This is a genomic window from Xanthomonas sontii (assembly GCF_040529055.1).
Lineage (GTDB): Bacteria > Pseudomonadota > Gammaproteobacteria > Xanthomonadales > Xanthomonadaceae > Xanthomonas_A > Xanthomonas_A sontii.
In genome coordinates this window covers 505,316-619,646 of record NZ_CP132342.1, presented here as the reverse complement: position 1 = coordinate 619,646, position 114,331 = coordinate 505,316, and the positions used below count along the sequence as shown (strand labels likewise).

General features: G+C 70.7%; 93 protein-coding genes (2 of these 93 cut by a window edge). 58 read left to right on the top strand and 35 right to left on the bottom strand.

What is annotated here, in order from left to right:
• Nucleotides 1–848: the 5' end (the start) of an AAA family ATPase gene (locus tag RAB70_RS02735; RefSeq protein ID WP_148828851.1), read on the bottom strand. Its footprint begins 1,579 nt before the window's first position; only the first 848 of its 2,427 coding nucleotides appear in the window; its start codon is at nucleotides 846–848; its stop codon lies beyond the left edge, outside the window.
• Nucleotides 849–1,564: 716 nt separating this feature from the next.
• On the opposite strand from RAB70_RS02735, the gene RAB70_RS02730 reads away from it, so the two are divergent.
• From RAB70_RS02730 to RAB70_RS02715, 4 genes are all read left to right on the top strand, one after another.
• Nucleotides 1,565–4,996, top strand: coding sequence for a hybrid sensor histidine kinase/response regulator (locus tag RAB70_RS02730; protein ID WP_148829622.1), 3,432 nt, complete (start codon nucleotides 1,565–1,567; stop codon nucleotides 4,994–4,996).
• 122 nt (nucleotides 4,997–5,118) lie between these two features.
• Nucleotides 5,119–6,975, top strand: a complete 1,857-nt coding sequence (locus RAB70_RS02725; RefSeq protein ID WP_148829621.1) for a sulfotransferase — start codon at nucleotides 5,119–5,121, stop codon at nucleotides 6,973–6,975.
• Nucleotides 6,976–7,297: 322 nt separating this feature from the next.
• Nucleotides 7,298–10,009: a TonB-dependent receptor gene (locus RAB70_RS02720; protein WP_148829620.1), complete on the top strand. Its 2,712-nt coding sequence runs from the start codon at nucleotides 7,298–7,300 to the stop codon at nucleotides 10,007–10,009.
• A gap of 321 nt (nucleotides 10,010–10,330) precedes the next feature.
• Entirely contained in the window at nucleotides 10,331–10,696 is a 366-nt protein-coding gene (locus tag RAB70_RS02715; RefSeq protein WP_225851693.1) for a 2OG-Fe(II) oxygenase, read from the top strand.
• 79 nt (nucleotides 10,697–10,775) lie between these two features.
• On the opposite strand, the gene mntP is transcribed toward RAB70_RS02715, so the two are convergent.
• The 3 genes from mntP to acs form a co-directional block, all read right to left on the bottom strand.
• On the bottom strand, nucleotides 10,776–11,351 hold the full coding sequence (gene mntP / locus RAB70_RS02710) for a manganese efflux pump MntP (RefSeq protein WP_017908356.1): 576 nt from the start codon (nucleotides 11,349–11,351) through the stop codon (nucleotides 10,776–10,778).
• 622 nt (nucleotides 11,352–11,973) lie between these two features.
• A complete protein-coding gene (locus RAB70_RS02705; RefSeq protein WP_010342764.1) occupies nucleotides 11,974–12,639 on the bottom strand; it encodes a response regulator transcription factor in 666 nt (221 codons plus the stop codon).
• A 151-nt stretch (nucleotides 12,640–12,790) separates the two neighbouring features.
• Nucleotides 12,791–14,734, bottom strand: a complete 1,944-nt coding sequence (acs, locus tag RAB70_RS02700) for an acetate--CoA ligase (RefSeq protein ID WP_148829619.1) — start codon at nucleotides 14,732–14,734, stop codon at nucleotides 12,791–12,793.
• Nucleotides 14,735–14,949: 215 nt separating this feature from the next.
• Between acs and RAB70_RS02695 the strand changes: the two genes are divergently transcribed.
• The 4 genes from RAB70_RS02695 (at nucleotide 14,950) to yjjG (ending at nucleotide 19,247) form a co-directional block, all read left to right on the top strand.
• A complete protein-coding gene (locus RAB70_RS02695) occupies nucleotides 14,950–16,362 on the top strand; it encodes a DcaP family trimeric outer membrane transporter (RefSeq protein ID WP_148829618.1) in 1,413 nt (470 codons plus the stop codon).
• 32 nt (nucleotides 16,363–16,394) lie between these two features.
• Nucleotides 16,395–16,712 carry a DUF485 domain-containing protein gene (locus RAB70_RS02690; RefSeq protein ID WP_017908353.1) on the top strand — a complete coding sequence of 106 codons (318 nt, stop codon included), beginning with the start codon at nucleotides 16,395–16,397 and terminating at the stop codon, nucleotides 16,710–16,712.
• Complete coding sequence (locus RAB70_RS02685) at nucleotides 16,709–18,439, top strand: cation acetate symporter (RefSeq protein ID WP_017915353.1); 1,731 nt, start codon at nucleotides 16,709–16,711, stop codon at nucleotides 18,437–18,439. Before RAB70_RS02690 ends, RAB70_RS02685 begins: the two co-directional genes overlap by 4 nt.
• 118 nt (nucleotides 18,440–18,557) lie before the next feature.
• The gene (gene yjjG / locus RAB70_RS02680; RefSeq protein ID WP_148829617.1) at nucleotides 18,558–19,247 is read left to right on the top strand and encodes a pyrimidine 5'-nucleotidase; all 690 of its coding nucleotides are present in this window, start codon (nucleotides 18,558–18,560) and stop codon (nucleotides 19,245–19,247) included.
• Nucleotides 19,248–19,573: 326 nt separating this feature from the next.
• Here yjjG and RAB70_RS02675 read toward each other — a convergent pair whose 3' ends face one another.
• A complete protein-coding gene (locus RAB70_RS02675) occupies nucleotides 19,574–20,596 on the bottom strand; it encodes an IS5 family transposase (RefSeq protein WP_148829423.1) in 1,023 nt (340 codons plus the stop codon).
• A 167-nt stretch (nucleotides 20,597–20,763) separates the two neighbouring features.
• Here RAB70_RS02675 and RAB70_RS02670 point away from each other — a divergent pair, with 167 nt between their 5' ends.
• The 6 genes from RAB70_RS02670 to RAB70_RS02645 all read left to right on the top strand — a co-directional run bounded on the left by RAB70_RS02670 (nucleotide 20,764) and on the right by RAB70_RS02645 (nucleotide 26,889).
• A complete protein-coding gene (locus RAB70_RS02670; RefSeq protein ID WP_148828901.1) occupies nucleotides 20,764–22,200 on the top strand; it encodes a coniferyl aldehyde dehydrogenase in 1,437 nt (478 codons plus the stop codon).
• A gap of 479 nt (nucleotides 22,201–22,679) precedes the next feature.
• Nucleotides 22,680–23,783: a glycerophosphodiester phosphodiesterase family protein gene (locus RAB70_RS02665; protein ID WP_017915595.1), complete on the top strand. Its 1,104-nt coding sequence runs from the start codon at nucleotides 22,680–22,682 to the stop codon at nucleotides 23,781–23,783.
• A 93-nt stretch (nucleotides 23,784–23,876) separates the two neighbouring features.
• On the top strand, nucleotides 23,877–24,761 hold the full coding sequence (locus RAB70_RS02660) for a peptidylprolyl isomerase (protein WP_148828900.1): 885 nt from the start codon (nucleotides 23,877–23,879) through the stop codon (nucleotides 24,759–24,761).
• Between the two features lie 161 nt (nucleotides 24,762–24,922).
• A complete protein-coding gene (locus tag RAB70_RS02655) occupies nucleotides 24,923–25,606 on the top strand; it encodes a hypothetical protein (RefSeq protein WP_148828899.1) in 684 nt (227 codons plus the stop codon).
• A 78-nt stretch (nucleotides 25,607–25,684) separates the two neighbouring features.
• On the top strand, nucleotides 25,685–26,461 hold the full coding sequence (gene xth, locus RAB70_RS02650) for an exodeoxyribonuclease III (RefSeq protein ID WP_017915013.1): 777 nt from the start codon (nucleotides 25,685–25,687) through the stop codon (nucleotides 26,459–26,461).
• Entirely contained in the window at nucleotides 26,458–26,889 is a 432-nt protein-coding gene (locus tag RAB70_RS02645; protein ID WP_017911661.1) for a GFA family protein, read from the top strand. Before xth ends, RAB70_RS02645 begins: the two co-directional genes overlap by 4 nt.
• Before the next feature lie 64 nt (nucleotides 26,890–26,953).
• On the opposite strand, the gene RAB70_RS02640 is transcribed toward RAB70_RS02645, so the two are convergent.
• Entirely contained in the window at nucleotides 26,954–27,205 is a 252-nt protein-coding gene (locus tag RAB70_RS02640; protein WP_017908994.1) for a GlsB/YeaQ/YmgE family stress response membrane protein, read from the bottom strand.
• A gap of 141 nt (nucleotides 27,206–27,346) precedes the next feature.
• Here RAB70_RS02640 and RAB70_RS02635 point away from each other — a divergent pair, with 141 nt between their 5' ends.
• From RAB70_RS02635 to RAB70_RS02585, 11 genes are all read left to right on the top strand, one after another.
• Nucleotides 27,347–27,973, top strand: coding sequence for a 4'-phosphopantetheinyl transferase superfamily protein (locus RAB70_RS02635; protein ID WP_148828898.1), 627 nt, complete (start codon nucleotides 27,347–27,349; stop codon nucleotides 27,971–27,973).
• Nucleotides 27,974–28,017: 44 nt separating this feature from the next.
• Nucleotides 28,018–28,659, top strand: coding sequence for a 16S rRNA (guanine(527)-N(7))-methyltransferase RsmG (gene rsmG, locus RAB70_RS02630; protein WP_043093832.1), 642 nt, complete (start codon nucleotides 28,018–28,020; stop codon nucleotides 28,657–28,659).
• A gap of 89 nt (nucleotides 28,660–28,748) precedes the next feature.
• The gene (locus RAB70_RS02625) at nucleotides 28,749–29,546 is read left to right on the top strand and encodes a ParA family protein (RefSeq protein ID WP_017913880.1); all 798 of its coding nucleotides are present in this window, start codon (nucleotides 28,749–28,751) and stop codon (nucleotides 29,544–29,546) included.
• A complete protein-coding gene (locus RAB70_RS02620; protein ID WP_017908742.1) occupies nucleotides 29,546–30,466 on the top strand; it encodes a ParB/RepB/Spo0J family partition protein in 921 nt (306 codons plus the stop codon). Before RAB70_RS02625 ends, RAB70_RS02620 begins: the two co-directional genes overlap by 1 nt.
• 36 nt (nucleotides 30,467–30,502) lie before the next feature.
• Nucleotides 30,503–30,811 carry a helix-hairpin-helix domain-containing protein gene (locus tag RAB70_RS02615; protein WP_017917017.1) on the top strand — a complete coding sequence of 103 codons (309 nt, stop codon included), beginning with the start codon at nucleotides 30,503–30,505 and terminating at the stop codon, nucleotides 30,809–30,811.
• A gap of 40 nt (nucleotides 30,812–30,851) precedes the next feature.
• Nucleotides 30,852–31,577, top strand: coding sequence for a suppressor of fused domain protein (locus tag RAB70_RS02610; protein ID WP_148828897.1), 726 nt, complete (start codon nucleotides 30,852–30,854; stop codon nucleotides 31,575–31,577).
• Nucleotides 31,578–31,635: 58 nt separating this feature from the next.
• Nucleotides 31,636–32,601, top strand: a complete 966-nt coding sequence (locus RAB70_RS02605) for an NAD-dependent epimerase/dehydratase family protein (protein ID WP_043093828.1) — start codon at nucleotides 31,636–31,638, stop codon at nucleotides 32,599–32,601.
• 83 nt (nucleotides 32,602–32,684) lie between these two features.
• A complete protein-coding gene (locus RAB70_RS02600; protein ID WP_010342743.1) occupies nucleotides 32,685–33,407 on the top strand; it encodes a glycosyltransferase family 2 protein in 723 nt (240 codons plus the stop codon).
• A gap of 1 nt (nucleotide 33,408) precedes the next feature.
• On the top strand, nucleotides 33,409–33,750 hold the full coding sequence (locus RAB70_RS02595) for a lipid-A-disaccharide synthase N-terminal domain-containing protein (RefSeq protein ID WP_017913883.1): 342 nt from the start codon (nucleotides 33,409–33,411) through the stop codon (nucleotides 33,748–33,750).
• A 340-nt stretch (nucleotides 33,751–34,090) separates the two neighbouring features.
• A complete protein-coding gene (locus RAB70_RS02590; RefSeq protein ID WP_225851634.1) occupies nucleotides 34,091–34,615 on the top strand; it encodes an REP-associated tyrosine transposase in 525 nt (174 codons plus the stop codon).
• A gap of 366 nt (nucleotides 34,616–34,981) precedes the next feature.
• Complete coding sequence (locus RAB70_RS02585) at nucleotides 34,982–36,790, top strand: DUF885 family protein (protein ID WP_148828903.1); 1,809 nt, start codon at nucleotides 34,982–34,984, stop codon at nucleotides 36,788–36,790.
• A gap of 57 nt (nucleotides 36,791–36,847) precedes the next feature.
• Here the strand turns inward: RAB70_RS02585 and RAB70_RS02580 are convergent, their stop codons facing one another.
• The 4 genes from RAB70_RS02580 to RAB70_RS02565 are packed head-to-tail and all read right to left on the bottom strand — an operon-like array spanning nucleotide 36,848 to nucleotide 42,909.
• Complete coding sequence (locus RAB70_RS02580; RefSeq protein WP_148828896.1) at nucleotides 36,848–40,057, bottom strand: efflux RND transporter permease subunit; 3,210 nt, start codon at nucleotides 40,055–40,057, stop codon at nucleotides 36,848–36,850.
• Nucleotides 40,058–40,067: 10 nt separating this feature from the next.
• A complete protein-coding gene (locus RAB70_RS02575) occupies nucleotides 40,068–41,264 on the bottom strand; it encodes an efflux RND transporter periplasmic adaptor subunit (protein WP_148828895.1) in 1,197 nt (398 codons plus the stop codon).
• Nucleotides 41,261–42,514: a TolC family protein gene (locus RAB70_RS02570; RefSeq protein ID WP_148828894.1), complete on the bottom strand. Its 1,254-nt coding sequence runs from the start codon at nucleotides 42,512–42,514 to the stop codon at nucleotides 41,261–41,263. Before RAB70_RS02570 ends, RAB70_RS02575 begins: the two co-directional genes overlap by 4 nt.
• Before the next feature lie 56 nt (nucleotides 42,515–42,570).
• Nucleotides 42,571–42,909: a hypothetical protein gene (locus tag RAB70_RS02565; protein ID WP_017908581.1), complete on the bottom strand. Its 339-nt coding sequence runs from the start codon at nucleotides 42,907–42,909 to the stop codon at nucleotides 42,571–42,573.
• 300 nt (nucleotides 42,910–43,209) lie between these two features.
• On the opposite strand from RAB70_RS02565, the gene rpmB reads away from it, so the two are divergent.
• The 4 genes from rpmB (at nucleotide 43,210) to RAB70_RS02545 (ending at nucleotide 46,739) form a co-directional block, all read left to right on the top strand.
• Complete coding sequence (gene rpmB, locus RAB70_RS02560; RefSeq protein ID WP_010342733.1) at nucleotides 43,210–43,446, top strand: 50S ribosomal protein L28; 237 nt, start codon at nucleotides 43,210–43,212, stop codon at nucleotides 43,444–43,446.
• A gap of 10 nt (nucleotides 43,447–43,456) precedes the next feature.
• Complete coding sequence (rpmG, locus tag RAB70_RS02555; RefSeq protein ID WP_169411268.1) at nucleotides 43,457–43,624, top strand: 50S ribosomal protein L33; 168 nt, start codon at nucleotides 43,457–43,459, stop codon at nucleotides 43,622–43,624.
• A gap of 160 nt (nucleotides 43,625–43,784) precedes the next feature.
• A complete protein-coding gene (gene cls, locus RAB70_RS02550; protein ID WP_043093812.1) occupies nucleotides 43,785–45,203 on the top strand; it encodes a cardiolipin synthase in 1,419 nt (472 codons plus the stop codon).
• A gap of 111 nt (nucleotides 45,204–45,314) precedes the next feature.
• Nucleotides 45,315–46,739, top strand: coding sequence for an FAD/NAD(P)-binding protein (locus tag RAB70_RS02545; RefSeq protein ID WP_148828893.1), 1,425 nt, complete (start codon nucleotides 45,315–45,317; stop codon nucleotides 46,737–46,739).
• Between the two features lie 162 nt (nucleotides 46,740–46,901).
• Here the strand turns inward: RAB70_RS02545 and RAB70_RS02540 are convergent, their stop codons facing one another.
• On the bottom strand, nucleotides 46,902–48,419 hold the full coding sequence (locus RAB70_RS02540) for an MFS transporter (protein ID WP_148828892.1): 1,518 nt from the start codon (nucleotides 48,417–48,419) through the stop codon (nucleotides 46,902–46,904).
• 115 nt (nucleotides 48,420–48,534) lie between these two features.
• On the opposite strand from RAB70_RS02540, the gene RAB70_RS02535 reads away from it, so the two are divergent.
• The 4 genes from RAB70_RS02535 to RAB70_RS02520 all read left to right on the top strand — a co-directional run bounded on the left by RAB70_RS02535 (nucleotide 48,535) and on the right by RAB70_RS02520 (nucleotide 53,486).
• The gene (locus RAB70_RS02535) at nucleotides 48,535–49,416 is read left to right on the top strand and encodes a LysR substrate-binding domain-containing protein (RefSeq protein WP_148828891.1); all 882 of its coding nucleotides are present in this window, start codon (nucleotides 48,535–48,537) and stop codon (nucleotides 49,414–49,416) included.
• Nucleotides 49,417–49,486: 70 nt separating this feature from the next.
• On the top strand, nucleotides 49,487–51,688 hold the full coding sequence (gene uvrD, locus RAB70_RS02530; protein WP_043091413.1) for a DNA helicase II: 2,202 nt from the start codon (nucleotides 49,487–49,489) through the stop codon (nucleotides 51,686–51,688).
• Between the two features lie 194 nt (nucleotides 51,689–51,882).
• A complete protein-coding gene (locus RAB70_RS02525) occupies nucleotides 51,883–52,200 on the top strand; it encodes a helix-turn-helix transcriptional regulator (protein ID WP_223875660.1) in 318 nt (105 codons plus the stop codon).
• A 26-nt stretch (nucleotides 52,201–52,226) separates the two neighbouring features.
• Complete coding sequence (locus RAB70_RS02520; protein WP_170268143.1) at nucleotides 52,227–53,486, top strand: type II toxin-antitoxin system HipA family toxin; 1,260 nt, start codon at nucleotides 52,227–52,229, stop codon at nucleotides 53,484–53,486.
• Between the two features lie 218 nt (nucleotides 53,487–53,704).
• On the opposite strand, the gene RAB70_RS02515 is transcribed toward RAB70_RS02520, so the two are convergent.
• The 6 genes from RAB70_RS02515 to RAB70_RS02490 all read right to left on the bottom strand — a co-directional run bounded on the left by RAB70_RS02515 (nucleotide 53,705) and on the right by RAB70_RS02490 (nucleotide 59,918).
• Entirely contained in the window at nucleotides 53,705–54,211 is a 507-nt protein-coding gene (locus RAB70_RS02515) for a hypothetical protein (RefSeq protein WP_192578940.1), read from the bottom strand.
• Between the two features lie 215 nt (nucleotides 54,212–54,426).
• Complete coding sequence (locus RAB70_RS02510) at nucleotides 54,427–55,362, bottom strand: UPF0104 family protein (protein WP_225851633.1); 936 nt, start codon at nucleotides 55,360–55,362, stop codon at nucleotides 54,427–54,429.
• Nucleotides 55,359–56,564 (bottom strand): cardiolipin synthase ClsB, encoded by a 1,206-nt coding sequence (gene clsB / locus RAB70_RS02505; RefSeq protein ID WP_148828888.1) that lies wholly within the window; start codon nucleotides 56,562–56,564, stop codon nucleotides 55,359–55,361. Before clsB ends, RAB70_RS02510 begins: the two co-directional genes overlap by 4 nt.
• Entirely contained in the window at nucleotides 56,561–57,301 is a 741-nt protein-coding gene (locus RAB70_RS02500) for an endonuclease/exonuclease/phosphatase family protein (protein WP_148828887.1), read from the bottom strand. Before RAB70_RS02500 ends, clsB begins: the two co-directional genes overlap by 4 nt.
• Nucleotides 57,302–57,419: 118 nt before the next feature.
• The gene (locus RAB70_RS02495; protein WP_148828886.1) at nucleotides 57,420–59,357 is read right to left on the bottom strand and encodes a M61 family metallopeptidase; all 1,938 of its coding nucleotides are present in this window, start codon (nucleotides 59,355–59,357) and stop codon (nucleotides 57,420–57,422) included.
• 291 nt (nucleotides 59,358–59,648) lie between these two features.
• Entirely contained in the window at nucleotides 59,649–59,918 is a 270-nt protein-coding gene (locus RAB70_RS02490; protein WP_148828885.1) for a hypothetical protein, read from the bottom strand.
• Between the two features lie 247 nt (nucleotides 59,919–60,165).
• Here RAB70_RS02490 and RAB70_RS02485 point away from each other — a divergent pair, with 247 nt between their 5' ends.
• Nucleotides 60,166–60,726, top strand: a complete 561-nt coding sequence (locus RAB70_RS02485) for a sugar O-acetyltransferase (RefSeq protein WP_148828884.1) — start codon at nucleotides 60,166–60,168, stop codon at nucleotides 60,724–60,726.
• Nucleotides 60,727–60,810: 84 nt separating this feature from the next.
• Nucleotides 60,811–61,257, top strand: a complete 447-nt coding sequence (locus RAB70_RS02480) for a universal stress protein (protein ID WP_148828883.1) — start codon at nucleotides 60,811–60,813, stop codon at nucleotides 61,255–61,257.
• Between the two features lie 246 nt (nucleotides 61,258–61,503).
• Here RAB70_RS02480 and RAB70_RS02475 read toward each other — a convergent pair whose 3' ends face one another.
• Nucleotides 61,504–61,797 carry a DUF2782 domain-containing protein gene (locus tag RAB70_RS02475; protein ID WP_017910345.1) on the bottom strand — a complete coding sequence of 98 codons (294 nt, stop codon included), beginning with the start codon at nucleotides 61,795–61,797 and terminating at the stop codon, nucleotides 61,504–61,506.
• A 329-nt stretch (nucleotides 61,798–62,126) separates the two neighbouring features.
• On the opposite strand from RAB70_RS02475, the gene polA reads away from it, so the two are divergent.
• On the top strand, nucleotides 62,127–64,898 hold the full coding sequence (gene polA, locus RAB70_RS02470; RefSeq protein ID WP_148827795.1) for a DNA polymerase I: 2,772 nt from the start codon (nucleotides 62,127–62,129) through the stop codon (nucleotides 64,896–64,898).
• Between the two features lie 519 nt (nucleotides 64,899–65,417).
• On the opposite strand, the gene RAB70_RS02465 is transcribed toward polA, so the two are convergent.
• From RAB70_RS02465 to RAB70_RS02450, 4 genes are all read right to left on the bottom strand, one after another.
• Entirely contained in the window at nucleotides 65,418–65,684 is a 267-nt protein-coding gene (locus RAB70_RS02465; protein ID WP_148827794.1) for a DUF2164 domain-containing protein, read from the bottom strand.
• Complete coding sequence (gene hemF, locus RAB70_RS02460) at nucleotides 65,681–66,580, bottom strand: oxygen-dependent coproporphyrinogen oxidase (RefSeq protein ID WP_017910342.1); 900 nt, start codon at nucleotides 66,578–66,580, stop codon at nucleotides 65,681–65,683. The genes RAB70_RS02465 and hemF overlap by 4 nt, the downstream gene beginning before the upstream one ends.
• A gap of 75 nt (nucleotides 66,581–66,655) precedes the next feature.
• Nucleotides 66,656–67,216 (bottom strand): hypothetical protein, encoded by a 561-nt coding sequence (locus RAB70_RS02455; protein ID WP_148827793.1) that lies wholly within the window; start codon nucleotides 67,214–67,216, stop codon nucleotides 66,656–66,658.
• Between the two features lie 527 nt (nucleotides 67,217–67,743).
• Complete coding sequence (locus RAB70_RS02450) at nucleotides 67,744–70,128, bottom strand: S9 family peptidase (protein ID WP_148827792.1); 2,385 nt, start codon at nucleotides 70,126–70,128, stop codon at nucleotides 67,744–67,746.
• A gap of 294 nt (nucleotides 70,129–70,422) precedes the next feature.
• On the opposite strand from RAB70_RS02450, the gene RAB70_RS02445 reads away from it, so the two are divergent.
• From RAB70_RS02445 to RAB70_RS02420, 6 genes are all read left to right on the top strand, one after another.
• Nucleotides 70,423–70,734: a hypothetical protein gene (locus RAB70_RS02445; protein WP_148827791.1), complete on the top strand. Its 312-nt coding sequence runs from the start codon at nucleotides 70,423–70,425 to the stop codon at nucleotides 70,732–70,734.
• A 384-nt stretch (nucleotides 70,735–71,118) separates the two neighbouring features.
• Entirely contained in the window at nucleotides 71,119–72,522 is a 1,404-nt protein-coding gene (locus RAB70_RS02440) for a cytochrome ubiquinol oxidase subunit I (protein WP_148827790.1), read from the top strand.
• Nucleotides 72,522–73,538 (top strand): cytochrome d ubiquinol oxidase subunit II, encoded by a 1,017-nt coding sequence (gene cydB / locus RAB70_RS02435; RefSeq protein ID WP_148827789.1) that lies wholly within the window; start codon nucleotides 72,522–72,524, stop codon nucleotides 73,536–73,538. Before RAB70_RS02440 ends, cydB begins: the two co-directional genes overlap by 1 nt.
• A 106-nt stretch (nucleotides 73,539–73,644) precedes the next feature.
• Entirely contained in the window at nucleotides 73,645–75,006 is a 1,362-nt protein-coding gene (locus RAB70_RS02430; protein WP_148827788.1) for an AMP-binding protein, read from the top strand.
• A gap of 289 nt (nucleotides 75,007–75,295) precedes the next feature.
• A complete protein-coding gene (locus tag RAB70_RS02425; RefSeq protein WP_148827787.1) occupies nucleotides 75,296–75,862 on the top strand; it encodes a hypothetical protein in 567 nt (188 codons plus the stop codon).
• A 14-nt stretch (nucleotides 75,863–75,876) separates the two neighbouring features.
• Nucleotides 75,877–77,364, top strand: a complete 1,488-nt coding sequence (locus RAB70_RS02420; RefSeq protein ID WP_225851539.1) for an XVIPCD domain-containing protein — start codon at nucleotides 75,877–75,879, stop codon at nucleotides 77,362–77,364.
• A gap of 246 nt (nucleotides 77,365–77,610) precedes the next feature.
• On the opposite strand, the gene RAB70_RS02415 is transcribed toward RAB70_RS02420, so the two are convergent.
• From RAB70_RS02415 to RAB70_RS02405, 3 genes are read right to left on the bottom strand one after another with little or no spacing between them, the layout of a single operon-like run.
• Nucleotides 77,611–78,144, bottom strand: a complete 534-nt coding sequence (locus RAB70_RS02415) for an AAA family ATPase (protein ID WP_148827786.1) — start codon at nucleotides 78,142–78,144, stop codon at nucleotides 77,611–77,613.
• Nucleotides 78,137–79,153: a pteridine-dependent deoxygenase gene (locus RAB70_RS02410; protein WP_192578903.1), complete on the bottom strand. Its 1,017-nt coding sequence runs from the start codon at nucleotides 79,151–79,153 to the stop codon at nucleotides 78,137–78,139. Before RAB70_RS02410 ends, RAB70_RS02415 begins: the two co-directional genes overlap by 8 nt.
• Nucleotides 79,150–80,508 (bottom strand): NAD(P)/FAD-dependent oxidoreductase, encoded by a 1,359-nt coding sequence (locus tag RAB70_RS02405; RefSeq protein WP_148827785.1) that lies wholly within the window; start codon nucleotides 80,506–80,508, stop codon nucleotides 79,150–79,152. Before RAB70_RS02405 ends, RAB70_RS02410 begins: the two co-directional genes overlap by 4 nt.
• A 131-nt stretch (nucleotides 80,509–80,639) precedes the next feature.
• Between RAB70_RS02405 and xanC the strand changes: the two genes are divergently transcribed.
• The 9 genes from xanC (at nucleotide 80,640) to RAB70_RS02360 (ending at nucleotide 87,368) form a co-directional block, all read left to right on the top strand.
• A complete protein-coding gene (gene xanC, locus RAB70_RS02400; RefSeq protein ID WP_003470209.1) occupies nucleotides 80,640–80,909 on the top strand; it encodes a xanthomonadin biosynthesis acyl carrier protein XanC in 270 nt (89 codons plus the stop codon).
• Entirely contained in the window at nucleotides 80,884–81,615 is a 732-nt protein-coding gene (locus RAB70_RS02395; RefSeq protein WP_043093715.1) for a hypothetical protein, read from the top strand. The genes xanC and RAB70_RS02395 overlap by 26 nt, the downstream gene beginning before the upstream one ends.
• Before the next feature lie 55 nt (nucleotides 81,616–81,670).
• Nucleotides 81,671–82,420 (top strand): 1-acyl-sn-glycerol-3-phosphate acyltransferase, encoded by a 750-nt coding sequence (locus tag RAB70_RS02390; protein ID WP_026144254.1) that lies wholly within the window; start codon nucleotides 81,671–81,673, stop codon nucleotides 82,418–82,420.
• Nucleotides 82,421–82,429: 9 nt separating this feature from the next.
• Complete coding sequence (locus RAB70_RS02385; protein ID WP_017914445.1) at nucleotides 82,430–82,717, top strand: hypothetical protein; 288 nt, start codon at nucleotides 82,430–82,432, stop codon at nucleotides 82,715–82,717.
• Nucleotides 82,714–83,688 carry an acyltransferase gene (locus RAB70_RS02380; RefSeq protein ID WP_043093714.1) on the top strand — a complete coding sequence of 325 codons (975 nt, stop codon included), beginning with the start codon at nucleotides 82,714–82,716 and terminating at the stop codon, nucleotides 83,686–83,688. Before RAB70_RS02385 ends, RAB70_RS02380 begins: the two co-directional genes overlap by 4 nt.
• Nucleotides 83,612–84,259, top strand: a complete 648-nt coding sequence (locus tag RAB70_RS02375) for a LolA-related protein (protein WP_148827784.1) — start codon at nucleotides 83,612–83,614, stop codon at nucleotides 84,257–84,259. The genes RAB70_RS02380 and RAB70_RS02375 overlap by 77 nt, the downstream gene beginning before the upstream one ends.
• Nucleotides 84,260–84,356: 97 nt before the next feature.
• On the top strand, nucleotides 84,357–84,578 hold the full coding sequence (locus RAB70_RS02370) for a hypothetical protein (RefSeq protein ID WP_148827783.1): 222 nt from the start codon (nucleotides 84,357–84,359) through the stop codon (nucleotides 84,576–84,578).
• Between the two features lie 20 nt (nucleotides 84,579–84,598).
• On the top strand, nucleotides 84,599–86,932 hold the full coding sequence (locus RAB70_RS02365) for an MMPL family transporter (protein WP_408068870.1): 2,334 nt from the start codon (nucleotides 84,599–84,601) through the stop codon (nucleotides 86,930–86,932).
• Nucleotides 86,933–86,936: 4 nt separating this feature from the next.
• Nucleotides 86,937–87,368, top strand: a complete 432-nt coding sequence (locus tag RAB70_RS02360) for a phosphotransferase (protein WP_148827801.1) — start codon at nucleotides 86,937–86,939, stop codon at nucleotides 87,366–87,368.
• A 42-nt stretch (nucleotides 87,369–87,410) separates the two neighbouring features.
• Here RAB70_RS02360 and RAB70_RS02355 read toward each other — a convergent pair whose 3' ends face one another.
• The gene (locus tag RAB70_RS02355; RefSeq protein ID WP_148827781.1) at nucleotides 87,411–87,779 is read right to left on the bottom strand and encodes a tetratricopeptide repeat protein; all 369 of its coding nucleotides are present in this window, start codon (nucleotides 87,777–87,779) and stop codon (nucleotides 87,411–87,413) included.
• A 186-nt stretch (nucleotides 87,780–87,965) separates the two neighbouring features.
• Between RAB70_RS02355 and fabG the strand changes: the two genes are divergently transcribed.
• Nucleotides 87,966–88,703: a 3-oxoacyl-ACP reductase FabG gene (fabG, locus tag RAB70_RS02350; protein WP_148827780.1), complete on the top strand. Its 738-nt coding sequence runs from the start codon at nucleotides 87,966–87,968 to the stop codon at nucleotides 88,701–88,703.
• 61 nt (nucleotides 88,704–88,764) lie between these two features.
• Here fabG and RAB70_RS02345 read toward each other — a convergent pair whose 3' ends face one another.
• The 5 genes from RAB70_RS02345 to RAB70_RS02325 all read right to left on the bottom strand — a co-directional run bounded on the left by RAB70_RS02345 (nucleotide 88,765) and on the right by RAB70_RS02325 (nucleotide 95,075).
• A complete protein-coding gene (locus RAB70_RS02345) occupies nucleotides 88,765–90,441 on the bottom strand; it encodes a tannase/feruloyl esterase family alpha/beta hydrolase (protein ID WP_148827779.1) in 1,677 nt (558 codons plus the stop codon).
• A gap of 209 nt (nucleotides 90,442–90,650) precedes the next feature.
• Nucleotides 90,651–92,276, bottom strand: a complete 1,626-nt coding sequence (locus tag RAB70_RS02340) for an NAD(P)/FAD-dependent oxidoreductase (RefSeq protein ID WP_148827778.1) — start codon at nucleotides 92,274–92,276, stop codon at nucleotides 90,651–90,653.
• A complete protein-coding gene (locus tag RAB70_RS02335; protein ID WP_148827777.1) occupies nucleotides 92,273–93,094 on the bottom strand; it encodes a glycosyltransferase family 2 protein in 822 nt (273 codons plus the stop codon). The genes RAB70_RS02340 and RAB70_RS02335 overlap by 4 nt, the downstream gene beginning before the upstream one ends.
• Nucleotides 93,091–93,867: a beta-ketoacyl synthase chain length factor gene (locus RAB70_RS02330; protein WP_148827800.1), complete on the bottom strand. Its 777-nt coding sequence runs from the start codon at nucleotides 93,865–93,867 to the stop codon at nucleotides 93,091–93,093. Before RAB70_RS02330 ends, RAB70_RS02335 begins: the two co-directional genes overlap by 4 nt.
• Nucleotides 93,868–93,875: 8 nt before the next feature.
• Nucleotides 93,876–95,075, bottom strand: a complete 1,200-nt coding sequence (locus RAB70_RS02325) for a beta-ketoacyl-[acyl-carrier-protein] synthase family protein (RefSeq protein ID WP_026143660.1) — start codon at nucleotides 95,073–95,075, stop codon at nucleotides 93,876–93,878.
• A gap of 217 nt (nucleotides 95,076–95,292) precedes the next feature.
• Between RAB70_RS02325 and RAB70_RS02320 the strand changes: the two genes are divergently transcribed.
• The gene (locus tag RAB70_RS02320; protein ID WP_017909431.1) at nucleotides 95,293–95,553 is read left to right on the top strand and encodes a YcgL domain-containing protein; all 261 of its coding nucleotides are present in this window, start codon (nucleotides 95,293–95,295) and stop codon (nucleotides 95,551–95,553) included.
• On the top strand, nucleotides 95,546–98,863 hold the full coding sequence (locus RAB70_RS02315; protein ID WP_148827776.1) for an ankyrin repeat domain-containing protein: 3,318 nt from the start codon (nucleotides 95,546–95,548) through the stop codon (nucleotides 98,861–98,863). The genes RAB70_RS02320 and RAB70_RS02315 overlap by 8 nt, the downstream gene beginning before the upstream one ends.
• Nucleotides 98,864–99,164: 301 nt before the next feature.
• Here the strand turns inward: RAB70_RS02315 and RAB70_RS02310 are convergent, their stop codons facing one another.
• Entirely contained in the window at nucleotides 99,165–101,051 is a 1,887-nt protein-coding gene (locus RAB70_RS02310) for a S8 family serine peptidase (RefSeq protein WP_148827775.1), read from the bottom strand.
• Between the two features lie 63 nt (nucleotides 101,052–101,114).
• A complete protein-coding gene (locus tag RAB70_RS02305) occupies nucleotides 101,115–103,460 on the bottom strand; it encodes a YadA-like family protein (protein ID WP_148827774.1) in 2,346 nt (781 codons plus the stop codon).
• A 213-nt stretch (nucleotides 103,461–103,673) separates the two neighbouring features.
• Between RAB70_RS02305 and RAB70_RS02300 the strand changes: the two genes are divergently transcribed.
• On the top strand, nucleotides 103,674–105,032 hold the full coding sequence (locus RAB70_RS02300; RefSeq protein ID WP_148827773.1) for a sensor histidine kinase: 1,359 nt from the start codon (nucleotides 103,674–103,676) through the stop codon (nucleotides 105,030–105,032).
• Between the two features lie 51 nt (nucleotides 105,033–105,083).
• Here the strand turns inward: RAB70_RS02300 and RAB70_RS02295 are convergent, their stop codons facing one another.
• Entirely contained in the window at nucleotides 105,084–105,794 is a 711-nt protein-coding gene (locus RAB70_RS02295; protein WP_017915915.1) for a response regulator transcription factor, read from the bottom strand.
• Between the two features lie 121 nt (nucleotides 105,795–105,915).
• Between RAB70_RS02295 and RAB70_RS02290 the strand changes: the two genes are divergently transcribed.
• Together RAB70_RS02290 and zwf are read left to right on the top strand one after the other, a co-directional pair.
• The gene (locus tag RAB70_RS02290; RefSeq protein ID WP_148827772.1) at nucleotides 105,916–107,706 is read left to right on the top strand and encodes a glycoside hydrolase family 15 protein; all 1,791 of its coding nucleotides are present in this window, start codon (nucleotides 105,916–105,918) and stop codon (nucleotides 107,704–107,706) included.
• Nucleotides 107,703–109,487, top strand: a complete 1,785-nt coding sequence (zwf, locus tag RAB70_RS02285; RefSeq protein ID WP_148827771.1) for a glucose-6-phosphate dehydrogenase — start codon at nucleotides 107,703–107,705, stop codon at nucleotides 109,485–109,487. The genes RAB70_RS02290 and zwf overlap by 4 nt, the downstream gene beginning before the upstream one ends.
• Nucleotides 109,488–109,935: 448 nt before the next feature.
• Here zwf and RAB70_RS02280 read toward each other — a convergent pair whose 3' ends face one another.
• Nucleotides 109,936–111,765, bottom strand: coding sequence for a monovalent cation:proton antiporter-2 (CPA2) family protein (locus RAB70_RS02280; protein ID WP_148827770.1), 1,830 nt, complete (start codon nucleotides 111,763–111,765; stop codon nucleotides 109,936–109,938).
• A gap of 483 nt (nucleotides 111,766–112,248) precedes the next feature.
• On the opposite strand from RAB70_RS02280, the gene RAB70_RS02275 reads away from it, so the two are divergent.
• Nucleotides 112,249–114,331, top strand: the 5' portion of a protein-coding gene (locus RAB70_RS02275; protein WP_148830421.1) for a bifunctional acetate--CoA ligase family protein/GNAT family N-acetyltransferase. It continues 614 nt past the right edge of the window; 2,083 of the gene's 2,697 nt are visible here — the first part of the coding sequence; its start codon is at nucleotides 112,249–112,251; its stop codon lies off the right edge, out of view.

The window sequence follows — 114,331 nt, the reverse complement described above, 5'->3', positions numbered from 1 at the left end:
GGTGCGACATCGACGGCGGCGTCTTCGGCCAGTGCCAGCGCCAGCGATTGCAGCGACGGCGCAGCGTCGGCGGCCAGATCGGCGTCGAGGAGGATCAGGGCCGCTGCATGGCGGGCATCGGGCAGCACGATCAGCGCCTGCAGGCGCGGGTCCTCGCTGCCGTCGTGCAAGGCCAGCAGGCGCGCACCGGACAGATCGCCATGCGTGGCCGACATCGTCCAACGGCTGTGCAGGGCGCGCTGCGGCCACGGCGCCCGGGTCACCGGATACGTCGATCCTGGATCGTGCTGCGCGGCATCGGCCACCTGCACCAGCGCCAGCGGCATGCGTGCGAACGTCCGCAGCGCGCGCCGCTCGACATGACTGTGGTGCCAGGCCAGCAACTGCGCGCCGATGACGACCAGCAGACCGTACGCCAGCAGCGAGGGCAGCAGACTTTGCAGCAGCAGGCCGCCATCGCCGTGCAGGCCGACCTGGCGCCACCAGACCAGGAAGCTGCGCGTCTCGCCCAGCCAATGTGCGCTGGTCCACGGCAGCACCAGCACCAGCATGCCGATCAAGGCCGCGCGCCAGCGCCAGTCCGGCAGCAGCGGTCGCAGCAGCAGCGCCGGTCCCCAGGCGCGGCGGCGCTCGCGCCGTACCGCCGCCCGCGCCGCGATCCTGGCGTGCGCAGCGAACCGGCGCCGGATCGCGGCCACGGCCTGGTCCACCGCCGGCAGATGCCGCTCGATATCCGCATCGGCCTGCGCCTGGCGCGACTGCGCCTGCTGCACCTGCGCAAGCAGGCGCTGCGTCTGCTGTTGCAGCGACGGCGGGGGCGTCGGCACGGCGGCCGGGATGCCGGACATCAGCGGGAGCGGGCGCAGGTGGTCACCGCGCGCATCTTAGCCCGAGCGCCGGTGGGGCTGCTGTGGCTGGTTGCAGGTTGGATTGCCCTTGCTGGTGCGGTTGCTTTGGTTGTTGCCTTTGCCTTATCGGGTTCCCTTCCGAAGCGGCGGCCAGCGTGGGGAAAAACCCCGAAGGGGCGGCGCACATGGATGTGCGCCGTCCGCGGCAGGGGCAGGATGCCCCTTCCGCGGATCCCCGGGCTGGACGCGGACCCGGAGCGCGTTAGCGCGGAGGGCGCGAGGCAGGGTGTGCTTTCTTTTGGTTACTTTTCTTTGCACAAGCAAAGAAAAGTAACTCGCCGCAAGGCGAAAGCTCTGCCTTGCCGTGGCTGCAGCGCTAAAAGTGCCCTACAAATCAACAGCAGAAGCAGAAGCAGAAGCAGAAGCAGAGCCAGCGGCATGCCTGCGTCTGCCGCGGACATTGGATGCCGCACCGCTACCGAGCGGTGATTCTGCTTAACTGGGCTGCGTGCAAAGGGGGCGCAGGAAAAGAGGCGAGAAGCGCCGTGCTCGCCGTTGGGGGGAGCGCTTGCGTGTAGGCGCAGCCGCCTCACCTGCCTCGCGGCGCCCAACCCGGTGCACACGCAGCCCAAGCGAGACGCAGCGAGCCGAACTCCCGGCTACGCGGAAACGCATCGCACCCTCTAGACTGCACGCATCGTCATGGGGGCTAGCCTTTGGTTTCCAGTTGGATCCTGCTGCTGGTGTCGGTCGGCTATGCGGCGCTGCTGTTCGCGGTGGCGTGGTGGGGCGATCGCCGTCCGCTGTACCCGGAGCGGCCGTGGCTGCGGCCGGCGGTGTACAGCCTGGCGCTGGCCGTGTACTGCTCGTCGTGGACGTTCTACGGCGCGGTCGGCAGCGCGGTGCGCAACGGCGCCGGCTACCTGCCGATCTACCTGGGCCCGCTGCTGATGCTGCTGTTCGGCTGGCGCATCGTCGAGCGCCTGGCGCTGATCGCGCGCAGCGAGAACACCGTGTCCATCGCCGACTTCATCTCCTCGCGCTACGGCCGCTCGCGGCGCCTGGCCGCGCTGGTGGCGGTGATCGCCCTGGTCGGCGTGGTGCCGTACCTGGCGCTGCAGTACAAGGCGGTGGCGATGAGCCTGCAGGTGCTCAGCGGCCAGTCCAGCGCCGGTGCACCGTTCTACGCCGACCCGGCGCTGTACGTGGCCTTGGGCATGGCGCTGTTCGCCACGCTGTTCGGCACCCGCCAGGTCGATGCCACCGAGCACCACCACGGCATGATGCTGGCGATCGCGCTGGAGTCGGTGGTGAAGCTGCTGGCGATGGTGGCGGTGGGCGTGTTCGCCTACGTGTGGCTGTCCGTGCGCGACGGTGGCCAGGTGATGGCGTCGGCACGCACGCTGTTCCAGAACACCCCGCCGGTGGGCTTCATCTCGCAGACCCTGCTCAGCTTCCTGGCGCTGGTGTGCCTGCCACGGCAGTTCCACGTGGCGGTAGTGGAGTGCAGCGACGTCGGCGACATCCGCAAGGCGCGCTGGCTGTTCGGCCTGTACCTGGTGCTGATCTCGGCGATGGTGGTGCCGATCGCAGCCGCCGGCATCGCGCTGTTCGGCGGCGGCGACGTGGCCGACGACAGCATCGTGCTGGCGCTGCCGCTGGCCGAAAGCCGCACCGCGCTGGCGCTGGTCGCCTACGTGGGCGGGTTCTCCGCCGCCACCGGTATGGTCATTGTCTCCAGCATCGCGCTGGCGACGATGATCAGCAACGACCTGGTGATGCCGGTGCTGCTGCGCCGCCGCGGGCACCAGGCGGCCGGTGCCGACGTGGCCTCGAAGGTGCTGTGGATCCGCCGCCTGGCGATCCTGCTGCTGGCGCTGATCGCCTACGGCTATTACCGCAGCAGCAGCAACGACAGCACGCTGGCGTCCTACGGCCTGATGGCCTTCGCCGCAGTGGCGCAGTTCGCGCCGGGCGTGATCGGCGGGCTGTATTGGCGCGGCGCCAGCCGCAAGGGCGTGGAGACCGGCATGGTGCTGGGCTTCGCCACCTGGATCTACACCCTGCTGCTGCCGGCACTGACCCAGGCCGGCTGGCTGGCGCCGGCGTGGCTGCTGGACGGGCCGTTCGGCATCTCCTGGCTGCGCCCGCAGCAGCTGTTCGGCATGAGCGGCTGGGATCCGCTGGCGCACGGCACGTTCTGGTCGCTGCTGGTCAACGTCGGCACGATGATGCTGGTGTCTGCGCGCTGGCGCCCGGGCCTGGACGAGCGCCTGCGCGCGGCGCCGTTCCTGGAGCCGTACTCGCAGCGCCCGGCGGTGGCCGGCGACTGGCTCGGGCAGGTGCGCGTGGTCGACCTGCAGGCGCTGGCCGAGCGCATGGTTGGGGAGCGCCATGCCCGCCGCGCCTTCGCCGAACAGGCGCAACTGCTCGGCCGCGAGCCGCAGCCCACGGCGGTGGCCGACCGCGTCTGGGTGCAGTTCACCGAACGCCTGCTCGCCGCCTCGATCGGCGCGGCCTCCGCGCGTCTGGTGCTGACCAGCCTGTTGCGCGGCTCGGGCATGGACCTGGGCGAGGTGGTGGCGGTGCTCGACGAGGCCGGGCAGGAGCTGCGCTTCAACCGCGAGATCCTGTCCACCACGCTGGAGAACATCAGCGCCGGGGTCAGCGTGGTGGATCCGGCGATGCGCCTGACCGCATGGAACCGCCGCTACCAGCAGATGTTCGGCTATCCCGACGGCATGCTCTACGTCGGCCGGCCGGTCGCCGACCTGATCCGCTACAACGCCGAGCGCGGCGAACTCGGCGGCGGCCAGGTGGAGGACCAGATCGCCCGCCGCATCGCGCACATGCGCGCCGGCACCCCGCACGTGTTCGAACGCACCCGCAGCGACGGCAAGGTGATCGAGATGCGCGGCCAGCCGCTGCCAGGCGGCGGCTACGTCACCAGCTACAACGACATCACCGACTACAAGCGCGCCGAGCAGGCGCTGCTCGAAGCCAACGAGACCCTGGAGCAGCGCGTGGCCGATCGCTCGCGCGAGGCCGAACTGGCGCAGCAATCCAAGACCCGCTTCCTGGCCGCGATCAGCCACGACGTGCTGCAGCCGCTCAACGCCGCACGCCTGTTCGCCTCGGCCCTGCGCGATGCGCACCAGAACGAGGAGCAGCGGCATCTGGCCGAGCGCGTGGACGCCTCGCTGCGCGCGGCCGAGGAACTGCTCGACGGCCTGCTCGACGTGTCGCGGCTGGATGCCGGCGGCCTGCGCCCGACCATCGAGGACGTGGATGCCGGCCTGCTGCTGCGCGAACTGGCCGCGCAGTACAGCCCGATCGCCGCCGGCCGCGGCCTGCGCCTGCACGTGTACGCGCGCCCGCTGTGGGTGCGCAGCGATCGCCGGCTGCTGCGCCGGGTGCTGCAGAACTTCCTCGCCAACGCCCTGCGCTACACCCGCCAGGGCCGCATCGTGCTGGGCATGCGCCGCCGCGGCGCGGCGCTGGAACTGCAGGTCTGGGACACCGGCCCCGGCATTCCGCCGCACCACATGCAGCAGATCTTCGACGAGTTCCAGCGCTACCAGCAGCCGTTCGACTGGGGCGAGCAGGGCCTGGGCCTGGGCCTGTCGATCTGCCAGCGCATCTCGCGCCTGCTCGGCCACGACCTGGATGCGCGCAGCCGCGTCGGCCACGGCAGCATGTTCTCCATCACCGTGCCGCGGGCGGCGCCACCGCCGCAGGCGCTGCAACGCGCGCCACGCGCAGCGGCCGCGGCCGACTCGCTGGCCGGGCTGCGCGTGCTGTGCGTGGACAACGATCAGGAAATCCTCGACGGCATGCGCGCGCTGCTCGGCCGTTGGCAGGTGGAGGTGATCTGCGCCAGCACCGTCGACGCCGCGCTGGCGCAGGCCGCGTGCGCACCGCAGGTGATGCTGGTCGATTACCACCTGCACGACCGGCTCGACGGCCTGGAGACCCTGGATGCGCTGCGCGCGGCGATGCCCGGACCGGTGGCCGGCGCGCTGCTCACCGCCGACGGCCGCGACGAACTGAAGCTGCAGGCCCGCGAGCGCGGCTACCGGCTGCTGACCAAGCCGGTCAAGCCGGCCTCGCTGCGCGCCTTCCTCACCGCCTACCACGATCCGATCTAGGAGCGGTCGCGCGCCTTCGTAACAGCAATGTATGGGTTGTGTGGCAGCCGTCGGCGCGACCGGCGTGGCGCACGGCGCGGGCGGGCGGCTAAGGTGGAGGGCCGCCCACGACCCGCCTGCGCATGACCTCCCTGGACGACACCGCGATCCCCCCGCTCCCGGACCTGCTGGCGGCGCTGGAGGCCGGCCAGGCGCAGACCCTCGAACGCGGTGCCCGCGCCTACCTGCGGCAGCGCCCCGACGATGTCCTGGCCAGCAGTCTGCTGGCGATGAGCCTGCAGATGCAGGGCCAGCCGGCGCCGGCCGCCGCCGTGTACCGCACGCTGGCCGAGCGCGAGCCGCACGAGGTCGCGCACTGGAACAACCTCGGCACGGCGCTGCGCGAGGCCGGCGACCCCGGCCCGGCAGGCGAGGCCTATCTGCGCGCCCGCGCGCTGGCGCCGGACGATCCGCTGCCGCACCACAACCTCGGCCTGCTGGCGATGGACGCCGGCGATTACGCCGCGGCCCGCGAACACCTGCTCGATGCCCACGCGCTGGCGCCGCAGGCGCCGCCGCTGTGCGTGCACGCGGCGATGGCCTGCCATGAGTGCGGCGACTTCCAGCGCGTGCAGGCGCTGATCGCCGACTGGCGGCAGTGGCCGCCGCTGGATCCGGACACCACCGTGGAACTGGCCTGGCTGTTGTCGCAGGGCGGCGAGACCGACACCGCCTGCGCCCTGCTGCGCGCCTGCGCCGAGGGACCGATGGCGCAGCCGGCGCGGGCCTGGTCGCGGCTGGTGCTGGTGCTCGAGCGCGCCAACCGCCTGCCGCAGGCGCGCGAGGCCGCCGCGCAGCTGCCGCCGCCGGAGCGCATCGACGACCCGGACGTGCGCCAGGACGCCAGCAACGCGCTGGCGGTGCTGGCCATGCGCGAGGGCCACTGGCAGCAGGCGCATGCGCTGCTGCGCGGGCTGTTGGCCGATGGCAGTGCGGTCGACCGGCGCAAACAGAGCAACCTGTTCTTCGCCCTGGCGCGGGTCTGCGACCGTCTCGGCCTTCACGACGAAGCGCTGCATGCCTGCGCGCAGGGCCATGCCGGCCAGGTCGAGGGCCTCGCCGCGCTGGTGCCGGAGCTGGCGGTGGCGGACGCACCGCCGTTGCCGGTCGCGCAGGCCCGCTGGGATCCGGCACGCCATGCCGCGGCGCGGCCGGTGACCGCGCCGGCCATGGCCGACTCGCCGATCTTCGTGGTCGGCTTCCCGCGCTCGGGCACCACCTTGCTGGAACAGATGCTCGACGCCCACCCGCAGTTGATGGCGATGGACGAGCGGCCGTTCCTGCAGGGACTGGCCGACCGCCTGGAGGCGCGCGGCGTGGCCTGGCCGGACGGACTGGGCGAGCTCGACGATGCCGCCTGTGACGCGCTGCGCGCCGAGTACTGGCAGGCGGTGCGCGGGGTGGTGCAGCTGCAGCCGGGCCAGCGCCTGGTCGACAAGAACCCGTTGAACCTGCTGCGCCTGCCGCTGATCCGGCGCCTGTTCCCGGAGGCGCCGGTGATCCTGGCGCTGCGCCATCCCTGCGACGTGCTGCTGAGCTGCTACATGCAGGCGTTCCGCTCGCCGGCCTTCGCCCTGCTGTGTGCCAGCCTGCCGCGGCTGGCGCGCGGCTATGCCGACGCGATGGAGTTCTGGCTCTACCACGCCGCCTTGCTGCAGCCGCGCGCGCTGGAGCTGCGTTACGAGGACCTGGTGGCCGATCCGCAGGCGCAGGTGGCGCGTCTGGGGCAGTTCCTGCAGCTGCAGCAGCCGGAGCGGCTGCTGGACTTCCAGCGCCACGCGCGCGCCAAGGGCTTCATCAGCACGCCCAGCTACGCGCAGGTGGTGGAGGGCATCAACCGCAAGGCCCTGGACCGCTGGCACGCCTATCGCGACGCCTTCGCACCGGTACTGCCGGTGCTGCAGCCGTTCCTGCGACGCTGGGACTACCGCGTCGACTGAGTGTTGCGTGTTGTCTGAACCGTTCCCGTCTGCTGGTTGAACGGCAAGAACGCAGCGTGCGCTGTACCGCGCTTGAAGCGGTGTTTTTGTCAGGGGATGGCGCACGTTGGCACACCGAAACAACACCCTTCTTATAAAAAACTAACAAGTGCCTGACGGTCCTGTAATGGACCGCTGGCCCGAGGCATCCATTTCACCCGCCGCGCGTTTCCGCGCCCGGGATGGTTCGCGCCTGCGTGCAGCCGGCGCTTGTCGCACATCACATGAGGTCTTCCCGATGTCCGTAGCAAAGAACAGACTCGCTCACGCCGTTTGCCTGGCCATGGCGACGCTTCCCGCCACGCTCTATGCGCAGAGCGCCACGCCGGCGGCGTCCGCGTCCGGCGACGCGCCGGTGACCCTGGACAAGCTCACCGTCACCGGTTCGCTGGTGCGCCGCGTGGATGTGGAGACCGCCAGCCCGGTCGCCGTGGTCGATCGCCAGCAGATCCAGCAGAGCGGCAAACAGACCCTGGGCGACCTGCTGCAGGCGCTGCCCGGCATCGCCGGTGCCGCGACCAACCCGCAGGTCAACAACGGCGGCGGCGATGGCGCCTCGACCATCTCGCTGCGCGGCCTCGGCGACGAGCGCACGCTGATCCTGATCGACGGCCACCGCATCCAGAACAACGACGTCAACTCGATCCCGGCCAACATGATCGACCATGTCGAAGTGCTGAAGGTCGGCGCCTCGGCGATGTACGGCTCCGACGCCATCGGCGGCGTGGTCAACTTCATCCTGCGCAAGAACTTCGAAGGCGGTGAAGTCTCTGCCAACTACGGCCAGACCAGCCGCGGCGACGGCGCGCGCCAGGGCGGCAGCTTCACCTTCGGCAAGACCTGGGACCGCGGCAACGTGGTGGTCGGCCTGGACTACAACAAGCAGAAGGACGTCTCTACCGCCAACCGCGCGTTCTCCAAGTACGCGATGTACCTGTCCAGCGGCAGCGTCTACAAGGGCGGTTCCGCACGGACCCCGACCGGCTACTACAAGCTGCCGGCAGCGACTCTGGCGGCCAACGGTTGCAAGCCCGATGGCGCGCTGACCGGCAACGGCAACGGCGGCTACAAGTGCTACAGCTCCTCGGCCGATTCGTACAACTACGAGGCGCAGAACCTGCTGCTGACGCCGCAACAGCGCGTCGGTGGCTTCGTGCTCGGCAGCTTCAACATCACCGACTCGATGCAGGCGTACGTCAACGCCTACCACAACCACACCATGTCCAACTTCGCGATCGCGCCGCTGCCGCTCGACGCGCAGAACGACGGCATCACCGTCGCCGCCAACAATCCGTACAACCCGTTCGGCGTGGAGTTCGGCCCCAACGGCTACGAGTATCAGACGCGCTTCACCTCGCTCGGCCAGCGCGAAGGCTTCTACGACACGGCCACCGATCAGGATGTGATCGGCCTGAAGGGCGGCATCGGCGACAGTAGCTGGGTGTGGGACGCCAACTTCAACTACGGCCACTACCGCCAGCGCAACTGGAGCCACGGCTACGTCGATTACGCCGCGTTGCAGAACGCGATCAACAGTGGGCAGGTCAACATCCTGGACCAGGGCAGCCCGGCCACGGTCGCCTGGCTGAACAGCAACGAATCGATTCCGCGCCAGGAAACCACCACCATCATGCGGCAGTGGGAAGCCAGCGCCAACGGCAGCCTGTGGGAGATGCCGGCCGGTGCCGCGCAGCTGGCAGTGGGCGCGCTGTACCGCAAGGAGAGCCTGAACTCCACCGTGTCGGCGAATGCGCTGATCAACAGCGACAACACCTGCGCGGTCTCTTCCGAAGCCTGTTCCTCGCCGCTGAGCGGCAGCTTCAACGTCAAGGAGGCTTACGCGCAGTTGTTCATGCCGGTGCTGGAGCAGTCCTCGCCGATCGGCGCGCTCAACCTGACCCTGAGCGACCGCTACTCCGACTACAGCAGCGTGCGCTCGGGCAACAACAGCGCCTCGTTCCAGGTGGAGTGGCGGCCGATCCACGACCTGATGGTGCGCGGCACGGCGGCGCAGGTGTTCCGCGCGCCGACCATCACCGACATCTACCAGGGCCCGACCGCAGACGCGCCGAACTTCATCGATCCGTGCGTCGGCTATAGCGGCAGCGGCCATGCCAACGCCTGCGCAGGCGTGCCGGCCGGCTTTAGCGGCACAGGCCTGTCGCAGACCAACGCGATCAAGTCGGGCGCCACGTATGTCGGCTACCAGCTCAAGCCGGAGAAGGGCACCTCGTTCGACTACGGCCTGGTCTACAGCCCCGAGTACGTGCCGGGCCTGTCGGTCAATCTCGACTGGTGGAAGGTCAAGCTCAACGACCTGATCCAGCCGATCTCCGCGCAGACCGTGGCCGACCTCTGCTACAACGATGACAACAGCCCGTACTGCAGCTACATCCACCGTTACGCTGCCGGTACCGTCAGCGCCGGCAACATCGACCATATCCAGACGCCTGTGGTCAACATCGGCAAGCTCAACACCCAGGGCATCGACCTGGGCGCGAGCTACGCGCTGCCCGACACCGACTACGGCAAGTTCACCGTGGCCGTGGACAGCACCTACCTGCACCGCTACGACATCGACACCGGGGACACGGTGGTGCACATGGCCGGACGCTACAACTCGTCCTACGGCAACTACGCGCACTGGCGCGCGCATGCCCTGCTCGGCTGGAAGCTGGGCAACTGGGACGCGAGCTGGACCACGCGCTGGATCGGCAAGATGCAGGTCGGCAGTGGCGACCTGAGCCAGAACATGTCCGCCGATGCGGCGTTCAAGGGCGTGGTGCTGGACTACGGCAGCTACATGTACCACAACCTGCAGGTGGGCTACGACATGGCCGGGGCCAACCTGCGCCTGGATCTGGGCGTGGACAACCTGACCAACAAGCAGCCGCCGATGATGTACCAGAACAACGTGTTGAACGCGAACACCGACGTGAGCACCTACGACACGCTCGGCCGCTACTACTGGATGCGGGCCACCTACCGCTTCTGAGTAGAGCCGGTGCCGCCCGCCTGTGCGGGCGGCACCGAAGCATGCGACACGGCGCGTCCATGCGGGCGCGCCGTTTTGCTATGGGGGCCAACGGTACCGATGGGCATGAACCACACCGACCTGCGTCACTACGTCCGCGTCTACGACGCGGCGCTGTAGCCGGGCTTCTGCGCGCATCTGATCGCGCAATTCGAACAGACCTCCGCCCAGCACAACCGCAACGGTGCCGGCCAGCGCGCCGGGCTGGACGACGGCGCCTGGACCGAACTCAACATCAGCCGTCTTGCCGATCCCGCATTCCAGGGCTTCTTCATCGAGCAGGTGCGCGCGGCACTGGTCCGCTACAACGCCGATCTCGGGCTGACCGCTGAGGTGCCGTGGCGTCCGCGCTTGGCCGACCTGCGGATCAAGCGTTACCGCGCCGATGCCGGCGAACGCTTCCAGCAGCACTTCGACGCCTGCGATGCGGAGACCGGGCGTTACCTGGTGTTCCTGTGGTATCTCAACGACGTGGCCGAGGGCGGACACACCCGCTTCCTCGACCTGGACCTGGAGATCGCGCCGCGCGCCGGTCGCCTGCTGGTCTTCCCGCCGTACTGGATGTTCCTGCATGCCGGCCTGCCGCCGCGCAGCGGCGACAAGTACATCCTGTCCACCTATCTCGAAGTCACTGCCAAGCCGGCCTGACCCAAGGCGCCGGCAGTGCGGGACGGACACGCACCGTCGCCGCACATCCCCAATCCCGGTCGCACCAGCGCCCCGTCGATCAACCTGCACCATGCAGATGTTCGAACAGGATGGTGCTGCCGATCGCGATCAGCAGCGCGCCGCCGACGATCTCCGCGCGCTTGCCGGCGAGCGCGCCGAGCGCGCGGCCGAGCATGATGCCCAGGGTGACCATGGTCAGCGTGCACAGGCCGATGATCGCCGCGACCTCGACGATGTTCACGTCGAGGAAGGCCAGGCCGACGCCCACCGCCATCGCGTCGATGCTGGTGGCGAAGCCGGTGGCGGCCAGGTTCCAGAAGCCGTGGCGCTTGGGCGCGGCCTCCTCGGGCGTGTCGGACTCCGGCTTGAGGCCGGCGACGATCATGTGCACGCCCAGTGCGCCGAGCAGGCCGAAGGCGATCCAGTGATCGAAGGCGACCACGTACTTGGACGCGGCCTGGCCGAGCACCCAGCCCAGTGCCGGGGTCAGTGCCTCGATGCAGCCGAAGATCAGGCCGGCACGCAGTGCGTCGGCCCAGCGCGGGCGTTGCATCGCCGCGCCCTTGCCGACGGCGGCGGCGAAGGCGTCGGTCGACATCGCGATGCCGAGCAGGAGAATCGAAAGAAACGACATGGGGGACCGTACCGGGACAGGCGACAACGACGAGCGCGCGCGCCCGGCCTTCGCCTTGCGCACTCGCCGCTGGTCTCGCCAACCGAACTGGCTGCCCGTACCACGGCGCATCGGCCGAGTCTGTTGATACGGGCGCTGTCCGCGCAGGGCGGACAGCAGGCTACTCCCCAAGGGGACGCGCAGTCTAACAGCGCCCAACTGCGTCGAACATCCCTGGAACGCACGCGAACCTGCAGCTTATCTTGATAGCTGCGGCTATATCGGCGACGGCTCTGCGGCGGTACGGCAAATGCACTGGAGACGTGGAGGATGCTCGTCCTTGCACCCATACCGTCGCTTGCGATGGCGCTCAGCCGTAGAGCGTGAGGATGCGAATGTGCGCGCTCCTTCAGGACAGCGCCACGGATGTGTCCGCTGTTCCCCACATGCAGTTACCGATGCATCGCCGCTGCGTGGGGTGGCTTCCGCCGCGCCCAAGGCAGCGAATGGCGCTCAGCGTTCGGCGCGTCGGGACTGAAGTCCCTCCCACAAGGAGGCGCCCAGCGTGCCGCGTGCGCAAGGCCAACGTGCGCGCACGCGTCGCATCCGCACCGCTCGCGCCTTCGACAGGCGTTGCCGCGGCTCAGTCCTCTTCCGGCGGCAGCACGATGGCGTCGCTGTCGATGGCCAGCTTGCCGGCCAGCAGCACCGCCTGGGTGCGGTTGGTGACGCCGAGCTTGCGCAGGATCGCGGTGACGTGCGCCTTGATCGTGGCCTCGGACACGCCCAGGTCGTAGGCGATCTGCTTGTTGAGGCTGCCGGCACCGAGCATCTGCAGCACCCGGAACTGCTGCGGCGTCAGTTCGCGCAGGCGCTGCCCGACCTCGCGTTCGGCGCGGTCGGTGGGCGGCACGTTGTGCGCTTCCGGCGGCGCCCAGTGCTCGCCGTCCAGCACCGTGCCCAGGGCCAGGCCGATGGTGTCCGAGTCGGCCGACTTGGGGATGAAGCCGAACGCGCCGTGGTCCAGCGCGCGCCGCATCACCGTCGGCTCCTCGCGCGCGGACACCACCACCACCGGCAACTGCGGGTGCAGCGCGCGCATGTGCACCAGCGCGCTGAAGCCCTGCGCGCCGGGCATGTTGAGATCCATCAGCAGCAGATCGGCATCGGCATGGCGATCGGCCAGCGCGTACAACGCCTCGACGCTGTCGGCCTCGTACAACTGCACCCCGGGCATCACCCGCTGCACCGCCCCACGCAGCGCCTCGCGGAACAGGGGATGGTCGTCGGCGATCAGCAGGGTGGGCATTTGGAAGGCCGGGAGTGGGGAAACGGGAATGGGGAATGGGAACGGCAAGAGCAGCGCATCGGGTGCCTAAGATCTCGAAGCGACCGGGGAATGGCTCTCCCCATTCCCCATTCTCGATTCCCCATTCCCGACGCGCGTAGCGCGTAGCGCGTCAGCGCGTGAGCCGTTCGTTCACCAACGAATCCACCACCGACGGATCGGCCAGGGTCGAGGTGTCGCCGAGCTGGTCGGGGGCGTTCTCGGCGATCTTGCGCAGGATGCGGCGCATGATCTTGCCCGAGCGGGTCTTGGGCAGGCCGGGCGCCCACTGCAGGTGGTCGGGGGCGGCGATCGGGCCGATCTCCTTGCGTACCCAGGCCACCAGTTCCTTGTGCAGGGCCTCGCTCGGCTGCTCCTCGGCGACCAGGGTCACGTAGGCATAGATGCCCTGGCCCTTGATGTCGTGCGGGAAGCCGACCACCGCCGCTTCGGCGACCTTGGGGTGGGAAACCAGCGCGCTCTCCACTTCGGCGGTGCCGATGCGGTGGCCGGAGACGTTGATGACGTCGTCGACGCGGCCGGTGATCCAGTAGTAGCCGTCGGCATCGCGGCGGCAGCCGTCGCCGGTGAAGTAGCTGCCCGGGTAGGTGCGGAAATAGGTGTCGATGAAGCGCTGGTGGTCGCCATAGACGGTGCGCATCTGCCCCGGCCAGGAATCGCGCAGCACCAGGTTGCCTTCGGTGGCGCCTTCCAGGATCTCGCCGTCGGCGCTGACCAGCGCCGGCTGCACGCCGAAGAACGGCAGCGTCGCCGAGCCGGGCTTGAGGTTGATGGCGCCGGCCAGCGGGGTGATCAGGATGCCGCCGGTCTCGGTCTGCCACCAGGTGTCCACGATCGGGCAGCGGCCGTCGCCGACCACATCAAAGTACCAGCGCCAGGCCTCGGGATTGATCGGCTCGCCGACGCTGCCGAGCAGGCGCAGGCTCTTGCGCGAGGTCTTCTTCACCGGCGCCTCGCCCTCGCGCATCAGCGCGCGGATCGCGGTCGGGGCGGTGTAGAAGATCGTCACCTGGTGCTTGTCGATGACTTCCCAGAAGCGCGACACGCTCGGGTAGTTGGGCACGCCTTCGAACATCAGCGCGGTGGCGCCGTTGGCCAGCGGCCCGTAGACGATGTAGCTGTGGCCGGTGACCCAGCCCACGTCGGCGGTGCACCAGTAGATGTCGTCCTCGCGCAGGTCGAACACGGTCTCGTGCGTGTAGGCCGCGTACAGCAGGTAGCCGGCGGTGGTATGCAGCACGCCCTTGGGCTTGCCGGTGGAGCCGGAGGTATAGAGGATGAACAGCGGATCCTCGGCGTTCATGCGCTCGGGCTCGCATTCGGCCGGCTGGCTGTCGACCACGTCGTGGAACCAGCGGTCGCGCGGGGCCTGCATGTCCACCGCGCCGCCGGTGTGGCGCACCACCAGCACGGTCTCCACGCTGGTGGTGCCCGGCAGCTTCAGCGCCGCGTCCACGTTGGCCTTGAGCGGGATCTTCTTGCCGCCGCGCAGGCCTTCGTCGGCGGTGATGATCAGCTTGCTGCCGCAGTCGATCACCCGGTCGGCGATCGAGTTGGGCGCGAAGCCGCCGAACACCACCGAGTGGATCGCGCCGATGCGCGCGCAGGCCAGCATCGCCACCGCCGCGTCGGGGATCATCGGCAGGTAGATGGTGACGCGGTCGCCCTTGCGCACGCCCAGCGCGCGCAGCGCGTTGCCGAGCCGGCACACGCGCTCGTAAAGCTCGCGATAGGTGACGCGGTAGGACGGCGCGTCCGGGCTGTCCGGCTCGAACAGCAGCGCGGTCTTGTCGCCGCGGGTGGCCAGCTGCCGGTCCAGGCAGTTGACGCTGGCGTTGAGTTCGCCGTCGTCGAACCAGCGGATATGGAAGTCGTCCAGGGCGAAGCTGACGTCCTTGATCCGGGTCGGCTTCTTGAACCAGTCCAGGCGCTCGGCCACCTTGCCCCAGAACGCCTCCGGCTGTTCCACCGATTCCTTGTACTGGGTCTGGTACTGGGTCTTGTCGACCCGCGCACGGGCGGCGAACTGCGGATCGACGGGATAGAGATCGGCCATGGTTCCCTCTGCAATGAACGGGGCGCCGCATGCGGCGGCGCGTCAACGCGCAGTGTGCCGCATCCGGCGTTAAGCGCACACGCGCCGGGTCTTAGACGATGGTCGTAACTCAGCCGACGTTCGACTAATGGCCAATAGGCGCGGCCGGTGCGGTCGCGCACGCTGGGCTACGGCCGTGCGCATGCGTGCGGCCATCCATTATTCGGGAGGGAGTAATGAGCAACCGCATCGCATCCCTGGCGCGTCGCCCGTTGGCGGCGGCGCTGTTGGTGGCCCTGGTCGCGCCCGGCGCGGCCTTCGCCCAAGGCAAACCCTCGGCGCGCGAACAGGCGCTGGAGACCCGCGTGGCCGAACTGGAACGGCAGGTGCAGCAACTGCTGTCGGCGCAGCAACAGCAGCAGGGGCAGATCGCGCAGACCCAGACCGAGGTCGCCGCGGTCCGCTCGACCCAGGCCACGCCGCCACCGCCACCCCCGGCGCCGCCGGCCGGCAAGGCGCCGATCCAGGTCACCACCATTACCCCGGGGGCCACCCCCGGCACCACCTTCAAGGTCGGCGGCTTCATCAAGGCCGACTTCCTGGCCACCCGCACCGGCGACGGCCAGCTCGCCGACGACGCCACCGGCCGCGCGCTGTACCTGCCCGGGCAGACCCCGGTGGGCGGGGCCAAGTCCGGCACCGACTACAACGCGCATGCCAAGTTCTCGCGGATCAACTTCGGCGTGGACAGCGTCACCGAAGGCGGCAACAAGGCCGGCGCGCTGGTGGAACTGGACTTTTTCGGCAACGCGCTGGGCACCCAGACCGCCACCAACACCTACGGCGCCACCCTGCGCCACGCCTACATGTACTGGAACCACTGGCTGGCCGGCCAGACCTGGTCCAACTTCATGGATCCGGCGGCGCTGCCGGAAGCGGCCGACTTCATCGGCCCCACCGACGGCGTGGTGTTCGTGCGCCAGGCGCAGCTGCGCTACACCAACGGCGGCTTCAGCATCGCCCTGGAGAATCCGGAAACCACGCTGTACACGCGCAGCGTGGCCGGCGTGGTCAGCACCGCCAGCTCCGACCGCGGCGCGCTGCCGGACCTGACCGTGCGCTACGGCTGGAAGGGCGACTGGGGCAGCTTCGGCGTCGCCGGCGTGGTCGGCCAGCAGAAGGTCGACAATCGCGCCACCGGCGCCGATGCCAGCAAGGCCTCCGGCGGTTTGACCCTGGGCGGCAAGTGGGTGGCCAGCGACAGCGACAGCCTGTTCTACCAGCTCACCGGCGGCGAAGGCATCGGCCGCTACATCGGCCTGGGCATCGCCCAGAACGCGGTGTACGACGCCGCCGACCGCGACCTGGACACGGTCGGGGTGGTCGCCGGCTACGTCGGCTGGCGCCACGCGTTCTCGCCCAAGCTGCGTACCAACCTGATCTACGCGCGCAGCGACTACGACAACGACACCGCGCGCACCGGCCTGGCCGTGACCAAAAGCGTGCAGAGCATCCGCGGCAACGTCTTCTACTCGCCGTTGCCCAAGGTCGATATCGGCGCCGAGCTGATGTACGGCAAGCGCGAGATCGAAAGCGGCGCCAAGGGCGACATCACCCGCCTGCAGTTCACCACCAAGTACAGCTTCTGATCCGCGCCGCGGCCACTTACCGGAGCCATCTCATGAGCCTCTCCAACGACGCGCTGATCGCCAAGATCGACGCCAATCCGAAGTACCACGCGCTCAAGCGCCAGCGCAACGCGCTGGGCTGGACGCTGACCATCCTGATGTTGCTGGCCTACTTCGGCTTCATCGGCCTGATCGCCTTCGACAAGGCCTTCCTGGCCCAGCCAATGGGCAGCGGCGTCACCACCATCGGCATCCCGATCGCGATCGGGGTGATGGTCTTCACCATCGCCATCACCGCGATCTACGTGCGTCGCGCCAACACCGTGTACGACCAGCTGACCGCCGACATCCTCGAGGACGCCCGCCAATGAGCAAGCACCTGCGCTTCCTTCTGCTGCTGCTGGCCGCGCTGCTGCCGGCCGGCGCGGCCCTGGCCGCCGGCGGCGATGTCGGCCAGACCGACAAGCAGCCGACCAACTGGGTGGCGATCGGCATGTTCGCCTTCTTCGTCGCCGGCACGCTGTGGATCACCAAGTGGGCGGCGAAGAAGACCCGCTCGGCGTCGGACTTCTACACCGCCGGCGGCGGCATCACCGGCTTCCAGAACGGCCTGGCGATCGCCGGCGACTACATGTCGGCGGCCTCGTTCCTGGGCATCACCGCGGCGGTGATGACCAATGGCTACGACGGCCTGATCTACGCCATCGGCTTCCTGGTCGGCTGGCCGATCCTGACCTTCCTGATGGCCGAGCGCCTGCGCAACCTCGGCAAGTACACCTTCGCCGACGTGGCCGGCTACCGCTTCGCACCGACCGCGATCCGCAGCTTCGCCGCCTCCGGCACGCTGGTGGTGGTGCTGTTCTACCTGATCGCGCAAATGGTCGGCGCCGGCGCGCTGATCAAGCTGCTGTTCGGCCTGGACTACTGGGTGGCGGTGAGCCTGGTCGGCGTGCTGATGATGGTCTACGTGCTGTTCGGCGGCATGACCGCCACCACCTGGGTGCAGATCATCAAGGCGGTACTGCTGCTGACCGGCGTGACCTTCATGGCCGTGGCGATCATGTGGCACTTCAACTTCAGCTTCGAGGCGCTGTTCGCCGAGGGCGTACGGGTGAAGACCGCGGTGGCGGCCAACGGCGGCGCCTCGCCGGAAGAGGCGGCCACTGCCGGCCTGTCGATCATGGGCCCGGGCGGCTTCGTCAAGGATCCGATCTCGGCGATCTCCTTCGGCATGGCGCTGATGTTCGGCACCGCCGGCCTGCCGCACATCCTGATGCGCTTCTTCACCGTCCCCGACGCCAAGCAGGCGCGCAAGTCGGTGCTGTGGGCCACCACCTGGATCGGCTACTTCTACATCCTGATCTTCATCATCGGCTTCGGCGCCATCGCCCTGGTGTTGACCAACCCGCAGTTCGCCGACGTCGCCACCGGCACCATCCACGGCGGCAAGGGCGCGGCCAACATGGCGGCGGTGCTGGTCGGCAACGCGGTGGGCGGCAACGTGTTCATGGGCTTCATCTCCGCGGTGGCCTTCGCCACCATCCTGGCGGTGGTCGCCGGCCTGACCCTGTCCGGCGCCTCGGCGGTGTCCCACGACCTGTACGCCACGGTGATCAAGAAGGGCAATCCCGCCCCGGGCTCGGAGCTGAAGGTGTCGCGCGTCACCACCATCGCACTGGGCGTGATCGCGGTGCTGCTCGGCATCGTGTTCGAGAAGCAGAACGTGGCCTTCATGGTGTCGCTGGCCTTCGCCATCGCCGCCTCGGCCAACTTCCCGGTGCTGATCCTGTCGTTGCTGTGGAAGAACTGCACCACCCGCGGTGCGGTGATCGGCGGTTTCCTGGGCCTGATCTCCTCGCTGGTGCTGACGGTGCTGTCGCCGTCGGTGTGGGTGGATACGCTGGGCAACCCGACCGGTTCGGCGCCGTTCCCGTACACCTCGCCGGCGCTGTTCTCGGTCACCATCGGCTTCGTCGGCATCTGGCTGTTCTCGGTGCTGGACCGCAGCGCGCAGGCCGGCAAGGAACGCGCCGCGTTCAAGGCGCAGCAGATCCGCGCCGAGACCGGACTGGGCGCCTCGCGCGGGTCGGGCCACTGAGCGCGCGCGCCTAGCAGGACGCGGCCAACGCCGCACGCGACGCCGGCCCTTGTGCCGGCGTCGTCGTGTCTGCGGGCAGCGGCTACCATGGCGGGCCCTTGCCGCACCGGTCGCCTGCATGCGCTATCGCTGGATCCTGTTCGACGCCGACGACACCTTGTTCCACTTCGACGCCTTCGCCGGCCTGCGGCGCATGTTCGCCGGCTATGGCGTGCAGTTCGGCGAAGCCGAGTTCGCCGAGTACACGGCGTGCAACCGGCCGCTGTGGGTGCAGTACCAGAACGGCGCGATCACCGCGCTGCAATTGCAGCAGCGCCGTTTCGCCGACTGGGCGCAGCGCCTGCAGACCGCGCCGGAGACCTTGAACACGGCGTTCCTGGCGGCGATGGCCGAGCTGTGTGCGCCGCTGGACGGAGCGGTGGACCTGCTCGACGCCTTGCGTGGGCGCGCGCGCCTGGGCCTGGTCACCAACGGCTTCGGCGCGCTGCAGAACGCGCGCCTGCAGCGTACCGGGCTGCACGACCGCTTCGAAGTCATCGCCATTTCCGAGGTGGTGGGCGTGGCCAAGCCGCACCCGGGGATCTTCGCGCACGCGCTGGCGCAACTCGGCGACCCCCCGCCGGCGCAGGTGCTGATGGTCGGCGACAACCCGCAGGCGGACATCGCCGGCGGCCTGGCCGCGGGCCTGCACACCTGTTGGTTCAATGCGCACGGCGCCGCCGCGCCGGAGGGCATCGTGCCGCACCACCAGGTCGCCTCGCTGGCGCAATTGCAGGCATGGTTGCTGGAAGAGCCGGCGGCGCTGTAGCACATCTGCTCGCGTGCCTGGCGCCATCGGGTCGGGACTGAAGTCCCTCCCACAGCTGGAAACTTCAGTTCGCGGCGATGCCGGCGCGCCCCTTGTGGGAGGGACTTCAGTCCCGACCCCGGAAGGGTGGGGGTTGCCGGTCCCGAGACGGGATGCCGCATCATCTCGCCCGGTCGCTGCTGCTCTCTTGTGGGAGGGACTTCAGGGCACCTCGAACAACCTGCCACGACCTGGAGCCAGGGGTAGCATCTGTCGCAACGGCACCAGAGCGGCGCCTGATCGTGGTGGTTGGGAGGCTGAGGTGGCCGCTGGGCTACCTCAGCCGATCACGCTGGCGCCATGGCCCGCTCCTGTAGCCGTGCCAGCCGCATCACGTTATGGCTGGCGACCTTCAGCCCGATCACCACCTTTGCCCGCGCCAAGCCGATGCAGCGTACGAACTTGCCGCCTTGTTGGGCCAAGCGCGCAAACGGGTGCTCGCCGAACACCCGATCCTTGGCAATTCGACGGTTCCGGCGCTTTGCTGCCTCGCTCAAGGGCTTGCGCGCATGCCCTTGATGTTGGATCGCGGGGCGGTAACCACGCCTTTTCAGGTCTGCTTCCCGCGCTGCATCGGCATACCCGCTATCGGCCCATACCGTGCGGCCGGTGTTGTCCGGGTCCAGCACCTGCTCGAAGTGACGGCTGTCGTGCACGTTGGCCGCGCTCACGTCGTAGCGGCGGATGAAGCCCCAGCGACGGTCCGTGCTGGCGTGCAGCTTGTAGCCGTAGAACGCCACCCCATGCTTCCTGGTCCAACGTGCCTGCATATCCTTCTGCGCACGCTTGGCATCGCTCCAGTCCTGGCCGACGTCATCGCCCTGCTTGATCTGCGCGTTCTCTTCGCGCGTGTTGCGCTGGATCGGAGCGCTGACGATGCTGGCGTCGATGATCTGACCGCCGCGGGCAATGAACCCGGCACGTTGCAATTGCTCACCGATCGCCGCGCTGATGTCGCCCATCAGATCCTTGGTCTTGAGCCGTTCGCGCCACACCCAGATCGTCTTGGCGTCGGGCACCTTGCCGCTGTGTTCCAGTCCGAGGAATTGCTGGAAGCTGCGCCGATCCAGCACCTGGTACTCCAGCGCATCGTCGGAGAGGTTGTACAACTGCTGCAACAGCAGCAGCTTGATCATCACCTGCGTCGGCCAAGCCGGACGGCCACCGCGCTTGCCAGTACCCAAGGACAGCTTCGCGTCTACGACGTGAGCAATCCCGGCAAAGTCGATATGCCGTGACAGCAGAGCCAGAGGATCGCCGATCTGCTGCCGCTTGGCTTCGCGTTCGTGGCCGGCAAACAGGCTGATCATCGTGGCGTCCTCGGCGTGTTCTCCAGACCAATGATGCCAAAGGCGGGGTTTTTAGAGGTGCCCTTCAGTCCCGACGCGACCGACTGTCGGATCCGAGATCGCGGCGGCATGCTGCCCATCCACATGGGCAAGCACGACAGTCGCAACCGCCGTCGTATAGTGCGCCCATGCCGATCTCCGACGCCGACGCCGCTTCCGCCGACACGCCACTGGCCGCCTTGCCAGTCACCCTGCAGCGCCTGCGCGCGGCCTGGCAGGCGGCCAAGCCGGAGCGGGCGCAGCGCCGCGAGGACTTGCTGCGGCTGCGCGCGGCGTTGAAGCGGCGTTTGCCGGAGATGGCCGATGCCATCGCCGCCGATTTCGGCCACCGCTCGCGCCACGAATCGCTGATCGCCGACGGCATGACCGTGCTCGGCGAGATCGATCACCTGCTGCGCCATCTGAAGCGCTGGATGCGCCCGCAGCGGGTCGGCGCCGGCTGGCGGCTGTGGCCGGCGCGTGCGGAAGTGCGGCCGGTGCCGGTCGGCGTGGTCGGGGTGATCGCGCCGTGGAACTACCCGGTCAACCTGGCGCTGATCCCGCTGGCCACCGCCATCGCCGCCGGCAACCACGTCTACCTGAAACCCTCCGAGCACACCCCGCGCAGCGCGCAGTTCCTGCAGTCGCTGCTGGCCGAGGTGTTCCCGCCGCAGCGGGTGGCGGTGGCGCTGGGCGGTGCCGAGGTGGCGTCCGCCTTCGCCGCGCTGCCGCTGGACCACCTGGTGTTCACCGGCTCCACCGCGGTCGGGCGCAAGGTGATGGCCGCCGCCGCCCCCAACCTGACCCCGCTGACCCTGGAACTGGGCGGCAAGTCGCCGGCCATCGTCTGCGCCGACTACCCGCTGGACCAGGCCGCCGCGCGCCTGGCCACCGGCAAGTGGTTCAACGCCGGGCAGACCTGCATCGCCCCGGACTACGTGCTGATCGACGCCGGCCGCGAGGCGGCGCTGGTACAGGCGCTGCGTGCGCAGGTGCTGGCGCGCTACGGCGATTTCGCCAGCGCCGAGGATTACACCCGCATCGTCAACGAGGGTCAGTACCGGCGCCTGCGCGGCTACCTGGACGATGCCCGCGCGCGCGGCCTGGAGGTCATCGAACTGGCCACGGTGTCGCGCGAACGCGCCGAGCGCGAGCGGCTGATCGTGCCCACGCTGGTGCTGCAGCCGGGCGACGACGCGCTGCTGATGCAGGAGGAGATCTTCGGCCCGATCCTGCCGGTGCGCAGCTACCGCTCCCTGGACGCGGCCATCGCCGAGATCAACAGCCGCGACCGGCCGCTGGCGCTGTATCCCTTCAGCCATGACCGCGCGCGGATCGAGACGATCCTGCACGCCACCATCGCCGGCGGGGTCACCGTCAACGACAGCCTGCTGCATTTCGCCGCCAACGCGCTGCCCTTCGGCGGCATCGGCCCCAGCGGCATGGGCGCCTACCACGGCCGCGCCGGCTTCGACGCCTTCAGCAAGGCGCTGCCGATCCTGTGGCAGTCGCGCCGCGCCGGCAGCGACCTGCTGAAGCCGCCGTACGCGCGGATCGCGCGCATGCTCTCGTTCCTGGTGCGGTGAGCGGGGCATAGCCGACGTCCAGATGCGGGTGCATGGCGTGGCGATAGGGCGCCTGCGTGCAGGCGCGGCTTCAGCCGCGAAGAAGCATTACCGGTAGAGCGTCGCGGCTGAAGCCGCTCCTGCAAGGCCTGCCTCGGCCGCGACCGGCGAAGCCTCCGATGTGGCGCCACGCCCCGTGGCCTCGCACGCGTGGTCCACGCCTGGGCCGTGTCCGCAGCCCCGTCACCGGGAAGCAGTGCGACTCAGACTGCAGCAAATCGCGGCGTAGTCCACAGTCCAGCACGGGGTCGCAGCCCGGAAATAAATAATTCACAGTAAGTTATTAGGTTCTCGCCCGACGCCGCCGCCGATCACGGCGGCTCAGGCTCCTGCGCGAGACGTCCGCGTGGAGCGCAACACACGAGATGCCGCCATGCGTCGACCTGACCGGCGCTCGTCCCCCGTGTCTCCCCCTTTCCTTCAGAACCGGACGCAGCCCAATGAAGATCGCATTCGTTCCCTCGCCCCTGGCGCGCGCCTGTCGCGTGCTCGCCGCCCTGACGGTCCTGGCCGTCGTGCCGCAGCTGGCCATGGCCAACTGCAACGACACCGTCGGCACCAAGATGAGCAACATCCTGTTCGGCGACAGCAGCGGCGACACCGTCGTGCTGGCCCACCGCGGTCTGTGGGGCAAGTACGGCAACTTCCCCGACATGCCGGAAAACTCGCGCGGTTCGCTGCAGCTCGCCAACGACCAGTGCATGGACGGCGTGGAACTGGACATCAAGATGACCAGCGACGGCGTGCCGGTGGTGCTGCACGACTGGAACCTCGGCCGCACCACCAACGTGTGGACCAGCCGTGCCGGCGAAACCAAGTACGACCCGATGAGCAACCAGGGCTACAACCCGTCGATCACCGTGACCCCGTGGTCGGTGGTCAGCGGCCTGTTCCTGCTGACCCCCGACCGCCGTACCACCACCGGCTACCACGTGCCGCGCGTGGATGACCTGTTCTCCTACTTCAAGGCGCATGGCCTGAAGACGCCCATCGTGTTCGACATCAAGGACGCCGCCTCGGTGCGTGCGGTGTCGCGCGCGGCCGACGCCGCGTTCTCGGTGGGTGCGTCCAACTTCGTCGCCGCCAAGGTCAATGCCACCCTGTATCCGAGCCGCTCGGCGTTCCGCGCCGACACCACCAGCATGGTCGGCATTCCGGTGTTCACCACCAACATGCTGACCAAGATCAATGTCGACAACGCCATATCGGCCTGGAGCGATACCAAGGAGGCGATGGAGATCAACGTCAAGCAGCTCGGTGGCCTGCTGCAGGGCCAGGCCGACCGCGTGCGCGAGCGCGGCGTGCGCGTGGGCGTGTTCCAGGCGATTCCGGACAGCCCGCTGGCCGGGAAGTTCTACCAGAACAGCGGCGCCTGCTGCTATCAGCTGTCGGACCTGTACTTCTCCTACTCCGGCGGCCGCGACACCGCCGACAACCGGGGCGATCTCAACTTCATCGTCAACCAGGAGGCATTCAGCCTGATCACCACCGACGACCCGAAGGCGGCGATCGCGTACCTGAAGGCACGCGGCAAGCACGACTGAGTCCTTGCATGTCCTGGCGGCCGGCCTGCGGTCGGCCGCCTTTTGCGGCTGCGGCGCTTCTGCGTCGCGCGCCGCCCTCTCCTGGAGAAGCGCATGTCCCTGTCTTTCGCCAAATCCGCCGTGGCTAGGTCCATCACCTTGGCCGCCTGCGCGCTGGCCGCGTTCGCCGCCCTGGCCGCGCCGGCCGCCGAGCCCGCCACCGCCGACCCGGTGGTACTGCGCGTCGGCGCGCAGCAGTTCACCGCCAGCGAGTACCGCGCCCTGGCCGGCGACGCCACGCGCGGCGCTGCCGGCATCGACGACGACTCGGTGGTGCGTCGCTTCGCCGACCGCGCCATCCTGCTCGACCAGGCCCGGCAACAGCATCTGCAGGACGACCCGGTGGTGGCCGCGCGCCTGCGCCGCGCCGCCGACGCGATCCTGGCCGAGGCCGCGCAGGCACGGCTCAGCGCCGGCGCGCACATCGACGAGGCGATGCTGCGCCGGCAGTTCGCCGCGCATCCGGACGACTACACCGAATACCACCTGCGCCATCTGTTCGTCGCGCTGCATCCGCAGGGCGGGCCGCGCAGCGGGCACACCCTGACCGAGGCGCAGGCTCTGCAGCGCGCCGAAGCGCTCAAGCGCCAGCTCGACGGCGGCGCCGATTTCGCCACGCTGGCGATGCGCGAGTCCGACGACGCCGCCACCGCCGGCGAGGGCGGACAGCTGTCGCCGACCTTCGGCCGTTACCTGGCCGACGCCTTCGACGCGCCGATCCGCCAGCTCGCGGTGGAGCAGGTCTCCGCGCCAGTGCGCGGCCCCGACGGCTACCACCTGATCCGGCTCGATGCGAAGACCGCGGCGCGCTTCGACGCGGTGCGCGGGCAGATCGACCTGCAACTGCGCGAGCAGGCGGCGGCCGACGCCATGCAGCGGCTGCGCCAGGCGCAGCCGATGGCGTTCGACCGCGACGCCTACGCGGCCGCGGCGCGCTGAGCATGGCGGCGATGCGGCGCCCGCTGTGTTGGTTCGCCGGCGCGGTGGTCGTGGGAATGGTCGCGCTCGCGGCGAAGCTGATGCCGCCGACGACTGGGCCCGCCGCAGCCGCGAACACGGCGCAGTCAACGACGCTACCGCGCTCGGCAGCACCGTCGCTTTTGGCGATGTCCGCGGCCACGCCACCCGATGCGGCGCTGGCTGCAGGCACCAGCGAGGCGCAGCGTCTGACCGCCACCGCGCTGTTGGCGCTGGATTGCCGGCAACGCGCGCAAGCGCCGCTGTCCCGCCCGGCGGTGCTGCCGGGCGCAGACGCCGAGGACGCCGCGGCCGCCGCGGCACGCCGGGCGGCCGAACGGCAACGTCTCGCGGCCTGTCGCGGCGTCGCCGGGCTCGATGCCGCGCAGATCGAGGCGATGCTGCGCAGTGCGGCCGCGCGCGGCGATGCCGATGCGCAACGCCAGTTGCTGGCGCAGCGCGTGGCGCAGTTGGTCGCGCGCGCCGGCAGCGTCGACGCGGAAGGGCAACGCGCTCCGCTGTCGGCCGCCGACGAGCGCGATGCCGAGGACGTGGTGACGCAACTGGAAGACCGCGCGCTGCACGGCGACCGCACGTCGATCGACGCATTGGCGCAACTGCTGCGCGCGCCCTGGCTGGCGGTGGCCGATCCGCCGTACGCCGCGGCCTGGCAACTGGCCGCGCGGCAGGCGCCGGAGCGGCCGTTCCCGCCGCCGGAACAGGCGCTCGGTGCCGAGGAACTGCTCGACGGCTTGAACGAGGCGCAGCGCCAGCAGGCGCTGAGCCTGGCGCCGGCGCTGTTCGCGCAGTGCTGCGCGCGGCGCTGAACGGGCTGGTGCCCGCGGTTTGGCCGCCGCGGCGGCTGCGGTCAGAATAGCGGCCGGCTTCCCCGTCCCGGATTTCCCTTGAAGATCGCCAGCTGGAACGTCAACTCGCTCAACGTGCGCCTGCCGCACCTGCAACAGTGGCTGGCCGCGTTCGCGCCGGACGTGGTCGGGATCCAGGAGACCAAGCTGGAGGACCACAAGTTTCCCGACACGGCGCTGGCCGAGGCCGGCTACCGCAGCGTGTTCGCCGGGCAGAAGACCTACAACGGCGTGGCGATCCTCTCGCGCCTGCCGATCGGCGACGTGCAGATCGGCGTGCCGGGCCTGGAGGACGAGCAGAAGCGCGCCATCGCCGCCACCATCGGCGACCTGCGCATCGTCAATCTGTACGTGGTCAACGGCCAGGACGTGGGCACCGACAAGTACGCCTACAAGCTGCGCTGGCTGGAGGCGGTGCACGCCTGGCTGGCCGACGAGCTGCAGCGGCATCCGCGGCTGGTGGTGCTGGGCGACTTCAACATCGCCCCGGACGCGCGCGACGTGCACGACCCGCTGGTGTGGAGCGACAACCACATCCTCACCTCCACCGCCGAGCGCGGCGCCCTGCACAAGCTGCTCGGCCTGGGCCTGCATGACGGCTTCCGCCTGCACCATGCCGACGGCGGCATCTTCAGCTGGTGGGACTACCGCCAGGCCGGCTTCCGCCGCGACCTGGGGCTGCGCATCGACCTGACCCTGGTGTCCGAGGCGCTGAAGGCGCGCACCCGCGGTGCCGGCATCGACCGCGAACCGCGCAGCTGGGACCGCCCCAGCGATCACGCGCCGGCCTGGGTCGAGCTGGAGCCGGCGGCATGAGCGAGCGCCACGTGCGCCGCTGCATCGACAAGGTCGGCGATACCGCGATCGCGCCGCTGCACCGGCTCAGCTGCCACTGCGGTGCGGTGCAGATCGACCTGGAGCTGCCGCAGGGCATCGTCGACCCGCGCCGCTGCAACTGCTCGCTGTGCCGGCGCCGCGGCGCCATCGTCGCCTCGGTGCCGCTGGCGGCCCTGCATGTCCGCCAGGGCGAGCAGGCGCTGCGCCTGTACCAGTTCCACACGCATACCGCGCAGCATTATTTCTGCGGCACCTGCGGGATCTACACGCATCATCGGCGCCGCTCCGATCCCAGCCTGTACGGCTACAACGTCGGCTGCCTGGAGGGCGTGGACCCGTATGCGCTGGCCATCGCGGTGCCGGTCGAGGACGGCGTGCGCCATCCGGCCGACCGCGCTGCGCCGTGAGCGCGGCCGCAAACGCAAAACGCCCGGCGAACCGGGCGTTTGCGCAAGCGGCGAGGGCGCTGTGTCAGCGCGCGCGGCCGCGGGTGAACAGGTTGACGATCGCCAGCAGGATGATGGCGCCGATCAACGAGTACAGGAACGTCCACAGGGTGATCGCCTGGTTGATGCCGCCGCCGAACAGCCAGCCGGCGATCAGCGCGCCGACGATGCCGACCACGATGTTCAGGATGATGCCCTGCTGTGCGTCACGGCGCATGATGATGCTGGCCAGCCAGCCCACGATGCCGCCGACGATCAACCAGATGATGATGCCCATGCGTCAGACTCCTCGGTTCGGCCCGCACCAGGAGCGGTGGGGTGCGCGTCATTTAAGGAGCGCCGCCGTGAAGCGGCCGTATAGCGTCGGCCCCGCCGCGCAGCGGCCATTGCGCTTTGTGGGTGCGGCGTGAGCGCGCCGATGTTGCCCGTGGCCGACGGCGCCGAGCCGCCGGACTGGCGCCTCGGCCCGGTGGCGCTGTGGCTGCGCCCGCATCCGCCGCGGACCTCCGGCGAGGCGCAGGCGCGGCGACTGCTGGCCGGCGAACTGGCGGTGCCGGCGGCGCAATTGCCGCTGCGCCGCGACGCCCGCGGCCGGCCCGGCCTGCATGCACCGCTGGCGCACGTGGACACCGGTTGGAGCCACAGCGGCGACTACCTGCTGGTGGCGGTGGCCGCGCACGCGCGGCTGGGGGTGGACATCGAGCGCCAGCGGCCGCGGCCGCGCCTGCTGGAACTGGCGCAGCGCTTCTTCCACCCGGACGAGGTCGCACTGCTGGCCGCGCTGGCGGCGCCGGCGCGCGAGGCGCTGTTCTTCCGCCTGTGGTGCGCCAAGGAAGCGCTGCTCAAGGCGCATGGCCACGGCATCGCCTTCGGCCTGCACCGGCTGCGCTTCGCCGAGGACGCCGGCGGCGCGCTGCGCCTGGTCTGGTGCGACCCGGGCCTGGGCACGGCTGAGGCCTGGCACCTGCACGAATGGGAGGCCGCGCCCGGCTACCGGGCGGCGCTGGCCTGGTGCGCGGACGCGCCGGTCGAGGCCACGCCTTAGCGCAGCGCGCTTCGGGCAGCGGCGCCACCTGCGATAATCCACCGATGACCGATGCCTCTCTTCCCGATTCCGTCCGCGTCGCGCTCGAACAGGGCCTGCACGCGCAAGGCCTGGACGCGGCCGCGCTGGCGCCGCCGCTGCTGGCCTACCTGGCGCTGCTGACGCGCTGGAACCGTACCTACAACCTGACCGCGATCCGCGACCCGCACGAGATGGTGACCCGCCATCTGCTGGATTCGCTGGCGATGCAGCCGTTCGCCCAGGAGGGCGCGCTGGCCGACCTGGGCACCGGCCCGGGGCTGCCCGGCATCCCGCTGGCGATCGCGCGGCCGCAGCTGCGGGTGACCCTGGTCGAAAGCAACGGCAAGAAGGCGCGGTTCCTGCGCGAGGCGGTGCGCCAGCTGCGCCTGGACAACGCGCGCGTGGCCGAGTCGCGTGCCGAGGCGCTGGACGAGGCCGGCGCCTACGACCTGCTGACTGCGCGCGCGCTGGACACCCTGGCCGGCATCGTCGCCGTCGGCGGCCACCTGCTGCGCCCGGGCGGGCGCCTGCTGGCGATGAAGGGCGTGCGCCCGGACGAGGAGATCGCCGCGCTGCCGCCGGGTTGGGTGGCGCCGACGGTGCACCCGCTGCAGGTCCCCGGCCTGGGCGCCGACCGCCACCTGGTGGTGGTCGAGCGCGGTTGAGCGGCGGCCGCGGCCGGCCCCGATTTCCGCCAGGGGGGGCTGTGACCGCATAATGCCCGGTCCCACCCCATCGCCGACGAGGCTCCCGCATGGCCCGCATCATCGCCATCGCCAACCAGAAGGGCGGCGTCGGCAAGACCACCACCGCGGTCAACCTGGCCGCGTCGCTGGCGCGGCAGTCGCAGCGCGTGCTGCTGGTGGACCTGGACTCGCAGGGCAATGCGACGATGGGCAGCGGCATCGACAAGCGCGAGCTGGCCGCCTCCACCTGCGACGTGCTGCTCGGCGAGAGCAGCGCCGAACAGATCCGGGTGACCGCGCCGGAAGGCTTCGACCTGCTGCCGGGCAATATCGATCTCACCGCCGCCGAGATCCAGCTGATGGACCAGCCGGCGCGCGAGCAGCGGCTGAAGACCGCATTGGCGCCGCTGCGCGAGGCCTACGACTTCATCCTGATCGACTGCCCGCCGGCGCTGTCGCTGCTGACCCTGAACGCGCTGACCGCCGCCGACTCGGTGATCGTGCCGATGCAGTGCGAGTACTACGCGCTGGAAGGGCTGACCGCGCTGCTGGAGACCATCGAGGCGCTGCGCGCCGAGCTGAACCCGGCGCTGGAGATCGAAGGCGTGCTGCGCACCATGTTCGACGTGCGCAACAACCTGGCCAACGCGGTATCGGCGGAACTGACCAACCACTTCGGCGACAAGGTGTTCCGCACCATCGTGCCGCGCAACGTGCGCCTGGCCGAGGCGCCCAGCCATGGCCAGAGCATCGTCGGCTACGACCGCACCTCGCGCGGCGGCGTCGCCTACCTGGGACTGGCCGGCGAGATCGTGCGCCGCCGCAACGAACGCAATCGGCCGATGCCGGCCATGGAGACCATCTGATGAGCGCCAAGCCCCCCGCCCTCGGAGCGAAGAAGCGCGGCCTCGGCCGTGGCCTGGAAGCGCTGCTGGGGCCGAAGGGCGCGGCCGCGCCGGCGCCGACCGCCGAGCTGCAGCCGGGCGAGAGCCTGCGCCGCCTGCCGGTCGGGCAGCTGCAGCCGGGCAAGTACCAGCCGCGCCAGGAGATGGACGAGGCCAAGCTGCAGGAGCTGGCCGAGTCGATCAAGGCGCAGGGCGTGATCCAGCCGATCGTCGCCCGCGAATTGGCGCCGGGCAGTTTCGAGATCGTCGCCGGCGAACGCCGCTGGCGCGCCTCGCAGCTGGCCGGCCTCAGCGAGGTGCCGGTGGTGGTGCGCGAGCTGGACGATCGCACCGTCATCGCCATGGCGCTGATCGAGAACATCCAGCGCGAGGATCTCAACCCGCTGGAAGAGGCGCAGGCGCTGCAGCGGCTGATCGACGAGTTCTCGCTGACCCATGCCGAGGCCGCCGAGGCGGTGGGCCGCTCGCGCGCGTCGGTGTCCAACCTGCTGCGCCTGCTGGAACTGCCGCCGGCGATCCGCGCGCTGCTGGAAGCGCGGCGCCTGGAGATGGGCCATGCGCGCGCGCTGCTGACGCTGTCGCCGGAGCTGGCCAGTCGCCTGGCCTCCGATGCCGCCGACCAGGGCTGGTCGGTGCGCGAGGTCGAGCACCGTGCGCAGCAGTTCGCCGCCGGCAAGGTGCCGAGCAATCGCAAGGCCAAGCCGGCGCGCACCGCGCCGCAGGCCGACATCGCCTCGCTGGAAACCGAGCTGTCCGAGTCGCTGGGCACCAAGGTGTCCATCGCCCATGGCCGCGGCGGCAAGGGCAAGCTGGTGATCCACTACACCGACCTGGACACGCTGGACGGCGTGCTCGAGAAACTGCGCCCGCGGCAGGCCTGAGCGCCGCCGCCCGCGTCCGCCAGGACCGTCCCCGCCATGCATCCCAGCAAGGTCGACCGTCACCACCTGCTGCGCCTGACCGACCTGCCCAACGTCGGGCCGGCCTGCGAGAAGGACCTGCGCCTGATCGGCATCCGCGTGCCGGCGCATCTGCAGGGCCGCGATCCCTACGACATGTACGCACAGCTGTGTCTGCGCACCGGGGTGATGCACGACCACTGCGTGATCGACGTGTTCCTGTCGATCGTGCGCTTCATGCAGGGCGAGACGCCGCGCCCGTGGTGGGAATTCAGCAAGGAGCGCAAGGCGGCGCTGGCCAAGGACGCGCCGCTGACCCTGCGCTGAGGCCGCGCGCCGCGGCGCTGGCCAGCAACCGGAGCATTGCATGAGCAACGAGGACACGCAGATCAGCCCGGGCGGCAGCCCGATCCTGCACCACCGCGAGGAAAAACCGTTCGCTCTGGCGAGCGGCGAGTCCTGCCTGGAGCAGATCGGCGCGCACATCGAACGCCACCTGGGGCCGGTCGCCGGCGTGCTGCACGAGATCATCTCCGACACCGTGCATCTGGATGTGCATGTGGTGCCCGCCACCGACGAGGTGCCGTATCTGCGGCTGGTCACCTCGGGGATGAGCGACCTGCCGATGGCCGTGCCCGAGGGCGTGGGGGCACCGCGCTTCATGGAGCTGATGCTGACCCTGCCGCCCGACTGGCCGATCGAGTACGAAGATTTCCAGGATGAGCGCCATTACTGGCCGCTGCGCCTGCTCAAGACCCTGGCGCGGCTGCCGCACAAGTACGATACCTGGCTGGGCTTCGGCCACACCGTGCCCAACGGTCACCCGGCCGAACCGTACGCGCCCGGCGTCGGCTTCGACGGGGCGATCGTGCTGCCGCCGGTGAGCACGCCCGAGGCGTTTGGGGAACTGGTCGTCGATGCCGACAAGACCATCGTGTTCATGACCCTGGTGCCGCTGTATCCGGAAGAAATGGCGCTCAAGCTGAAGAAGGGCGCCGAGGCGCTGATGGACCGCTTCGACGCCAAGGGCCTGCAGGACGTGATCGATCCCGCCCGGCCCAATGTCGCCCGCAAGCGCTTCGGGCTGTTCTGACCTGCCGTTCCGATCCACACACCGCGCACGCTGTTCCACGCTTTCCAGGACTTTCGCCATGCCCATCCTCGTCACCGGCGCCGCCGGCTTCATCGGTGCCCACACCGTCCGTGCGCTGCGCGCCGCCGGGCAACTGGTGGTGGGCCTGGACAACTACAACGACTACTACGACCCGCAGCTCAAGCGCGACCGCGTCGCCGCGCTGTGCGCGAACGCGGACATCCGCACCCTGGACCTGACCGACCGCGACGGCCTGGCCGCGCTGTTCGACGAGGTGCAGCCGACCCGCGTGGTGCACCTGGCCGCGCAGGCCGGGGTGCGCTATTCGCTGCAGAACCCCTATGCCTACGTCGACAGCAACCTGGTCGGCTTCGTCAACATGCTGGAGCTGTGCCGGCACCGCGGCGTGGAGCATCTGGTCTATGCCTCCAGCAGCTCGGTGTACGGCGATTCGGCGACGCCGCCGTTCTCCGAGGACCAGCGCATCGACCAGCCGCGCTCGCTGTACGCGGCGACCAAGGCCGCCAACGAGCTGATGGCCCATACCTACGCGCAGCTGTACGGCCTGCGCGCCACCGGGCTGCGCTTCTTCACCGTGTACGGCCCCTGGGGCCGTCCGGACATGGCGCCGCTGCTGTTCAGCCGCGCGGTGCTGGCCGGGCGCCCGATCGAGGTGTTCAACCACGGCCGCATGCGCCGCGACTTCACCTTCGTCGCCGACATCGTCGCCGGCGTGCTCGGCGCGCTCGATCACCCCTCCAGCGAGCCGGTGCCGCATCGCGTGTTCAACCTCGGCAATCACACTCCGGTGGAACTGGAGCGCTTCATCGCGGTGATCGAGGACGCCGCCGGGCGCAGCGCCGAGAAACAGTATCGGCCGATGCAGCCGGGCGACATGATCGAGACGATGGCCGATACTGCGCGGGCCCAGGCCGCGTTCGGCTTCGATCCGAGCACCCCGATCGAGGTCGGCCTGCCGCAGGTGGTGGCTTGGTGCCGGGAGTATTTCGGCGCCGCCGCCTGACGCTTCATGCGCGGATCCATTGGTCCGCGGCACAATGCCCCGCTTTTCCCCCACGCGCCCCCGCGCCCAGCCCTGCCGAATCCATGAGCCAGCTTTCCCTTTCCGTCGTCGTCCCGGTGTTCAACGAGCGCGACAACGTGCCGCCGCTGGTCGCCGAGATCGTCGCCGCGCTGCGCGGCACGATCGATTTCGAGATCGTCTATGTCGACGACCATTCGCGCGACGACACCCTGGCGGTGCTCGAAGGGCTGAAGGCGTCCACGCCGGAGCTGCGCGTGCTGCACCATGTCAGCCAGAGCGGGCAGAGCACCGCGGTGCGCAACGGCGTCAAGGCCGCGCGCGGGCTGTGGATCGCCACCCTGGACGGCGACGGCCAGAACGATCCGGCCGACATCCCCAAGCTGCTGGCCGCGCGCCAGGCAGCCGAGCCGCTGGTCAAGCTGTTCGCCGGCTGGCGGGTGTCGCGGCAGGATTCGGGCAGCAAGCGCTGGGCGTCCAAGTGGGCCAACGCGATTCGCGCGCGCATGCTGCGCGACGACACCCCGGACACCGGCTGCGGCATCAAGCTGTTCGAGCGCGAGGCATTCCTGGACCTGCCGTACTTCGACCACATGCACCGCTACCTGCCCGCGCTGATGCAGCGCGCCGGCTGGCAGACCCTGAGCGTGCCGGTCAATCACCGCCACCGCACCTCGGGCGTGTCCAAGTACAACAACCTCAACCGCGCCCTGGTCGGCATCCGCGACCTGCGCGGCGTGGCCTGGCTGATCGCGCGCAGCCGCCGCACCGCGGTGCAGGAGCGCTGAGATGGACGCGCATTTCCTCAACGAACCGATCCAGGCGCTGTACTGGACCGGGCTGCACGTTACCGGCTGGAAGCTGATCGGCTACGTCGGCGCGCTGATGTTCGGCGGCCGCTGGCTGGTGCAGTTCGTCGCCTCCAAGCGCGCCGGCAAGCCGGTGATCCCGCGTCTGTTCTGGTACATGAGCGTGGTCGGCAGCCTGATGACGCTGAGCTACTTCATGTTCTCGGCCAAGCAGGACTCGGTGGGTGTGCTGCAGAACCTGTTCCCCGCCTTCACCGCCTTCTACAGCCTGTACCTGGACATCAAGCACCGCGGCTGGCACCGCGACCGCGCGACGCATTGAGCGCGGTGCCGCTGCGCGCGATTGCAGGCGGCGCATGATCGCAGGCGGCGCGTAACACTCCCCGATCGCGACCCGCCACTGTGGGAGGGACTTCAGTCCCGACGCGGGCATCTTCCACACCTCAGTGGTTCTACCGTCATTGCCGCCGATGACGCCAAGGCTCCACATGTGGGAGGGACTTCAGTCCCGACGCGTGAATCTTCCAGGTCTCGGTAGTGCCGCCCTCAGCTTCACACAGCAGCGAGCACCGGCTTTCTGACGCCAAGCCTGTGAGTTTCCCCACGCCTGTACCGGTCGATCCCCGATGGTCCCGCATGATCCGCCCTGCAACCCTGGCGTCATGCACAGCAGAATTCCCCGAGGTTACCGCGCGCTGCGTGCCGGGCGCTGGAGCGAGACCGGACGCATCTATCTGGTCACCACAGTGACCTGGCAGCGCCAGCGCCTGTTCGAGGACTGGCGCTGCGCATGGGCAGCCGCGTCCTGCCTGGGCCATGCCGATACCTGGGCCGGCGCGCAGCTTCTGTGCTGGGTGCTGATGCCCGATCACTGGCATGGGCTGGTCATGCTCGAGCGCGGCGCTGCTCTGCCAACCGTCGTGCGCGATGCCAAGGGCCGCGCCGCCAGGGCGGCCAATCATGCGCGGGGCCGCGGCGGCGCCGTGTGGATGGAGGGGTTTCATGATCGTGCACTGCGCGACGCGCGGCAGTTGCTGCCGGCAGCGCGCTACCTCGTCGCCACCCCGTTGCGCGCCGGTCTGGTGCGCCGCGTCGGCGACTACCCGTACTGGGATGCGGTTTGGCTGTGCCCGGCCGCCACCGCGCCGTGCGCGGCATCTTGCTCGGGTGCAGGTGCGACGGCGTGATGCCGCGCAGACCGACGGTGAGGATTGCGGTCGCATGGTCGATGTCGGCACCAGCAGGCCTGCGACCGCTGCAATGGCTGCAGTTGCTGCTGGATGCTGTCGCAGGCGGAGCGACCGCGCGTCGGGACTGAAGTCCCTCCCACAATGGGAAGCCATCCTGCGCAGCGGCAGCGGCAGCGGCAGCCAACCAGAGCTACAGCTATAGCTAGGCCAGCGATGCAGTTCCTGAGTTGCAGCCCGGTACAACCGCTGCGAGGTGCGTTTCCGTTCCCTGCATCGCCCCACACAGGACTTCCGGCCCACCCGCCAGGCCGGGCGGTGATGCGATCATCGACGATCCGTTCCCGTCGTGTGCCGTCCATGCCCATGCTCGCCAAGACCCCGCTGGCCATTTCCCTGCTGATCGCGTTCGCCGTGGCCACACCCGCACTGGCCGCACCGCCGGCGTCGACAGCGTCCAGTGCAACACCGGCCACGGCCAATGCCAGTGCCGCCGATGCGCGCTTCCAGGCCATCTACGAGAAGGAGTGGGCCTGGCGCCAGGCGCAGCTCGGCCAGGCCGACGAGGACAGCGACAGCAGTGTCGACAACCGCCATCTGCCCGACGTCGGCGCGGCGTCGCAGGCGGCGCGCCTGAAGGTGTGGGAGGACGTGCTGCGGCAGCTGGACACGCTCGATGCGGCCCAGCTTTCGCCCGAGAACCAGGTCAACCTGGCGGTGTACCGGCCGCAGGTGGAGAACCTGGCCGCGTCGGTGCGCCTGCGCGCCTACGAGATGCCGTTCAATTCCGACAGCGCGTTCTGGTCGGACCTGGCGTTCATGGCCCGGCGCACGCTGCGCACGCCCGACGAGTACCGCGCCTACATCGCGCGGCTGGAGGACGTGCCGCGCTACTTCGCGCAGCAGACCGACAACATGCGCGCCGGGCTCAAGCGCGGCTTCAGCGTGCCGCGCGCGGTGCTCGACGGCCGCGATGGCGCCATCGCCACCGTGGCCGAACTGAAGGATCCGACCGCCGCGGTGCTGTACACGCCGTTCAAGCAGATGCCGGCGCAGATTCCCGCCGCCGAGCAGGCGCAGCTGCGCGCGCAGGCGCAGGCGACGCTGCGCGACAAGGTGATCCCTGCCTACGCGCAGCTGCTGACCTTCTATCGCCAGGAGTACATGCCGCAGGCGCGCACCACGCTGGCGGCCGAAGCCCTGCCCGACGGCAAGGCCTACTACCGGCAGCAGATCCGCGAGTACACTACGCTGGACATGGACCCCGAGCAGATCCATCAGCTCGGCCTGCGCGAAGTGGCGCGGATCCAGAAGGAGATGGACGCGATCATCCAGCAGGTCGGCTTTCACGCGCCGGCCGGGCAGAAGACCTTCCCGGCATTCCTGCAGTTCCTGCGCACCGATCCGCAGTTCTACGTGAAGACGCCGCAGGAACTGCTCGATCGCGCCGCGTGGATCGCCAAGCGCGTGGACGGGGAGGTCGGCAAGTTCATCGGCACGCTGCCGCGCGGGCGCTTCACCATCGTGCCGGTGCCGGCGGACATCGCTCCGTTCTGGACCGCCGGCCGCGGCGGCGTCGGCACCTACTGGCTCAACACCTACGACCTGCCGTCGCGGCCGCTCTACAACCTGCCGGCGCTGACCCTGCACGAGTCTTCGCCGGGCCATTCGCTGCAGGGCGCGCTGGCCGAGGAGCAGGGCGCGCAGCCGGCGTTCCGCCGCGAGAACTATATCTCCGCCTACGGCGAGGGCTGGGCGCTGTACACCGAGAAGCTGGGCAAGGAGATGGGCATCTACGCCACGCCGTACGAGGACTTCGGCCGGCTCAGCTACGAGATGTGGCGCGCCTGCCGCCTGGTGATCGACACCGGCGTGCACCACAAGGGCTGGACCCGCGCGCAGGCGCAGGCCTACCTGCGCGAGCGCACCGCGCTCAGCGAGCACGAGGTCACCACCGAGGTCGACCGCTACATCTCCTGGCCGGGCCAGGCGCTGAGCTACAAGCTCGGCGAACTGACCATCCTCGACCTGCGCGCCGAGGCCGAGCGCGAACTCGGCCCGGACTTCGACATCAAGTCCTTCCACGACGCGGTGCTGCAGCAGGGCTCGGTGCCGCTGCCGGTGCTGCAGCAGCAGATCCGCGCCTACATCGCCGCGCGCAAGAAGAAGGCCTGATCGCTGCCGCGCAGGCCGGCGCCGCTTCCCGCGAGAAGCGCGCCGGCCCGTGCCGGATCAGCCCGCCACGCGCGGCCCGGCCACGCGTGCGGCAAACGTCGGCAAAACCAGCAATGTCAGCGCGGTGGTGGTGATCAGCCCGCCGATCACCACCGTCGCCAGCGGTTTCTGCACCTCCGCACCGGAGCCGCTGGCGATCGCCATCGGAATGAAGCCGACGATCGCGACCAGCGCGGTGGTCAACACCGCGCGGATGCGGCTGCCCGCGCCGTCGATCGCCGCCTGCAGCGGCAGGTCGCCGGCCTCCAGGCGCTCGCGGATCGCCTGCATCAGCACCAGGCCGTTCAAGGTGGCCACGCCGGAGACGGCGATGAAGCCCACCGCGGCCGACACCGAGAACGGCATGCCGCGCAGCAGCAGGGCCAGCAGGCCGCCGACCAGCGCCAGCGGCACGCAACTGAACACCAGCACCGCTTCCTTGACGCTGCGCAGGGCCATGAACAGCAGGCCGCCGATCAGCAGGAACACCACCGGCACCACGGTCGCCAGCCGCCGCTCGGCACGCTGCAGGTTCTCGAACTGGCCGCCCCAGGCCAGGTAGGCACCCGGCGGCAACGGCACGTCGGCCACCGCGGCCTGCGCCGCGCCGACGAAGCCGCCCAGGTCGCGGCCGCGCACGTTGGCCTGCACCACCACGCGGCGGCTGCCGTTGTCGCGGCTGATCTGGTTCGGCCCTTCGCTGACGGCGATGCGCGCCACCGACGACAGCGGGATCACCTGTCCGGTCGGCGTGGCGATCGGCAGCGCGGCCAACTGATCCGGATCGTTGCGCGCGGCATCGTCCATCCGCACCACCACGTTGAAGCGGCGGTCGCCCTCGAAGATCTTGCCGGCGGCGCGGCCGCCGATGCCGGTGGCCAGCGCGTCGCTCACATCCGCCGCGCTCAGCCCGACCTGCGCCGCCGCCGTGTGGTCGATGCTTACATCCAGCGTGGGCAGGCCGGAGATCTGCTCCACCCGCACGTCGGCCGCGCCCTCCACCGCGCGCAGCGTCGACGCGATCTGCTCGGCCACCTTCTGCAACTGGCCGAAGTCGTCGCCGAAGATCATCACCGCCAGGTCGGTGCGCACGCCGGAGATCAGTTCGTTGAAGCGCAATTCGATCGGTTGGCTGAACTCGAAGCTGTTGCCGAGCTGCTGTCCCGCCAGCGCCTCCAGGCGGGCCACCAGTCGCTCCTTGTCCAGCGCCGGATCGGGCCAGTTCTTGCGCGGCTTGAGCACGATGACGCTGTCGGAGATGTTGGTCGGCATCGGGTCGATCGCCGCCTCGGCGGTGCCGGTCCGCGAGAACACCGTTGCCACTTCCGGCTGCGCGGCGATGGCCTTTTCCAGCGCCAGCTGCATCGCCAGCGACTGTTCCAGCGAGGTGGACGGCACGCGCAGGGCCTGCATCGCCACGTTGCCTTCGTCCAGCGTCGGCATGAATTCGCGGCCCAGCATCGCGAACGCGCCGACGCCCGCCAGCAGCATCGCCACCGCACCGGCGGCGACCGTACGCGGATGCGCGACGGCGGTGCGGATCACCGGCGCGATGCGCGTGCGCAGCGCGCGGAGCAGCCATGTTTCGTGCGCGTCGTCGGTCGCATGCGCCGCGTCGTCCGGCAGCGTCGGCTCGCGCACCAGCAGCGCGGCCATCGCCGGCACGAAGGTGAAGGAAAACAGGAACGCACCGACCAGGGCCAGCATGAAGGTGGCCGCCATCGGCTGGAACGTCTTGCCCTCCACGCCTTCCAGGGTGAGGATCGGCGCGAACACCAGCAGGATGATCAACTGGCCGAAGGCCGCCGGCCGCGCCATCTTGCGCGCCGCCTCGGCGGCCACGCCCAGGCGCTCGGCGGTGGTCAACGCACGGCCCAGCGCGGCGCGGCGCTGGCCGAGCAACAGCAGGGTCGCTTCGATCACGATCACCGCCCCGTCCACCAGGATGCCGAAGTCCAGCGCGCCCAGGCTCATCAGGTTGCCGCTGATGCCGAAGCGGTGCATGCCGATCACCGCGAACAGGAACGACAAGGGAATCACCAGCGCGGTGATCGCGGCCGCACGCAGGTTGCCCAGCAGCAGGAACAGGATCACCACCACCAGCAGCGCGCCCTCGGTGAGGTTCCTGGCCACGGTCCTGATGGTCGCGTTGACCAGCACGCTGCGGTCCAGCACCGGCGCCGCCACGATGTCAGGCGGCAGCGACGCGTTCACCTGCGCCAGCCGCGCGGCCGCGGCTTGCGCCACAGTGCGGCTGTTGCCGCCGGCGAGCATCAGCGCGGTCCCCAGCACCGCCTCGTGGCCGCTGCGGCTGGCCGCGCCCAGGCGCGGGGCGCGACCGGAGGCGACCTCGGCCACGTCGGCCACGCGCACCACGATGCCGTTGCGGGTGGCCACCGGCGCCTGCGCCAGATCGTCGGCGCTCAGGGCCAGGCCGTCTGCGCGCACCACCAGGCCTTCGCCGGCACGCTGCACGAAGCCTGCGCCGGCCTGCACGTTGGCGCGCTGCAGGGCGGTGACCAGGTCGGCCAGGCCCAGGCCGTGCGCGGCCAGCCGCGCCGTGTCCGGATGCACCCCGTATTCCTTGACGTAGCCGCCGACCGTGTCGACGCCGGCCAGGCCGGGGCTGGAACGCATCTGCGGCGCGATGATCCAGTCCTGCACGGTGCGCAGATAGGTGGCGCGCTCCTGCGGCGTGCGCAGCAGTTCGCCTTCCGGCGTGCGATAGACCTCCCCGGCCTGCCAGCCCGCCGCGCCCGGCGGGGCCAGTCGGGACGGATCGAACGCGGTGAAGTCCACCGTCCACATCAGCACCTCGCCCAGGCCGGTGGTGACCGGCGACAGTTGCGGCGATGCTCCCTCCGGCAGGTCGTCCACGGCCGCGCGGATGCGTTCGGCCACCTGCTGGCGGGCGAAGTAGACGTCGGTCGCATCGGTGAAGATCGCGGTGACCTGCGAAAAGCCGTTGCGCGACAGCGAGCGGGTGGCGGTCAGGCCGGGAATGCCGGCCAGCGCGGTTTCCAGCGGGTAGGTCACCTGCCGTTCGATCTGCTCCGGGGTCAGGGCCGGCGCCACCGTGTTGAGCTGCACCTGGCGGTTGGTGATGTCCGGTACCGCGTCGATCGGCAGCCTGCTCAACTGGAACAGGCCCACGACGGCGAGCAGCGCGGCCAGCGCCACCACCAGCCAGCGGTGGCGCACGGCGGTGTCGATGATCAGCTTGAACATGGTCGCCTCCTCAGTGGCCGTGGTCGGCGTCGCCCTTGACCAGTTCGGCCTTGAGCAGGAAGGCGTTGGCGCCGACGATGCGTTCGTCGCCGCGCAGTCCGCCGAGGATCTCGATGCGGTCGCCGGCGCGCCGCCCGACCAGCACCGGCTGCGCCTTGAAGCCGCCCGCGACCGCCACGAACACCGCGTTGCGGCCCTCGACGGTCTGCACCGCATCGGCGGGGACGCTGAGCGCGCTGTCCTGGCCGTCGGCGACCAGCACCGCCGAGACCGGCGAGCCGGCCGCCGGCAGGGGCGCAGCGACCGGCATCGCGCGGATCACCGCGGCACCGCCCTGCTGGCGCAGGTCGGCCGCCGCCGCCGTGACCCGGGCGGCGAAGCTGCCGCCCGTCCCGCGCACCTCCAGCGCCATGCCGGGCGCGACCTGCGCCGCCAGCGCCGGCGGCGCGCTGAACACCAGCTCGTTCATCGCCGGATCGGCGACCTCGGCCACCACGCTGCCGGCGGCGACCACGCTGCCGGGCGTGACCTGCACGTTGCCGACGATGCCGGCCAACGGGCTGACGATGCGCACGCGGCCGCTGGCATCGGGGGCGCCGCTGGCCGCGGCCTGCGCCTGCGCGGCGGCAGCCTGCGCCCGCGCCGCCAGCGCCCGCGCGTGCGAGGTTTCCAGCTCCTGGCGGGCGACCACGCCCTGTTCGACCAGGGCGCGGTCGCGGGCATGCGCCAAGCCGGCGGCCTTGGCCTCGGCCGCGGCCGCCAGCGCATTGGCGCGGAACACCGCGGCCTCGCCGCTGACCACGATGGCCAGCGGCTGCTGCGCCTGCACCGCGTCGCCTGGCGCGACCAGCACGCGCTCGACCCGGCCGGTCACCGTCGAGGCGACCGAGGCGCGCGCGCCCACCGCCGGTTCGACCCGCCCGGCCAGGCGCACCGAGGCGCCGCCGCCGCGGCCGACCGCGACCACGTCCAGGCCGGAGGCGGCGATCTGTTGCGGCGTCAGCCGCACCACGTCGTCGGTTTCGGCATCCGCGTGGACAGTGGCATCGGTCTTGGCCACCGGTGCGTGGGCTGCGTCCTTGCCCTCGGCGCCATGGTCGTGGGCGTCATCGGCCGCCGGGGCGGCCTGCCTGTCGCCGGCGCAGGCGCCCGGCAGGAGTGCCAGCAGCAGGCTGGCGGCAAGGAAGATCGGACGGGACAGGTTCATTGGGCCTCCATGAACGGCGCGCGCCCTTCCAGGCGGGCCAGTTCGATTTCCGCCGCGACGCGCGCCAGGCGCGCGTCCACGGCAATGCCGCGCGCGGCGATGAGCGCAGCGCGGGTGCTGCGCAGTTCCAGTTGCGTGATGCGACCGGCGTCGACGCCGATGCGGGCCAGGCGGTAAGCCTCCTGCGCCGCCGCCACGCCGTCGTCGGCGGCGCGTGTGCGGCTGCCGGCGGCCTTCAGCGTGGCCAGCGCGGACACGCGGTCGGCGGCGCTGGTGCGACGTTGTCGCTCCAGTCGTGCCTCCGCCGCGCGCCGTTCGGCGCTGGCGGCACGGATGCCGCCGCGGTTGCGATCGAACAGCGGCAGGCTGAGGCTGACGCCGAGCGTGTAGGCGTGGGCGCGGTCTTCGCGGAACCGCGTCTGCGCGGCGGTCAGGCTCAGCTCGGGCAGGGCACGCTTGCGCTCCACCTCGACCTGGCGATCAGCAGCTTCGGCTTCCGCAGCGGCGATGCGCACTGGCAGCGCTGCCGCCTCGGTCGCGCGCGGCGGCGGCGGCGTGCGGTCGAGCAGGCTGCCATCGAGGGACTGCACCGGCGTCTCCAGCAGGGCGATCGCCGCCAGGCGCGCAAGCGCCGCGTCGCGGAACGCCTGCGCTTCATCCAGCGCCGCGGTGGCATCGGCCACTTCGCTGCGCGCCTGCACCGCGCGCAGTCGCGGCTCGCGGCCCTGCGCGACCATCGCCTCGACGGCGGCCGCATCGTCGCGGATCAGGCCCAGCGCTTCCTCGGCCAGCGCGTAGCGGCGCAGCGCGCTTTCGGCCAGCGCGTAGGCCGAGGCCACCTCGCCGGCGGCCTCGCTGCGGCTCTGCGTGCCGCGCAGGGCCGCAGCGTCGGCGTCGGCGCGGGCCGCGCGGATGCGCGCGCCGCGTTGGCCCCACAGTTCCAGCGGTTGCGACAGGGTCAGCGAGGTTTCGGCCCGGTCGGTGCCCGCATAAGTGCCGCTGCCCCAGGCGTTTTCGGTGGACCAGGACAGCGACGGGTTGGGCAGCGCCCGCGCCTGTTCGGCGCGCGCATCGGCGGCCTCGGTCAGCGCCGCGCCGACGCGGTTGCCGGGCAGTTGATCGAGACGTTGCAGCAAGGTGTCGTACGAAGGGGCGGTCTGCGCCATCGCCAGCGCGGCCGGGGCCAGGCCCAGCAGCACGGCGACGACCCGCCCGGCCGCGCGCGGCGGCCGACGTGTCGGAGTCGACATGAGGAAATTCCAGAGGTGAGGGAAACGGAAACCCGCGATCGCGGGACACGCTCAACTCACGCTCTGGGCGGGCGCTTCAATCCGTCCTGGACGACGCCTGCAGGGGAGGCGTCGACGGCCTGCATCCAGCGCGCCGGTCGCGGCGCGCCGAACACGGCGAGAGCGCTCGCCGGCAGGCTCAGATTCGAGTGGTGGCAATGGTTGTGGCTGCAGGCGCCGGCATGCTTGCCGTCGCTGTCCTCGCCATCGGCATGCGCCGCGGCGGGCGCGTGCACGGCGTCGGCCGATTCCGGCTCCAGCGCGCAGGCCAGCGCATCGGCCACCGGCACGACCACGAACGCCGCCAGCAGCAGCATCAGCAGGGAGGTACGCAGTGGACGGAACAGGCGGCGCATGGTCCGGGCGAGGCTAGCAAGCGGCTTGCGCCGGATACAATAGCAACGCCCGCCTGGTCCATCCGCCCGGACCTGCGCGCGGCGCCTGGTCCTGTGGACAACTTGCACAAGCCCTTGATCGCCTGCATAATGCGCGGCTCGCTGTGCCCGACGAGGTCGGGGCCGGCGGCCGGATGCGCGATCTCCGGCCGGCCTTTCCCAGCGTAACCGCTTGATTTCCCACGTCGCGTGGTGGCCGCAGGGCTGCCGGGGCCGCCGTCTCCCAGGCTATGGGCGACCAAACTACTATCGAGGTGCGCAATGTCCCGCGTATGCCAAGTGTCCGGCAAGCGTGTGCAGACGGGTAACAACGTCTCCCACGCCAACAACAAGACCCGCCGTCGTTTCCTGCCCAACCTGCACGAGCGTCGCTTCTGGGTCGCCAGCGAGAACCGCTGGGTCAAGCTGAAGGTTTCCGCGCACGCGCTGCGCACCATCGACAAGAACGGCATCGACACCGTTCTGGCTGAGCTGCGTGCGCGCGGCGAAAAGGTCTGAGGAGTAGAGCATCATGGCAGGCAAGCGCGATAAGGTCCGTATGATTTCCTCGGCCGGTACCGGCCACTTCTACACCACGGACAAGAACAAGAAGAACACCCCGGGGAAGATGGAATTCCTCAAGTACGATCCGGTCGTGCGCAAGCACGTCCTGTACAAGGAAGGCAAGATCAAGTGATCGGCTGATCCTCGGATCGCTGCTCACGTTGCACACGGAACCCGCCGCAAGGCGGGTTTCGTGCGTCTGGAGCAAGGAAAAAGCGCACCGCCGCTGCGGCCATGGTTGCGTTTGCCGGCGCAGTCCGCAGAATCGGGCGACCTGGGTTGCGAGGATCGCGATGCTGCCGGTCTGGTTGGAAGGCACGTGGCTGCTGGCGCTGGACTGGCTGATCCGGCTGGTGGCGCTGTTGTGGATCCCCACCCGCACCACGCCGGGCGCGGCGCGCAGCTGGCTGTTGCTGGTGGGCTTCGTGCCGTTGCTGGGGCTGCCGCTGTACCTGTTGCTCGGCCACCCCTGGCTGTCGCGCGAGCGCGTCCGCCGCCAGGCGCTGGCCTCGCAGGTGATCCGCGAGCAGCAGGTGCCGCTGACCGCGCTGCGCTGGGCGCCGCCGGCCGATACCGTGGTCGCCGAAGTGGTGCCGCTGGTCGAGCGCCAGGGCGACTTCATGCCGACCCACGGCAACAGCGTCGAGCTGCTCGACCGCTACGCACCCTCGCTGCAGGCGCTGATCGACGACATCGACGCGGCGGTCGAACGCGTGCACCTGCTGTACTACCTGATGTTCGACGACGCGGTCGGCGATGCGGTGAGCGCGGCGCTGCTGCGCGCGGCCGCGCGCGGCGTGCAGTGCCGGTTGTTGCTGGATGCGCGCGGTGGCCGCCGCGGCCTGCGCCGCTACCGCAAGCGCCTGCATGCGGCCGGGGTCGAGGTGCAGGCGCTGCTGCCGGGCGGGCTGCGCTGGCGCCGCAGCGGCCGCATGGATCTGCGCAACCACCGCAAGATCGCGGTGATCGACAACCGCGTCGGCTACATCGGCTCGCAGAACTTGGCCGAACCGCAGTTCGTCCCCGGCCATCCCAACCGCGAGCTGGTGGCGCGGGTGCAGGGGCCGGTGGTGGCGCACCTGGAAGCGGTGTTCGCCAGCGACTGGTTCATCGAGACGGGGCAGCGCCTGAGCGTGGTCGCGCCCGGCTCCATCCACGGCGGCGGCGTCGCCGCGCAGCTGTTGCCCAGCGGGCCGGCGTACCCGTTCGAGAACGCCCGCGACACGGTCAACGCGCTGATCCATCTGGCGCGGCGGCGCATCGTCATGGTCACGCCATACTTCGTGCCGGACGAGGCCACGCTCAGCGCGCTGCGCATCGCCGCGCTGTCCGGGGTGGACGTGCAACTGATCCTGTCCGAGAGCAACAACCAGCGGCTCACCGCCTGGGCGCAGGAGGCGTATTACGACGAACTGCTGCGCAGCGGGGTCAAGATCGCGCTGTACCGGCCGTGCTTCCTGCACGCCAAGCACCTGAGCGTGGATGAGGGCATCGCCCTGGTCGGCTCGATCAACCTGGACATCCGCTCGTTCGCGTTGAATGCCGAGGTCGGCATGCTGTGCTACAGCGCCGCGGTGGTGCAGCGGCTGCGTGCGGTGGAGGCCGACTACCTGGCCGACGCGCGGGTGCTGACGCTGCAGGACTGGCGCAAGCGGCCGGCGTGGCGGCGCAGCCGCGAAGGCATCGCGCGCCTGGCCGATGCGCTGATGTGACGCATGCCGATGACAGGCGCATGACGCGCTCATGCGCGATCGGTGCCGGCACATGCACCACGGTTCTCAGCCGCGGGCCGGGCCGGTGGGGGCTTCCCTTACAATCGCGGCATGAATGAGCTTGTGCCCAGCGAACCGGCCGACGACGACTGCGACATCGCCATCGTCGGCGGCGGCGCGGCCGGCGTGCTGGTCGCGCTGCAGTTGCTGCGCCAGGCCGGCACCGCGCTGCGCGTGCAATTGATCGAATCGCAGCCGGCGCTGGCGCAGGGCGTGGCCTATGCGACGCCCTGCGCCGAACACCTGTTGAACGTGACGGCCGGGCGCATGAGCGCCTTCGCCGACGCGCCCGAAGACTTCCTCGACTGGCTGCAGCAGCAGGCGTTGTATCAGCAGCTGTCGCGCGCCGCACTGGCCGAGGCCTATGTGCAGCGTCGCCATTACGCCGCCTATCTGCGCGCACGCCTGTGGCAGGCGCAGACCGCCGGGCCGGCGCGCCTGCAATGGCGCCAGGCGCGGGTGCTGGCGCTGCATCCGCAGCCGACCGGCGCTCAGATTCTGCAATTGCACGACGGTGGACAGCTGCATGCCGGTGCCACCGTGCTGGCGCTGGGCAACAGCCTGCGTCCGCTGCCGGCGCGCGGTGCCCCCAGTCTCGACGCGCCGTCGCGGATCGAGGCCTGGGACTATGCGCAGTTGCAGGCGATTCCGCGCGAGGCCACGGTGTGCATCGTCGGCTCCGGGCTGAGCATGGCCGACAGCGTGCTGACGCTGCTGGCCAATGCGCACCGCGGCCCGGTGCACGTGGTCTCGCGGCACGCCTTGCTGCCGTTGCCGCACGCCGCGCATGGCGCGCCGGCCGATTTCGATGCGCAGGCGTTGCTGGCGATGCCGCTGCGCCAGCGCGTGCGCGCGCTGCGTCGCCACGCCGCCGCGGCACAGGCGCAGGGCCGGCCCTGGCAGAGCGTGATGGACCGGATACGCCCGCTGAGCCAGGCACTGTGGCAATCGCTGTCGGTGACCGAGCAGCGCCGCTTCCTGCGCCACGTGGTGCGCTACTGGGACGTGCACCGGCATCGCATTGCCGCGCCGGTGTTCGCGCAATTGCAGGCGATGCGCCGGGTCGGTCAGTTGCGCCTGCACCGCGCGCGGCTGGATACGGTATTCCCGGTCGGCGCCTGCGTGCAGGTCAACGGCATGGGCGCCGACGGCGTGCCGCTGCAGCTCGACGCGCACTGTGTGATCAATGCCACCGGCGTCGAACTGCGCGCACAGACCATGCGCAATCCGCTGCTGCACCAGTTGCTCGGCTGCGGCCATGCGCAGCCGGGCCCGCACGGCATCGGCGTGGGCAGCGCCGCCGACGGCGCGCTGCTCGACGCCGACGGCCGCGCCACGCCGCGGATCCGCGTACTCGGCAGCCTGCGCATCGGCAGCCTGTGGGAAAGCCTGGCGATTCCCGAGCTGCGGGTGCAGGCGCAGCAGACCGCGCAGGCGCTGCTGGCGCTGGAGCTGCCGGTAGCCACCGTCCATTGACCGCTGCGGCGCATGCCGGCCGCGGTTGCGCGCGGCGCAGCTGCGACTCATGACTACGGTAACGCCCGTCGCGGCTGAAGCCGCTCCAACAGGGACAGGCCTTTGCGTCGTTTCTAGCTGCGGCCTGCATTGCCGGTCCTACAGGCGGGTCTCCTAACGCGATCAAAGGCCCCCATCCACCGCGTGTTGCGGCGTGCGCCCGAGCAACAGGCAGATCGCGATCGCCGCCAGCGCGGTGATCGCCGCCAGCACCCGGGTGAGCGTGCCGAAGGCCGCCGCGTAGGCCAGCCGCAGTTGCGTCGCGGACAGCGCGCCCTCGGCCATGGAGGCGGACAGATCGCCGGCGACCAGCCGCTGCGCGGTGTCCGCCAGGGCCGCGTGCGGCAGCAGCGGCGCGACCGCGGCCAGCCGCACCTGCAGCAGCGCCGCAAGCAGGGCCGCCACGCTGGCCAGGGCGATGCCTTCGCCGGCCACGCGCAGCGTGCCGAACAGGCCGGCGGCCATGCCGGCGCGTTCGATCGGCACCACGCTCACCGATAGCGCATCCATCAGGCCCCAGGGCAGGGCGGTACCGGCACCGATCAACAACAATGCCGGCAGCGCCTGCGCCGGGGGCCGCGCGCCGAGCCAGCACAGGCCGGCCGCGGCCGCCGCCAACCCGGCTGCCGACAGCCAGGCCGGGGCGATGCGCTGCGCCAGCACCGCGGCCAGGCTCGGCACCAGCAGCATCGGCGCCGACAACGCCAGCAGCGTCAGGCCGGCGCTGGCGGCGGGCGTGCCATCCACGCCGATCATGCGCAGCGGCAGCAGCACCAGCAGCACCACGTAGCTGGTGCAGGTGGCGACCGGCAGCAGCTGCACGCCGACGAAGCGCCGGTAGCGGAACAGGCGCAGGTCCAGCAGCGGATGCCGGCGGCGCCGTTCGATGCACACGAAGCCGAGCAGCAGCAGTGCGGCGGCACCGAGCAGGACCAGCGTCGCGGCGCTGCCCCAGCCGCTGTGCGGGCCCTGGATCAGGCCGGCGGTGAACAGCGCCAGCGCCGCGCTGAAACACAGCGCGCCGACGCGATCCGGCGGGCCGGCGGCCGGATCGCGCGAGGCCGGCAGCCAGCGCGCGGCCAGGGCCCACGCCAGCGCCGCGAACGCGGCCACGCCGAAGAAGATCGCGCGCCAGCCCAGCCGTTCGCTCAGCGCGCCGGCGGCCAGCGGGCCGAACGCCAGGCCGGTGCCGAAGGTGGTGCCGAGCAGGCTGAACGCGCGCGTGCGCGCCGCGCCGGTGTACAGCTGGGCCAGCGCCGCGGTGCCGGCGGCGAGCGCGGCGGCGGCACCGACGCCCTGCAGCGCCCGCCACAGGTCGATCGCCGCGACCGAGCCGGCCACGGCCACGCCCAGGCTGGCGCTGGCGAACAGCGCCAGGCCGACGAGGAACACCCGGCGCCGCCCATGCCGATCGGCGAGCGCGCCGGCGGCCAGCAGCAGGCTGCCGAAGCTGAGCATGAAGGCGTTGGTGATCCAGGCCAAAGCCAGCGCGCTGCCGCCCAGGGCCGCGCCGATCGCCGGGGTGGCGACGGCACCGCCGGAGAAGTTCAGCGGCAGCGCCAGGGCGGCCAGGCACACCGCGGCCAGGGCGGCGCCGCGGCGCGGCAGGACAGTGGAATCGGGAGGCGAAGCGGAGGTCATCGGAGCGGCTCTGGCGGCGGATGTCGGAAGGCCACTAGAGATACCGGGGCGGCAATTCGCGAAAAAGGCCGCGATCCTCCGCGCTTTGCGGAATGGAACGCTCTAATATCGCCAGATGGATCGCCTCACCGGCATCGTCGCCTTCGTCCGGGCCGCCGAACAGCGCAGCTTCGTCGGCGCCGGCCGCGTGCTCGGCATCTCGGCCTCGGCGGTGGGCAAGAGCGTGGCCGGGCTGGAGCGCGCGCTCGGCGTGCGCCTGCTGCAGCGGACCACCCGCCGCATCGCGCTGACCGCCGAGGGCGCGTTGTTCCTGGAGCATTGCCAGCGCGTGCTGGCCGACCTGCGCGAGGCCGAGGACGCGCTGGCGCAGACCCGGCAGGCGCCGCGCGGGCGGCTGCGGGTCGGCCTGCCGACCATCGGCTACCGCTTCCTGGTGCCGCTGCTGCCGGAGTTCCGCCAGCGCTATCCGGACGTGGAGCTGGACCTGGAGTTCGACGACCGCGTGGTCGACCTGCTCGAACACGGCCTGGATGCGGTGATCCGCAGCGGCGTGCAGGCCGACTCGCGGCTGCTGGCGCGGCGCCTGGGGCCGTTCCGCTTCTGCCTGTGCGCGGCGCCGGACTACCTGCGCCGCCGCGGCGTGCCGCAGACCCCGGTGGAGCTGGCCGCGCACGATGGCGTGCTGTTCCGCGTGCCCGATACCGGCAAGCCGCAGGACTGGCCGCTGGCGGAACCGGCGCCGCTGCCGCCGGCGGTGCTCACCTGCAACAACATGGAGGCGGTACGCGCCGCGGCGATCGCCGGCCTGGGCATCGCCTGCATGCCGGCGTTCCTGGTGCAGGACGCGTTGGCCGCTGGCCGCCTGCAGCCGGTGCTGGACGCGCACCTGGCCGACGGCGGCGCGTTCTTCGTGGTGTGGCCGTCGCGTCGGCAACTGTCGCCGAAGCTGCGCGTGTTCGTGGATTTCCTCGCCGAACGGCTGTTCCGCACCGATTGACGCCACGTCGTGTGCCGGGCGGCGCGCGCTGTCGCAGCCGCTGCGCCGCCGCACCGGCTAAAATGCGCGGGTGGATGTCTCTCATTTGCTCGACGATCTGAACCCCGCCCAGCGCGAGGCCGTTTCCGCAGCGCCCGGCCACTACCTGGTCCTGGCCGGCGCCGGCTCCGGCAAGACGCGCGTGCTCACCCATCGCATCGCCTGGTTGCACCAGGTGCATGGCGTGCCGGTGCACGGGATCCTGGCGGTCACCTTCACCAACAAGGCCGCGGGCGAGATGCGCCACCGCGCCGACCTGCAGTTGCGCAACGGCAGCCGCGGCATGTGGATCGGTACCTTCCACGGCCTGGCGCACCGCCTGCTGCGCCTGCACTGGCAGGACGCGAAGCTGCCCGAGAGCTTCCAGGTGCTCGACGCCGACGACCAGCTGCGGCTGGTCAAGCGCGTGGTGCAGCAGCTGGAGCTGGACGAGGGCAAGTACCCGCCCAAGCAGATCGTGTGGTGGATCAACCAGCAGAAGGACGAGGGCCGCCGCGCCCAGCACATCCAGCCGGAACCGCGCGACGAGTGGGTCACCACCCTGCGCAACGCCTACGCGTTGTACCAGGAGCGCTGCGACCGCGCCGGCCTGGTCGACTTCGCCGAACTGCTGCTGCGCGCGCACGAACTGCTGCGCGACACGCCGGCGCTGCTGGCGCACTACCGCGCCCGCTTCGGCGAGATCCTGGTCGACGAGTTCCAGGACACCAACGCCATCCAGTACGCCTTCGTGCGCGTGCTCGCCGGCGACAGCGGCCACGTGTTCGTGGTCGGCGACGACGACCAGGCGATCTACGGCTGGCGCGGCGCCAAGGTCGAGAACGTGCAGCGCTTCCTCACCGATTTCCCCAGCGCGCAGACCATCCGCCTGGAGCAGAACTACCGCTCCAGCGCCAACATCCTCAACGCCGCCAACGCGGTGATCGCGCACAACCCCGACCGCATCGGCAAGCAGCTGTGGACCGATTCGGGCGACGGCGAGCCGATCGACCTGTACGCCGCCTACAACGAGGTGGACGAGGCGCGCTACGTGGTCGAGCGCGTGCGCCAGTGGGTACGCGACGGCGGCAGCTACAGCGAGGCGGCGGTGCTCTACCGCAGCAACGCGCAGTCGCGCGCGTTCGAAGAGGCGCTGATCGCCGAACAGGTGCCGTACCGGGTCTACGGCGGCATGCGCTTCTTCGAGCGCGCCGAAATCAAGGACACCCTGGCCTATCTGCGCCTGGTCGCCAATCGCGCCGACGATGCGGCGTTCGAGCGTGCGGTCAACACGCCGCCGCGCGGCATCGGCGACCGCACCCTCGACGAGGTGCGACGGCTGGCGCGCGCGCAGTCGCTGTCGCTGTGGGCAGCGGCGCGACAGGCCGCGCAGCAGGGCGGCGACCTGGCCGCGCGTGCGCGCAACGCGCTGGGCCAGTTCCTCGGCCTGATCGAGCAACTGGCCCTGGACGTGGCCGGGCTGCCGCTGCCCGAACAGATCGACCAGGTGCTGGCGCGCTCCACCCTGCGCGAGCACTGGGGCAAGGAGAGCCGCGGCGGGCTGGACTCGGAATCGCGCACCGACAACCTCGACGAACTGGTCTCGGTGGCCTCGCGCTTCGTCCGCGCCGACGGCGACGAGGACGCCGACGAAGGCCGCCAGGCGATGACCGAACTGGTCGCGTTCCTGGCCTACGCCTCGCTGGAGGCCGGCGAAGGCCAGGCCCAGGCCGGCGAGGAGGGCGTGCAGTTGATGACCCTGCACTCGGCCAAGGGCCTGGAGTTCCCGATCGTGTTCCTGGCCGGCATGGAAGACGGCCTGTTCCCCAGTGCGCGTTCGCTGGAAGAGAGCGGGCGCCTGGAGGAAGAGCGGCGCCTGGCCTATGTCGGCATCACCCGCGCCCGCCACAAGCTGGTGCTGAGCTATGCCGAGTCGCGGCGCATCCACGGTCAGGACAACTACAACGTGCCCTCGCGCTTCCTGCGCGAGATCCCGCGCGAACTGCTGCACGAAGTGCGGCCGAAGGTGCAGGTGTCGCGCAGCGCCTCGCTGGGCGCGCCGCGCAGCCTCGGGCACAGCGTGATCGAGGCCCCGGCGATCAAGCTCGGCGCCAACGTACAGCACCCCAAGTTCGGCGGCGGCGTGGTCATCGACTACGAAGGCAGCGGCGCCCACGCCCGCGTGCAGGTGCAGTTCGACGAAGCCGGCGCCAAGTGGCTGGTGATGGCGTACGCCAATCTGACCCTGTTGTAGGTGCGCTCTTCGGTCCCGTCTGCGGACGCGGCGGGATGGCGACATGCTCGACGTTCTAAATGTCTTCAATAGAAGACTTAAAGATGCATAAGATTCATAATTGAAGACTATTCTTCGATTTGCGGCCGATGTCTGTCGCGGTATGATGTATCCGATTAATTGCATAAACGCTGTTTGCGTATCGGATTGAAGACATGGCTGCTTACGACAGGTTGTCGCCATTGGCGAGCTCGGCCATCACGTCGCTGGGAGACGTCATTCGTCGCGGCCGTAGAGCCCGGACGATGACCCAGGAGGAACTGGCCGAGCGTGCCCGGGTCAGCCGTCTGACCGTCCTCAAGATCGAATCGGGCAATCCCGGCGTCGCCATCTGGGCGTGGGTCAGCGTCATGGAAGTGCTGGGCCTGCTTGGCACATTGCAGGCATTGCACGATCCGGTGGCGCAGGCCATGGATGCGGCGCACGGACGTCGGGTGCGCAAGCGCGATCTGCGCAAGAAACTGGATTTCTGACGATGCCTGTCCACGAACGTTACGTCATGATCCGCCTTGAGGGAGCCGATCAGGACGTGCCCGCAGGGCTGCTGACGCTGGTGGAAACGCACGCCGCATCAGTCGGTAGCCGGTTTGCCTATGGCATGCGTTATTCCCGCCGCCCCGGCGCCATCGACGTCGATCCCCGCAGCCTGCGCCTGGACGAAGTAGCGCCCGGTATCGAGGTCGCCCCGCCGGGCGATCTCGCCCTGTTCGGCGCCATCCGCGATGCCCTTCCCGATGCCTGGGGCCGGCGCGTGCTTGCCAACACGCTGCGCATCCAGGAAGGCCAACTCAACGACCGGGTGCTGATCGACAATTCCAGTCCCAACCGCAGCGGTGCCCTCGACTTCCGTCGCAGTCCCGAAGACGCGCCGCGCGACAGCGGTCTGCTGCGGCCGATGCATCTGGATCACCTGCTCGATGCCGCCGAGCGAATCGAAGAGGGCGAGTCCGTTCCGCAACACTTGCTCGAGCTGCTGGGCGAGGCGCCCACGCTCGGCGGCATGCGGCCCAAAGCGGTGCTGGTCGATCAGGGACGGCAGTGGTTGGCCAAGTTCCCGACCCGGCGCGATCCGTTCGACATTCCCTTGATCGAGCACGCCACGCTGGAACTGGCCCGTCTTGCCAAGATGGATGTTCCCGACACCCGGCTGATCGATGTGCCAGGTCGCGGGACGGTGATGATGATTGCGCGCTTCGATCGCGGCACCGAGGCCGAGGGCTATCGCAAATGGCATATGGTCAGTGCGCTGACGGCGCTGGGCGTGCATGAAATGGATTCGCCTAAGATGGCCTATGCGGACATCGCCGACGCGCTGGGCCGGCTGGGTGCGGCGGGACAGGTGACTGCCGATCGCCACGAACTGTTCCGGCGCATGGTGTTCAACATTCTGGTCTGCAACGACGACGACCATCTCCGCAACCACGCGCTTGTGCACCGTGGCGACTTCGGGGGCTGGCGCCTGAGCCCGCTCTACGACGTGGTTCCCAGGCCGAGCGGCGGCAGCGAGCGCTTCCTGCACCTGGGGATCGGCGCACAGGGGCGCCTGTCCACGCTCGACAACGCGCTCACGCACTGCGCGAGGTTTGCCCTCACCACCGCGGCCGCGGCAGCGGTGATCGATGAGGTGGCGGGCGTGGTGCGCGAGTGGAAAGGCCACTTCGAGGCGCAAGGCGTACCTGGTTCGCAGATCGACAAGGTGCAGAACGCATTCCGGCGGCCATCGCAGATCGGCCTGGCGCAAGTGAACCGGTTCCTGTAACGCGGTCTGCCGCTCGCGGCGGGCTGGCGCGACTGGCCGGGCAGGACGGGCATCTACGCAGGGAGCATCCATGGTCTTGCTCCATGGTCCCTACGTCAGCGACCGCGGCCGCGCCAGGACGACAGGCGATGACCGAGCTGGTTGGGTTCCTGGCCTGTACCTCGCTGGAGAGCTGCGTAGGCCAGTACCGGTCTGACATGCCGCGCCCGGCGCGTGCGTCAGCGCGAAGACGGCGTGGCAGACGCCGCGACGCGGGTGAAGTAGTTGGTGCGCATCGTCGGCGTGCCGTCCGGCGCGAACGCGGAGACCGTCTCGGTCATCGAGCGTCCGTCGGCGGCGACGGTGTAGATGCGGGGCAAGGCCACGCTCCTGTCCTTGGACAGCATCATCGCCAGCACGTTGGGCGCGGGCATCTGCAGCGCGAAGACATCGGCCTCGAAGTTGTTCTTCACCGGCGTGGCGCGGCCATCGAGCGCGGCGACGCCTTCGGCATGCATGGTGCCGCCGCCCTGTTCGGCAATGTCGACCTTGACCGCCCACTTGCCCTTGCCCGCCTCGCTGAAGCGCAGGGTGACCGCCTTGGGCCGATCCTGGGGCGCCCGATCCAGGCGCGCCACGTCCACGGCCCAGTTACCGAGCAGGGGCGAGGGCGCAACGGGTGCGGCGGATGCGGACAGACACGGCGACAGCAGCGCCGCGAGCGCGACGGCGAACAGCAGTTTCATGCGACCTCCCGGGAATGGTGTGCGGCGATGAGGACAGCCAATGGTGTGCGCTGCGCGCGTTCGCTCGGTCGACCGTGCCGGGGTGCCGAAGAGCGCATCCGTGCGGCGGCATGACCGTCCTGCTCCAGGACGCGTGCGCTGCGACGCTGGCACCGCAGGCGCAGCGCAACAGGTCGGTGGTCAGGAGGCTGGGTCCGTCGCGCGCACGGCCTCGCTCAGCCCGCGCCACGCCGTCGCCGCGCTTCCAGCAGCGCATAGCCGGTACAAGCCAGCAGTAGCGGGCCGAGGTAGTAGAAGGCGCGATAGGCCAGCAATGCCGCCAGCAGTTCCGGTTGCGGCGCCTGCGTCCCGAGCAGCGGCAGCACCACCGCTTCGAGCACGCCGATGCCGGCCGGCACGTGCGCGATGGCGGTGGCCACGGCCGCCGCCAGCAGTGCGCCGAGCACCGAGAGGTAGGCCACGCCGGTCGGCATCAGCACGTACAGCAGGGCGCCCATCAGCGCCCAGTTGCAGGTGCCCAGGCCGAGTTGCAGCAGCGCCAGCGGCAACGGCGGCAGGTGCAGGACGTGGCCGCGCACCTGCAGCGTGCGGCCGTGCGCGCGCTGGCAGGCGATCAGGTAGGCCACCACCAAGCCCAGCATGGCGGCGCCGACCCATGGCAGCACCGCGCCGCTGAGCGGCCACTGCGCCGGCGTGCGCAGCCGCCCGCTGACCAGCAGCACGCCGGTCAGCAGCAGATAGCCCATCCAGTTGGTGGTGATGGCGAAGCCGACCACGCGGCTGATCGTCGCCAGGCCCAACCCGGCGCGTCCGTACAGGCGGTAGCGCAGGGTAGTGCCGCCGATTAGCGCACCGACATTCAGGCTGAAGGCGTAGGCGATGTCCGCTATCGCCATGACCCGCGGCGTCGGCACCGCATGCGCCGCGTAACGTCGCGCGGCCAGGTCGTAGCCGGCATACAGCACGTAGCTGGCCAGGCTCAGGCCTGCGGCGGCGGCCAGGGTGCCGGCACCGTAGCCGGCGAGGGTGGTGCCGACTTGCGCCCAGTCCACCGTGCGCGCCGCACGTACCAGCAATACCGCCACCAGGACCAGGAAGGCCAGATAGGCGAAGCGGCGCAGCATGCGCCAACGCGTGCGCGGATGGTTCATGGCGCGTGCCGCTTGCGCCGCAGCACCGCAGTGCGCGGCGTGCGCTTGGGCAGGCGGCTGGCCCACTGCGGCACGTTGCGCAGCACATGGAACAGCAGCGGCCGCAGCAGCGGTTGCCAGAAGCGTCCGTGCGGCACCTGCGCCGGCACGACTTCGCGGCAGTGCCGTTGCATCAGTCGCTGCAGGCGCCCGTGCAGGTCGCGCGCGAAGGCGGCATCGCGGATCACCAGGTTGGCTTCCAGGTTCAGCGCCAGGCTCAGCGGATCCAGGTTGCTCGATCCCACCGTGCTCCAGTGCCCATCGATCACCGCGACCTTGCCGTGGAACGGGCGCTCGCAGTACTCGAAGATCTGCACGCCGGCATCGACCAGATGCCGGTACAGCGCGCGTGCGGCGGACAACGCCAGCGGCGTGTCCGGTTGCCCCTGGAAGATCAGCTTCACCGCCACGCCGCGGCGCGCAGCGGCGCACAGGTCGCGCAGGAAGCCGTAGCCGGGGAAGAAGTAGGCGTTGGCGATCACGATCTCGTGCCGCGCGCTGCGGAACGCCTGCCGGTAGGCGCGTTCGATGCTGCGTGAACGGCCGGCGTTGTCGCGCGGCAGGAAGCACACCTCGGCCGCGCCGGCGGGCGGCACATCGACGTTCTCCTGCGGCACCCACCCCGCGCCGGTGCCGTGGGTGGCCAGGGTCCGGCGTACGAACGCGACCATGTCCGCCACTACCGGGCCTTGTACCTCCACCGCGTAGTCCTGTTTCGCCTCCGGGCCGAAATCGGCCAGGTGATCGGCCGACCAGTTGATGCCGCCGATCATGCCGATTCGCCCGTCCACCACCAGCAGCTTGCGGTGCATGCGCCGGAACACGTTCAAACGCACGCCGAGCAGGGTCGGCTGCTGGTCGTACAGGCGCAGCTCGGCGCCGGCCTCGGTCAGTTCGCGCACGAAGCCGGGCGAGAGATCCGGCGAGCCGAACGCATCCACCAGCAGGTGCACGCGCACGCCGCGGCGCGCAGCGGCGACCAGGTGATCCTTCAGCGCCAGGCCGACCTTGTCCTCGAACCAGATGAAGGTCTCCAGCAGCACCTCGTGCCGGGCCGCGTCGATCGCGGCGAAGGCGCGCGGGAAATACGCATCGCCGTTCTCCAGCAACTGCAGGCGGTGGCCCTGGCGCCAGCGCGTGTCGCGGTTCGCGGTCCGGTTCACAGCACGATCCTGGCGTGCAGCGGGGCGTGGTCGGACAGGTGCGACCACGGCCGGCCGGTCAACACCCGTGCGGCCTCGATGCGCACGTTGCGCACATAGATGCGGTCCAGCGGCAACAGCGGCCAGCGCGCCGGGAAGCTGCGCGCCACGCGTCCGTGCAGCTGCGCGAAGGCCTCGGTCAGGCCATGCCGCTGCAGCAGCGGATGCCCGCGCTGGCGCCAGTCGTTGAAGTCGCCGGCGACGATCAGCGGCGCCTGTGACGGCAGTTCGGCGATCAGCGCACCGAGCAGGCCGATCTGCCGGCGCCGGTGCGCCTCGCGCAGGCCCAGATGCACGCAGATCGCATGCACCGCCTCGGCATGACCGGGGATCTCCAGCACCGCATGCAACAGCCCGCGGTGCTCGTGGCCGGCGATGGAGACGTCGCGGTTGACGAAGGAGGCGATCGGGAAGCGCGACAGCAGCGCGTTGCCGTGATGCCCATGCGGATACACCGCATTGCGGCCATAGGCGAACTGCGGCCACAGCGTATCGGCGAGGAATTCGTACTGGCTCTGCGCCGGCCAGTCGGCGTGGCGGCCGGCATGCAGCTGATGCTCGCCCAGCACCTCCTGCAGGAACACCAGGTCCGCGGGCAGGGTGCGGATCGCCGCACGCAACTCCGGCAGCATGAAGCGCCGCTTCAGCACGCTGAAGCCCATGTGCGCATTGATGGTCAGCAACTCGATCGCAGGCATGCCGGGACAGGACGGAAACCACGCCTGCCATTGTCGTCGGCGTCCGCGTGTGGCGCGTGACGGTGCCGCGTCGCGCACCTGCCGCCGCTGCGCTGTCGGCAGCGGCGGCGGTGCCGGCTCAGTGCCGTGCGGCGATGATCTTGCTCAGGTAGTCCGGCGTGCCCTCGACCCGCACCAGGTGCGGATACTGCAGGCCGTCGTGGTAGTTCACCGGCACGTCGCGCACGCCGCCCTGGTACTTGAGCGTCAGCACGATCGGCGCGCTGCCGCCCTTGGCGTCGGCGATGGCCTGCTTGAGCGTGTCGCGCGAGTAGTCCTGGCCGTTGACCGCCAGCACCGTGGCGCCGCTGCTGACCCCGGCCTTGAACGCCGGGCCGTCCCACAGCACGTCGTTGATGCTGGCGTCGTCGTTCATCACCAGGCCGATCGACCAGGCGAAGTTGTAGCGGTGCCGCGCCGACTGGTGGCGGCCGTCGTACTGCTTCTCGAATGCGCTGGGCTGGTCGGTGTACACCAGCTTCCAGCCGCTGGCCTGCAGGCCTTCCAGCAGCGGCGGGTCTACCTGGTACACGCGCCGGTTGATGTAGTCGGCCCAGTCGTAGTGGACCACGCCGTCGAGCGCGGCGATGACGTCGTCGAAGGTGTAGGTCTTGACCGCGAAACTGCCGTCGTCGATGCCGAAGAACGCCTTGGCCACGTCGTCCAGCGACTTGCGCCCGCCGCTCATCGCGCGCAGCTTGGCGTCCACCGCCAGCCACACCATCTGCCCGCCGCTGTAGTAGTCCTCGCTCATCTGCCAGCTGCGGTAGGGCAGCGGCGCGCGATGCGCGGCGGTGGGGTCGTTGGTGGTGTCCTCCAGCGAGCGCCAGCGGAAGCCGGCGCGGTTGCGATCGTAGTTGGCGGCGGTCATCGCCAGCGCATCGCGGAACTGCTGCGGCGTCCACATCCCGGCGCGCGCGGTCAACACATAGCCCCAGTACTGGGTCTGGCCCTCGTAGACCCACAGCAGCGAGTCGCCCATCGGCACGTTGAAGGTCGGCGTCCACAGGTCGGCCGGGCGCCGGAACTTGCCGTTCCAGGAGTGCGTGTACTCGTGCGCGAGCAGGTCGCGGTCCGGCGCGTTCTCGTCCCAGGCGCTGAAGTAGTCGGCAGCCAGTCCGTTCTCGCTGGACTGGTGGTGTTCCAGGCCGTTGCCGCCGAGCACGTCCGACAGCGAGAACAGGAAATCGTAATGGGCGTAGTGGTGCGAGCCGAACAGCTTGATCGCCTGCACCGGCAGGTTGCGGTGCGCCTGCAGCTGCTCGGCGCTGATGTCCAGGAACCGCGGTGCGTCGGCGACCACGTCCAGGTGCACCGGCGCGCCGCCGGCCGGGGTCAGGTCCACGCGCTTGAAGTAGCGCCCGGCGTAGATCGGCGAGTCGACCAGGGTGGTGAAGTCCACCGGCTTGAAGGTGGTGGTGGCGCCGTTGCGGCTGGCGGTCTCCAGCGCGGTGCCGAACTCCCAGCCGGCCGGCAGGGTCACGCTCGGCGCCACGGTGATGCCGCGGGTGTCGTGGCCGGCCGGGTACAGCGCCACCTTGTTCCACTCCAGCTGCAGCATCTTGTCGGTCATCTCGAAGCCGTCGTCGCGCGGCGACAGGTACTGGAAGCTGGCGTCGATCGCGCTCACGCCCTGCGGCACGTCGACGTGGAAGCTGTACACGTCGAAGGTGTCGCGGCGCCACGGCAGCGGCTTGCCGTTGGCGGTGAGGGTGAGGCCGGCCAGCATCGCCACCGGCCCGCTCGGCGAATGGTCGCCGGGGATCCATTGTGGGTACTGCAGGGTCAGCCGCCCGGCGCTGACCGGGATGGTCTCGTGCACCCGGTAGATGCCCTGGCGTACGTCGCCGGCGTCCACCTGCAGGGTCAGGGTGCCAGGGTAGGGCGTGTCCTGCGGCGCCGGCACGTCCGGTGTGCGCACCACCTGCGCCTGCGCGGCGCTGGCGAGCGCAAGACCGATGCCGAGGACCAGCGCCCGGCGGGCGCGGCGGGAGGCGGGGAAAGCGGTGGCGGACATGTGCGGCTCCGAGGGCGATGGGTGCGGAAACGCGGAACGTTAGCACCTGCTGCCATCGCCGGCGCACTTGCCCAGCCCGGTCACGCAGGTGCCAGGCAATGCCGTTCATTCGGGGGCCACGGGGCCCGGGCTGTGATCCCGGGACGGCCGCGCGACAGCGGTGTCCCTCTGGCGTCTGGCGGCAGCGGCGGTCGTCCAGCGCTGGCCCGCTGTGGACGGCCGCCAAGCGCGCAACCCCTTGGACTCCGGATGCATCGCAGCTGCGGCGTTGCAGCCGGAAAGTGTGCCGCCTCAGTCCTTCAATGCGCCGTCGCCCGGATCGCTGGCGGCATAGGTCGACGTCGGCAGTTCCGCGGCATGAGGGTGCCGCAACGCCTCGCGCAGCGGCGCCGGCAGGTGCTCGACCGCCAGGATCACCTTGCCGAAATGCACGTCGCGCACCGCGCTCGCCGGCACCACAAAATCGCCTCCGTTCTCGATATTGACGACGAACGTGGCGCCGCCGTTGCGCACCTCGCGCACCGCCCCCACACCGACCTCGCCGTCGGCGACGAACACCATCTGGCCTGCTTCCACATGTTCGGACATCGCGCACCGCCTTTGTCTGGGAAGAGCCCACGCGGGCTGGAATGTGCCGGCATGGGCGTTCGATGATCGGACGCGTAGGCGTTGCTGGACGGTGAATGCGACGTGGTCTGTTGGTCACGACGTCGTCGTGGCTGCGGCTTGTGCGTCACCGCCAGGGACACGCGCCGTGACGCAGCGCGATGCGATCATTCCCGTTCGACCACTGCCTGGGAGGGCAAGGATGCGAAGCGAGAAAGAGAAGATGCTGGCCGGCGAGGCGTATCGTCCCAACGACGCGCAACTGCAGGCCGAGCAGGACGCGGCCAGTGCCTGGATGCAGCGCTACAACGCGGCGCTGGCCGAGCCACCGGCGCGGCGGCACGCGCTGCTGGTCGAAGGACTGGGTTCGGTGGCACGCGGCGCGGTGGTGCGGCCGCCGTTCCATTGCGACTACGGCTACAACATCCATCTCGGCGAGGACGTGTTCCTCAACTTCAACTGCGTGATCCTGGACGTGGCACCGGTGCACATCGGCGCCGGCACCCAGATCGGGCCGGCGGTGCAGCTCTATGCCGCCGATCATCCGCGCGATGCCGCGCAGCGCGCCGAAGGGCTGGAACTGGGGCGGCCGGTGACGATCGGGCGCAACGTCTGGATCGGCGGCGGCGCGATCGTGCTGCCCGGTGTGGTCATTGGCGACGACGCGGTGATCGGCGCCGGCAGCGTGGTCACCCGCGACGTGCCGGCCGGTGCGCGTGTGGCCGGCAATCCGGCACGCCCGCTGAAGCCGCACAGCGACTGAATTTGATCCGGGTCAAGGCAGCTGCCGCGCAATGGGTATGCAATGCTGTCCAGGCCGCCGTGTGCGGCGTCACCGGAGCATCCCATGTACCAGCGCATCCTGATCGCCATCGATGGTTCCGAGTTGTCCGCCAAGGGGTTGCAGCAGGGGCTGGCGCTGGCCGCCGAGCTCGGCGCGGACGTGGATATCGTCACCGTGTCCGAGCCGTGGGCAATGGGCATGTACGACGCGATGGGCTGGAGCGTGGGCTACGAGGCCAGCCCCGAATACCGCCAGGACCGCGAAGCCGGCGCGCAGAAGATCCTGGCGCCAGCACTGGCCGCCGCCGCGGCCACCGGAGTGACCGCGCACGGTCGCCACGTGCTCGACCGCTACGCCGCCGAGGGCATCATCGACATGGCCGTGGCCTGCAACAGCGATCTGATCGTGATGACCTCGCACGGCCGCCGCGGCATGAGCCGGGTCCTGCTCGGCAGCCAGACCGCGGAAGTGCTGGCCAACAGCCAGGTGCCGGTGCTGGTGATCCGCTGAGGCGCTGACCGGCCCGCGCCGGGGTCGGCGCGGTGCGGAACACGTTCGAGGCCGGCATCCGGTCGCTGGCGGCAGCGACCTATCGCTTTGCCGATACGCTTCGGCCTGTCACGCGGCTGCGCCGGGAGGCAACGCCGCGACGGGGGGCCGGCATCCGGCACGTGCATGCATTCGTCCGTCTGGGCAGATCGGGGACGCGAGCACGCCCGCGCGCCGCCACCGTTGGGCGACGTGCCGGGCGCGCCATCACCAGCTGTACAGCTTCCAGTACACGGGCGACACATTGTCCTTGCTGCCGTCCACCTCCATGTGGCCGTCGCCGTTGCGGTCGTACAGGTAATAGGCCGGGCCGCGCGCCGGCGTCACCTTGACCATGCGCAGTTGGCCGCCCACGCGGTACTCGTCGACGGTATCGCCGTTGTCCATCTTGCGCTGGGTCGTTTCCGCGCCGCGCACGTCCATCGGCGCGCCGTCCGGGCCGAGGCCGGTCGAGGCGCAGCCTGCCAGCAGCAACAGCGGAACGAGGATCAGGGCTTTCATTGCGGTGTTCTCCACGGGCAGGACATGCGCAGAGTATGCGCCGAGTGTCTGCATGCGGTGTGGGAATGGCGCGCCGCACCCTCACCCCAACCCCTCTCCCGGTGGGAGAGGGGCTCGCGCCTTTCCTTCTCCCTCCGGGAGAAGGTGCCCCGCAGGGGCGGATGAGGGTGCGTGCGCAGCCTCGTGGATTTAGGTCGGCGCGTCGCTTCGCGCCGTACCCTCACCCCAACCCCTCTCCCGGTGGGAGAGGGGCTAACCGCCCGTGCACCGCTGCCCTGGGGCGGTATTCATTTCAGGGTCGCCCTCACGCCGCAGCGTAGAATTGGCCGATGAGCCGATTAGTCCTGATCGACGGGTCCAGTTACCTGTATCGCGCGTTCCACGCGCTTCCGCCGCTGACCAATGCCGCCGGCGAGCCCACCGGCGCGCTGTTCGGCGTGGTCAACATGTTGCGCGCCACCCTCAAGGAGCGCCCCGAGTACGTGGCCTTCGTGGTCGATGCGCCGGGCAAGACCTTCCGCGACGACCTGTATCCGCTGTACAAGGCCAACCGGCCGCCGATGCCCGACGAGCTGCGCGCGCAGGTCGAGCCGATGTGCCAGATCGTACATGCGCTGGGCATCACCATCCTGCGCGAGGACGGGGTCGAGGCCGACGACGTGATCGGCACCCTGGCCCTGCAGGGCGCCGGCGACGGCCTGGACGTCACCATCTCCACCGGCGACAAGGATTTCGCCCAGCTGGTGCGCCCCGGCGTGCAACTGGTCAACACCATGAGCGGCAGCCGCATGGATTCGGATGCGGCGGTGATGGAGAAGTTCGGGGTCTGGCCGCACCAGATCGTCGACCTGCTGGCGCTGATGGGCGACGCCATCGACAACGTGCCGGGCGTGGAGAAATGCGGCCCCAAGACCGCGGCCAAGTGGCTGGCCGAGTACGGCTCGCTGGACGGGGTGATCGCCCATGCCGACTCCATCAAGGGCAAGATCGGCGACAACCTGCGCGCGGCGCTGCAGCGCCTGCCGCTGAATCGCGAACTGGTCACCATCAAGACCGACGTGGCGCTGCCCGGCGGCCCTCGCACCCTGGGCCTGCGCGAACAGGAGCCGGAGCAGCTGCGCGGCCTGTACCAGCGCTACGGCTTCACCCAGGCGCTGCGTGATCTGGACGGCGGCGTGGCCGCGCCGGAGGCCGCCAGCGAGGCGACGCCCAGCCTGCGCGGCACCGCCGCCGGCTATGCCCGGGCCGCGGTGCCGGCCGCCGATACGGCGCTGGACCCGGCACTGGCCGCCAAGGGCGACTACACCGCGGTGACCACACCCGAGGCATTCGAAGCACTGCTGGTGCGCCTGCGCGCCGCCGACGGCTTCGCCTTCGATACCGAGACCGACGCGCTGGACGCGATGCGCGCCAACCTGGTCGGGCTCAGCTTCGCCACCGAGCCGGGCCGCGCCGACTACCTGCCGCTGGGCCACGACTATCCCGGCGCGCCGGTGCAACTGGATCGCGCGCTGGCGCTGGAGATGCTCAAGCCGCTGCTGGAGGACCCGGCCAAGGCCAAGGTCGGCCAGCACGGCAAGTACGACCTGCACGTGCTGCGCCGCCACGGCGTGGAGGTGCGCGGCTACGCCGACGACACCATGCTCGAGAGCTTCGTGCTCAACTCCACCGCCAGCCGCCACGACATGGACTCGCTGGCCCGGCGCTACCTGGGCTATGACACGGTCAAGTACGAGGACGTGGCTGGCAAGGGCGCCAAGCAGATCGCGTTCTCGCAGGTGGCCATCGACGACGCCACCGGCTACGCCGCCGAGGACGCCGACATCACCTTGCGCCTGCACCGCACGCTGTCGGCGCAACTGGACGCCGAGCCGGCGCTGGCGCGGGTCTACCGCGAGATCGAGATGCCGCTGGTGCCGGTGCTGGCGCGGGTCGAGGCCAACGGCGTGTGCGTGGACATCGCCGAGCTGCGCAAGCAGAGCCAGGACCTGAGCCAGCGCATGCTGGCCGCGCAGCAGAAGGCCACCGCGCTGGCCGGGCGCAGCTTCAACATGGACTCGCCCAAGCAACTGCAGGCCGTGCTGTTCGACGAGCTGAAGCTGCCGGCGGTGCTGAAGACCCCCAAGGGCCAGCCCAGCACCAACGAGGAGGCGCTGGAGGCGATCGCCGACCAGCACGAGCTGCCGCGGGTGATCCTGGAGTACCGCGGCCTGGCCAAGCTGCGCAGCACCTACACCGACAAGCTGCCGGAGATGGTCAACCCCGACACCGGTCGCGTGCACACCAGCTACCACCAGGCCGGCGCCGCCACCGGGCGGCTGTCCTCCTCCGATCCCAACCTGCAGAACATCCCCATCCGTACCGACGATGGCCGCCGCATCCGCCGCGCCTTCGTCGCCCCGCCTGGGCGCAAGCTGATCGCCTGCGACTACTCGCAGATCGAGCTGCGGATCATGGCCCACCTGTCCGAGGACCCGGGCCTGCTGCGCGCCTTCGGCAGCGGCGTGGACGTGCACCGCGCCACCGCCGCCGAGGTGTTCGGGCGCAAGCTCGAAGAGGTCACCGGCAACGAGCGTCGCGCCGCCAAGGCGATCAACTTCGGCCTGATGTACGGCATGAGCGCGTTCGGCCTGGCCCGCAACCTGGGCATCGGCCGCGGCGAGGCGCAGGACTACGTGGCGCTGTACTTCAGCCGCTACCCGGGCGTGCGCGACTTCATGGAGCGCATGCGCGAGCAGGCGCGCACCCAGGGCTACGTGGAGACCCTGTTCGGCCGCCGCCTGTACCTGAACGACATCAACGCCCGCCAGCAGGGCCTGCGCTCCGGTGCCGAGCGCGCGGCGATCAACGCGCCGATGCAGGGCACCGCCGCCGACATCATCAAGCGCGCCATGGTCGGCGTGGACGCCTGGCTGCAGGACCACCGCGACCGCGCGTTGATGATCCTGCAGGTGCACGACGAACTGGTGTTCGAAGCCGATGCCGACTTCGTCGACACCTTGCTGCCGGAAGTGACCGGGCGGATGTCCGCCGCGGCGGAGCTGAAGGTGCCGCTGGTGGTGGACAGCGGGGTGGGCGACAACTGGGACGAGGCGCATTGAGTGCCCGGGTTCCGGGCATGCACCCGGGACCCGACCTGGCGCTGCGGTGTCTTGCGTAGACATCGCATGCGCATGCACGCCGGATATCGCAGCGGGTTTTCCGAAGGATTATCCCGCCCGCGATTTTCGCTTTCCCATTCGCGTTGGTTTTTTGACCCCGTCGGGCGCGACAAGCCGCAAAATTCCTACTGGCGTCACACCCCGGGACGTGCAGGATCGCTTTGATTGAACGGAATTTTGACGCGGTTTATTTGCACGGATTTTCGGGAATGAATCCGTCCTTAATCTGACAAATTTTTAACTTAAATCTTCACGAACGAGCAAGGTGGGGAATGTTCTTATATCCCTCGACAGGCGCAATACCTGTCGCGGATCTCCTCCCATCCCCTGGAGCAGATCCAGGAACGGCGACTCCTCCCCAAGTCTCCGTTCCCTGGCCCCGCCGACCTCCCCCTGGTCCGCGGGGCTTTTTTATGCCCGCACGTTCGTGATGCCGCGCTGCGGCGCGCGCGACCCGGCTCAGCGGCGCGCGTCGGTGGGCTGTTGCAGTTGGTAGAGCGCGTCGTCCAGGGTGTCCAGCTGCGTGGCCAGCAGCGCGCGGGCATCGTCCAGGCCGCGGTTGTAGTAATGCGCGCCGATGCGCTCGGCGACGAAGTCGAGCAGGAATTCGGCCTCGAACGCACCGATCTGCTGCTGCAGCTCGGTGCGCAGGTAGGCCTGCAACTGTTCGGCGATGGCGCGCTTGTCCTCGCGGCCCAGCACGGCGGTACGTGCCGGCGCGCTCATGCCAGCCATTCGCGCGGCACCAGGTACTCGGCCAGGCGCGCCTCGGCGCTGCCCGGTTCGGGCTGGAAGCCGTACTCCCAGCGCACCCGCGGCGGCAGGCTCATCAGGATGCTCTCGCTGCGGCCGCCGCTCTGCAGGCCGAACAGGGTGCCGCGGTCGTAGACCAGGTTGAACTCGACGTAGCGGCCGCGCCGGTACAGCTGGAACTCGCGCTCGCGCTCGCCCCAGGGCAGGCCGCGGCGGCGTTCCACGATCGGCAGGTAGGCGTCGAGGAAGCCGTCGCCGACCGCGCGCTGGTAGGCGAAGTCGCGCTCGAAATCGGCATGCAGGTCGTCGAAGAACAGGCCGCCGACGCCGCGGGTCTCGTTGCGGTGCTTGAGGAAGAAGTACTCGTCGCACCAGCGCTTGTGCGCCGGATAGCGGTCTTCGCCGAACGGCGCGCACAGGTCGTGCGCGGTCTGGTGCCAGTGGCGGGCGTCCTCGTCGAACGGGTAGTACGGGGTCAGGTCGAAGCCGCCGCCGAACCACCAGGCCACGGTGGCGCCGTCGCGCTGCGCCTCGAAGTAGCGCACGTTGGCGTGGGTGGTGGGGATGTACGGGCTGAGCGGGTGGAACACCAGCGACACCCCGACCGCGCGCCACGAGGCGCCGGCCAGTTCCGGGCGGTTGGCGCTGGCCGAGGGCGGCAGGCGGGTGCCGGCGACGTCGGAGAAGCCGATGCCGGCCTGCTCGAACAGCGCGCCGTCGCGCAGGATGCGGGTGCGGCCGCCGCCGCCCTCCGCGCGCTGCCACAGGTCTTCGGCGAAACGGGCCTGGCCGTCGGCGGCCTCGACCGCCGCACAGATGCGGTCTTGCAGGCCAGTGAGATAGTCGCGAACGCGGTCGAAGGTATGCATGCCGCCATTCTAGAAGCTGGCTGTGTCAGGCGTCTGCGGCGGGCTGCCCGGACTGCGCGGGCCGGTCGGCATGCGTCAGCGGCGAAACTCGGCGCGCAGCGCGGGGCGGCACAGCTGGTAGACCAGCCAGCCGTGCAGGCCGGCGAAGACCAGCGCGGTCAGCGCGCCGCTGACCATGAGCGTGATCCGGCCCAGCGCCAGGTCGTGCTGGAGCTGTTGCGGGTCGAAGGCGTGCTGCGGCGCCCAGACCTGCAGCAGATCGAACAGTTGCCACAGCAGCGGCAGCACCGCGAAGTTGGCAGCGGCGGTGACCACCAGGAACACGATGAACGCCCGCCGCGCCCAGTCGCGCCGCTGCAGCAGCGCCCACGACGCCGCGCACAGGCCCGCCGACAGCAGCGCCGACAGCCAGGACAGCGCCAGTGCATGGGCGACGCACCACTGCAGCAGCGGCGGCAACGGCAGTCCGGCCTCGCGCAGCATGCCCTCGATCGCCCCGTCCGGCAGCGTCAGCAGCAACAGCGCCTGGCCCAGCGAGTACAGCAGCGACAGCACCCCGATCAGCAGCGAGAGCTTGGCCATCGCATCGATATTCTGGTTGCGGGCGGCAGTGCGGGGCAGCGGCGGAGGCGGCATCGGCGGTCCTTCGGGGCGGGGCGGCGCTGGCGGCGCCGCACCGGCGGCAGTCCGGCAAGGATAGGGATGGCGGAGCAGGGCGCAAGCCGGCGTGGCGCGCGAGGGGGGGGGCGCCTATGCCGGTGCGCGGCCTCTGGTCAGGGTGCTGCCGAGGCGGTGTCGCCAGGAGCGGGGCTACGCCAAGGTCGTGCCGATGCCGTCTGCGTCCGGACGGCCTAGCTGCGGGCGCTCGCGTAGCAGCGGCTGCAGCCGCGACGCGCCTTGCCGGGAAAGCCTCGTCGCGACTGAAGTCGCTCCCACAGGGGCTTGCGGCGAGCCCGCCGGGTGCACTGTGGGAGGGACTTCAGTCCCGACGCATTGCGCCATCGGAAGGCTCACCACCTCGCGCGTCGCGGATGCATGACCGTTGACTCCTGCGGAACGGCGCGATGCGTGACGGACACCGGTGGTTGGCGCTGTCCCGAAGGCGCCCCGCGGGCGCTGCGCCTGCCGCACGTCGACGGCAGGCGCCTCGGTATGCGGCCGGCTCAGCGCAGCTCGCGTTCGAACAGCTTGAGGATGCGCTTGTACTCGTCCAGCCAGGAATCGGCGCGGGTGAAGCCGTGCTTCTCCAGCGGGTACGGCGCGATCTCCCAGTTGTCCTTGTGCAGCTCGATCAGCTTCTGGGTCATGTCGACCGAGTCCTTGAAGAACACGTTGTCGTCGACCATGCCGTGGGCGATCAGCAGGTGGTCGCGCAGGCCGCTGGCGTATTCGATCGGCGAGGAGGTGCGGTAGGCCTCCGGGTCCAGGTCCGGGGTGTTGAGGATGTTGGAGGTGTACTCGTGGTTGTACTGGCTCCAGTCGGCGACCGGGCGCAGCGCGGCGCCGGCCTTGAACGTGCCGGGGCTGCGGAACAGCGCCATGTAGGTCATGAAGCCGCCGTAGGAACCGCCGTAGATGCCGGCGCGGCTGCGGTCGCCCTGCTTGCTGTCGACCAGCCAGTCCAGGCCGTCCAGGTAGTCCTCCAGCTCCGGATGGCCCATGTCGCGGTAGATCGCGGTGCGCCAGTCGCGGCCGTAGCCGGCGCTGGCGCGGTAGTCCAGGTCCAGCACGATGTAGCCCTTCTGCACCAGCAGGTTGTGGAACATCTGCTCGCGGAAGTACGGGGTGTAGCGCGCCGACACGTTCTGCAGGTAGCCGGCGCCGTGCACGAACATCACCACCGGATAGCGCTTGCCCGGCTCCGGCTGCGCCGGACCGTAGTACTTGCCCCAGACGGTGCCGGCGCCGTGCTTGGACGGCACCTGCACGAACTGCGGCTGTACCCACTGGCGCGCCTTGAACGCGGCGCTGCGGGTATCGGTGAGCACGCGCGCGTTGCCGCCGGCGGCCGGCAGCACCGCCAGTTGCGGCGGCAGGTACGGGCCGGAGTAGTGCACCAGCAGCTGCTGGCCGTCCGGCGACAGCGCGAAGTCCTCCACGCCGTCCAGCGAGGTCAGTTCGGCGACGCTATCGTTGCGCAGGTCGAGCTTGCACACCTCGTAGTCGCCCGGCCACTTGCGGTTGCACAGGAACAGGAAGCCCTGGCCGTCGGCGCTGACCACCGGCGCGGACACTTCCCACTTGCCGGAGGTGCGCTGGCGCGGCTTCTCGGTGCCGCGCTGGGTGTACAGGTGCGAATAGCCGGACTGCTCGGACAGCAGCCACAGCGTCTGGTTGTCCGGCATCCAGCCGAAGTCGTTGAAGCTCCAGTTGATCCAGGCCGGATCGGTCAGGCGGTGGCGCGGCTGCAGCACCGCCTTGTCCAAGTCGACGCTGGCGATCCAGCGGTCCTTGTTGTCCACCGCGCGCAGCAGCACGGCGACGTTGCGGCCGTCCTCGCTCCAGTGCATGGAGGCGCCGCTGCCGTCGCCGTCGGTTTCCACGCGCACCGCGCGCGGGCCGTGCAGCGGCTCCTGCTTGGCGGCCTTGCGCAGCGCCGCCAGCGGATCGGTGCCGATGCCGGGCAGCACCGACAGGTCGAGCTTGCGCGCGCTACCGGCCACCGCATCGACCAGCCACAGGGTCTGCGCCACCGGCGAATTGCGCCCGACCAGGGTGCGCGCTTCCTGGAACTCGGCGTAGCCGGATTCGGTCACGTACTTGGGCATCTTGCTGTCGCGGCCTTCCTCGGCGCCCTTGGCATGGGTGACGACCAGCAGGTGGCGGCCGTCCGGCGACAGCGCACTGTCGTCGACCACCACGTCGTCGCCCAGGTACACCGGTGCCGGCGCGCGGCTGCTGTCGGCGCGGCGCCAGGCTTGCTCCTGCTGGCGCAGCAGCTCGCGCTGGGCGCGGTCGCGGGCAAGGGTTTCCAGGGTGCGCAGCTGCTGGTCGCGCAGCACGTCGGGCTTGGGCGCGGCATCGGGATCGCGCTCGGCCTTGAGCACCGCGGCCTGCTGCACGCCGCCGCCGGGGCTCCAGCGGTACCAGTCGTTGCCGACCCGCCACAGCGCGCCGCCATCGGTGGTGAACTGCGGCCGCGCGGCAGCCTGGTTGCTGCGGGTCAGCTGGGTCAGCGCGCCGCTGCGCAGGTCGCGCAGGAATACGTCGCCGTTGCGCACGAACAGCATGCGCTGGCGGCGTGCGTCGTAGACCGGGTTGGCCGCGTCCAGGGTGCTGCGCTGGGCGTCCTCGACCCGCTGCGCGGCGCCGCCGTCGACGCCCTGGCGGTAGGTGTCGCGCACCGGGCTGCCGGTGCGCTTGAGCTGGTACTGCACTTGGCGCCCGTCCCAGGCCCACCACGCATCCTCGACCGGCGGCCCGATCCAGTCCGGATCGGCCATGGCCTGCTCGATGGTCAGCGGGGCGGCGGCCTCCTGGGCCGCGGCCAGCGGCGGCAGGCAGGACAGGGACAGCAACACAACAGCGCTCAGGGCGAGACGACGCATCTGGGATTCCGGGCGAACGGCAAACCGCAAGCGTAGCAGCCGCCAGGGTGGTGGCGATTGCCCCGTTGGTCATGGGAGCATGGCGCACGGGGCAGGCAAAGGCGGGGCGCTCAAAATACTTGGTCTTCAAGAAGGTTTGGGCGTTTCAATCTGATTGCGATTTTCCTTCAGGCTCAGGTAAGGAATTTGGTGATCGCGTCGCCTGATGTGGCCATCGGGGGAATCTGTAAATTTAGATGTTGATGTTTTATATTTTTCGTGCAAATCAAAAATCCAACATCAAAGGGGGAATAAATGAAGATGAAGTGGATGGCATTGCTGTTTCTGCTGTGTTTTTCTGGTCCGTCGTTCGCCAACGAGTGGTTGAATGATGTCGAAATCACACAGATCAACGCCTATCAATCGGGGACGGGTCATTTCGTTTGGTTTAGCGCCCTTCCTCAAGAGTGTAAGGCCGCATCTCCCTCGGCGCCGATCATGACTTTCGATGAAGCACAATCTGGAGGAAAAGGCATGTTGGCCATCGCGATGGCCGCGCTGCTCAATAAGCGCAAGGTCAATGTGCAAGCCAACGGGTGCAGTATTATCGAGATTTATTTGAAGTAAAGGCGAGCACGGACGGGTAATTGTGAAGCAGTTAGCGCACGCGGTGCGAGTGCCACTGCCGTTTGCGTTGTTGAACCTGTAATGGAGCCGAAAACGGCGATGTCTGACTCGCCTGTCATCGTCGAAAGTCCTTGGAAACGCACCGGAGCCGGCGCGGGGGACACCGGGTCTGAGCGTTGTCAGCGTGGCTCATGCGGAGGTCATTTCCCTTGGGCCGCGTTGATCAGCCCTTTTGTCGCTGAAACTCCAGGTGCCGGAAAAATACCCACCCGGCGTAGGGGGGCCTGGATACCCGAGTATGTCCTCCTGCGACAAACCGTCACATCCCATTTCGCCGCGCCGCACCAACAATAGGCATCGTTTCCGCTGCCTCAGGCGCTACCCATGGACGCCCTGCTGCTGTCGCGCATCCAGTTCGGATTCGTCATCAGTTTCCACGTGCTGTTCCCGGCCTTCACCATCGGCCTGTCGAGCTGGCTGGCGTTCCTGGAGTGGCGCTGGATGCGCACCCGCGACACGGTGTGGCGCGATCTGTACTTCTTCTGGCTGAAGATCTTCGCCGTGTCCTTCGGCATGGGTGTGGTCAGCGGCATCGTGATGAGTTTCCAGTTCGGCACCAACTGGGCGGTGCTCAGCGAACGCGCCGGCAACATCCTCGGGCCGCTGCTCAGCTACGAGGTGCTGACCGCGTTCTTCCTGGAAGCCTCGTTCCTCGGGGTGATGCTGTTCGGTTGGCACAAGGTGCCGGAGAAGCTGCACTTCCTGGCCACCTGCCTGGTCGCCATCGGCACGCTGATCTCCACGTTCTGGATCCTGTCGGCCAATAGCTGGCTGCAGACGCCGGCCGGCTATGCGGTGGTCGAAGGCGTGTTCCACCCGGCCAACTGGCGCGAGGTGATCTTCAATCCCTCGTTCCCGTACCGGCTCACGCACATGGTGCTGGCCGCATTCATCACCACCTGTTTCGTGATCGGCGGGGTCAGCGGCTGGTACCTGCGCCGCGGCGAGCACCTGGATGCAGCCGGGCGCATGCTCAAGCTGGCGGTGGCGTTCGCCTCGATCGCGCTGCCGTTGCAGATCGCCGCCGGCGATGCGCATGGCCTGAATACGCTCGAGCACCAGCCGATCAAGGTGGCGGCGATGGAGGGGCACTGGCACGGCGAGGCGAAGGGGCAGGGCGTGCCGTTGGTGGTGTTTGCGGTGCCCAACGAGGCCGCCGAGCGCAATGACTACGAAGTGACCATCCCGCGCCTGGGCAGCGTGATCCTCACCCATACGTTGGATGGCGAGATCACCCCGCTGACCGCGGTGCCGCGGGACGAGCGGCCGCCGGTGAAGCCGGTGTTCTACGCGTTCCGGGTGATGGTCGGGCTGGGCATGGCGATGCTGCTGCTGGCGCTGGTGTCGCTGTTCTTCTGGTGGCGCGGCACCTTGCTGCGCCGGCGCGCGCTGCACCTGGCGTGGAACGCGATGCTGCCGGCCGGGTTCGTGGCCCTGGTCGCCGGCTGGTTCGTCACCGAGATCGGGCGCCAGCCCTACGTGATCTATGGCCTGCTGCATACGCGCGATGCGGTCAGCCCGACGCTCAGCCCGGCGATGGTGTGGATCTCGCTGAGCGTGTACGTGCTCGCCTACGCGCTGGTGTTCGGCTTCGGCAGTTGGTACATCCTGCGCATGCTGCGCCACGGGCCGCTGCCGCACGAGCCGGCGCCGCGCATGCAGGAAGGCGACAAGACCCCGGCGCGACCGCTGTCGGCGGCCGACGACGACATCGAGGAGACCCGCTGATGGACATGGCGACCGTATTGCCGGTGATCTGGTTCGGCGTGATCGGCTTCGGCGTGCTGATGTACGTGCTGCTGGACGGCTTCGTGCTCGGCCTCGGCATCCTGGCGCCGTTCGCCGAGGACGAGGACCAGCTCGATCTGATGATGAACACCGCCGCGCCGATCTGGGACGGCAACGAGACCTGGCTGGTGCTCGGCGGCGCCGGTCTGCTGGCGGCCTTCCCCAAGGCCTACGCGATCGTGCTGTCGGCGCTGTACCTGCCGGTGCTGCTGATGCTGATCGCGCTGGTGTTCCGCGGCGTGGCCTTCGAGTTCCGCTTCAAGGCGCGCAGTTCCAAGTACCTGTGGGGCTGGGCGTTCGCGCTGGGCTCGCTGTGCGCGGCGTTCTGGCAGGGCGTGATCCTGGGCGCGCTGGTGGAAGGCATGCCGCTGCAGGACGGCAAGTATCTGGGCGGGGTGCTGGGCTGGTTCAGCCCGTTCTCGATGCTCACCGGCGCGGCGGTGGTGTTCGGCTATGCGTTGCTCGGCGGCAGCTGGCTGATCCTCAAGACCGAGGGCGCGATGCAGCGCATCGCCCGCACCCTGACCCGGCCGCTGGTACTGGTGGTGGTGGTGTTCATGGGCCTGGTCAGCGCCTGGCTGCCGTTCCTGGACTCGCGGATCATGGCGCGCTGGTTCCACGACGGGAATTTCTGGTGGCTGTCGCCGGTGCCGCTGCTGGTGCTGGTCAACGCGCTGGCGCTGTGGCGGGCGGCGATGGCGCAGGGCCGCGATGCGCGTCCGTTCGTGCTGACCCTGTGCTTCTTCGTGCTCGGTTTCTTCGGCCTGGTGCTGGGCATCTGGCCGAACATCGTGCCGCCCGGGCTGACCATCTGGGAAGCGGCCTCGCCGCCGTCCTCGCAGGGCTTCGTGCTGGCCGGGCTGGCGATGCTGTTGCCGGTGATCCTGGGCTACACCGCGTGGTCGTACCGGGTGTTCCGCGGCAAGATCACCGCCGACACCGGCTACCACCACTGACGGCGGCCGCCCGCCGCGGCGGCCGGCTTGCCAGCGGCGGCGGTGGCGGCCAAGCTACCGGCTCCCGCGCCGTGCGGGTCATCGCCCGCCCGAGCCGCCGCCCCGCATGTCCGCCGTTTCTTCCGAGATTCCCGCCGCGCCCCTGTTGCATCCGCTCGCCGTCGGCGACGCGCAGCGTCCGCTGGCCTTCGCCAACGGCGAACACATCGACCTGGCCACCTTCCTTGGCCACGTGCGCGGCCTGGCCGCAGTGCTGCCGGCCGGCCGGCACGCGCTGAACCTGTGCGAGGACCGCTACCGCTTCATGGTCGCGTTCTGCGCGGTGGCGCTGCGCGGGCAGACCTCGCTGCTGCCGTCCTCGCGCGCGCCGGCGGTGGTGGCCGAGGTGCAGCGCACCCATGCCGACTGCTACTGCCTGGGCGACCTGGCGCTGGCCGAGCCGCCGCCGCGCTACTGGCAGTTGCCGGACGCGCTGCCGTCGCTGGACGGGCCGATGCCGCAGCTGGCCGACGACGCGCTGGTGGCGATCGGCTTCACCTCCGGCAGCACCGGCGCGCCCAAGCCCAATCCCAAGACCTGGGGCAGCTTCCTCACCAGCACCCGCCAGGACCTGCTGGCGCTAGTCGGGCTGTGGCCGGACACGGCGGTGCCGCAGGTGGTGGCGACGGTGCCGCCGCAGCACATGTACGGCATGGAGCTGTCAATCCTGCTGCCGCTGGTGACGCCGCTGGCGGTGCACGCCGGGCGCCCGTTCTTTCCCGAGGACGTGGCCCGCGCGCTAGCGCAGCTGCCGGCGCCGCGGCTGCTGGTGACCACGCCGGTGCATCTGCGTGCGCTGGTCGAATCCGGCGTCGCCCTGCCGCCGCTGGCCGGCATCGTCTCGGCCACCGCGCCGCTGGCGCAGGAACTGGCCGCCGCCGCCGAGGCGCGCTTCGGCGGGCAGGTGCGCGAGATGTTCGGCTCCACCGAGACCTGCGTGTTCGCCAGCCGCCGCACCGCCTGCGAAGCGCCATGGACGCCGCTGCCGGGCGTGCGCGTGGCGCCGCAGCCGGACGGCACCCTGGTGCACGCGCCGCACCTACCGCAGCCGGTGCTGCTGGCCGACCTGATGGAAGTGGATGCCGACGGCCGTTTCCAGGTGCGCGGGCGCCAGGCCGACCTGCTGGAGATCGCCGGCAAGCGCGCCTCGCTGGCCGACCTCACCCGGCGCTTGCTGGCCCTGCCGGGCGTGGTCGACGGCGCGATGCTGCAACTGGATCCGGAACCGGGCCAGGCGGTGGGCCGCATCGCCGCGGTGGTGGTGGCGCCGACCCTGGACGAGGCCACGATCCTCGCCGCACTGCGCCGCGAGCTGGATCCGGTGTTCCTGCCGCGCCGCCTGCGCCTTCTCGACGCCCTGCCGCGCAACGAGACCGGCAAGCTGCCGCGCGACCGGTTGCTGGCGTTGCTGGCGGCACGCGAGGACTGACGGGGCGGTCGAATCGCACCGGGATCGGGATCAAGCCGGCTTGGCAAGCGGTCAATCGACCGCTGCTGGTGAAACGCCGAGCCTGCATCGCTGCAGATGGCTCAGTGGGCGGCTTGCTGTGGGGCCTGCCGGTGTTCGTATACTGCGCTCATCGCTTCGCGCCGCAAGGATGTGCCGCATGCCCCATCGGGCTTCTCTCGTCCTGATCGCCTCGCTGCTGTGCGGGGCCTGCACCCATGCGCCCGCGCGGACGCCTGCCGTTACGCCTCCTGCCAAGGAATCTCCCGCCATGACCTCGTCCCCCTCGTCCGGCGCCGCCGATCAGGCCGCCGCGCCCGTGTCGCCCAAGCTGAGCGCCGAGCAGATGCTCAGCCGATTGCTGACCTTGATCCGGACCAGCAGGAGCGTGGCCGACTTCACGCCGGAGCGCTTGCATGAGGTGATGGGGGTGGAGATGGACTATGCGCGTGATGGGTCGGGACGTTATGGATTCGGGGAGAAGGTCAGCCGGGACTGGGTGCATGGCTTCGAGGTCAACATGAAGAAGGCCGATCCTCGGTTGATCTTCAGCTTCGATCCGGTTGTACCGGGCGCCTCGCCCGCGATGCGCGATCTTTGCCACGTGGATTTCGATCAGTTCACCAGCGAATTAGAAGAAATGGGTTTTGTGCGTGAGCGCTACTACGACTCTCCCCCGGCGGCGCCGAACGGCGGGCCAAAGCCGTCTCACGGACCCTGGATGTACGATTCGTTCGAGCGCCCCGGCATGTGGTTGCAGGTTTACCCGCGTGACGAAAGCATCGGGTCCGATGATGCAGTCCGTCACTCCTGTGTTCAGATGGTGATAGTCGGATAAAGGGAGGCGCAGGGATGCCACTCACGCCACAAGCTCAAGCTGTCATTACCGACTTTGGTAGCCAGCCAAGTGTCAGTCCTGATCACGTGCGGAATCTGCGCGCGATCATCGAAGCATCGCCCGCCTTGGTCGATCAGCTAAACGACGCTGTACGTCAGGGCCAAGTGTCACGCATCGTTCCGCTGACCAATCCCAATGCTGGCGGCGAGTACGATTCTGAAAACAAGGCTGTGCGGGTCCCATTGGCCAGGCTTCAAGCATCGCCGTCTGGGCGGGCACCCAACGCGGGCGAACTCACCTATGTCCTGGGACATGAGTTGCAGCATGGCGCCAATGCCGCGGACACCAAGCGAGCACTCACCGAATTTGCCGCTGGCGTTTCCGCAATCTCACAGCGACAAAGTCCACGCGACTACACCGAACCTCTGGCGTCTCTCCTTGTACAGAATCGCCGCGATGAAGCCGGAGCCCAGATCGCCGCCTGGAATGCGATGGTCAGCAGGGTCCGCACGGCGAATCCGAACGCAACCCTTGAAGATATATACAACGAACAGCCAGGACGTATGGCTGATTTCATCGACAAGTCGGGCGCGCGACCTCACTTCGACTACACGCTCAAGCCGAATCTAAGCATCAATGCGGATATGACGATGCCCCAGAGTCCGGCCAATTTGGAGGGAATGGGGCAGAATTTTTTCGACAAGGCTTCCGAGATCAGCAAGCTCGGTGCTCTCGGCAACTCCGATTATGCCAACTACTACGCTGCCAATCCGGTCAGCCACATCGCCCAGGTCGAGCACCGGCAACATCCGCCACAACCCGGCAACGACACCCCGCAGATCGCGCTGAACCTGTCGCGACTGCATCTGCGCGAGTCGCTGCTGGAAGAGAACGGGCTGGATCTTGGAAGGGACCGGCGTCCTCTGCCGTACTTCGACAGCAGCACGCAGCCGCCGGTCGCGGGACTGCTGCAGCACACCGCCGATACCCATCGGCACGTGTCGCCCCTGGCCAACGGGTTACCCGAACCTTCGACGCTTCCCGCGCAAGGCGCCGAGGCGCACCGGAGCGATGATCCGTCGCTGCCGGGGCATCCGGATCACGCGTTGCTGGAACAGATCCGCGCAGGCATGCGCAGGGTCGACGCAGACCTGGGCAAGGCCTACGACCACGACAGCGAGCGGCTCAGCCGCAGCCTGCTGGCGGCCTGCAAGGACAACCGCGACATGTATCCGGGCACGGCCGGCTATTCGTTGTCGGGCAATGCGCTGGAGCGGGTCGACCACGTGGTGTTGGGGAAGACCGGGAACCTGATCGCCGTGCAGGGCGCACTGGACGACCCGGCGATGAAGCGCGCGGTCGTTCCGGTGGAGCAGGCGTTGGCCACGCCGGTGGAGCAGTCGGACCAGAAACTGGCGCAGGCCAATCAGGCGCTGGGGCAGGAGCAGCAGCGCACCACACAGCCGGAATTGGACCGTCACCTGGCCGCGCCGACGCGTTAGTGCATGTCGCCACTGCGTGGCCGGCGAGGGGGGATGGGCAGGCGGGGGGTGGAAGGCAGCGGTGCGAAACATCGACGCATACGCGCTTGCTGCGGTGCGCTCTGCCACGTCCGGCGTCCAACGTGATTTGCGCCGGGCAAGCAGCGACACGGCATCCGTCCCGCACAGACCGCACTTGGGCGCAAGTCCAGGGACAGCGCGTCGCGCGGGCGGAACCGGCGCGGCAGCGGCGGTGCCGGTACCCGCTCAGGAAAGCGCGGCGGCGACCTGCGCGAACAGGTGCGGCAGATCCACCGGCATGCGGGTGTCCACGTCGATCACCGTCCCCAGGCCGATCGGGCCGGGATAGTCGGCAAGCAGGTCGGGCGTCAGTTCCCGCAGGGGGTGCGCCGCATGCTGCGTGCCCGTCGCGGCGCGCGCGCGGAAGCGGCGCAGGGTCTCGTCATGGCCGCAGTGGCAATGGACTTCCACCAGCCTCGCCTGCAGTGCGGCGATCCTGCCGCGCTCGTAGTCGCTGCGCGGTCGGAAGTTGGCTTCCAGCACCGCGTGCGGACTGCGCTGCGCCAGCGACCAGAGCATCTCCATCGCCGCGCCGCCGAGACGGCGCGACGCGGCGAGATCGCCGCCGCCATCGCCCAGGGCGTCGGTCAGCGTCTCCTTGATGAAATCCTTGCAGAACAGCGGAAAGCCCAGGTGCGCCGCCAGCGGGACCGCCAGCGTGGTCTTGCCGGCGCCTGGGGCGCCGGACACCAGGACGATCTTGCGTTGCCGCTCAACCATGCACGCCGTCGATCTCCACCGCCAGTTCGTCGCGGCAGATCACCGCGTGCAGCAGCAGGCGCGGCACGCGCTCGCCGAAGCGGGCATCGAGGGCATCGGCGACCAGCGGCAGGTCGCCGGGCTCGCGCACGTAGACCTTCAGGCGGGTGCCGTCGCCGAACTGCGGCGGCAGGTCCGGGGCGTGTTCGCGCGCGGCCGCCAGCAGGGCGTCGAAGTTGGCGAAGGTTTCCTCCAACTGCGCCAGCAACTGGCCCTGATGCATGGAGGCGTGGCCGACCACGCTGGCGGTGCCCGACAGCAGCAGCGGCATGTCGCTGCCGGCCGGCGGCAGCATGGCGCGGGCGAAGCTGGGCGGCTGCGGGCCGTACTGGCGCGGGTAGCGGTAGGCGCTGACCTGGCGCGGGTTCTCCAGCGGGGTGCCGGCCTGCGCGGCGGCCAGCCAGTAGATCTGCATCACCCGCGCATCGTCGCAGCGGCCCACTGCGGTCGCCGCCGGCAGCTGGGTGGCGTCGAAATCGCCCAGCCCGCGCGCGCGGCCGACGCAGAAGCGCCGGTAGCGCTCGCGGTCGCCGCTGCCCAGGGTGATCGCGTCGAGGTAGTTCCAGATGCGCAGCAGGCGCGGGGTGGCGCTGCCGGCGACGAAGGCGCTGATCTGCGCGTAGGCGAGCGCGGCGGCTTCCTCGATGTCCAGGTCGACCTGGCGCTCGTCGATCTCTATGACGCCGAACTGCAGGCGGCCGTCGCTGGCCCAGGCGATGGCGCCGTCGCGGCCGCTGTGCACCGGGGCGTCGGTGCGCCACACCTCGAGCATGCGCGGGCCGTGCGGTTGCAGCGGCACGCGCAGGTAGCGCGGGTCCTCGTGGTAGGGCGCGGTCTCGCCGAAGCCGAACACCGCCAGCACCCGGTCCTCGGCCAGCACCCGGCCCGGATCGGTCTCGGCGACGTAGTCCACCTGCAACTGCGGATGGCCCTGCGTGTGGTGCGGAAACTGCAGGTGCGGGCGGCTCATGGTGTATCTCCGTGCAAGGTGTCGCCGTGGAACTGTTCGCGGGCCTGGCGGCGGCGGTGGCGCCAGGCGCGCCAGGCCCGCGGCAGCATCGCCACCGCGGACAGCGCATAGATGGCGCGGAACACGCGCAGGCGGCGCAGCACCGCACGGTTGTCGAAGACGTCGCCGGCGAGCATCGCCACCACCGCCTGTTCCACCTGCAGCACGTTGCGCGGCTGCGCGAACAGCTCGCGCATGGTCGGCGAGGTGAAGCGGTAGATGAACCACTTGAACTCGTCCAGGCCGCCGCGCAGGTGCCGCTCCAGGCGCCGCTGCAGCCGCGCCTCGCTGGCCGGGTCGCGCAGCGCCGCGTCGACCACGGACGCGCCGCGCTCGGCGCTGTGCATGGCCAGGTACACGCCGGAGGAGAACATCGGGTCGACGAAGGCGTAGGCGTCGCCGAGCATCAGCCAGCGCGGGCCGCTCATGCGCGTGCATTCGTAGGCGTAGTTGCCGGTGGCATGCACCGGCGCCACGCGCTGCGCGCCGGCCATGCGCGCCACCACGTCCGGATTCAGCGCCAGCGTGCGCAGCAGGAACGTCTCGCTGTCGCAGCCCTTGCGGGTCTTCATGTACTCCGGGTCGCACACCGCGCCCACGCTCATCACGTCGTCGGGCAGCGGGATCAGCCACATCCAGCCGTGCGCGTGGCGATAGATGCTGATGTTGCCGGCGTCCTCGCCGGGGCGCCGCGCCACGCCGCGGAAATGGCTGAACAGCGCCGCCGACTGGTGCCGCGGATTGGCGCGCTTGAGCTTGAGCGTGTTGCCGAGGAAGGTGTCGCGGCCGCTGGCGTCGATCAGGTAGCGCGGCCGGTAGTGGCGCACGCCGTCGGCGCCGCGTGCCTGCACCGTCGGCGTCTCGCCGTCCAGCTGCACCGCCTCGACGCGGACGCCCTCGTGCACGTCGGCGCCGACCGCACGCGCCTGCGCGAACAGCACCCGGTCGAAGTCGGCGCGCGGCACCTGCAGCGCGAAGTCGGACTGCGCGCCCAGCGCGTGCGCGAAACGGAAGGTGTTGTAGCCGCCGGCATCGTTGGGGAAATCGGCGCCGAGCTTGAGCACGCCGATCGCCCGCACCTGGTCGAGCACGCCCAGCCGCTGCAGGATCGGCATGTTCATCGGCAGCAGCGATTCGCCGATGTGGAAGCGCGGGTGGTGGTCCTTTTCCAGCACCGTCACCCGCCAGCCGCGTTGCGCCAGCACGATCGCCGCCGCGCAGCCGGCCGGCCCCCCGCCGATCACCAGCACGTCGGGCGTGTCTGCCGCGGCGTCGCGTGCGGTGGGGGGAGGGGAAGCAACAGCGGCGGACGTCATCCTGAGGGAACCTGCGGGCGCAACGGCGGGGCGAAACGGCATGATAGCGTGCCGTTCGCGGGCCGATGGTTGCGCCGCAGCGCCCGATGCACCATCTTGTCGCACCCGTCCTTTCGCCTGGAAGCCCCTGGATGTCTTCGCAAACCGCCGCCGAACGTGAACTGGCCGAGCTGCTGGTCGAGAGCCTGAACCTGGAAGACGTCCAGCCCGGCGACATCGATCCGGAGGCGCCGCTGTTCAATACCGGCCTGGGGCTGGACTCGATCGACGCCCTGGAACTGGCGCTGGCGATCAGCAAGCGCTACGGCTTCCAGCTGCGCTCGGACAACGACGAGAACCGCCGTATCTTCGCCTCGCTGCGCGCGCTGTCGGCGCATGTCGAAGCCAACAAGACCAGCTGAGCCGGCCGACGCCGCGCCCTGGGCGCTGGCCCTGGGCGTGCTGCTGGCGCTGGCCTACTCGCCACTGGCGCACTGGGCCAATGCCGCGCACCGCCCGGACCTGGCGGTGCTGGCCGGCGCGGCGCTGGTGCTGATGGTGCTGGTGGAGCCGATGGCGCGCTGGCGGCCCTGGGCCTGGGCGCTGGCGCTCGCCGCGACCGCGGCGCTGGTGCCGCTGTGGCGCTCGCCGCACGCCCTGCTGCTGCTGGCCGCGCCGCCGGTGCTGTTCACCGCCTGGGTGGCCTGGTTCTTCGGGCGCAGCCTGCAGCGCGGGCGCACGCCGCTGATCACCCGCATCGTCGAGGCCCTGTACCGGCAGGCCGGCATGCCGATCACCCCGGACCAACTGCGCTACACCCGCCGCCTGACCCTGGCCTGGACCCTGCTGCTGGTCGGGCTGACCCTGCTCAACCTGGTGCTGGCGCTGTGCGCCCAGCCCAGCGGGGTGCTGGCGCAGCTGGGCCTGGCCTCGCCGCTGCCGATCAGCGATGCGCGCGCCTCGCTGTTCGCCAATCTGCTGGGCTACGGGGTCATCGGCGGCTTCTTCGTCGGCGAGTACCTGCTGCGCGGGCGCTGGTTTCCGCAGCGTCCCTACCGTAATCTGCCCGACTTCCTGCACCGGCTGGCGCGGCTGGGGCCGGTTTTTTGGCGCGATCTGTTGCGCTGACGCGCGAAGTGCAGGGGACGCAAGGGTCGTGCAGATCATCAAGGAAAACAGCAAGTTGCCGCAGGCTGGGATGCCTTCGCGCATGGCCTGGGCCGTGTGGAACGCCCTGCAGTTGGTATTCACCCTGGCGCACACCGCGCTGGGCATCGTCGTCGCACTGGTGCTGCTGCGGCTGACCGGGCCGCGCCTGCCGCTGCGCATGGGCGCGCGGTTCTGGGCGCCGGTGTTGCTGTTCGGCGCCGGGGCGCGGCTGCAGGTGGAGGGCCGCGAGCGGGTGGACTGGTCGCGCAACCACCTGTTCGTCAGCAACCACCAGTCGATCATCGACATCTGCGCGCTGTTCATGGCGCTGCCGGTGCCGCTGCGCTTCCTGCTCAAGGACGAGATGCTGAAGGTGCCGTTCGTGAACTGGTATGCGCGCGCGACCGGCATGCTGTTCCTGGACCGCGACAGCCGCCGCGCCGGGGCGATGATGCGGCGCGAGGCGGCGGCGCTGCTGCGCCGTGGCCAGGACCTGTGCCTGTTCCCGGAAGGCACCCGCAGCCGCAGCGGCGCGCTGGCCGAGTTCAAGGCCGGGCTGCTGCAGGCCGCGATCGACGCCGGGGTGGACGTGGTGCCGGTGGCGCTGGACGGGGCGGGCAAGGTGCTGCCGCCGACCAGCCTGTTCCGGGTCCGGCCCGGCGTCATCCGGGTGCGGATCGGCACGCCGATCCGGGTGAACGGCGAGGACGGCCCGCTGAACCGCCAGGAAGTGACCCAGCGCGCGCACCAGGCCGTCCGTGCCATGCTCGAACCCAGGATATGAGTCGCCCGTATGCAATTCGTCGTACCGCATGATCATCCCAGCCTGCCCGGCCACTTCCCGGGCCGCCCGGTGGTGCCCGGCGTCGTAGTGCTGGACCACGTGCTGCAGGCCGTCGAGGCGGCGCACGGCGCGCGCGCGCCGCTGCGCCTGCCGCAGGTGAAGTTCGTGCAACCGCTGTTTCCCGGCCAGCCGGCGCGGGTGGAACTGGACGGCGCCGCGCCGCGCTGGCGCTTCCGCGTGCTGCGTGGCGAGGACCTGCTGGTCAGCGGCGAACTCAACGCCGAGGCCGCGCCGTGAGCGCCGGCTGGAAGCACCGCCCGGAAGGCGGCGGCCGCTTCGCCCTGTGGCTGATCCGCAGCATCGCCCGCTATGGCGGCCGCGCCGTCGGGCGCCTGCTGCTGTACCCGATCACCCTGTACTTCCTGCTGGTGCGCGGCCCGGAGCGGCGCGATTCGCGGCATTACCTGAGCCGCGTGTTCGACCGCCCGGCCACGCTGCTGGAGGTGGCCCGGCACATCCACACCTTCGCCTCGACCATCCTCGACCGGGTGTTCATGCTGTGCGGGCAGATGCACCGGTTCCGGGTGCAGATCCGCGGCCTGGACCAGTTGCACACGCAGATGGACCGCGGCCGCGGCGTGCTGATCTTCGGCTCGCACCTGGGCAGCTTCGACGCGCTGCGGGTACTGGCCACCGAGCGCCCGGACGTGCAGGTCAAGGTGGTGCTGGACAAGGCGCACAACCCGGCGATGACCGAACTGCTCGGCGCGCTGAACCCGCAGCTGGCCGCCAACATCATCGACGCCGGCATGGACAGCACCTCCATCGTCATGGCGATCAAGCAGGCCACCGACGAGGGCGCGCTGGTCGCGCTGCTGGTGGACCGGCCGCGCCCGGAGGATCCGGCGCTGCCGGCCGCGTTCATCGGCCAGGGCGCCATGTTCCCGACCTCGCCGTGGCTGATCGCCGCCGCGCTCAAGGTGCCGGTGGTGCTGGCGTTCGGGCTGTACCGCGGCGGCAACCGCTACGAGCTGGTGTTCGAGACCTTCAGCGAAGGCCTGGACCTGCCGCGCCGGCAGCGTGCGCCGGTGCTGGCCGCGCTCATCCGCGATTACGCCGCCAGGCTGGAGCATTACACCCGCTCCGCGCCCTACAACTGGTTCAACTTCTACGACTTCTGGAACAACCGCCATGCCGATGCGCCGCACCTTGCCGTGGATGCTGATACTGCTGTGCAGCGCCGCACCGCTGAGCGCCGCATCGCCTGAGGCGCCGGACGCCGACTGGATCCTGCAGAAGCTGGCGCGGCCGGCGCCGGTCAGCACCGCCTTCGTCGAACTGCGCGGCTCGGTGCTGCTGAAGACGCCGTTGCGGGTGCAGGGCGAGTACCGCCGCCCGGACGCGCAGACGCTGGTGCGCGAGGTCACCGCGCCGTACCACGAGACCACCACCCTGCGTGGCGGCGAGGCCACGCTGGAGCGCGACGGCAAGCCGCCGCGGCGCTTCTCGCTGGCGCGCGTGCCGGAACTGGCCGGCCTGCAGAGCGGTTTCGGCGCGCTGCTGTCCGGCGACCACGCGCTGCTGCAGCAGCAGTTCAACATCAGCAGCAGCGGCACCCGCGAGCGCTGGCAGCTGCAGTTGCAGCCCAAGGATCCGGCCATGGCCGCGCACGTACGCAGCCTGCACCTGTACGGCCGTGGCGCCGAACTGCGCTGCATCGAGACCACCCCGGCCAAGGGCGACGTCCAGCGCACCCTGCTGGCCGGTGCCGCGCAGGCTGCCGGCGCCCTCGCCGACGGCGCCGCGCTGACCGCGCTGTGCCACGGCGACGCGGCGTGATCCCCGCACGAGGCGCCCGCCGGCAGCGTGCTGCCGGCCTGACGGCTGCGCGTGCGGCGGCTGATCGCGCGGTGCAGGCAGGCCTGAGGACGCGGCGATGAAGCGTGCCCTGAGTTCGAAGATGCGCATCTCGCTGGCGCTGCTGTGGCTGGCGCTGCTGACCGTGGCCGGCATCTTGCTGGGCAATGCGCTGCAGGTATCCGGCGACTTGCGCAAGTTCATGCCGGCCCGCGGTAGCAGGCGGCGGTCAGTCATGCCCGATGCCGCGCCCGCGGCCCCGGGTCTGAACGAGTGGGCGTTTGGGGAGCGGCTGTCGTGACACGCCAACTCAGTTCGAAGATGCGCATCTCGCTGGCCTTGCTGTGGCTGGCGCTGCTGACCGTGGCCGGGATCTGGCTGGGCAACGCACTGCAGGTGTCCGGTGATCTGCGCAAGTTCATGCCGGAAGCCCGCACTCCCGCGCAGAAACTCCTGCTCGACGAACTCGGCGAAGGCCCTGGCTCGCGGCTGCTGCTGATGTCGCTGTCCGGGGCCGATCCGGCCACGCTGGCCAAGCAATCGCAGGCGCTGCATGCCGAACTGGCCGCGCAGCGCGACGTGTTCGAACTGGTCGCCAACGGCGCCGACGCCGGCCTGGACGCGATCCCGCCGCGCCTGCTGCCGTACCGCTATCTGCTCAGCGACAGCTTCGACGCCAAACCGCTGGATGCGCCGACCCTGCGCGATGCGCTGCAGGCGCGGCTGCAGGACCTGGGCTCGCCGGCGGCGGCGATGGTGGAGCCGCTGCTGCCGCGCGATCCCACCCTGGAAGTGCTGCACCTGGCCGAGAGCCTGCAGCCGGCCGGCGGCCCGCAGCAGCGCGACGGGGTGTGGTTCGACCGCGCCGGCAAGGACGCGCTGCTGGTGGCGCAGACCCGCGCGGCCGGCTTCGACCCCACCGGCCAGCAGCGCGCGGTGGATGCGATCCATGCCGCCTTCGCCAAGGTCAGCGCCGGCACCGGCAGCACGCTGACGCTGACCGGTCCTGGCGCGTTCTCGGTGGAGATCGGCGGGCGCACCCAGAACGAGGCGCAGTGGATCGGCACCCTGGATACGGTGGGGCTGATCGTGCTGCTGCTGGTCGCCTACCGCAGCTGGAAGATCCCGGTGCTGGGCGTGCTGCCGCTGGCCAGCGCCGGCCTGGCCGGGCTGGGCGCGGTGGCGCTGCTGTTCGATGGCGTGCACGGGATCACCGTGGCGTTCGGCTTCACCCTGATCGGCGTGGTCCAGGACTACCCGATCCATCTGTTCAGCCATCAGCGCCCGGGCCTGGATCCACGCGAGAACGCGCGTCATCTGTGGCCGACGCTGGCCACCGGCGTGGTCTCCACCTGCATCGCCTACGTCACCTTCCTGTTCTCCGGCGTGGACGGCCTGCGCCAGCTGGCGGTGTTCACCATCGCCGGCCTGCTGGTGGCGGCGCTGACCACGCGCCTGCTGCTGCCGGCGCTGATCGACCCCTCGCCGCGCGACCATGCCGATTCGCCGATGCTGGAGCGGCTGTGGCGCGGCATCGCGCGGCTGCCGCGGCCGCGCTGGTCGCTGCTGCCGCTGGCCCTGCTGGCGGCCGCGGTGATCGTGTTCGCGCCGGGGCCGTTCTGGCAGAACGACCTGTCCAAGCTGACCCCGGTGCCGGCCGACGGCCTGGCCCGCGACGCGCACCTGCGCCAGGAACTGGGTGCGCCCGACGTGCGCTACGTGCTGGCGCTGCCGGCGGCTTCCGCCGAGGCCGCGCTGGCCGCGTCCGAACGCCTGCGCCCGCGCCTGGACGCGCTGGTGGCGCAGGGCGAACTGGCCGGCTACGACATGGCCGCGCGCTATCTGCCCAGCGCCGCCACCCAGCGCCGGCGCCAGGCCGCTCTGCCCGATCCGGCGCAGGCGCAGGCGATCACCGCCGCCGCGGTCGCCGCCACGCCGTTCCGCGCCGACGCCTTTGCGCCGTTCCTGGCCGACCTGCAGGCCGCGCGCAGTGCGCCGCTGCTGACCGCGCGCGACCTGCACGGCACGCCGCTGGCGACCCCCGTCGGCGGCCTGCTGCTGGAGCGCGCGGACCGCACCACCGCGCTGGTGTCGCTGACCGGGCTGCGCGATCCGGCGCAGCTGGCGCGGGCGGTGCAGGGCAGCGGCGCGCAACTGCTGGACCTGAAGGACGCCTCCGAGTCGCTGGTCGCCGCCTACCGCGGCCGCGTGCTCGCCGCGCTGGGTGTGGCCGCGGTGCTGCTGGCGCTGACCGTGGCGATCGCCTTGCGCACGCCGCGGCGCATCGTGCGCGTGCTGCTGCCGATGGCGCTGACCACGCTGCTGATCCTGGCGATCCTGCGCGGCTGCGGGGTCGAGCTGAACCTGTTCCACCTGATCGCGCTGATCCTGGCCGCCGGCCTGGGCCTGGACTACGCGCTGTTCTTCGACCACGCCGGCGACGACCGCGCCGACCAGTTGCGCACCCTGCATGCGCTGATCGTGTGCAGCCTGATGACCCTGCTGGTGTTCGCGCTGCTGGCCGCCTCCAGCATCCCGGTGCTGCGCGCGATCGGCAGCACCGTGGCGCTGGGCGTGCTGTTCAATTTCGTGCTGGCGCTGCTGATTTCGCGCGAGACCGCCAGCGAGGCCCAGGAGAACCGCCATGCACACTGAACCCTTGCACGGGCGCGACGCCATCGCCGCGCTGGTCCCGCACCAGGGCCTGATGTGCCTGTGGGAACAGGTGGTGGCCTGGGACGCGCAGCGCGTGGTATTGCGCAGCGTCGCGCATCGCCACACCGCGCATCCGCTGCGCAGTGGCGATCGGCTGCGCGCGCTGCACCTGTGCGAGTACGGTGCGCAGGCGATGGCGGTGCACGGTGGCCTGCTCGGTCGCGCCGCGGGCACGCCGGTGCGGCCGGGCATGCTGGTGGCGCTGCGCGGGGTGCAGTTGCACGTCGCCGAACTGCAGGATCTGCCGGGTCCGATCGAAGGCGAGGCCGAGGTGCTGCTGCAGGCCGAGGACAGCCAGCAGTACGCCTTCCGCATCACCCATGCCGGGCAGTTGCTGGCCGAGGGCCGCGCGACGGTGATGCTGGGCGCGGCATAGCCGAGGCAGCGCCGTCGGTCGCGTCGCGCAGCCTCGGCTCGCTCAGTGCGCTTGCGGGTCGAAGTAGGCCTCCCAGGTGCGCGGCGAGGCCAGCAGGGTGTTGGCCTTGGCGAAATACGCCGGTGCGGACCCGCGCTCTGCGCGGTTCATCATGGACGCGCCGAGATTGAAGAAGGTGTTGCGATCGTCCGACCCGTGCTCCACTGCCTGCCGCAGTACCGACTCGCCCTCGTCGTGGCGGCCCTGGTCGCACAGCACCGTGCCCAGCCCGGTGAGCAGCTCCGGATCATCCGGCCGAGTGCGCAGCGCCTCGCGCAGCAGCGTTTCCGCCTCGGCAAGGTTGGCGTCCCAACGCTGTGGTTCCTTGTAGATGGCGTGGACCAGCGCGCGGGCGCGAAGTAAGACATGCATGTGCGGTTCCGGGGGGGGGTATCGCGACAGGGACCGGGCCGCACGGCGGCCCAGGGCATGCTACGGCTGCCGGCTGCACCTTGGCAACGCGCGCGGCCGCGCGCGTGCCATGCATTCGGCTGACCCGATGCGTCGCGATGTCTTAGGATGCGAGGTTATGCAGCAACGCACACGGAGAACGCGCGCATGACCGATCCTTCGACCAAACGTCGCGCCCTGGTCACCGGCGGCAGTGGCGATCTCGGTGGCGCGATCTGCCACGCCTTGGCCGCGCAGGGTTTGCACGTGATCGTGCACGCCAATGCCAATGTCGCGCGCGCCGCGGCGGTGGTGGAGGCGATCGTCGCCGCTGGTGGCAGCGCCGAGGCGGTGGCGTTCGACGTGGCCGATGCCGAGGCCAGCGCGCAGGCGCTGGCGACGCTGCTGGAGGCCGGCCCGATCCAGGTGCTGGTCAACAACGCCGGCATCCACGACGACGCGCCGATGGCGGGCATGAGCGCGGCGCAGTGGCACAGGGTCATCGACGTTTCGCTGCACGGCTTCTTCCACGTCACCCAGCCGCTGCTGCTGCCGATGGCGCGCACGCGCTGGGGCCGCATCGTCAGCGTGTCCTCGGTGTCGGCGGTGCTGGGCAACCGCGGGCAGACCAACTACGCCGCGGCCAAGGCGGCGCTGCATGGCGCCAGCATGTCGCTGGCGCGGGAAATGGCCAGCCGCGGCATCAGCGTCAACGTGGTCGCGCCGGGCGTGATCCAGGGTGCGATGGCCGACAGTGCCTTCCCGCCGGAGGCGATCAAGCAGATGGTCCCAGCCGGGCGCCCGGGCAAGCCGGAGGAAGTGGCCGCACTGGTCGCGTTCCTGTGTTCGGACGCGGCCGCCTACATCAACGGCCAGGTCATCGGCATCAACGGCGGCATGGGCTGACCGCCTCGAAAACGACGCGGCCGTTGCGCCGCCATGCCGGCGGCGCAACGGCGGCTGGCGCTCAGCGGCAGACGAAGCTGGACGCCGCCTCCACGTCGCCGCCGACGTAGCGCGCCACCTGCGGATACGGGCACAGCGGCCGGCTGCGCTGGCTGCTCCAGCTGGCCGGCACCTCGTTGTTGGGCGCGGCGCTGCCGCTGCCGCGCGCGCTGGCGACGATCGCGTCCGGCGCCTGGCTCTGCTCGACCCAGGCCACCAGCGGGGTCAACGCGTCGAACTGGTCGGTGGCCGGCCCGCCGGCGCAATGCGCCATCGCCGGCACCGCGAACAGGCGTGCGTAGCTGGCGGCATCGGCATCGGCGGTGCGCAGGCGGTCGTACCAGGCCGCGGTATCGGCGAAGGAGAAAATGCCGTCGCCGGTGCCGTGGTAGATCAGCAGCTTGCCGCCGCGCTTCTTCAGCGTGGTCAGCCGGGTCTCGTTCGGCGGGGTCATGTACGACCACGCGGATTCGCCAAAGGCGCCGGCCGTGGCGAAGATCTTCGGCGCGTCGCGGTCCATGTCGAACTGCAGCGCGTAGCGCTTCAGGTCCTGCAGCACCGCCGGATCCTCCGGCGGGGTGACGAAGCCGAAGGCCACCGAGCCGGGCACCAGGGTCAGCGAGGCGTCCTGCCGCCAGCCGGCCCAGTCGCCGCTGGCGATACCCGGGTCGTAGGGGAAGGGCGCGTACAACGGCGTGCCGGCGCTGTTGCGCACGCCGGCGTGGATGGCGCCGAGCGCGCGCTTCTGCGCCGGGGTCAGGCATTGGCCGGTGCGCCCGGCGCTGCCGCAGGTGGCGACATCGCGGTTCAGGTCGAAGCGGCGCTGGCAGGCGAGCACGTCCTGCACCATGCCGTCGCGCGCGCCGTCCAGCGCATCGCAGGTGGCGACGATGCGCTCGGCCACCAGGCTGCGCTCGGCGGCGCTCAGGCCGCTGCGCGTGTCGCTGCCGCCGGCCAGCGCCGCCAGTTGCTGGGCCGCGGCCAGGTCCGCGATCGCCGCCTTGGGCAGATGGAACCCGGGGTCGCCGACCAGGATGCCGTCGTAGTCCTGCGCGTCGCGCGCGGCGGCGACCATGCCGTGGCGGCCGCCGTTGGAGCAGCCGCCGAAGTAGCTGTAGTCCGGAGCCTTGCCGTAGGCGATCTGCACCACGCGCTTGGCCATCGGGGTCAGCGCCTGCACCGCCTGGTAGCCGTAATCCAGGCGCGCCTGCGGATCGCGGCCGAACAGCGGGTTCTGCGCATTGCTGTGCCCGGCATCGGAGCTGATGACCGCAAAGCCCATGCGCAGCGGATTGTCGCGCTGGCCGCCGCCGCCGATGTCGCCGAGCGCCGGGACCACGTTGCCGTCCAGGCCGCCGTTGGCCTGGTAGAAGAAGCGCCCGTTCCATGCCGCCGGCAGGCGCATCTCGAAGCCGATCGCATAGGGCTGGCCGTCGCTGCCGACGCGTTCGTGCATCAGCCCGGTGACCTGGCAGTGCGCGCCGATCGGCTGGCCGGCCACCTGCAGGGCGCCGGCCGCCACGCTGCGTACCGCGGTGAAGCGGGTGCCGGGATAGGCGAGCCGGCTCGCCAGCGCGTCGCACGACTGCTGCAGTGGTGCCGGCGAGGCCGGTGCGCGCGCGGTCGTCTGCGCATGTGCGGTGGAGGCGGCGGCGAGAGCGGCCAGCGGCAGGGCCAAGGCGAGCAGCGTGGAGCGCATGGAGTTCTCCTGGAGGACGCGCCGGGCGCGGCGGGCCTGTGTCGCGCCGGTGGCGCCAGGGCGTCAACCGCCGCGCGTGCGAAAACCCGAATGCGCGGGCGATATTCGCCCCATGTGACGCGTGCCGCGCAATTGCGCGCTCGCCTGGCGCCTCGCGGCGGGGAAGCGAAGCGCGCGTTGTTGCAGGGCGGCATGGCCCTGCGCGTGGATCAGGCGGCGTCCGCGTACCAGGCCGGCGACAGGACCGGCAGCGGCGTCGCCGCGTCGCGGCAGGCATCCAGCAGGCCGTGGTCGGCCAGCGTGGGATGCTGCTGGCGGGCGCGCGCCAGGATCTCCCCGGCCAGTTCCGCCATGCGCGCGACGTTGCCGTGCAGGCGGGCGACGAACGCGGCATCGTCCAGCCGGTCGCTCAGGGCGCGGTTGAGTTCGTGGAACCAGCCGATCAGGTACTGGTCCAGCAGGCGCCCGTCGGCCACCGCCGCGGCCTGCGCGCGGTTGGCCGCGCCCCAGTCGCGCAGCAGCGCCTGCATGCCCAGGTTGAGCGCGCTGGCCTGCTGCAGCGCCGGGCGCAGCCGGCCCAGCACGGCCAGGTCGGCGATGCGGTCGGTGCAGTACAGCGGCGCCAGCAGCGACCAGTAGTAGGTGTAGTCCCAGATCACCTTGACCGGCATCACCTGGGCATCGCCGAACAGCGGGTACTGGTCCTGGTAGAGGGTCAGGGTGTTCTCGTAGAAGGAGAAGTACAGCTGCTGGTACAGCTCGGCATACGGTGCGATGTCGCGCCCGGCGCGCTCGCGTCCGATCAGTTCGCAGATGTAGGTGTTGCTGATGGCGATGAAGTCGCTGCCCGGCGAATAGAACGGGTCCAGGAACACGCCGGCCTCGCCGGTCAGCGCCCAGCGCTGTGCCGAGAACACCTGCTTGCAGCCGTAGGAGAAGTCGCGCAGGAACAGGAAATCCTGCACCGTGTGCTCGCTACGTTCCAGCGTGCTGGCCACCTGCGGCTGGTGCGTGCGCAGCCAGTCCATCGCCTTGGCGTGGGTGTTCATGGTCTCCAGCGGATGCAGGGCGGCATCGCAGACGATGCCCAGCGAATGCGCGCCGGAGGACAGCGGGATCAGCCAGAACCAGTAGCCGGGGCCGCACATGTGGTTGGTCGAACGCCAGCGGTCCGGCGGCGTGCAGCGCTGTAGCCAGGCGCTGTCCTGCGACCAGCCGTTGGGATCGACCAGCCCGTCCACCCGCCACCACACCGCGTTGGCCTGGTGCGCGTTGTCCTGGGCCAGGCCGAGCTTGCGCTTGAGCAGGCCGGCGCGGCCGCTGGCGTCGATCACCCAGCGCGCCTGCAGGCTGGCCTCGGCGCCGTCGCGGCTGTAGCGCACGCAGTGGTCGCCATCGTCCTCGGCCAGGTCGACGCCGCGCACCGTGCTGCCGTCGAGGAATTCCACGCCTAGGTCACGCGCGCGCTGCCCGAGAAAATTCTCGAAGCGGCCGCGGTCGATCTGCCACGACGGGGTGGGCAGCAACTGGCTCACCCCCAGCTCGGTGCACTGGTCGATGTCGGTGCGCCGGTCGGAGAAGAAGAAGCGGAAGCCGAACTTGCGGATCTGTTCGGCATCCAGGTGCTCGCGCAGGCCCAGCACCTCGGCGAAGTAGTGCGCGCCGATCTCTACCGAGGACTCGCCGACCTTGAACGCGGCCTCGCGCACCGGGTGCGCGCGCCGTTCCAGCACGCGGATGCGCAGCTGCGGGTCGCGCTGGCGCAATTGCAGCGCCAGGGTCAGTCCGGCCAGTCCGCCGCCCAGAATCGCCACATCCGCCTGCGCTGCCTTCATGTCGTCTTTTCCTTGGCGACGGCCAGGGGGGCCGTGTCGAGGGTGCCGTCGATGTCGTCGATCAGCACCGGATTGGCGCGGGTGCGCCGGTACTCGCGCACCACGTGCCCATAGGTCCACACCTGCACGATCACGTGCGAGGTGATCTTCCACAGATCGCGCACCAGCCGGAAGTGGCTCTTGCGGAACGTGCCCGGGGTCTGGTTGGCGTAGCGGGTCTCGATCGGCACCGCCACCACCCGCGCGCCGGCCTGGCGCGCCGCGGAGATCAGCAGTTGCGCCTCGAACACGAAGCCCTCGCCGGGCACGTCGGGCAGGGTGTAGACCGACTGCGGGTACAGGCGCTGGCCGCTCTGGCTGTCGACCAGGCGGAAGCCGCAGCCCCAGGCGATGCCCCAGTCGCCGAAATCGTTGCCGATGCGGCGGATCGGCGGCTGGCTGGCGCGCTTGCGCAGGCGCGCGCCCACGATCACGCAGCCGGGATGGCGGTTGGCCGCGGCCAACAACCGCGGGAAGTCGGCGGCGCTGTGCTGGCCGTCGCCGTCCATGGTCATCACCGCGCGCGCGCCCTGGCGCTGCGCCTCGGCGAAGCCGCTGCGCAACGCAGCGCCCTTGCCGCGGCGTTGCGGATGGCGCAGCAGGGTCACCGGCAGGTCGGCGATGCAGTCGCTGGTGCCGTCGTCGGAGCCGTCGTCGACCACGATCACCCGCGGGCAGTAGGCCAGCGCGTCGCTGACCACCTCGCGGATGCGCAGCCGTTCGTTGAGGGCCGGAATCAGGATCGCCGCGTCGGCGGCGCTCAGCGGCGTGCGGCTCATGCGCGCAGCTCCACCTGCAGGCAGCGGCCGCCGCCGGCATCGAGCACGCAACCGCTGCTGCCCAGCGCCAGCGCGTCGAACAGCGGCAGCATCGGCGCCATCGCGTTGCCCGCGACATGCCGCGCCAGCGCGCCATCGCCAACCGGCGCGGTGCCGTCGCGCAGTTGTACCTGCAATTGCGGCTTGCCGTCGCGTGCGCCCGCGCTCAGCACCAGCGCGCCGCCGAGCAGGCCCTCGCTGCGCGCGATCCGGCCCAGCGCGCCCACCGAGCGGCTGTCGTAGCCGACCAGCAGCACCGCCTCTTCGCCCGCGGCCAGCTGCGACAGCGCTTCCAGCAGTCCCTGCGCGAAACTGCCGCTGTGCGCGCTGATCGCGGTCGCCGCGGCGGTGGCGCCGGCGCCGATGGTCCAGTAGCCGGCGGCGGCGTTGTGCACCGAGTTGTGGAACTTGGTCGGCGACACCGACAGCGGTTCGCTGGCCAGGGTGGTGCACATGTAGTCGGTGATCGCCAGGTCGCCGTGGGTGGAGGTGAACACCGACGGCAGCGTGGCCGGGTCGCGGCCGGCGTCCTGGCAGGCGGCCAGCGCCGCGTCCAGCGACACCGCCACCGTGTCCGGCGCGCGGCGGCGCTCGTTGGGCGCCAGCAGTTGCGGCGAGGGCCGGCCGGGCGTCTCCAGCGGCGCGCCGTCGCCGCGTGCGAACGCCTGTGCCAGCGTCCATCCGGGCAGGCCGGGCGCCCAGAACCCGATGCCTTCGATCGTCGCGCTCAGCATGGGCGTGCTCATGCGCGGCCGAACAGCAGCGAGCAGTTGTTGCCGCCGAAGCCGAAGGAGTTGTTCATCGCGTAGCGGACCTGTGCATGGGCGGTGGCGAAGCGGATCTGCGGGCCGCAGGCGGGATCGGGCAGTTCGCTGTTGAGGGTGCCGGGCAGCAGGCCGTCGCGCAGCGCCAGCAGCGCGAACACCGACTCGACGATGCCGGCGGCGCCGAGCGTGTGCCCGGTCCAGGCCTTGGTCGAACTGGCGTGCAGGGTCGGCGGAAACAATGCCGCCACCGCGGCGGCCTCGACGCTGTCGTTGGCCGGGGTCGCGGTGCCGTGCAGGTTGAGATACCCGACCTCGGCCGGGTCCACGCCGGCGCGCTGCAACGCGCCGCGCATCGCCAGGCCGGCGCCCAGCCCCTGCGGATGCGGCGCGGACATGTGGTGGGCGTCGCTGGATTCGCCGTAGCCGCACAGCAGCGCCTGCGCCGGCGGCGCGTCGGCGGCATCGGCGCGTTCCAGCAGTGCGTAGCCGCCGGCCTCGCCCAGCGACAGCCCGACCCGGCGCACGTCGAACGGCCGGCATGGTTCCGGCGACACCACCTGCAGCGAGTTGAAGCCGAACAGCACGCTGCCGCACAGCGTGTCCACGCCGCCGACCAGCGCCGCATCGACCACGCCGGCGGCGATCAGCCGCGCCGCCTGGGCGAACACCTTGGCGCTGGACGAGCAGGCGGTGGCGACGGTGATGCACGGGCCGCGCAGGCCGGTGGCGGCGCGCACGAAATCGCCGAGCGAATGCGGGGTGTGCACGATCGGCCGGTCCAGGTCGGCGGGCATGCGTGGGCCGTCCGCATCGTGCTCGAGCCGTGTGTAGGCCTCCTCGCTGGCGCCGATGCTGGAGGTGGAGGTGCCCATCACCACCGCCACCCGTTCGGCGCCGTGGCGTTGCGCCGCGGCGGCCACGGCCGCGGCCATGCCGTCCTGCTGCAGGGCGAGCCAGGCCAGGCGGTTGTTGCGGCATTCCCACGCGGCCAGGGCCTCCGGCAGCGCGGCGGTTTCCAGCGCGTCCACCCGGCCGATCCAGCATTCCAGCGGTTGCGGACCGAAGTCGTTGCGACGCAGGCCGCTGCGGCCCTCGCGCAGCGCCGCGGCCTGGGCGTGCAGTCCGCTGCCGAGCGCGTTGGTCGCGGTGTAGGCGCGGATGGCCACCGGGGCCATGCGGGGCGACGAGGACGCTTCGGTCACGCGGTATTCCATACAAGGACAATCGCCGCAGTATATCGACGCATTCGGTCATGCCGTGAAACACCCACGACGCGAACGTGAATAGCGCCCGCGCCCGGATCCGTTCAGCGCAGGGCCGGCGTGCGCTTTCGCCGCTGGCGCATTTCCTCCACAATCGCTTGCCTTTCCACGCCAGGCGCACGCCACGGGCATGCAAGCCTACGTCTACAAAAGCCAACGCAAGCCGGACACCTATCTGTATCTCGCCGCCCGCGACGACTTCGGCCGTCTGCCGCCGGCGCTGCTGGCGTCGCTGCAGCCGCTGGCGTTCGTGCTCGAGGTGGCGTTGACCGCCGAACGCACACTGGCCCGCGCCGATCCGGCCGCGGTGCGCGCCAACCTCGCCGGCTGCGGCTTCCATCTGCAATTGCCGCCGTCCCTGCCCGGCACCACCGATCGACACGATGACTGACTCTTTCCTCCGCGCGCGTGCGCCGATGCTCGCCGCCGCCCTGGGCGCGGTGCTGGCGCTGGCCGCCGGAATCGGCCCGCTGGCCGCCGCCCTGGGCGCCTGGCTGGCGCAACCGGCGTTCGCCCTGGCGTTGTCCTGGCACCGTGGCAGCCGGCCGCGCCCACGCGCCGCGCGCGACCTGGTCGGCGCGGCGGTGCCGCTGCTGGTGCTGTGGGCCGGCGGCATGGCGCTGGTCGCGGTGCTGGTGGCCTGGCCGCTGGCGGCGCTGCACGACAGCGGCAGCCTCGCTGCCGCGTTGGCGCTGAGCGTGGCCGCCAGTGCCGCGCTGCTCGGGCTGTGGCGGACCTGGCCGCTGTGGCACGGCAGCGATGTCGAGGGCGGCCCGCTGGGCGCGCGCTGGCATGCGCTGGCGCAGCAGGACGTGCAGGCCTGGCGCGGGCTGGCGGTGGCCGCGCTGGTATTGGTGCTGGCCGGGCTCGGCGTGGTGCTGGCCTGGCCGGGGCTGCTCGCCGAGGCCGCACGCTGGCCGCTGGCGCTGGCCTATGCGCTGCTGTCGCCGCTGCTGCACGCCGGCCTGCAACGGGTGGCGCCGCCGCAGACGCTGACCCCGCCGGTGTCCTCGGCCGACCTGTTCGCCGAACTCAGCGCCACCGCCGCGCCGCGCGCCGACGAGCCGCCGCCGGCGCAGGACGAACTGCATGCGGCGCTGTACGACGCCGCCCGCGGGGGCCGCGTCGATCGCGCGTTGCAACTGCTGCAGGCCGGCGCCGATCCGCATGCGCTGCCCGCCGCCGAGTGGCGCGACCAGCGCAGCCTGCCGGTGCTGGCCGCGGTGCTGCCGGACCTGCGCCTGCTGCGCGAACTGATCGTGCGCGGGGTCGACGTCAATCGCCCGCACTTGGGCATGACCCCGCTGCTGGCCGCCACCCGCGACAGCTGGCATGGCCGCCCGGAGGCGGTGATGACCCTGCTCGCCAACGGCGCCGATCCGCGCGCCAGCGACGGCGACGGCAACACCCCGCTGCATCACGCCGCACGCAGCTCCGACCCGGGCGTGGCTGCGCTGCTGCGCGACGCCGCCGCCGAACTGGACGCAGCCAACCGCGACGGCCTGACCCCGCTGGCGGTGGCCTGCCAGGTCGGCAACTGGCGCATGGCCAAGTTCCTGCTCGAGCGCGGCGCCAAGCCGGAGCCGGCCGAGGCCAGCCCGGTACTGCTGGCCGCAGCCGGTACCGAGGAAGACGATCCGGCCGGCGTGCAGTTGCTGCTCAAGCACAAGGCGCGGGTCGACGCGCGCGATCGCCAGCGCCGCAGCGCGCTGCACGAGGCGGCGCAGGCCGGCCACGTGGAGATCGTGCAGGCCCTGCTCGGCGCCGGCGCCAACCTGGAAGCGCGCGATGCGCTGGGCCGCACGCCGTGGCTGGAAGCCGCCCGCCACGGCCGCGTGGCGGTGCTGGAACGGCTGCTGCCGCACAAGCCGGACCTGGTTGCGGTCGATGGCGATGGCCGCAACGCGATCCTGCTGGCCTGCACCGCCGACCACGTCGCCCCCGGGCTGATCCGGCGCCTGCTGGAGCTGGGCGTGGCGCCGGCGCAGCCGGACCAGAGCGGCCGCCGCGCCGTCGACCTGGCCGCCGAGGCCGGGCGCTGGGCGATCGTGTCCGCGCTGGACCCGGATTATCCGCTGCCGGCCGCGGTCAGCGACGGCCAGGGCGAGACCGGCCCGGCCGGGCTGCCCGACCGGCCGCCGCTGGAACTGCTGCGCGAAGGCCTGCAACTGGGCCAGCCGCGCGACGGCCTGGCCGCGCTGGCGCGGCTGTGCGCGGCCGAGGAACTGGGCGCGCTGCTGCACGAGCCGCCGCTGGCGTTGAACGCGCAGGCGGTGGACTGGCTGCTGGCGCATGGCGCCGAGCCGGAGGTGCTCGATGCCTGCGGCGACACCCCGATGTTCGCGCTGCTCTCGCGCGGCGTGGAGGCGGTGCCCAGCCTGCAGGCGATGCTGCGCCACGGCGTGTCGCCGGCCGGCCGCGGCGGCCTGACCCGCCTGCTCGCCGCCTGCGCGCAGCACGATCACGCGTCGCGCGCGCTGGAACAGTTCGCCCTGGAACTGCTGGAGCGCGGCGCCGATCCGTTCGCGCCGTCGCCGGCCGGCGATCCGCCGCTGTCGCTGGCGGTGCGCCTGGGCTGGCTGCGGCTGCAGCTGCAGTTGCTCGAGCGCGGCGCCGACCGCGAGGCGCGCGACAGCCACGGCATGACCGCGTTGCACCTGGCCGCCGCGCTGGGCCGCGAGGCCTCGCTGAAACTGCTGATCCAGCAGGGCGCCTCGCCGGATGCGCGCGCCGCCGACGGCCAGACCCCGCTCGGCGTGGCCCTGGCCAGCGGCCGCCGCGACCTGGCCGACTGGCTGGACTGGCGCACCTGGCCGCTGCCGCGGCGTCCGCTGCGCGAGGCCGACGTGCCGGCCGCGGCGATGGTCGGCGACGCCGAGGCGATCCGCCGCCTGATCGACCTCGGCCTGCCGGTGGATGCGGTGGACGCGCAGGGCTGCACCGCGTTGCTGCGCGCCGCCGGCGGTGGTCATGCCGAGGCGGTGAAACTGTTGCTGTCGCGCGGCGCCGATCTGCAGCACGCCGCGGCCAGCGGCGCCACGCCGCTGTCGGCGGCGGTGAGCATGCGCCAGACCGAGATCGTCGCGGCATTGCTGCAGGCCGGCGCGCAGATCGAACACCGCCTGCCGGGCGGGGTCACCGTGCTGATGCTGGCCTGCGCGCTGGGTCTGCCGGACATCGCCGCGCGGCTGCTGGCCGCCGGTGCCGATGTGCATGCCGGCGACGCCCAGCAACTGGCCCCGCTGCACTGCGCCGCGCTGTACGGCTTCACCGCGCGCGACAAGTCGCGCCTGCTGGCTCTGCTGGACACGCTGCTGCTGGCCGGCGCCGAGGCCGACCGCGGTTCCGCCGGCGGGGTCACGCCGTTGCTGTTGCTGCTGGGTGCGCGCGCCGAACCGGGCACAGCCTGCGAGGAGCCGGTGGTGCTGGCCGGCGTCGAGCGCCTGCTCGACGAGGAGGTCAGCCTGGAGGTGCAGGATCCGCGCGGCTTCGGCCCGCTGCACCTGGCCGCGCTGCACGGCCTGCCGCTGCTGGTGCAGCGCCTGCTGCGCGCCGGCGCCGATCCGGAACTGCGCGATACCTTGAACCGCACCCCGCGCGAGATCGCGGTGATGCGCGGCTTCGTCGACGTCGCCGGGCAGTTCCAGCCGGCGCTGCCGGGAGTGTCGTCGATGGCGCGGTTCCTGCGCGAAAGCCGCTGACGCTCTTCCTTCTCCCACCGGGAGAAGGTGGCCCGGAGGGCCGGATGAGGGTCGGGCGCGGCCTCGCCTCGCCCATTGCACCGCGCCTCGTGCCGCACCCTCACCCCAACCCCTCTCCCGGTGGGAGAGGGGCTTGCGGTCTCGCGCCGCACCGCCGTGCACCATCCAGCAAAAAAATGCCCGCCGGAAGGCGGGCGAACTGCGTCATGGTAGGCACGTCGCTGCTTTCGGAACCGCTGCGGGAGGTTCTCCTCCCGCGCACGTGGCGCGGCGGCGAACGGCGCCGCCGCGCGATCGGGCGTTACTGCCGCCCGACCAGGGTCAGGCCGCTGTAGCTGCCGCTCAGGCGCACGTAGTAGGTCGTGGCGCTGGACGGGGTGAGGCGCACCGCCTGGGTGGTGCCGGCACGGGTGGAACGCGCGTCGTAGCTGCTGCTGGTCGGCGTCTTGCCCGCCGACACGTACATCGCCACGTTGCCGGTGCCGCCGAAGGTCATGAAGCTGACCACCGTGCCGGCCGCGGCCTGGAAGCTGTACAGCGCATCGCCGCCCTGGCTGCCGATGCCGCGCATCTCCACCTTGTTGACCAGGGTCTTGGTTGGCGGCACGCAGCTGCTGTCGGACGGATCGCACGGCGGGGTGGTGGCCATCTGCAGCAGCATGTCCACGTCCAGGATGCCGGCGCCGATCGGCGTGCTGGTGGGGATCGCCACCGGGAACGGCCGCGCGCTGGCGCGCAGCAGGTCGCGCATGCCGGTCCAGCTGAAGGGCGTCTTGGCCACGCTCTGCACCATCGCCACCGCCGCGGCCACGTGCGGGGAGGCCATCGAGGTGCCGGCCATGCCGCCGATCTGCCAGTCGCCGGTCGGGCTCTGGGTGCCGCCGTTGATCACCTGGAAGATGTAGCCGTTCGGGTTGCCGTCGACGTCGCCGCCACCGCCCGGCGCGGCGATGTCCACGCGCGTGCCGTAGTTGGAGTAGCTGGCGCGGCCGCCGTTCACCCGCGAAGCGCCGACGCTGATCACGCCGTTGCAGGAGGACATGGTGTACGTGGAGGCATTGGCGTTGGAGTTGCCGGCGGCGACCACGATGATCGTGCCCTTGGCGTTGATCTGGTCGATCGCGTCCTGGTAGATCTGCGGGCAGGTGTCCGGCGCGCCGCTGCCCAGGCTCATGTTGATCACCTCGGCCGGGTTCGGGTTGGTCGGCAGGCCGGCCACCGGCAGGCCCGCGGCCCACAGCATGCCGTCGGCGATGTCGCTGCCAAAGCCGCCGCAGGAGCCGAGCACGCGCACCGGCACGATCTTGGCGTCGTAGGCCAGGCCGGCCGTGGCCAGGTTGTTGTTGGTGACCTGGGCGATGGTGCCGGAGACATGGCTGCCATGCCACGAACTCGGCGCCGGCGCATTGCCGGACGCGCCCAGCGCGGTGCAGTAGTCGGCTTCCACCCAGTCGCCCAGGTCGTAGCCGCCGGCCACGCGACCGTCCGTGTCGCGGCGCGAGACGCGGTGGTCGGTGATCATGTCGTAGCCGGGCAGCACGTTGGCGGCCAGATCCGGGTTGTCCTTGACCACGCCGGTGTCGACCACCGCCACCACCACGCCCTTGCCGGTGGAGCGGGTCCAGCCCTGCTCGGCGTTGACCCCGCCGACTGGGTCGTGGAAGTTCCACTGCAGCTTGGCGTAGGCCGGATCGTTGGGGGTGGTGGAGGCGGCGGCCGCGATGGCGGCCGGCAGGCGCACGCTGGCCTCGTCCAGGCGCCGGTACAGCCGATCGACCTGCACCGACACCACCGACGGATCGGCCTTCAGCTCGTTGATGAAGGCGGTGCGCTCGCTGTCGCTGAGGTGGCGCGAGGTCTGCACCACATGCCAGCCCGGCACCGCCATGTCGCGCAGCACCTTGGCGCTGACGGCGCTGCGCAGCGTCAGCCCGTTGCTGCCGATCTGCGCGCGCTGCATGCCGCTGCGCGCCACCGCGCTGCTGAGGGTGGTGGCCAGCAGGCTGCGCGCCTGGCTGCCGCCGTCACGGGTCTTGACGATGAAGCGCTGGCCCAGGTCGTTGGCGCTGGCCGATTGCGGCACCGGACCTTGCACACCGCCCAGGCCGATGGTGGGGGAGGCCGCCTGCGCGCCACCGGCGAACAGGACGGCGGCGAGGGCAGCGGCGAGCGTATTGGAAGACATCATCTGCGGATCCTGGAAAGAGAGGTGAGAAGAAGAAAACGGCGGCGCGCGCGGCGCCGCGTGACGTCACAGATCGATGCCCACGCCGATGCCGGCCGAGGACTCGCCGCTGCTGAAGGCGCCGCCCAGGCTGAACGAGGCGCGCGCGCCGATCTTGCGGGCGTAGCCGACCGACAGCGCCTGCTGCCCGCCCTGGAAGCCGGCGCCGACCGACACGCGCCCGCGCGGGCTCTGCGTACCGGCGGCGTTGACCGCCATGTTGAGCATCGCCGCGCTCATCGCACCGAGCCGGTCCATGCGCCGGTCCATGCCGTCGAGGCGATGCTCGGTGTCGGTGCGCAACTGGTTGAAGCTGTCGTCCAGCGCGGTGATGCGGGTGTTGGTGTAGGCGTTGGCGCTGCTCAGGGTGGCGCTGTTGCCGGCGCGCATCTGCGCCACATTGACCGCGTCGGTGTCGGCGCTGCCGGCGGCGACGTTGGCGACCTGGCGTTCGTTGCCGGCGCTGCCCACCGAGACCGTGTTGGCGCGGTTGGCGACCGAGCCCTGGCCCAGCGCCACCGAATTGGCGGCGCTGGCCGAGGCGCCCTGGCCGAGCGCGGTGGCCGAGGCGGCCGAGGCATTGGCGCTCTCGCCGAGCGCGACCGCGTTGGTCGCCACCGCGGCGACACGGGCGTTGGCGCCGACCGCGGTGCTGCCGTCGGCATTGACCGTGGCGTTGCCGCCGATGGCGGTGTCGTTGGGGCCATAGGCCAGCGACTGCGCGCCCATCGCCAGGCCGTTGTTGCCGTTGGCGGTGGCCCCGGAACCCACGGCCACGGCATTGGTGCCGGCGCCGGTGCTCGGCGCGCTCGCCGCACCGTCGCCGCCGCCCACGCTGATGCCGCCGGAACCGCCGATCGTGTTCAGGCGGTTGCCGAAGCCGGTGAGGGCGGTGTCGAGCGCGCCCATCGCCGACCCCAGGTCGGTGTAGTGCGTGCCCTGCACCAGGTAATTGCCGCCGATCAGGTTGCCGTTGGCGTCGACCACGCTGCCGGCGCCGAACGCGGCGGCGACGTTGCGCAGCTGCGCCAGGTTGACCGCGTCGGTATCCATGGTGCCGGCGGCCAGGTTGGTGAGCTGGCGCTCGGCGCCCGCTGCGCCGATGGACACGGTGTTGTCGCGTTCGGCGACCGAACCGGCGCCCAGCGCCACGCTGTTGTTGGTGATGGTCTGCTTGTCGTTGACGAACTGCGAGTTGCCGACCCGCGCGCCGGGGCCGATCGCGATCGACTGGTCGCCGAACACATCGGACTTGGTGCCGATGGCGATGCTGTCGTAGAACAGCACCGGCGTATCGAGGAAGAAGTTGCCGTTCCACACCATGCCCCCGCCCAGGGCCAGGCTGCGGGTGCCGCCGGCCCAGGAGCGGTTGCCGAGCGCGGTGGAGCCGACGCCGCCGGCAAACGCGGCCGGGCCGACCGCGGTGCCGTCGTCGTTCTGGGCGAACGCGCTGGGGCCCATGGCCACGCTGTGGGTGCCCCAGGCGCGTGCGCCGTTGCCGAAGGCGGTGGCCCACTCGGCGGTGGCCTGGCTCTGCGCGCCCACCGCCACGGCGGCGTACTGGTTGGCCACCGCGGTGGTGCCGACGGCGACGGTGCGGTTGGCGCTGGCTTCGGCCAGGGCGCCGACCGCGGTGGAACTGTAGGCCGTGGCCAGCGCGCCGCCGCCCAGCGCGGTGGACAGCGGGCCGGTGGCCTGCGTGGCCTGCATTTGGGTGCCTTCGGCGCCGAAGCCCGGACTCATCTCCTCGCCCACGTCGACGATGCCGCCGACGGCGACGCTGGAGCGGTCGCTGGCGATCGCGCCGGCGCCGGCCGCCACGTTGTACTTGCCGCTGGCCTGGGCGCCGGCGCCCAGCGCGGTGGCGGCCACGCCGGTGGCCGAAGTCTGCTGCAGGATCACCACGCCGTTGGGCTGGTAGGAGAAATCCAGGTCGAGCATGCCGCCGACGGCGGTGGTGGAGACCTCGGTGGCCAGGCTGTTGTGGCCCACCGCCACCGCGTGGTTGGCGTAGCCGACCGCACCGCCGCCGAGCGCGATGGTGCCGGTGCCGACCGCCGAGGCGGCCTCGCCGGCGGCCAGCGCTTCGTCGCCGTCGGCGTCGGCGCCGGCGTTGCTGTCGGCGCTGCCGGTGGCCTTGAAGTAGACGCTGGGGTCGTAGGTGGTCGCGGCCGGCGTGGCGCTGGCGTCGCTGGCCGTAGCGTCGGTGCCGGTGGCGGGTTGGGTGCTGGCGGTCGTCGCGGTGCTGGGGGTGGGCGTCTGCGCCATCGCCGTCGACGACAGGCACAGCGCGCAGGCCAGGGCCAGGGTGCTGTACGCGCGGGGAATCGGATGACGGGCGGCGGTGCCGCGCAGGGAAGAGCATGCGTTCATGGCGATCTCGGGCTGAAAAAACGGCAGGGCAGAAGGTGACGTCGGCGGCGCGTGTGCGCCTCCGCATCGGTCTGGAGTGGTCTGGAAACAGCGCCGTCGTCCCCGGGCGTGTTCCGTCATGCGAACTTAGGCCCGCCGTCACCGGCTTGTCACCTGCAAGTTCTCGCATGATCATCATCGGATTCTCACTGAACGGGAATGGAGCACGGCGGCATGGCGAAGGCGTTCTGGAACTGGCTGGGCCGCGCGCCGCTGGTGGACGAGGTGGATCGGCGCAATGCGCGGGTGATCCAGTTGCTGCTGCTGTTCCTGGCGGTGACCATTCCCGCCACGATCGTGGTGGCGGTGGTGCTGGCCTGGCCGGAGCTGCGCGGGCAGCCGCTGCCGCCGGGCATGCTGATTTCGTTGACCATGAGTCTGCTGATCGGGGTGTGCGCGGCGATCGGCTTCGTGCGCGTGCGCCATGGCGCCCTGCGCGGCGGCGTGCGGCTGCTGCTCGGGGCGATGCTCGGCTCGTTGCTGGTCAACGCCGCCATCCACGGCTTCCAGCGGCAGTTGCCGGATCAACTGGCGCAGATGCTGGTGCTGATCCTGGCCGGCCTGGTGCTGGGGCGCCGCGCGCTGTGGGTCACCTTCGTCGCCTTGCTGCTGATGCTCGGCGTCGGCGTGGGCCGCGACGCCCTGGCCGAACTGGCCGGCGCGCCGGCGCAGGCGCTGTTCAACGTGCTGCCGGTGCTGTTCAGTTACCTGCTGGTGGCGCTGCTGCTGGACCGCACCACCGAGGCGCTGCGCGAGAGCCTGCGCGAATCCAACGCGCGCGGCCAGCGCCTGCAGCAGGAGATGCAGGAACGCGAACGCGCACAGACCCAGCTGATCCACGCGCAGAAACGCGAGATCACCGAGCGCATGGCCAGCGGCCTGGCACACGACTTCAACAACATCCTGGCGGTGATGTCCGGCTTCGCCGCCGCGCGCCACGACGACGACCTGACCAGCGACGCGCAGCGCATCGCGCAGCTGGAGGACAGCCTGGCGGCGGTGGAGGCATCGGCCGAGCGCGGCATGACCATCGTGCGCCGGCTGCTGCGCTTCAGCCGCCGCGACGCCGAGCATGTCGAACGCTTCGACGCCGCGGCCGCGGTGGAGGCCTTGCAGCCGATGCTGCGGCAGTTGCTGGAAGCGCGGATCGTGCTGCGCTGCGCGCTGCCGGCGGCGCCGGCGCCGATCCGTTTCGAGCGCAGCCAGTTCGACCTGATGCTGCTGAACCTGGCCTCCAACAGCCGCGACGCGATCGCCGACCGCGGCCATTTCGACATCGCCGTGTCCAGCGAGGACGAGGGCACCGTCATCGAGGTCGCCGACGACGGCCACGGCATGCCGACGGAGGTGGCCGCGCAGGTGTTCGAGCCGTTCTACAGCACCAAGCCCGCCGACAGCGGCACCGGCCTGGGCCTGGCGGTGGTGCGCGATCTGGTGGTGCGCGCCGGCGGCCGGATCCAGGTGCACAGCACGGTGGGCGTGGGCACGCGCTTCCGCATCGTGCTGCCGCACGCCGATGCGGTGGCGATGTAGCGCCTGCCTGAATGGTCTGCGCGCCGCGGCGCCGCGCGCGCGCGGTGCGCGTCAGCCGGCGGGATCGAAGATGTAGCCCTTGCCGTGCACCGCGGCCAGCGGCAGCGGCTCGCCGCAGCGGCGCTGCACCTTGCTGCGCAGGCGGTGCACCATCGAATCCAGGCGGTGCGCGTCGAAGTCGTACACGCGGTCGGTGAGGGCGGCGATCAAGGCCTCGCGCGCCACCAGCAGGCCCGGTTGCTCAAGCAGGCGCAGGCACAGCCGGCGTTCGCTGCCGGTCAGCGCGGCGGCGGCGCCGGTCGGCGACAGCAGGCACCAGCCGTCCTCGCTCACCTGCCAGCGCCCGCGCGCCGGCGCCGCAGGCGGGCGCCCGCTCACGCGCCGCGCCAGGCTGTGCAGGGTCGCGGCCAGCAGGTCGATTTCCACCGGCTTGGACAGATAGGCGTCGGCGCCGCCGGTCAGGCCGCGGATGCGGTCCTCGGTCTGGCCCAGACTGGTCAGCATGACGATGCCCAGGTCCGGGTATTGCAGGCGCAGCGCGCCGGCCAGGGTGAAGCCGTCGGTGTCGGGCAGGCCGACATCCAGCACCACGATCTCGGCGCCCTCGCGCTGCACCCGCTGCTGCAGTTCCGCGCCGGTGCCGCAGCCGTCGGCGGCGAAGCCGAAACGGCGCAGGCCCGGCACCAGGATGCGATCGCGCAGTATCGGATCGTCCTCCAGGACCAGAGTGCGCAGGGCGGCGGCAGCGGGATCGGAAGTCATGCGCAGCCGCAGTGTAGCCGCAGCCGGCCGCTTGCGCGCGCCTGAACGGCGCCGCGCGGCGATTACGCGACGCAAACACCGGCGCTGGCAGACTCGCCGCTCCTCCGCACCGGCGCCCACGATGGCCTCGCGAATCGAAGACTACGCCATGCTCGGCAACTGCCGCAGCGCGGCTCTGGTGGACCGTCGCGGCTCGATCGACTGGCTGTGTCTGCCGCGCTTCGATTCCGATGCCTTGTTCGCCGCCCTGCTCGGCGAACCCGACCACGGCCGCTGGGCGATCGCGCCGCAGGGCGACTTCACCAGCACCCGTGCCTACCGCGACGGCAGTCTGGTGCTGGAGACGCGGTTCGAGACCGACACCGGCGCGGTGGCGCTGCTCGACTTCATGGTCGCCAGCCACGACGAGGTGATGCACAACCACGTGGTGCGGATCGTGCGCGGACTGCACGGCCGGGTGCCGCTGCGCATGCAGCTGCAGCTGCGCTTCAACTACGGCCGCACCATTCCCTGGGTGTCGCAGATCGAGGGCGGCCTGCAGGCGGTGGCCGGGCCGGACCAGATCGCGCTGCGCAGCCCGCAGGCCATGCACGGCCACGGCTTCGCCACCGAAGCCGAGTTCGTGCTGGAGGCCGGCGAAAGCACCTGGTTCGTGCTCAGCCACGGCGCCTCGCAGTTGGAGCTGCCGCCGTTGCTGGCGCCGGAGCAGGCGCTGGCGCAGACCGAGGCGTTCTGGCACGGCTGGTCGCACCGCTGCCTGCATGCCGGCCCGTGGACCGAGGCGGTGCGGCGCTCGCTGGTGGTGCTGAAGGGCCTGAGTTACCTGCCCACCGGCGCCATCGTCGCCGCACCGACCACCTCGCTGCCCGAACGTCTGGGCGGCGAGCGCAACTGGGACTACCGCTTCTGCTGGCTGCGCGATGCGGTGTTCACCCTGACCGCATTGCGCGCGGCCGGCTATTTCGACGAGGCTGCCGCGTTCCATGGCTGGCTGCAGCGCACCGTGGCCGGCTCGCCCGACCAGTTGCAGGCGCTGTACGGCATCGGCGGCGAACGGCGCATGTCCGAATGGGCGGTGGACTGGCTGCCCGGCTACGAAGGCGCTTCGCCGGTGCGCGTGGGCAATGCCGCGGTCGGCCAGTTCCAGCTCGATGTCTATGGCGAGGTGATCGCCGCGTTCCACCGCGGCCACCACGAGGGCATGGCCACGGCGGTGCATGGCCGCTCGCTGGCGCGGCAGTTGCTGGAGGTGCTGGAGCAGCGCTGGCGCGAGCCGGACGAGGGCATCTGGGAGATCCGCGACAAGCGCCAGCACTTCGTGCATTCCAAGGTGATGGCGTGGCTGGCGTTCGACTGCGGCGCGCGCGACGGCGTCACCGATGCCGACGCCGCGCAACGCGCGCACTGGCGCGCGCTGGCCGACGAGATCCATGCGCAGGTGCTGGCGCAGGGCGTGCACCGCGACGGCTACTTCGTGCAGAGCTACGGCAGCGAACGGCTGGACGCGGCGACCCTGCTGATCCCGCTGGTCGGCTTCCTGCCGCCGGACGATCCGCGCGTGGCCGCTACCGCCGACGCCATCGCCGAACACCTGAGCATCGACGGCCTGGTCGAGCGCTACCGCGCCGACGACGCCAGCGGCGACGGCCTGCCGGCCGGCGAGGGCACCTTCATCGCCTGCAGTTTCTGGCTGGTGGAGAACTACACGCTGCTCGGCCGCGGCGAGCAGGCGCGCGCGCTGTTCGAGCGCCTGCTCGCGCTGTGCAACGACGTCGGCCTGTTGGCCGAGGAGTACGACCCGCGCAGCGGCCGCATGCTCGGCAATTTCCCGCAGGGCTATTCGCACGTGGCGCTGATCCACGCGGCGCTGCGCCTGCATGGCTTGATCGGCGAACAGGACACCCATCCATGAGCGATGCCTCCCAGACCACTCCTCCCTGCCTGATCGTTGTGTTCGGCGCCCGCGGCGACCTGACCCGGCGCCTGGTGCTGCCGGCGCTGTACAACCTGCGCCACAGCGGTGCGCTGCCCGAGGAATTCGCGGTGATCGGCGTGGACCACGGCGCGGTCAGCGAAGTGGCTTGGCGGCGCATGCTCGGCGATGCGATGCGCGGGCTGATGGCCGACCGCGACGCGGAGTTCAAGGCCGATGGCCTGGACGAGGAGGTGTGGGGCTGGCTGCGTTCGCGCCTGCACTACCTGCGCGGCGACTTCAACGATGCCGGCACCTATCGCAGCCTGGGCGCGCTGCTGGAGAAGATCGGCGCGCAGTACCGCACCGGCGGCAACGTGCTGTTCTACCTCGCTACCGCGGCGCGTTTCTTCGCCCCGGTGATCGAGCAGTTGGGTGCGGCCGGCCTGGTCAAGCAGAGCCCCGACGGCGGCTGGCGCCGGGTGATCGTGGAGAAGCCGTTCGGCCACGACCTGCAGAGCGCGCGCGAGCTCAACGCCATCGTCGGTCGCGTGCTCGACGAGGACCAGGTGTTCCGCATCGACCATTTCCTCGGCAAGGAAACGGTGCAGAACATCCTCGCCTTCCGCTTCGCCAACGGCTTGTTCGAGCCGGTGTGGAACCGCGACCGCATCGACCACGTGCAGATCACCGCGGCCGAGACCATCGGCGTGGAAGGGCGCGGCGGCTTCTACGACCCCACCGGCTGCCTGCGCGACATGGTGCCCAACCACCTGTTCCAGTTGCTGGCGATGATCGCGATGGAGCCGCCGGCGGCCTTCACCCCGGCGGCGATGCTGCGCCGGCGCGCCGAGGTGATCGAGGCGGTGCGGCCGTTGAGTCCGGCCGACGTGGTCCGCGGCCAGTACGCGGCCGGCGCGATCGGCCGCAACGCGGTGCCGGGCTACCGCGAGGAAGACACGGTGCCGCCGGATTCCAACACCGAGACCTATGTGGCGATGAAGCTGCAGGTCGACACCTGGCGCTGGGCCGGCGTGCCGTTCTACCTGCGCACCGGCAAGCGCCTGCGCGAGCGCACCACCGAGATCGCGATCCGTTTCAAGCCGGCGCCGCTGGCGCCGCTGCGCAGCGCCGAGATCGGCGGCTACGGCCCGGACTGGCTGGTGCTGCACATCCAGCCCGACGAAGGCATCTCGCTGCAGTTCGACGTCAAGCGCCCGGGCGCGCGGGTCAGCCTGGCGCCGGTGCGCATGGACTTCCGCTACCGCGACTGGTTCCCCAAGGAATACACGGTGGGCTACGAACGCCTGCTGCAGGACTGCATGCACGGCGAGGCCGGCCTGTTCCAGGACGCGACCATGGTCGAGGCGGCCTGGACCATCGTGCAGCCGATCCTGGACGCCTGGCAGACCTCGGCCGACGAGACCCCGCAGTACCCGGCCGGCAGTGCCGGCCCGGCCGCGGCCGATGCGCTGCTGGCGCTCAACGGCGGCCACACCTGGCGCACCCTGACCGCCGGGCGCCGCCCGCCGCCGCGGCGCGCGCCTGAAGCCACCGCCACCACCGAGACCCGGCCGGTGACGCCGGCGCCGAAGCGTGGCGGGGCCAAGGCGGGCGATGCCTCGGCTTCGGCGAAGCCAGGCAAGTCGACCAAGCGCAAGCCTGCCCCGGCGCCGGTGAAGACGCCGGCGGCCAAGAAGGTCGCCAAGAAGGTCGCGAAGGAAGCTGTCAAGCGCGCGGCCAGCGGCACCGCAGCGAAGCGTTCGTCACGCAAGGGCTGAAGCGATGCCCCGGGCGCCGGCGTGAGCGCCGGTGCTCGGGGAGATGTCTCCATGCCAGCAGGAGCGGCGCAGCGACGCCGGCTGGATCCTGCAGTCGGGGCTGAAGCCCCTCCCACAATGACGGTCGAATGCGTCCGCGACGGCGAGGCCTTTGCTGGCGGCGGCAACAAGGACGACGGGGCCAAGCGTGACATGCGGTTCGACAACGCCAGTGCGCGTCAAGCGCGCTATGTCTGGACACCGCCAATGCTTCCAGTGTGGGAGGGGCTTCAGCCCCGACGCGACCATGCCGGATGCCACCCGCCTCATGTCGCATTGACCGACCGCCAGGCTGCGCACCGATTTCGTGGTGTGCCCGCCATGAGCGGCAGCGATGCGACCGCCCACCGCATCGCACGCCAGCAACACTGCAGACCATGCGGCCGCGGCCACACGCACGCCGCCCGCCTCAACCGCGCGGCTGCCCCATGCTCGTCGCATCCGCCGGCCCCGCCGTGGGATCGTTGACGTCGGCCTCGAACAGCTTGGTCAGGTCGGCGCGCGCCGCACGCGCGGTCTGCACCACCGCCGCATCGTCGTCGTAGACCAGGTGCTGGGCCCTCAGCAGTTGCGTGTCGTGCTCGCGGAAACGGGCGATACGATCGCGCGCGGTCGCCGCATCCAGGCCCAGGCCGAGCAGCACCTGCTCGCTCAGCTCCAGGCTGGAGGCGAACACTTCGCGGAACGGCTCCGCACCCAGGTCCATCAGCCGCCAGGCGTGCTGGCGGTTGCGTGCGCGCGCCAGCACCTTGGCGGTGGGGTAGAGCCGGCGGATCAGCCGCGTGGTCTTGATGTTGGTCTCCGGGTCGTCCATCGCCACCACGAAGATGCGGATGCCGTCGCTGCCAGCCGCGCGCAGCAGGTCCGGGCGGCTGGGGTCGCCGTAGTAGAGCTGGTTGCCGAAGCGGCGCAGGTCCTCCACCGTGTCCGGATTGTGTTCCAGCGCCACGAACGGGATGCGCTGTGCGGTCAGCAGGCGCGCCACGATCTGGCCGAAGCGGCCCATGCCGGCGATCAGCACCTGCGCGCGCTGCGCATCCACGGTGTCGTACTGCGCGGCCGGCGATGGTGGCTGCTTGCCCTTGCTGGCCTCACTGCCGCCGAGCAGGCGCTGCATGCCGATCAGCAGCAGCGGCGTCAGCGCCATCGACACGCCGACCACCGCGACCAGGCGGTCGTGGGTGGCGTCGTCGAGCAGGCGCACGCGCTGCGCCTCGGTGAACACCACGAAGGCGAACTCGCCGCCCAGCCACAGCAGGCTGCCCAGCAGCAGCGCACTGCGCCAGGGCAGGCGCAGCACGCGGCCGATGCCGGCCAGCAGCGCGAACTTGACCAGCAACAGCGTGGCCACGGCGCCGGCGATCAGCCACGGCTCGGCGACGATGCGGTCCAGGTCGATGCCCATGCCCACGGCGATGAAGAACACGCCCAGCAGCAGGCCCTGGAACGGCTCGATCTGCGCCTCCAGTTCGTGGCGGAACTCCGAATCGGCCAGCAGCACGCCGGCCAGGAACGCGCCCAGGCTGGGGCTGAGCCCGGCCTTCTGCAGGAACCAGGCGTTGCCCAGCACCACCAGCAGCGCGCTGGCGGTGAACACCTCCGGCATGCGCGTGCGCGCCACCGTGCGGAACAGGTGGCGCAGCGCGAAGCGCCCGCACAGCACCACCAGCGCCAGCGCGCCCAGCGCCTGGCCCACTTCCGTCCAGGTCAGGGTGTCGTTCTTGGCGCCGCCGAGCAGCGGCACCGCGGCCAGCAGCGGGATCGCGATCAGGTCCTGGAACAGCAGGATGGCGAAGCCGAGCCGGCCGTAGTCGCTGTTGAGCGCCTTGCGCTCGGCCAGCAGTTGCAGGCCCACCGCGGTGGAGGACAGCGCCAGCGCCAGGCCGATCACCAGCGCGCTCTTCCAGTTCAGGCCCATGCACAGCGCCAGCGCGCCCAGCGGCAGCGCGGTCAGCGCGACCTGGGCCGACCCGGCGCCGAACACCGCATGCCGCATCACCTTCAAGCGCGCCGGCGACAGTTCCAGGCCGATCAGGAACAGCAGCATCACCACGCCGATCTCGGCGGCGTTGAGGATGCGCTCGGTGTCCTGCACGAAGCCCAGCCCGTCCGGCCCCAGCACCACACCCGCGGCCAGGTAGGCCAGTACCGCGCCCAGGCCCAGGCGCTTGAACACCGGCACCGCGATCACCGCGGCCAGCAGCAGCACCAGCGCCAGTTCCAGGCCGCCGCTATGCACGAGTCGTCTCCATCGCCGCATTATGCGGCCGCCAATGCGACCGGGTGCTGACCCGGGCTGTGCCTGCGTGCTCCGATGGACATGGCGGATCCGCGAAGGATCGGCGGTGGGCGGTCGTCTGGCGGGGTCTTTCTGCGGGGGAGGCGGCGCTGCCTGCCCTGCGCACCGGGTGTGCGCCGCCGCCTGGTCTCTGTGGCCTGGTCGGGTCGGGTCGGGGCTGAAGCCCCTCTCACACCGGGAAGTCCAGCGATGGTCCGTGTCGTTCCGGATTCCGGTCAAGCGCGCGTGCGTACGTAACGGGCCGCCGACCCAAGCCCCTGTGGGAGGGGCTTCAGCCCCGACGCGCGGATGCCGGAATCTCGCCAGCGCAGCTGTCGCCGGATGCGCGGCATCGCCGTCAACGCCGCAGCGCGCGACCCGGATCATCCCCGCGCCGCGGCCAGCCGTGTACCGTTAGCGCATTCGCTCGCCTCCGCCGCCGCCATGAGCACCTATCACCTGCAGTCCGTGTTCCGCCCCGCCTCGGTCGCCATCGTCGGCGGCAGCCCGCGCGAGCGCTCGGCCGGGCGGGCGGTGGTGCGCAGCCTGCGCGCGGCCGGGTTTCCCGGGCAGATCGGCTGGGTCAGCCCGCGCTACCGCGAGATCGACGGCGTGCCCACGGTGCGCCGGCTCACCGATCTGCCCTGGGTGCCGGACCTGGTGGTGATCACCGCGCCGGCGCGGATGGTGCCGCGCATCGTGTCGATCGCTGCCCGGCGCGGCGTCGCCGCGGCGATCATCCTCACCGCCGGGCTCGGCAGCGGGCCGGGCTCGGCCGCGGCGCGGGTGGAGAGCGCCGCACGGGCGAAGGGCCTGCGCATCCTCGGCCCGCACTGCCTGGGCGTGATCGCGCCGCATGCGCGGCTCAACGCCAGCATCGCCGCGCACTGCCCGCAGCCGGGCGACCTGGCGCTGATCTCCGAATCCAGCGCCATCGCCGCGGCGCTGGTGGAGTGGGGCGTGGCGCGTGCGGTCGGCTTCTCGGCGGTGGTCTCGCTGGGCGACGCGCTGGACGTGGACTTCGCCGACCTGCTCGACTACTTCGCCACCGACTACCGCACCCGCGCGATCCTGCTCTATGTCGAACACATCCGTGACGCGCGCAAGTTCATGTCCGCCGCGCGCGCCGCCGCCCGCGCCAAGCCGGTGGTGGTGGTGAAGTCGGGCCGGCAACTGCGCATCGATCCCAACGCCGACACCCACGTGCAGGCGCTGGCCAGTTCCGATGCGGTGTACGGCGCCGCGTTCGCCCGCGCCGGACTGCTGCGGGTGCGCGCGCTGGACGAACTGTTCGCCGCGGCGGAGACGCTGGGCCGGCTCAGCACCTTCCCCGGCCGGCGCCTGGCCATCCTCAGCAACGGCGGTGGCGTCGGCCGCCTGGCGGTGGATACGCTGGCCGATCTCGGCGGCACCCTGGCGGCGCTCTCGGCGCCCACCCAGCAGCAACTGGACGCGGCGCTGCCGCAGGAATGGTCGCATCGCAATCCGGTGGACATCGTGGTGGACGCCGACGGCGAACGCTACGCCGCCGCCGCCGGTGCGCTGCTGGAGGACCCGGAGAACGATGCGGTGCTGGTGGTCAACGTGCCGACCGCGTTCACTTCCTCGGCCGAGGCGGCGCAGGCGCTGACCCGCATCCTCGGCCAGCGCCCGCGCCACCACCGCGACAAGCCGGTGTTCGCGGTGTGGCTGGGCAACGACGAGAGCGCCACCGCCACGCTCAACGCCGCGCGCATCCCCACCTACGCCACCGAGGCGGACGCGGTGCGCGGCTTCATGCACCTGGTGCGCTACCGCGAAGCGCAGGCGGCGCTGATGGAAACGCCGCCGAGCCTGCCCGACGATTTCGCCTTCGACGCCGCCGCCGCGCGCGGCATCGTCGACGCGGCGCTGGCCGCCGGGCAGACCTGGCTGGACCCGCTGGCGACCACGCGATTGCTGGCCGCCTACGGCATCCCCACCGCGCCGGTGGCGCACGCCGCCGATGCCGAGGCCGCGGCGCAGGTGGCCGCGCCGATGCTGGCGCAGGGCTCGGCGGTGGCGGTGAAGATCCATTCGGCCGACATCCCGCACAAGTCCGACGTGGACGGCGTGCGCCTCAACCTGGTCAGCGTGGAGGCGGTGCGCGACGCCGCCGAGGGCATCCTCGCCCGCGCACGCGCCGCGCGACCGCACGCGCGCATCGACGGCGTGCTGGTGCAGCCCTCGCTGCTGCGGCCGAAGGCGCGCGAACTGATCGCCGGCATCGCCGACGATCCCACCTTCGGCCCGGTGATCGTGTTCGGCCGCGGCGGCACCGCGGTGGAGGTGATCGACGACAAGGCGCTGGCGCTGCCGCCGCTGGACCTGCGCCTGGCCCACGAACTGATCGGCCGCACCCGCGTCAGCCGCATCCTCAAGGCCTACCGCGACGTGCCGGCCGCCGACGAGCGTGCGGTGGCGATGGTGCTGGTCAAGCTGGCGCAACTGGCGGCCGACCTGCCCGAGATCCGCGAACTGGACATCAATCCGCTGCTGGCCGACCGCG

What these genes read in the sequence shown, in the direction of transcription:
- RAB70_RS02725 (WP_148829621.1), top strand. Translation starts at nt 5,119, where the DNA reads ATGACCTCCCTGGACGACACCGCGATCCCCCCGCTCCCGGACCTGCTG.
- RAB70_RS02720 (WP_148829620.1), top strand. Translation starts at nt 7,298, where the DNA reads ATGGCGACGCTTCCCGCCACGCTCTATGCGCAGAGCGCCACGCCGGCG.
- mntP (WP_017908356.1), bottom strand. Translation starts at nt 11,351, where the DNA reads ATGTCGTTTCTTTCGATTCTCCTGCTCGGCATCGCGATGTCGACCGAC.
- RAB70_RS02705 (WP_010342764.1), bottom strand. Translation starts at nt 12,639, where the DNA reads ATGCCCACCCTGCTGATCGCCGACGACCATCCCCTGTTCCGCGAGGCG.
- acs (WP_148829619.1), bottom strand. Translation starts at nt 14,734, where the DNA reads ATGGCCGATCTCTATCCCGTCGATCCGCAGTTCGCCGCCCGTGCGCGG.
- RAB70_RS02695 (WP_148829618.1), top strand. Translation starts at nt 14,950, where the DNA reads ATGAGCAACCGCATCGCATCCCTGGCGCGTCGCCCGTTGGCGGCGGCG.
- RAB70_RS02690 (WP_017908353.1), top strand. Translation starts at nt 16,395, where the DNA reads ATGAGCCTCTCCAACGACGCGCTGATCGCCAAGATCGACGCCAATCCG.
- RAB70_RS02685 (WP_017915353.1), top strand. Translation starts at nt 16,709, where the DNA reads ATGAGCAAGCACCTGCGCTTCCTTCTGCTGCTGCTGGCCGCGCTGCTG.
- yjjG (WP_148829617.1), top strand. Translation starts at nt 18,558, where the DNA reads ATGCGCTATCGCTGGATCCTGTTCGACGCCGACGACACCTTGTTCCAC.
- RAB70_RS02675 (WP_148829423.1), bottom strand. Translation starts at nt 20,596, where the DNA reads ATGATCAGCCTGTTTGCCGGCCACGAACGCGAAGCCAAGCGGCAGCAG.
- RAB70_RS02670 (WP_148828901.1), top strand. Translation starts at nt 20,764, where the DNA reads ATGCCGATCTCCGACGCCGACGCCGCTTCCGCCGACACGCCACTGGCC.
- RAB70_RS02665 (WP_017915595.1), top strand. Translation starts at nt 22,680, where the DNA reads ATGAAGATCGCATTCGTTCCCTCGCCCCTGGCGCGCGCCTGTCGCGTG.
- RAB70_RS02660 (WP_148828900.1), top strand. Translation starts at nt 23,877, where the DNA reads ATGTCCCTGTCTTTCGCCAAATCCGCCGTGGCTAGGTCCATCACCTTG.
- RAB70_RS02645 (WP_017911661.1), top strand. Translation starts at nt 26,458, where the DNA reads ATGAGCGAGCGCCACGTGCGCCGCTGCATCGACAAGGTCGGCGATACC.
- RAB70_RS02640 (WP_017908994.1), bottom strand. Translation starts at nt 27,205, where the DNA reads ATGGGCATCATCATCTGGTTGATCGTCGGCGGCATCGTGGGCTGGCTG.
- RAB70_RS02635 (WP_148828898.1), top strand. Translation starts at nt 27,347, where the DNA reads ATGTTGCCCGTGGCCGACGGCGCCGAGCCGCCGGACTGGCGCCTCGGC.
- rsmG (WP_043093832.1), top strand. Translation starts at nt 28,018, where the DNA reads ATGACCGATGCCTCTCTTCCCGATTCCGTCCGCGTCGCGCTCGAACAG.
- RAB70_RS02625 (WP_017913880.1), top strand. Translation starts at nt 28,749, where the DNA reads ATGGCCCGCATCATCGCCATCGCCAACCAGAAGGGCGGCGTCGGCAAG.
- RAB70_RS02620 (WP_017908742.1), top strand. Translation starts at nt 29,546, where the DNA reads ATGAGCGCCAAGCCCCCCGCCCTCGGAGCGAAGAAGCGCGGCCTCGGC.
- RAB70_RS02615 (WP_017917017.1), top strand. Translation starts at nt 30,503, where the DNA reads ATGCATCCCAGCAAGGTCGACCGTCACCACCTGCTGCGCCTGACCGAC.
- RAB70_RS02610 (WP_148828897.1), top strand. Translation starts at nt 30,852, where the DNA reads ATGAGCAACGAGGACACGCAGATCAGCCCGGGCGGCAGCCCGATCCTG.
- RAB70_RS02605 (WP_043093828.1), top strand. Translation starts at nt 31,636, where the DNA reads ATGCCCATCCTCGTCACCGGCGCCGCCGGCTTCATCGGTGCCCACACC.
- RAB70_RS02600 (WP_010342743.1), top strand. Translation starts at nt 32,685, where the DNA reads ATGAGCCAGCTTTCCCTTTCCGTCGTCGTCCCGGTGTTCAACGAGCGC.
- RAB70_RS02595 (WP_017913883.1), top strand. Translation starts at nt 33,409, where the DNA reads ATGGACGCGCATTTCCTCAACGAACCGATCCAGGCGCTGTACTGGACC.
- RAB70_RS02590 (WP_225851634.1), top strand. Translation starts at nt 34,091, where the DNA reads ATGCACAGCAGAATTCCCCGAGGTTACCGCGCGCTGCGTGCCGGGCGC.
- RAB70_RS02585 (WP_148828903.1), top strand. Translation starts at nt 34,982, where the DNA reads ATGCTCGCCAAGACCCCGCTGGCCATTTCCCTGCTGATCGCGTTCGCC.
- RAB70_RS02580 (WP_148828896.1), bottom strand. Translation starts at nt 40,057, where the DNA reads ATGTTCAAGCTGATCATCGACACCGCCGTGCGCCACCGCTGGCTGGTG.
- RAB70_RS02575 (WP_148828895.1), bottom strand. Translation starts at nt 41,264, where the DNA reads ATGAACCTGTCCCGTCCGATCTTCCTTGCCGCCAGCCTGCTGCTGGCA.
- RAB70_RS02570 (WP_148828894.1), bottom strand. Translation starts at nt 42,514, where the DNA reads ATGTCGACTCCGACACGTCGGCCGCCGCGCGCGGCCGGGCGGGTCGTC.
- RAB70_RS02565 (WP_017908581.1), bottom strand. Translation starts at nt 42,909, where the DNA reads ATGCGCCGCCTGTTCCGTCCACTGCGTACCTCCCTGCTGATGCTGCTG.
- rpmB (WP_010342733.1), top strand. Translation starts at nt 43,210, where the DNA reads ATGTCCCGCGTATGCCAAGTGTCCGGCAAGCGTGTGCAGACGGGTAAC.
- cls (WP_043093812.1), top strand. Translation starts at nt 43,785, where the DNA reads ATGCTGCCGGTCTGGTTGGAAGGCACGTGGCTGCTGGCGCTGGACTGG.
- RAB70_RS02545 (WP_148828893.1), top strand. Translation starts at nt 45,315, where the DNA reads ATGAATGAGCTTGTGCCCAGCGAACCGGCCGACGACGACTGCGACATC.
- RAB70_RS02540 (WP_148828892.1), bottom strand. Translation starts at nt 48,419, where the DNA reads ATGACCTCCGCTTCGCCTCCCGATTCCACTGTCCTGCCGCGCCGCGGC.
- RAB70_RS02535 (WP_148828891.1), top strand. Translation starts at nt 48,535, where the DNA reads ATGGATCGCCTCACCGGCATCGTCGCCTTCGTCCGGGCCGCCGAACAG.
- RAB70_RS02525 (WP_223875660.1), top strand. Translation starts at nt 51,883, where the DNA reads ATGGCTGCTTACGACAGGTTGTCGCCATTGGCGAGCTCGGCCATCACG.
- RAB70_RS02520 (WP_170268143.1), top strand. Translation starts at nt 52,227, where the DNA reads ATGATCCGCCTTGAGGGAGCCGATCAGGACGTGCCCGCAGGGCTGCTG.
- RAB70_RS02515 (WP_192578940.1), bottom strand. Translation starts at nt 54,211, where the DNA reads ATGAAACTGCTGTTCGCCGTCGCGCTCGCGGCGCTGCTGTCGCCGTGT.
- RAB70_RS02510 (WP_225851633.1), bottom strand. Translation starts at nt 55,362, where the DNA reads ATGAACCATCCGCGCACGCGTTGGCGCATGCTGCGCCGCTTCGCCTAT.
- RAB70_RS02500 (WP_148828887.1), bottom strand. Translation starts at nt 57,301, where the DNA reads ATGCCTGCGATCGAGTTGCTGACCATCAATGCGCACATGGGCTTCAGC.
- RAB70_RS02495 (WP_148828886.1), bottom strand. Translation starts at nt 59,357, where the DNA reads ATGTCCGCCACCGCTTTCCCCGCCTCCCGCCGCGCCCGCCGGGCGCTG.
- RAB70_RS02490 (WP_148828885.1), bottom strand. Translation starts at nt 59,918, where the DNA reads ATGGTGTTCGTCGCCGACGGCGAGGTCGGTGTGGGGGCGGTGCGCGAG.
- RAB70_RS02485 (WP_148828884.1), top strand. Translation starts at nt 60,166, where the DNA reads ATGCGAAGCGAGAAAGAGAAGATGCTGGCCGGCGAGGCGTATCGTCCC.
- RAB70_RS02480 (WP_148828883.1), top strand. Translation starts at nt 60,811, where the DNA reads ATGTACCAGCGCATCCTGATCGCCATCGATGGTTCCGAGTTGTCCGCC.
- RAB70_RS02475 (WP_017910345.1), bottom strand. Translation starts at nt 61,797, where the DNA reads ATGAAAGCCCTGATCCTCGTTCCGCTGTTGCTGCTGGCAGGCTGCGCC.
- polA (WP_148827795.1), top strand. Translation starts at nt 62,127, where the DNA reads ATGAGCCGATTAGTCCTGATCGACGGGTCCAGTTACCTGTATCGCGCG.
- RAB70_RS02465 (WP_148827794.1), bottom strand. Translation starts at nt 65,684, where the DNA reads ATGAGCGCGCCGGCACGTACCGCCGTGCTGGGCCGCGAGGACAAGCGC.
- hemF (WP_017910342.1), bottom strand. Translation starts at nt 66,580, where the DNA reads ATGCATACCTTCGACCGCGTTCGCGACTATCTCACTGGCCTGCAAGAC.
- RAB70_RS02455 (WP_148827793.1), bottom strand. Translation starts at nt 67,216, where the DNA reads ATGCCGCCTCCGCCGCTGCCCCGCACTGCCGCCCGCAACCAGAATATC.
- RAB70_RS02450 (WP_148827792.1), bottom strand. Translation starts at nt 70,128, where the DNA reads ATGCGTCGTCTCGCCCTGAGCGCTGTTGTGTTGCTGTCCCTGTCCTGC.
- RAB70_RS02445 (WP_148827791.1), top strand. Translation starts at nt 70,423, where the DNA reads ATGAAGATGAAGTGGATGGCATTGCTGTTTCTGCTGTGTTTTTCTGGT.
- RAB70_RS02440 (WP_148827790.1), top strand. Translation starts at nt 71,119, where the DNA reads ATGGACGCCCTGCTGCTGTCGCGCATCCAGTTCGGATTCGTCATCAGT.
- cydB (WP_148827789.1), top strand. Translation starts at nt 72,522, where the DNA reads ATGGACATGGCGACCGTATTGCCGGTGATCTGGTTCGGCGTGATCGGC.
- RAB70_RS02430 (WP_148827788.1), top strand. Translation starts at nt 73,645, where the DNA reads ATGTCCGCCGTTTCTTCCGAGATTCCCGCCGCGCCCCTGTTGCATCCG.
- RAB70_RS02425 (WP_148827787.1), top strand. Translation starts at nt 75,296, where the DNA reads ATGACCTCGTCCCCCTCGTCCGGCGCCGCCGATCAGGCCGCCGCGCCC.
- RAB70_RS02420 (WP_225851539.1), top strand. Translation starts at nt 75,877, where the DNA reads ATGCCACTCACGCCACAAGCTCAAGCTGTCATTACCGACTTTGGTAGC.
- RAB70_RS02415 (WP_148827786.1), bottom strand. Translation starts at nt 78,144, where the DNA reads ATGGTTGAGCGGCAACGCAAGATCGTCCTGGTGTCCGGCGCCCCAGGC.
- RAB70_RS02410 (WP_192578903.1), bottom strand. Translation starts at nt 79,153, where the DNA reads ATGAGCCGCCCGCACCTGCAGTTTCCGCACCACACGCAGGGCCATCCG.
- RAB70_RS02405 (WP_148827785.1), bottom strand. Translation starts at nt 80,508, where the DNA reads ATGACGTCCGCCGCTGTTGCTTCCCCTCCCCCCACCGCACGCGACGCC.
- xanC (WP_003470209.1), top strand. Translation starts at nt 80,640, where the DNA reads ATGTCTTCGCAAACCGCCGCCGAACGTGAACTGGCCGAGCTGCTGGTC.
- RAB70_RS02395 (WP_043093715.1), top strand. Translation starts at nt 80,884, where the DNA reads ATGTCGAAGCCAACAAGACCAGCTGAGCCGGCCGACGCCGCGCCCTGG.
- RAB70_RS02385 (WP_017914445.1), top strand. Translation starts at nt 82,430, where the DNA reads ATGCAATTCGTCGTACCGCATGATCATCCCAGCCTGCCCGGCCACTTC.
- RAB70_RS02375 (WP_148827784.1), top strand. Translation starts at nt 83,612, where the DNA reads ATGCCGATGCGCCGCACCTTGCCGTGGATGCTGATACTGCTGTGCAGC.
- RAB70_RS02370 (WP_148827783.1), top strand. Translation starts at nt 84,357, where the DNA reads ATGAAGCGTGCCCTGAGTTCGAAGATGCGCATCTCGCTGGCGCTGCTG.
- RAB70_RS02365 (WP_408068870.1), top strand. Translation starts at nt 84,599, where the DNA reads ATGCGCATCTCGCTGGCCTTGCTGTGGCTGGCGCTGCTGACCGTGGCC.
- RAB70_RS02355 (WP_148827781.1), bottom strand. Translation starts at nt 87,779, where the DNA reads ATGCATGTCTTACTTCGCGCCCGCGCGCTGGTCCACGCCATCTACAAG.
- fabG (WP_148827780.1), top strand. Translation starts at nt 87,966, where the DNA reads ATGACCGATCCTTCGACCAAACGTCGCGCCCTGGTCACCGGCGGCAGT.
- RAB70_RS02345 (WP_148827779.1), bottom strand. Translation starts at nt 90,441, where the DNA reads ATGCGCTCCACGCTGCTCGCCTTGGCCCTGCCGCTGGCCGCTCTCGCC.
- RAB70_RS02340 (WP_148827778.1), bottom strand. Translation starts at nt 92,276, where the DNA reads ATGAAGGCAGCGCAGGCGGATGTGGCGATTCTGGGCGGCGGACTGGCC.
- RAB70_RS02335 (WP_148827777.1), bottom strand. Translation starts at nt 93,094, where the DNA reads ATGAGCCGCACGCCGCTGAGCGCCGCCGACGCGGCGATCCTGATTCCG.
- RAB70_RS02330 (WP_148827800.1), bottom strand. Translation starts at nt 93,867, where the DNA reads ATGCTGAGCGCGACGATCGAAGGCATCGGGTTCTGGGCGCCCGGCCTG.
- RAB70_RS02325 (WP_026143660.1), bottom strand. Translation starts at nt 95,075, where the DNA reads ATGGCCCCGGTGGCCATCCGCGCCTACACCGCGACCAACGCGCTCGGC.
- RAB70_RS02320 (WP_017909431.1), top strand. Translation starts at nt 95,293, where the DNA reads ATGCAAGCCTACGTCTACAAAAGCCAACGCAAGCCGGACACCTATCTG.
- RAB70_RS02315 (WP_148827776.1), top strand. Translation starts at nt 95,546, where the DNA reads ATGACTGACTCTTTCCTCCGCGCGCGTGCGCCGATGCTCGCCGCCGCC.
- RAB70_RS02310 (WP_148827775.1), bottom strand. Translation starts at nt 101,051, where the DNA reads ATGATGTCTTCCAATACGCTCGCCGCTGCCCTCGCCGCCGTCCTGTTC.
- RAB70_RS02305 (WP_148827774.1), bottom strand. Translation starts at nt 103,460, where the DNA reads ATGAACGCATGCTCTTCCCTGCGCGGCACCGCCGCCCGTCATCCGATT.
- RAB70_RS02300 (WP_148827773.1), top strand. Translation starts at nt 103,674, where the DNA reads ATGGCGAAGGCGTTCTGGAACTGGCTGGGCCGCGCGCCGCTGGTGGAC.
- RAB70_RS02295 (WP_017915915.1), bottom strand. Translation starts at nt 105,794, where the DNA reads ATGACTTCCGATCCCGCTGCCGCCGCCCTGCGCACTCTGGTCCTGGAG.
- RAB70_RS02290 (WP_148827772.1), top strand. Translation starts at nt 105,916, where the DNA reads ATGGCCTCGCGAATCGAAGACTACGCCATGCTCGGCAACTGCCGCAGC.
- zwf (WP_148827771.1), top strand. Translation starts at nt 107,703, where the DNA reads ATGAGCGATGCCTCCCAGACCACTCCTCCCTGCCTGATCGTTGTGTTC.